General features: G+C 68.9%; 107 protein-coding genes (2 of these 107 running past the window's edge). 55 read left to right on the forward strand and 52 right to left on the reverse strand.

Annotation, left to right across the window (positions count from 1 at the left end; genetic code table 11):
* From QTH87_RS02420 to QTH87_RS02435, 4 genes are all read right to left on the reverse strand, one after another.
* Positions 1–465 carry the 5' portion of a fasciclin domain-containing protein gene (locus tag QTH87_RS02420; protein WP_286606559.1) on the reverse strand. The gene continues 93 nt to the left of window position 1, outside the view, so 465 of the gene's 558 nt are visible here — the first part of the coding sequence; its start codon is at positions 463–465; its stop codon lies off the left edge, out of view.
* A gap of 76 nt (positions 466–541) precedes the next feature.
* Complete coding sequence (locus tag QTH87_RS02425) at positions 542–1810, reverse strand: SAM-dependent methyltransferase (RefSeq protein WP_286606561.1); 1269 nt, start codon at positions 1808–1810, stop codon at positions 542–544.
* On the reverse strand, positions 1807–2616 hold the full coding sequence (locus tag QTH87_RS02430; protein WP_286606562.1) for a DUF1365 domain-containing protein: 810 nt from the start codon (positions 2614–2616) through the stop codon (positions 1807–1809). Before QTH87_RS02430 ends, QTH87_RS02425 begins: the two co-directional genes overlap by 4 nt.
* Positions 2613–3983 (reverse strand): NAD(P)/FAD-dependent oxidoreductase, encoded by a 1371-nt coding sequence (locus QTH87_RS02435; protein WP_286606563.1) that lies wholly within the window; start codon positions 3981–3983, stop codon positions 2613–2615. The genes QTH87_RS02430 and QTH87_RS02435 overlap by 4 nt, the downstream gene beginning before the upstream one ends.
* Before the next feature lie 218 nt (positions 3984–4201).
* Here QTH87_RS02435 and QTH87_RS02440 point away from each other — a divergent pair, with 218 nt between their 5' ends.
* The gene (locus QTH87_RS02440) at positions 4202–4762 is read left to right on the forward strand and encodes a sigma-70 family RNA polymerase sigma factor (protein ID WP_286606564.1); all 561 of its coding nucleotides are present in this window, start codon (positions 4202–4204) and stop codon (positions 4760–4762) included.
* The gene (locus QTH87_RS02445) at positions 4759–5427 is read left to right on the forward strand and encodes a ChrR family anti-sigma-E factor (protein ID WP_286606566.1); all 669 of its coding nucleotides are present in this window, start codon (positions 4759–4761) and stop codon (positions 5425–5427) included. Before QTH87_RS02440 ends, QTH87_RS02445 begins: the two co-directional genes overlap by 4 nt.
* Positions 5428–5439: 12 nt before the next feature.
* On the opposite strand, the gene QTH87_RS02450 is transcribed toward QTH87_RS02445, so the two are convergent.
* Genes QTH87_RS02450 through QTH87_RS02460 form a run of 3 tightly spaced genes read right to left on the reverse strand, consistent with a single transcriptional unit; the run spans position 5440 to position 7734 of the window.
* Entirely contained in the window at positions 5440–5868 is a 429-nt protein-coding gene (locus tag QTH87_RS02450; RefSeq protein ID WP_286606568.1) for a DUF2177 family protein, read from the reverse strand.
* Complete coding sequence (locus QTH87_RS02455; RefSeq protein ID WP_286606569.1) at positions 5865–6668, reverse strand: DUF1295 domain-containing protein; 804 nt, start codon at positions 6666–6668, stop codon at positions 5865–5867. Before QTH87_RS02455 ends, QTH87_RS02450 begins: the two co-directional genes overlap by 4 nt.
* Positions 6661–7734, reverse strand: coding sequence for an SAM-dependent methyltransferase (locus QTH87_RS02460; RefSeq protein ID WP_286606571.1), 1074 nt, complete (start codon positions 7732–7734; stop codon positions 6661–6663). The genes QTH87_RS02455 and QTH87_RS02460 overlap by 8 nt, the downstream gene beginning before the upstream one ends.
* Before the next feature lie 197 nt (positions 7735–7931).
* Between QTH87_RS02460 and QTH87_RS02465 the strand changes: the two genes are divergently transcribed.
* From QTH87_RS02465 to QTH87_RS02535, 15 genes are all read left to right on the forward strand, one after another.
* Positions 7932–9155: a surface lipoprotein assembly modifier gene (locus QTH87_RS02465; protein WP_286606573.1), complete on the forward strand. Its 1224-nt coding sequence runs from the start codon at positions 7932–7934 to the stop codon at positions 9153–9155.
* Between the two features lie 162 nt (positions 9156–9317).
* A complete protein-coding gene (locus tag QTH87_RS02470) occupies positions 9318–10739 on the forward strand; it encodes a basic amino acid/polyamine antiporter (protein WP_286606574.1) in 1422 nt (473 codons plus the stop codon).
* A gap of 52 nt (positions 10740–10791) precedes the next feature.
* Positions 10792–12051, forward strand: coding sequence for an arginine deiminase (gene arcA, locus QTH87_RS02475; RefSeq protein ID WP_286606576.1), 1260 nt, complete (start codon positions 10792–10794; stop codon positions 12049–12051).
* A gap of 161 nt (positions 12052–12212) precedes the next feature.
* The gene (locus QTH87_RS02480) at positions 12213–13253 is read left to right on the forward strand and encodes an efflux RND transporter periplasmic adaptor subunit (protein ID WP_286606578.1); all 1041 of its coding nucleotides are present in this window, start codon (positions 12213–12215) and stop codon (positions 13251–13253) included.
* The gene (locus tag QTH87_RS02485) at positions 13250–16315 is read left to right on the forward strand and encodes an efflux RND transporter permease subunit (RefSeq protein ID WP_286606580.1); all 3066 of its coding nucleotides are present in this window, start codon (positions 13250–13252) and stop codon (positions 16313–16315) included. The genes QTH87_RS02480 and QTH87_RS02485 overlap by 4 nt, the downstream gene beginning before the upstream one ends.
* A 30-nt stretch (positions 16316–16345) precedes the next feature.
* Entirely contained in the window at positions 16346–16951 is a 606-nt protein-coding gene (locus QTH87_RS02490) for a hypothetical protein (RefSeq protein ID WP_286606582.1), read from the forward strand.
* On the forward strand, positions 16948–17430 hold the full coding sequence (locus QTH87_RS02495) for a Na+/H+ antiporter subunit E (RefSeq protein ID WP_286606584.1): 483 nt from the start codon (positions 16948–16950) through the stop codon (positions 17428–17430). The genes QTH87_RS02490 and QTH87_RS02495 overlap by 4 nt, the downstream gene beginning before the upstream one ends.
* Positions 17423–17716, forward strand: a complete 294-nt coding sequence (locus QTH87_RS02500; protein ID WP_286606586.1) for an MrpF/PhaF family protein — start codon at positions 17423–17425, stop codon at positions 17714–17716. The genes QTH87_RS02495 and QTH87_RS02500 overlap by 8 nt, the downstream gene beginning before the upstream one ends.
* Complete coding sequence (locus tag QTH87_RS02505; RefSeq protein ID WP_286606587.1) at positions 17713–18015, forward strand: cation:proton antiporter; 303 nt, start codon at positions 17713–17715, stop codon at positions 18013–18015. The genes QTH87_RS02500 and QTH87_RS02505 overlap by 4 nt, the downstream gene beginning before the upstream one ends.
* The gene (locus tag QTH87_RS02510) at positions 18012–18956 is read left to right on the forward strand and encodes a hydrogenase subunit MbhD domain-containing protein (RefSeq protein ID WP_286606588.1); all 945 of its coding nucleotides are present in this window, start codon (positions 18012–18014) and stop codon (positions 18954–18956) included. Before QTH87_RS02505 ends, QTH87_RS02510 begins: the two co-directional genes overlap by 4 nt.
* Positions 18953–19324 carry an NADH-quinone oxidoreductase subunit K gene (locus QTH87_RS02515; protein WP_286606590.1) on the forward strand — a complete coding sequence of 124 codons (372 nt, stop codon included), beginning with the start codon at positions 18953–18955 and terminating at the stop codon, positions 19322–19324. Before QTH87_RS02510 ends, QTH87_RS02515 begins: the two co-directional genes overlap by 4 nt.
* Positions 19324–20856 (forward strand): complex I subunit 5 family protein, encoded by a 1533-nt coding sequence (locus QTH87_RS02520; RefSeq protein ID WP_286606591.1) that lies wholly within the window; start codon positions 19324–19326, stop codon positions 20854–20856. Before QTH87_RS02515 ends, QTH87_RS02520 begins: the two co-directional genes overlap by 1 nt.
* A complete protein-coding gene (locus QTH87_RS02525) occupies positions 20853–22487 on the forward strand; it encodes a proton-conducting transporter transmembrane domain-containing protein (RefSeq protein ID WP_286606593.1) in 1635 nt (544 codons plus the stop codon). The genes QTH87_RS02520 and QTH87_RS02525 overlap by 4 nt, the downstream gene beginning before the upstream one ends.
* Positions 22488–22509: 22 nt before the next feature.
* Complete coding sequence (locus QTH87_RS02530) at positions 22510–23970, forward strand: efflux transporter outer membrane subunit (RefSeq protein ID WP_286606595.1); 1461 nt, start codon at positions 22510–22512, stop codon at positions 23968–23970.
* A gap of 21 nt (positions 23971–23991) precedes the next feature.
* Entirely contained in the window at positions 23992–25038 is a 1047-nt protein-coding gene (locus tag QTH87_RS02535) for an AI-2E family transporter (RefSeq protein ID WP_286606597.1), read from the forward strand.
* A gap of 174 nt (positions 25039–25212) precedes the next feature.
* Here QTH87_RS02535 and QTH87_RS02540 read toward each other — a convergent pair whose 3' ends face one another.
* Positions 25213–25659 (reverse strand): outer membrane lipoprotein, encoded by a 447-nt coding sequence (locus QTH87_RS02540; protein ID WP_286606598.1) that lies wholly within the window; start codon positions 25657–25659, stop codon positions 25213–25215.
* A 142-nt stretch (positions 25660–25801) separates the two neighbouring features.
* On the opposite strand from QTH87_RS02540, the gene QTH87_RS02545 reads away from it, so the two are divergent.
* From QTH87_RS02545 to QTH87_RS02555, 3 genes are all read left to right on the forward strand, one after another.
* Positions 25802–27265: an NAD-dependent succinate-semialdehyde dehydrogenase gene (locus QTH87_RS02545; RefSeq protein ID WP_286606599.1), complete on the forward strand. Its 1464-nt coding sequence runs from the start codon at positions 25802–25804 to the stop codon at positions 27263–27265.
* Between the two features lie 89 nt (positions 27266–27354).
* The gene (locus QTH87_RS02550; protein WP_286606600.1) at positions 27355–28221 is read left to right on the forward strand and encodes a hypothetical protein; all 867 of its coding nucleotides are present in this window, start codon (positions 27355–27357) and stop codon (positions 28219–28221) included.
* Between the two features lie 85 nt (positions 28222–28306).
* Positions 28307–28642: a hypothetical protein gene (locus QTH87_RS02555; RefSeq protein WP_286606602.1), complete on the forward strand. Its 336-nt coding sequence runs from the start codon at positions 28307–28309 to the stop codon at positions 28640–28642.
* A gap of 34 nt (positions 28643–28676) precedes the next feature.
* Here QTH87_RS02555 and QTH87_RS02560 read toward each other — a convergent pair whose 3' ends face one another.
* Positions 28677–29051, reverse strand: a complete 375-nt coding sequence (locus QTH87_RS02560; RefSeq protein ID WP_286606604.1) for a hypothetical protein — start codon at positions 29049–29051, stop codon at positions 28677–28679.
* 222 nt (positions 29052–29273) lie between these two features.
* Here QTH87_RS02560 and QTH87_RS02565 point away from each other — a divergent pair, with 222 nt between their 5' ends.
* From QTH87_RS02565 to QTH87_RS02575, 3 genes are all read left to right on the forward strand, one after another.
* The gene (locus QTH87_RS02565) at positions 29274–30095 is read left to right on the forward strand and encodes a hypothetical protein (protein WP_286606606.1); all 822 of its coding nucleotides are present in this window, start codon (positions 29274–29276) and stop codon (positions 30093–30095) included.
* Positions 30096–30105: 10 nt separating this feature from the next.
* Positions 30106–30501 carry a hypothetical protein gene (locus tag QTH87_RS02570; RefSeq protein WP_286606608.1) on the forward strand — a complete coding sequence of 132 codons (396 nt, stop codon included), beginning with the start codon at positions 30106–30108 and terminating at the stop codon, positions 30499–30501.
* A gap of 72 nt (positions 30502–30573) precedes the next feature.
* Positions 30574–31008 (forward strand): hypothetical protein, encoded by a 435-nt coding sequence (locus tag QTH87_RS02575; protein WP_286606609.1) that lies wholly within the window; start codon positions 30574–30576, stop codon positions 31006–31008.
* Positions 31009–31044: 36 nt separating this feature from the next.
* Here the strand turns inward: QTH87_RS02575 and QTH87_RS02580 are convergent, their stop codons facing one another.
* The 9 genes from QTH87_RS02580 to QTH87_RS02620 all read right to left on the reverse strand — a co-directional run bounded on the left by QTH87_RS02580 (position 31045) and on the right by QTH87_RS02620 (position 41635).
* A complete protein-coding gene (locus tag QTH87_RS02580; RefSeq protein ID WP_286606610.1) occupies positions 31045–31989 on the reverse strand; it encodes a SphA family protein in 945 nt (314 codons plus the stop codon).
* A 7-nt stretch (positions 31990–31996) separates the two neighbouring features.
* On the reverse strand, positions 31997–32974 hold the full coding sequence (locus tag QTH87_RS02585; RefSeq protein ID WP_506555330.1) for a formylglycine-generating enzyme family protein: 978 nt from the start codon (positions 32972–32974) through the stop codon (positions 31997–31999).
* A 55-nt stretch (positions 32975–33029) separates the two neighbouring features.
* The gene (locus tag QTH87_RS02590) at positions 33030–33689 is read right to left on the reverse strand and encodes a response regulator transcription factor (protein WP_286606614.1); all 660 of its coding nucleotides are present in this window, start codon (positions 33687–33689) and stop codon (positions 33030–33032) included.
* A 194-nt stretch (positions 33690–33883) separates the two neighbouring features.
* Positions 33884–34234, reverse strand: coding sequence for an alpha/beta hydrolase (locus QTH87_RS02595; RefSeq protein ID WP_286606616.1), 351 nt, complete (start codon positions 34232–34234; stop codon positions 33884–33886).
* Between the two features lie 163 nt (positions 34235–34397).
* On the reverse strand, positions 34398–35945 hold the full coding sequence (locus tag QTH87_RS02600; protein WP_286606618.1) for a CYTH and CHAD domain-containing protein: 1548 nt from the start codon (positions 35943–35945) through the stop codon (positions 34398–34400).
* A gap of 4 nt (positions 35946–35949) precedes the next feature.
* Positions 35950–36213 (reverse strand): hypothetical protein, encoded by a 264-nt coding sequence (locus QTH87_RS02605; RefSeq protein WP_286606620.1) that lies wholly within the window; start codon positions 36211–36213, stop codon positions 35950–35952.
* A 119-nt stretch (positions 36214–36332) separates the two neighbouring features.
* Entirely contained in the window at positions 36333–36689 is a 357-nt protein-coding gene (locus QTH87_RS02610) for a hypothetical protein (protein ID WP_286606621.1), read from the reverse strand.
* 104 nt (positions 36690–36793) lie between these two features.
* The gene (gene cphA, locus QTH87_RS02615; RefSeq protein WP_286606623.1) at positions 36794–39361 is read right to left on the reverse strand and encodes a cyanophycin synthetase; all 2568 of its coding nucleotides are present in this window, start codon (positions 39359–39361) and stop codon (positions 36794–36796) included.
* Between the two features lie 33 nt (positions 39362–39394).
* Positions 39395–41635: a cyanophycin synthetase gene (locus QTH87_RS02620; RefSeq protein ID WP_286606624.1), complete on the reverse strand. Its 2241-nt coding sequence runs from the start codon at positions 41633–41635 to the stop codon at positions 39395–39397.
* A gap of 127 nt (positions 41636–41762) precedes the next feature.
* On the opposite strand from QTH87_RS02620, the gene QTH87_RS02625 reads away from it, so the two are divergent.
* Genes QTH87_RS02625 through queC form a run of 3 tightly spaced genes read left to right on the forward strand, consistent with a single transcriptional unit; the run spans position 41763 to position 45303 of the window.
* Positions 41763–44036 (forward strand): cyanophycin metabolism-associated ABC transporter, encoded by a 2274-nt coding sequence (locus QTH87_RS02625; RefSeq protein ID WP_286606626.1) that lies wholly within the window; start codon positions 41763–41765, stop codon positions 44034–44036.
* A gap of 56 nt (positions 44037–44092) precedes the next feature.
* Complete coding sequence (locus QTH87_RS02630; protein WP_286608010.1) at positions 44093–44569, forward strand: cyanophycin metabolism-associated DUF1854 family protein; 477 nt, start codon at positions 44093–44095, stop codon at positions 44567–44569.
* A gap of 32 nt (positions 44570–44601) precedes the next feature.
* A complete protein-coding gene (gene queC, locus QTH87_RS02635; protein WP_286606627.1) occupies positions 44602–45303 on the forward strand; it encodes a 7-cyano-7-deazaguanine synthase QueC in 702 nt (233 codons plus the stop codon).
* On the opposite strand, the gene QTH87_RS02640 is transcribed toward queC, so the two are convergent.
* The 13 genes from QTH87_RS02640 to gspG form a co-directional block, all read right to left on the reverse strand.
* On the reverse strand, positions 45282–47051 hold the full coding sequence (locus tag QTH87_RS02640) for an ABC transporter ATP-binding protein/permease (protein ID WP_286606629.1): 1770 nt from the start codon (positions 47049–47051) through the stop codon (positions 45282–45284). The two genes, queC and QTH87_RS02640, sit on opposite strands and share 22 nt — an antisense overlap.
* Positions 47052–47153: 102 nt before the next feature.
* Entirely contained in the window at positions 47154–48053 is a 900-nt protein-coding gene (locus QTH87_RS02645; RefSeq protein ID WP_286606631.1) for a 5'-nucleotidase, read from the reverse strand.
* Between the two features lie 2 nt (positions 48054–48055).
* A complete protein-coding gene (gene gspF, locus QTH87_RS02650) occupies positions 48056–49288 on the reverse strand; it encodes a type II secretion system inner membrane protein GspF (protein WP_286606632.1) in 1233 nt (410 codons plus the stop codon).
* 10 nt (positions 49289–49298) lie between these two features.
* A complete protein-coding gene (gene gspE, locus QTH87_RS02655; protein ID WP_286606633.1) occupies positions 49299–50714 on the reverse strand; it encodes a type II secretion system ATPase GspE in 1416 nt (471 codons plus the stop codon).
* 36 nt (positions 50715–50750) lie between these two features.
* Complete coding sequence (gene gspD, locus QTH87_RS02660; RefSeq protein WP_286606635.1) at positions 50751–53030, reverse strand: type II secretion system secretin GspD; 2280 nt, start codon at positions 53028–53030, stop codon at positions 50751–50753.
* A gap of 2 nt (positions 53031–53032) precedes the next feature.
* On the reverse strand, positions 53033–53830 hold the full coding sequence (gene gspN, locus QTH87_RS02665) for a type II secretion system protein N (RefSeq protein WP_286606637.1): 798 nt from the start codon (positions 53828–53830) through the stop codon (positions 53033–53035).
* Positions 53831–53841: 11 nt separating this feature from the next.
* The gene (locus QTH87_RS02670; protein ID WP_286606638.1) at positions 53842–54390 is read right to left on the reverse strand and encodes a type II secretion system protein M; all 549 of its coding nucleotides are present in this window, start codon (positions 54388–54390) and stop codon (positions 53842–53844) included.
* Positions 54387–55595, reverse strand: a complete 1209-nt coding sequence (gene gspL / locus QTH87_RS02675; protein WP_286606640.1) for a type II secretion system protein GspL — start codon at positions 55593–55595, stop codon at positions 54387–54389. The genes QTH87_RS02670 and gspL overlap by 4 nt, the downstream gene beginning before the upstream one ends.
* Before the next feature lie 130 nt (positions 55596–55725).
* A complete protein-coding gene (gspK, locus tag QTH87_RS02680; protein WP_286606643.1) occupies positions 55726–56865 on the reverse strand; it encodes a type II secretion system minor pseudopilin GspK in 1140 nt (379 codons plus the stop codon).
* Complete coding sequence (locus QTH87_RS02685; protein ID WP_286606644.1) at positions 56862–57512, reverse strand: PulJ/GspJ family protein; 651 nt, start codon at positions 57510–57512, stop codon at positions 56862–56864. The genes gspK and QTH87_RS02685 overlap by 4 nt, the downstream gene beginning before the upstream one ends.
* Positions 57512–57880, reverse strand: coding sequence for a type II secretion system minor pseudopilin GspI (gspI, locus tag QTH87_RS02690; RefSeq protein ID WP_286606647.1), 369 nt, complete (start codon positions 57878–57880; stop codon positions 57512–57514). The genes QTH87_RS02685 and gspI overlap by 1 nt, the downstream gene beginning before the upstream one ends.
* On the reverse strand, positions 57880–58386 hold the full coding sequence (locus QTH87_RS02695) for a prepilin-type N-terminal cleavage/methylation domain-containing protein (RefSeq protein WP_286606649.1): 507 nt from the start codon (positions 58384–58386) through the stop codon (positions 57880–57882). Before QTH87_RS02695 ends, gspI begins: the two co-directional genes overlap by 1 nt.
* Positions 58361–58801, reverse strand: coding sequence for a type II secretion system major pseudopilin GspG (gene gspG / locus QTH87_RS02700; protein WP_286606650.1), 441 nt, complete (start codon positions 58799–58801; stop codon positions 58361–58363). Before gspG ends, QTH87_RS02695 begins: the two co-directional genes overlap by 26 nt.
* Before the next feature lie 63 nt (positions 58802–58864).
* Between gspG and QTH87_RS02705 the strand changes: the two genes are divergently transcribed.
* Complete coding sequence (locus QTH87_RS02705) at positions 58865–59392, forward strand: type II secretion system protein N (RefSeq protein ID WP_286606651.1); 528 nt, start codon at positions 58865–58867, stop codon at positions 59390–59392.
* Positions 59393–59420: 28 nt separating this feature from the next.
* Here the strand turns inward: QTH87_RS02705 and ilvA are convergent, their stop codons facing one another.
* Positions 59421–60977 (reverse strand): threonine ammonia-lyase, biosynthetic, encoded by a 1557-nt coding sequence (ilvA, locus tag QTH87_RS02710; RefSeq protein WP_286606653.1) that lies wholly within the window; start codon positions 60975–60977, stop codon positions 59421–59423.
* Between the two features lie 253 nt (positions 60978–61230).
* On the opposite strand from ilvA, the gene QTH87_RS02715 reads away from it, so the two are divergent.
* Entirely contained in the window at positions 61231–61680 is a 450-nt protein-coding gene (locus QTH87_RS02715) for an OsmC family protein (protein ID WP_286606655.1), read from the forward strand.
* A 19-nt stretch (positions 61681–61699) separates the two neighbouring features.
* On the opposite strand, the gene coq7 is transcribed toward QTH87_RS02715, so the two are convergent.
* Positions 61700–62329, reverse strand: coding sequence for a 2-polyprenyl-3-methyl-6-methoxy-1,4-benzoquinone monooxygenase (gene coq7 / locus QTH87_RS02720; protein ID WP_286608012.1), 630 nt, complete (start codon positions 62327–62329; stop codon positions 61700–61702).
* Between the two features lie 282 nt (positions 62330–62611).
* On the opposite strand from coq7, the gene QTH87_RS02725 reads away from it, so the two are divergent.
* The 7 genes from QTH87_RS02725 to QTH87_RS02755 all read left to right on the forward strand — a co-directional run bounded on the left by QTH87_RS02725 (position 62612) and on the right by QTH87_RS02755 (position 70857).
* Positions 62612–63865, forward strand: a complete 1254-nt coding sequence (locus QTH87_RS02725) for a porin (RefSeq protein ID WP_286606656.1) — start codon at positions 62612–62614, stop codon at positions 63863–63865.
* Between the two features lie 164 nt (positions 63866–64029).
* Positions 64030–65007, forward strand: a complete 978-nt coding sequence (locus QTH87_RS02730) for an ABC transporter permease (RefSeq protein WP_286606658.1) — start codon at positions 64030–64032, stop codon at positions 65005–65007.
* 17 nt (positions 65008–65024) lie between these two features.
* Entirely contained in the window at positions 65025–66281 is a 1257-nt protein-coding gene (locus QTH87_RS02735; protein WP_286606661.1) for a M20 aminoacylase family protein, read from the forward strand.
* 27 nt (positions 66282–66308) lie between these two features.
* The gene (locus tag QTH87_RS02740) at positions 66309–67892 is read left to right on the forward strand and encodes an ABC transporter substrate-binding protein (RefSeq protein WP_286606663.1); all 1584 of its coding nucleotides are present in this window, start codon (positions 66309–66311) and stop codon (positions 67890–67892) included.
* A gap of 59 nt (positions 67893–67951) precedes the next feature.
* Positions 67952–68863: an ABC transporter permease gene (locus QTH87_RS02745; RefSeq protein ID WP_286606665.1), complete on the forward strand. Its 912-nt coding sequence runs from the start codon at positions 67952–67954 to the stop codon at positions 68861–68863.
* A 12-nt stretch (positions 68864–68875) separates the two neighbouring features.
* Positions 68876–69868, forward strand: coding sequence for an ABC transporter ATP-binding protein (locus QTH87_RS02750; RefSeq protein WP_286606666.1), 993 nt, complete (start codon positions 68876–68878; stop codon positions 69866–69868).
* Entirely contained in the window at positions 69865–70857 is a 993-nt protein-coding gene (locus QTH87_RS02755; RefSeq protein ID WP_286606667.1) for an ABC transporter ATP-binding protein, read from the forward strand. Before QTH87_RS02750 ends, QTH87_RS02755 begins: the two co-directional genes overlap by 4 nt.
* 15 nt (positions 70858–70872) lie before the next feature.
* Here the strand turns inward: QTH87_RS02755 and zwf are convergent, their stop codons facing one another.
* The gene (gene zwf / locus QTH87_RS02760) at positions 70873–72363 is read right to left on the reverse strand and encodes a glucose-6-phosphate dehydrogenase (protein ID WP_286606669.1); all 1491 of its coding nucleotides are present in this window, start codon (positions 72361–72363) and stop codon (positions 70873–70875) included.
* A 144-nt stretch (positions 72364–72507) separates the two neighbouring features.
* On the opposite strand from zwf, the gene QTH87_RS02765 reads away from it, so the two are divergent.
* The 4 genes from QTH87_RS02765 to QTH87_RS02780 are packed head-to-tail and all read left to right on the forward strand — an operon-like array spanning position 72508 to position 77477.
* A complete protein-coding gene (locus QTH87_RS02765; RefSeq protein ID WP_286606671.1) occupies positions 72508–73527 on the forward strand; it encodes an ABC transporter substrate-binding protein in 1020 nt (339 codons plus the stop codon).
* Between the two features lie 19 nt (positions 73528–73546).
* Entirely contained in the window at positions 73547–75772 is a 2226-nt protein-coding gene (locus tag QTH87_RS02770) for an ABC transporter permease (RefSeq protein WP_286606672.1), read from the forward strand.
* Positions 75769–76818, forward strand: a complete 1050-nt coding sequence (locus QTH87_RS02775; protein ID WP_286606673.1) for an ABC transporter ATP-binding protein — start codon at positions 75769–75771, stop codon at positions 76816–76818. Before QTH87_RS02770 ends, QTH87_RS02775 begins: the two co-directional genes overlap by 4 nt.
* Positions 76815–77477 (forward strand): HAD family hydrolase, encoded by a 663-nt coding sequence (locus tag QTH87_RS02780; RefSeq protein ID WP_286606674.1) that lies wholly within the window; start codon positions 76815–76817, stop codon positions 77475–77477. The genes QTH87_RS02775 and QTH87_RS02780 overlap by 4 nt, the downstream gene beginning before the upstream one ends.
* On the opposite strand, the gene QTH87_RS02785 is transcribed toward QTH87_RS02780, so the two are convergent.
* Positions 77423–78097 carry a lipocalin family protein gene (locus QTH87_RS02785; RefSeq protein ID WP_286606675.1) on the reverse strand — a complete coding sequence of 225 codons (675 nt, stop codon included), beginning with the start codon at positions 78095–78097 and terminating at the stop codon, positions 77423–77425. The genes QTH87_RS02780 and QTH87_RS02785 overlap by 55 nt on opposite strands.
* Before the next feature lie 132 nt (positions 78098–78229).
* On the opposite strand from QTH87_RS02785, the gene tal reads away from it, so the two are divergent.
* The 3 genes from tal to QTH87_RS02800 all read left to right on the forward strand — a co-directional run bounded on the left by tal (position 78230) and on the right by QTH87_RS02800 (position 81176).
* Positions 78230–79177, forward strand: a complete 948-nt coding sequence (gene tal / locus QTH87_RS02790; RefSeq protein WP_286606677.1) for a transaldolase — start codon at positions 78230–78232, stop codon at positions 79175–79177.
* On the forward strand, positions 79177–80736 hold the full coding sequence (gene pgi, locus QTH87_RS02795; RefSeq protein WP_286606678.1) for a glucose-6-phosphate isomerase: 1560 nt from the start codon (positions 79177–79179) through the stop codon (positions 80734–80736). Before tal ends, pgi begins: the two co-directional genes overlap by 1 nt.
* An 86-nt stretch (positions 80737–80822) precedes the next feature.
* Positions 80823–81176 carry a DUF805 domain-containing protein gene (locus tag QTH87_RS02800; protein ID WP_286606679.1) on the forward strand — a complete coding sequence of 118 codons (354 nt, stop codon included), beginning with the start codon at positions 80823–80825 and terminating at the stop codon, positions 81174–81176.
* 75 nt (positions 81177–81251) lie between these two features.
* On the opposite strand, the gene groL is transcribed toward QTH87_RS02800, so the two are convergent.
* From groL to QTH87_RS02840, 8 genes are all read right to left on the reverse strand, one after another.
* Positions 81252–82904, reverse strand: coding sequence for a chaperonin GroEL (gene groL / locus QTH87_RS02805; protein ID WP_286606680.1), 1653 nt, complete (start codon positions 82902–82904; stop codon positions 81252–81254).
* Positions 82905–82986: 82 nt separating this feature from the next.
* A complete protein-coding gene (gene groES, locus QTH87_RS02810) occupies positions 82987–83280 on the reverse strand; it encodes a co-chaperone GroES (protein WP_286606682.1) in 294 nt (97 codons plus the stop codon).
* Positions 83281–83445: 165 nt separating this feature from the next.
* Positions 83446–84273 carry an ABC transporter ATP-binding protein gene (locus tag QTH87_RS02815; RefSeq protein WP_286606684.1) on the reverse strand — a complete coding sequence of 276 codons (828 nt, stop codon included), beginning with the start codon at positions 84271–84273 and terminating at the stop codon, positions 83446–83448.
* Positions 84270–85337, reverse strand: coding sequence for a dihydrodipicolinate synthase family protein (locus QTH87_RS02820; RefSeq protein ID WP_286606685.1), 1068 nt, complete (start codon positions 85335–85337; stop codon positions 84270–84272). The genes QTH87_RS02815 and QTH87_RS02820 overlap by 4 nt, the downstream gene beginning before the upstream one ends.
* A gap of 27 nt (positions 85338–85364) precedes the next feature.
* The gene (locus tag QTH87_RS02825) at positions 85365–86204 is read right to left on the reverse strand and encodes a GNAT family N-acetyltransferase (protein ID WP_286606687.1); all 840 of its coding nucleotides are present in this window, start codon (positions 86202–86204) and stop codon (positions 85365–85367) included.
* Positions 86191–87261 carry an NAD-dependent epimerase/dehydratase family protein gene (locus QTH87_RS02830; RefSeq protein ID WP_286606689.1) on the reverse strand — a complete coding sequence of 357 codons (1071 nt, stop codon included), beginning with the start codon at positions 87259–87261 and terminating at the stop codon, positions 86191–86193. The genes QTH87_RS02825 and QTH87_RS02830 overlap by 14 nt, the downstream gene beginning before the upstream one ends.
* Positions 87258–88064, reverse strand: coding sequence for an ABC transporter permease (locus QTH87_RS02835; protein WP_286606691.1), 807 nt, complete (start codon positions 88062–88064; stop codon positions 87258–87260). Before QTH87_RS02835 ends, QTH87_RS02830 begins: the two co-directional genes overlap by 4 nt.
* Positions 88065–88151: 87 nt before the next feature.
* Positions 88152–88832: a TetR/AcrR family transcriptional regulator gene (locus tag QTH87_RS02840; RefSeq protein WP_286606693.1), complete on the reverse strand. Its 681-nt coding sequence runs from the start codon at positions 88830–88832 to the stop codon at positions 88152–88154.
* A 97-nt stretch (positions 88833–88929) separates the two neighbouring features.
* Here QTH87_RS02840 and QTH87_RS02845 point away from each other — a divergent pair, with 97 nt between their 5' ends.
* The gene (locus tag QTH87_RS02845) at positions 88930–89946 is read left to right on the forward strand and encodes an ABC transporter substrate-binding protein (protein WP_286606695.1); all 1017 of its coding nucleotides are present in this window, start codon (positions 88930–88932) and stop codon (positions 89944–89946) included.
* Between the two features lie 12 nt (positions 89947–89958).
* Here the strand turns inward: QTH87_RS02845 and QTH87_RS02850 are convergent, their stop codons facing one another.
* From QTH87_RS02850 to QTH87_RS02865, 4 genes are all read right to left on the reverse strand, one after another.
* Positions 89959–90207, reverse strand: coding sequence for a hypothetical protein (locus QTH87_RS02850; RefSeq protein WP_286606697.1), 249 nt, complete (start codon positions 90205–90207; stop codon positions 89959–89961).
* A 114-nt stretch (positions 90208–90321) separates the two neighbouring features.
* Positions 90322–91977: a phosphoglucomutase (alpha-D-glucose-1,6-bisphosphate-dependent) gene (gene pgm, locus QTH87_RS02855; RefSeq protein WP_286606699.1), complete on the reverse strand. Its 1656-nt coding sequence runs from the start codon at positions 91975–91977 to the stop codon at positions 90322–90324.
* A 28-nt stretch (positions 91978–92005) separates the two neighbouring features.
* Entirely contained in the window at positions 92006–92701 is a 696-nt protein-coding gene (locus tag QTH87_RS02860; RefSeq protein ID WP_286606700.1) for an HAD family hydrolase, read from the reverse strand.
* Positions 92702–92710: 9 nt separating this feature from the next.
* Positions 92711–94285, reverse strand: coding sequence for a phospholipase D family protein (locus tag QTH87_RS02865; protein WP_286606701.1), 1575 nt, complete (start codon positions 94283–94285; stop codon positions 92711–92713).
* Between the two features lie 137 nt (positions 94286–94422).
* On the opposite strand from QTH87_RS02865, the gene QTH87_RS02870 reads away from it, so the two are divergent.
* From QTH87_RS02870 to QTH87_RS02885, 4 genes are all read left to right on the forward strand, one after another.
* Entirely contained in the window at positions 94423–95625 is a 1203-nt protein-coding gene (locus QTH87_RS02870; protein WP_286606703.1) for a PepSY-associated TM helix domain-containing protein, read from the forward strand.
* Entirely contained in the window at positions 95622–95828 is a 207-nt protein-coding gene (locus QTH87_RS02875; RefSeq protein WP_286606705.1) for a hypothetical protein, read from the forward strand. Before QTH87_RS02870 ends, QTH87_RS02875 begins: the two co-directional genes overlap by 4 nt.
* A 75-nt stretch (positions 95829–95903) precedes the next feature.
* A complete protein-coding gene (locus QTH87_RS02880) occupies positions 95904–98045 on the forward strand; it encodes a TonB-dependent receptor family protein (protein ID WP_286606706.1) in 2142 nt (713 codons plus the stop codon).
* A 27-nt stretch (positions 98046–98072) separates the two neighbouring features.
* Positions 98073–98699 carry a phosphoribosyltransferase gene (locus QTH87_RS02885; protein WP_286606708.1) on the forward strand — a complete coding sequence of 209 codons (627 nt, stop codon included), beginning with the start codon at positions 98073–98075 and terminating at the stop codon, positions 98697–98699.
* A gap of 3 nt (positions 98700–98702) precedes the next feature.
* Here QTH87_RS02885 and metK read toward each other — a convergent pair whose 3' ends face one another.
* Positions 98703–99884, reverse strand: coding sequence for a methionine adenosyltransferase (metK, locus tag QTH87_RS02890; protein ID WP_286606710.1), 1182 nt, complete (start codon positions 99882–99884; stop codon positions 98703–98705).
* A 182-nt stretch (positions 99885–100066) separates the two neighbouring features.
* On the opposite strand from metK, the gene QTH87_RS02895 reads away from it, so the two are divergent.
* Entirely contained in the window at positions 100067–100945 is an 879-nt protein-coding gene (locus QTH87_RS02895) for a lysophospholipid acyltransferase family protein (protein ID WP_286606712.1), read from the forward strand.
* Positions 100942–101826: an LpxL/LpxP family acyltransferase gene (locus QTH87_RS02900; RefSeq protein WP_286606713.1), complete on the forward strand. Its 885-nt coding sequence runs from the start codon at positions 100942–100944 to the stop codon at positions 101824–101826. Before QTH87_RS02895 ends, QTH87_RS02900 begins: the two co-directional genes overlap by 4 nt.
* 17 nt (positions 101827–101843) lie before the next feature.
* Here the strand turns inward: QTH87_RS02900 and QTH87_RS02905 are convergent, their stop codons facing one another.
* Positions 101844–102761: an alpha/beta fold hydrolase gene (locus QTH87_RS02905; protein WP_286606714.1), complete on the reverse strand. Its 918-nt coding sequence runs from the start codon at positions 102759–102761 to the stop codon at positions 101844–101846.
* A 50-nt stretch (positions 102762–102811) separates the two neighbouring features.
* Entirely contained in the window at positions 102812–103564 is a 753-nt protein-coding gene (yihA, locus tag QTH87_RS02910; protein ID WP_286606715.1) for a ribosome biogenesis GTP-binding protein YihA/YsxC, read from the reverse strand.
* A gap of 71 nt (positions 103565–103635) precedes the next feature.
* Here yihA and QTH87_RS02915 point away from each other — a divergent pair, with 71 nt between their 5' ends.
* The 5 genes from QTH87_RS02915 to msrQ all read left to right on the forward strand — a co-directional run bounded on the left by QTH87_RS02915 (position 103636) and on the right by msrQ (position 109712).
* Positions 103636–104313 carry a c-type cytochrome gene (locus tag QTH87_RS02915; RefSeq protein ID WP_286606717.1) on the forward strand — a complete coding sequence of 226 codons (678 nt, stop codon included), beginning with the start codon at positions 103636–103638 and terminating at the stop codon, positions 104311–104313.
* A 107-nt stretch (positions 104314–104420) separates the two neighbouring features.
* On the forward strand, positions 104421–106574 hold the full coding sequence (locus QTH87_RS02920) for a cytochrome c biogenesis protein ResB (RefSeq protein ID WP_286606718.1): 2154 nt from the start codon (positions 104421–104423) through the stop codon (positions 106572–106574).
* Positions 106571–107887 (forward strand): c-type cytochrome biogenesis protein CcsB, encoded by a 1317-nt coding sequence (gene ccsB / locus QTH87_RS02925; protein ID WP_286606720.1) that lies wholly within the window; start codon positions 106571–106573, stop codon positions 107885–107887. The genes QTH87_RS02920 and ccsB overlap by 4 nt, the downstream gene beginning before the upstream one ends.
* Before the next feature lie 113 nt (positions 107888–108000).
* On the forward strand, positions 108001–108999 hold the full coding sequence (msrP, locus tag QTH87_RS02930; protein WP_286606722.1) for a protein-methionine-sulfoxide reductase catalytic subunit MsrP: 999 nt from the start codon (positions 108001–108003) through the stop codon (positions 108997–108999).
* 68 nt (positions 109000–109067) lie between these two features.
* Complete coding sequence (gene msrQ, locus QTH87_RS02935; protein ID WP_286606723.1) at positions 109068–109712, forward strand: protein-methionine-sulfoxide reductase heme-binding subunit MsrQ; 645 nt, start codon at positions 109068–109070, stop codon at positions 109710–109712.
* A 16-nt stretch (positions 109713–109728) separates the two neighbouring features.
* Here the strand turns inward: msrQ and lysA are convergent, their stop codons facing one another.
* Together lysA and lptM are read right to left on the reverse strand one after the other, a co-directional pair.
* Positions 109729–111009, reverse strand: a complete 1281-nt coding sequence (gene lysA, locus QTH87_RS02940; RefSeq protein WP_286606725.1) for a diaminopimelate decarboxylase — start codon at positions 111007–111009, stop codon at positions 109729–109731.
* Positions 111006–111287: an LPS translocon maturation chaperone LptM gene (gene lptM, locus QTH87_RS02945; RefSeq protein ID WP_286606727.1), complete on the reverse strand. Its 282-nt coding sequence runs from the start codon at positions 111285–111287 to the stop codon at positions 111006–111008. The genes lysA and lptM overlap by 4 nt, the downstream gene beginning before the upstream one ends.
* Before the next feature lie 12 nt (positions 111288–111299).
* Between lptM and cyaY the strand changes: the two genes are divergently transcribed.
* Positions 111300–111308, forward strand: the start of a protein-coding gene (cyaY, locus tag QTH87_RS02950; RefSeq protein ID WP_286606729.1) for an iron donor protein CyaY. The gene runs 321 nt beyond the window's last position; the window shows 9 of its 330 coding nt (coding positions 1–9); the start codon lies at positions 111300–111302; the stop codon falls past the right edge of the window.

Below are 111308 nucleotides of genomic sequence, written 5' to 3' on the forward strand. Positions count from 1 at the left end.
GTCGACGACCATGACCTTGCCGCCGCTGGTCTTCGCGGTCAGCGAGCCACCTGCCACGGTCTTGAGCTGCGCCATGCCGTTGCCGTCCTTGATCTGCTTCATGAGCGTGGCGGCATCGACCTTGCCGGGGACCACGTGGTAGGTCAGGACGGTGGTCAGCTTGCCCTTGTTCTCGGGCTTGAGCAGCATGTCGACCGTGCCGGGCGGCAGTGCGGCAAAGGCTTCGTTGGTCGGCGCGAAGACCGTGAAGGGGCCCGGGCCCTTGAGCGTGTCGACCAGCCCCGCTGCCTTGACCGCGGCCACCAGCGTGGTGTGGTCCTTCGAATTGACCGCGTTGTCGATGATGTCCTTGGTCGGCAGCATCGGCGCGCCCCCGACCATCACCTGTGCCATGGCCGAGACCGCACCGACCGAGAGCGAGACCGCGAGGACGATGGAGGCGGCGCGTTTGAAGGGGATCTGCATGAAGTGCTCCTGTTGGATGGGCCGCCGCGAAGATGCGCGGCGGCTGCACTTGATACGCGGCGCCTGCCGCGACGGATCAGCTTCGTGGCGCGTGCGCGAAGGTAAAGAGGCCGACGTCGACACGGCCGGCGCGAAAGCCCGCCTCGCAGTAGCAGAGGTAGTACTCCCAGAGCCGGCGGAAGCCCTCGTCGTAGCCGAGCGCGGCGATCGTGGGCCAGGCCGCGTGGAAGCGGCGACGCCACTCGGCCAGGGTCAGTGCGTAGCTCTCGCCAAAGGATTCGGCGGTGTGCATTGCCAGCCCCGCGCGTGCGGCGTGCTTCTGCATGGCGGCCACTGAAGGCAGCTTGCCGCCCGGGAAGATGAAGCGCTGCACGAAGTCCGTGCTCCGGCGGTAGCGCTCGAAGTAGTCGTCGGCGATCGTGATCACCTGCAGCACGCCCGAGCCGCCCGGCGCGAGCCTCTCCCGCAGGGTGTCGAAGTAGGTCGGCCAGAAGCGCTCGCCGACCGCCTCCAGCATCTCGATCGAGACGATGCGGTCGTACTGACCTTCGACGTCGCGGTAGTCCTGCAGACGCAGGTCGACCGCGTCGAGTTGCTGTGCGCGCACCTGCTGCTGCGCATGCGCGAGCTGCTCGGTCGACAGCGTGAGTCCGGTCAGGTGCACGCCGTGAATGCCCGCAAGGCGGGTTGCGAGTGCGCCCCAGCCACAGCCGATCTCGAGCACCTTCGCGCCGGGCCGGGGTGCGAGCAGTTCGACGATGCGATCGAGCTTGGCGGCCTGCGCGGCCTCGAGGGATTCGTCGCCGGTCGCGTAGAGCGCACTCGAGTAGATCAGCGCCGGGTCCAGCCACTGGGCATAGAAGTCGTTGCCCATGTCGTAGTGGAAGGCGATGTTGCGCCGGCTGCCTGGGCGCGTGTTGGCGCGGCTCCAGCGGAAGAGGTCGCCGAATCGGCGCGCGAGCCACGAGCCCTCGAGCACGTCGCCCCAGCTGTCCTCGTTGCGGATGCCGAATTCGAGCAGCGCCGCGAGGTCCGGCGTCGACCAGTCGCCGTCGCGGTACGACTCGGCCAGGCCCAGGTCGCCCTTGCGCAGCAGGCGCGCGAGCGGCCGCCAGCGGTGCAGCGTCATGGCGGCCTGCGGCCCGTCGACCGCGCCGCGCCCCTCGAGCCGCGTGCCGTCCGGCAGCTGCACGCTCAACGCGCCGCGGGCCACGTTGCCGAGCAGGCGTGCGAGCAGGCGGTGCAGCGTCGGCGCGCCGAGACGGCGACGTCCATCGGCGACGCGGTCGCTGCCTTCGCCGGATGCGGTGCCGAAATCGGGAGTCGAGGGGGACGTTGCGCTCATGAATCTCTGGCCTTGGTGATGGTGACCGGCTGTGCCGGCGGGATCGGGTGCGGGTGAAGGCGCAGGCCCTTGCGCCACAGGCGCAGCGCCTCCCAGTGGATCGCCGCCACGACCTTCAGCGTCAGCAGCGGATGACTCAGGAACACGCGCAGCAGCGCCCGATCGCCGAGCTGGCGGCGCTGCGCGTCGAGGCGGGCATGCAGCAGCGCGCCGTCGGCGTCGCGCGCCTCGATGTCGATGCGCAGGCCTGGGCGATCGGCGGCCGGCAGCGCGAGGCCGAAGCCGTAGTGCATGTCGAGGCCCATGAAAGGCGACACGTGAAAGCGCTTCTCGCATTGCTGCGCGATGTGCTCGCTGCGGCCTTCGGCGGCGTCGACGGGAATCAGGTAGGCGTGGCGCTCGCCGAAGGTGTTGTGCACTTCGTAGAGCACGGCCTGCAGCGCGCCGTCGGGTGCATGGCAGTAGAAGACGCTGAGCGGATTGAACACGTGGCCCAGGATGCGCGGCATGCCGAGCAGCCGGATCGCGCCGCCGCCCGGCAGGCCGGCCTCGCGCAGCTGCCGTTCGACGTGCTCGCGCAGGCTCATGCCGGGGATCGCACCGTAGTCGCTCTCGTGCACGCTGAAGAGGTTGAATCGGTTGAGCGAGAAGAGCCGAAGCCGGCGATCGAGCACCGGCAGCTCGTCCAGGTCGAGCAGCAGCGTGAACAGCCGGTAGTCAAGGCGATGCCGTGCCGGGCGCAGGCGCTGGTGCGTCACGCGGCCGACGTAGAGCGCGGATTCGCGCGGGCTGGCTGCTCCGTTCATGAAGCGGAGACCCCCGCCGCGGGCAAGCGCAGCCGGCCCGATTCGTTCGCCACCTGCCACGGCCGACGCACCTGGCCCAGAGCCTCGGCCACCGCCAGGCCGGCCTGCAGGCCGTCTTCGTGGAAGCCCGAGCCGAAATACGCGCCGCAGAACCAGGTGCGGTCGCGCCCTTGCAGCGACCACAGGCCGGCCTGGGCGCGCATTGCGTCGGCATCGAACAGCGGATGCTCGTAGGTCTCGGTGCGGATGTGGTGCGCGGGCGCGGGTTCGTGGATCGGGTTCAGCGTGAGGAACAGCGGCGTCGCGGCGTCGATGCCCTGCAGGCGGTTCATCCAGTAGCTCACGCTGAGCGCCTCGGCGCGCCCGCGCTCGGCCAGGTAGTTCCAGCTCGACCACACCGCGCGGCGTCGCGGCATCAGCGCCGGGTCGCTGTGCAGCACGGCGCGGTTGCGGCTGTAGCGGAAGGCGCCCAGCAGCTTCGTTTCGTCGGCCCTCGCATCGGGCAGCAGGCGCAGCGCCTGGTCGGCGTGGGTGGCGATCACGACCTGGTCGAAGCGCTCTGCATCGGGCCTGCCGTGGCTGCGCACCTGCACACCCTGGCCGGTCCGCCGCACCTCGATGGCGGCGCTGCCCAGCCTCAGCCGATCGCCGAGCAGTGCGCAGAGACGCTGCACGTAGCTGCGGCTGCCGCCTTCGACCGTGCGCCAGGCGTCGCGCCGACCCAGGGTCAGCAGCTGGTGGTTCTCGCAGAAGCGCACGAAGGCTTCGGTCGGATAGTCGCCGATGCGGGCCGCCGGGGTGGACCAGATGGCGGCAGCCATCGGATACAGGTGGTCGTCGCGAAAGGCCCGGCCGTAGCCGCGTCGGTCGAGGTAGTCGTCGAGCGGCAGCAGGCCGAAGCGCCCGGCCTCGCCCGGCGCCTCACGGTAGAAGCGCACCAGGTCGCGCAACATCGACCAGAAGCGCGGGCGCAGCAGATTGCCGCGTTGCGCGAACAGGCCGCTTAGGCCGCTGCCGGAATACTCGAGCGCGCCCTGGTCGAGGCTCACCGCGAAGGACATCTCGGCGTCGCGCGTCGGCACGCCGAGGTGGTCGAGCAGGGCGGTCAGGTTCGGGTAGGCGGCCTCGTTGAAGACGATGAAGCCGGTGTCGACCGCGACCGTGCCGCACGGCGTCGCGACGTCGACCGTGTGGCTGTGGCCACCGGGACGGGAGTCGGCCTCGAACAGCGTCACGCGGTGCCGTCGCGACAGCAGCCAGGCGGCCGAGAGGCCCGAGATGCCGCTGCCGATCACCGCGATGTCCTGGATCGGCGAGTCGGCGGCCGGGCCGGCGCCGGGCTGGTCGGGGGCGAAAAGGGTTCTCATTGCGGTCGGTCCTGGCGCTAGTGTGAGCGGGTGTGAGCATCTGTACGCAGCCGCCGCCCTTTTGGATCGCCTGGGCGGATGCCTGTGATCTAATTTCGCCGGCGGTGCGTACGAGCAGCATGAACACCGTGCGACAGCCATCCGCAGCGGGCGACCGGCCCGACCTGCCCAGGCCGCCTAGCCGGTCCATCCTGACGCTGCATCAGAACCGGGGAGCGATGCCGACCAGCGAAGAATTGTGCGAGCTGCTGCGATCCGTCGCGGTGGCCGGTGACCGGCAGGCCTTTGCGGTCCTGTTCCGGCATTTCGCGCCGCGCGTGAAGTCCTACCTGATGCGCGGCGGCAGCACCGAGGGCCTGGCCGAGGAACTGGCGCAGGAAACCATGGTCAGCGTGTGGCGCAAGGCGGCGATGTTCGATCCGGCCCAGGCCGGCGTGTCGACCTGGATCTTCACCATCGCGCGCAATTTGCGCATCGATCATTTCCGGCGCCAGGGTGCGGCCGCGGTGGTGTTCGAGGACGAGGCCGGCGAAGAACTCCCCGACACCGCCCCGGCGCTCGACGAGCAACTGCGCGCCAGCCGGCGCGAGCTTGGCGTCCGCGAGGCGCTCAAGCAGCTGTCGGCCGAGCAGGCCCAGGTTCTGCATCTGTCCTTCTACGAGGAGCAGCCCCACGCCCGCATCGCGCACGATCTCGGCATTCCCCTGGGCACGGTCAAGTCGCGGGTGCGGCTGGCCGTCCATCATCTGCGTCGGCTGCTCGACGAGCTCGAACCATGATCCAACACCATCCGGACGACGGACTCCTGCTGGCCCAGGCGGCCGGCCGACTCTCGAGCGGCCACGCGCTGCTGGTTGCCAGCCACCTCGACCATTGCGAGCACTGTCGCGATCGACTGGTCGTGCTCGAATCCCTGGGCGGCGCCATGCTCGAGGCGCTGCCACCCGCGGTGCTGGCTTCGCAGTCGCTGGTTCAGGCCATGGCTGCCATCGACGCGGAGCCCGACATGCCTGAAGCATCCGTGGTGCAGCGGCCGGCGCCACCGCTCGTGCGGCCGACCCTGCCCGAAGGCATGGCCTGGCCGCGGGCACTGGCGCATTGCAGCGCCACGCCCTGGCGCTGGCTCGCGCCGGGCATGCGCTGGAGCCGTGTCAGCGTGCCGTACGACGCGGCCGCGAAGGTCTTCCTCCTGCGCATCGGCGCCGGCAAGGAACTGGCCTTCCACACCCACAGCCAGAGCGAACTCACGCAGGTGCTGCACGGCGCCTTCCACGACGGCCGGTCCTTGTTCGGCCCCGGCGATTTCGACGAGACCGACGGCGACATCCATCACCAGCCCAAGGTGCTCGAGAACGGTGAATGCATCTGCCTGGCCTCGGTCGAAGGCCGCGTGATGTTCAAGGGCGCGATCGCGCGCCTGATGGGCTCGCTGATCGGGATGTGAGTCCCCGGCCCTTCAGCGGACCGATGACGTCGCCGGCGCCAGCCAGGCCGTGACGCGGCAGGCGGCGGCCGCCGACACGCCGGTCGCGAAGGTGCCCCAGCACAGGTCGGCCAGCGTCACCTGCCACGGCCAGGCCTTCAAGGTGGCCTGGTTGGTCAGGTCGTAGGTGGCATAGGCGACGAAACCCAGCAGCGCGCCCCAGCCGAGCGCCGATGCCCAGCTGGCGCGAGGCAGCGCCGGTGCGACCGCGAACAGCACCACGCCGGCGACATAGATGAGGTAGAAAGCCGCCGCCGGCACCCAGGCCACCTCGTCGGCCATCAGGCCTCCGAGGGCCGGCCGGTAGAGGCGCTCGGCCATCACCGAGAGCCAGACGGCGTCGAGCGCCAGGAAGAACACGGCGGTGGCGCCGTAGGCGATGGCGAACTGCTTGAGGGTCATGGAGGTTCCTGGCGGGGTGGCCCCGGGATGAAGGCGTTGGTGCGGGCCATGTAGGCGCGGTAGGCGGGCCGTCGTTCGGCCATGTCCTTTTCGAGCAGGCGCACGCCGGACACGCGCAGCAGCAGTACCGTCATGAGCACGGGCGAGACCGCGGTCCAGGCGCCGGCCGAGCCTGCGGCCGAGAGGGCCATGAGGAACAGGCCCCACCAGATGCAGGCCTCGCCGAAGTAGTTGGGATGGCGCGTATAGCGCCACAGCCCGCGATCCATGACCCGGCCCTGGTGCGTGGGCGACGACTTGAAATGGGCCATCTGGGCGTCGGCGACGGCCTCGAACACGATGCCGAAGAAGGCCAGCGCCGCGCCCGCGGCATCCAGCACGCCGAAGCCCGGTGCCGCCAGGATTCCGACCAGCAGCGGCGCGCCGACGAGCCACGCCAGCAGCGCCTGCAGCCCGAACACCAGGTAGAGGCTCTTCCAGCCGAAGTGGGGGCTGTTGCGCTCGCGCATCTGCTCATAGCGGCGGTCCTCGCCATGGCCGCGGTTGCGGCGCGTGATGTAGATGCCCAGGCGCAGCGCCCAGGCCACCGCGAGCCCGGCCATGACGAAGCTGCGCGCACCCGGGTTCGCCGCGTGCGCCAGGTAGACAACTGCGGCACCGCCGATGAAGGCGGGCCAGGCGCGATCCGCGAGGCTGGCGTCGCGCCGCACCAGGCTCGCCAGCCAGGTCAGGAACGAGAGTCCGGCGATCAGCGCCAGGCCGTCGAGCGCAGGGCGCAGAAGGGTCGCGGCCTCATTCATCGGCAACGGCAGCCGGCTGCAGCCGGCGCTCGAACAGGTAGTGGCTCACGCCCCATTGGCCGCCATTCGAGAAGCCGAAGAGTTCCGCCACCGACATGAAGAACACGCGCCAGCGGTTCCACCAGACGTCGGCATCTGCGCCGTAGGTCTTCTCGAACAGCGCCTGCAGCTCGGGACGCCGGCGATCCATGTTGGCGAGCCATGCCTCTGCCGTGCGCTGGTAGTGCGTGCCTTCCCAGCGCCAGCGCTCGAGCAGCCGCAACTCGTCCTGGCACAGGGAGGCAAGGTCATCGCTCGGCATCATGCCGCCCGAGAAGAAGTGGCGGCTCATCCAGTCGCTCTCGTCGCGCGGCTCGAAGGCGTAGGGCGCGTCGCGGTGCGTGAACACGTGCATGAAGAAGCGGCCCTCGGGCGCCAGCCAGCGCGCGATACCGGCGAAGGCGCGCGGCCAGTTGCGCAGATGCTCGAACATCTCCACCGAGACGATGCGGTCGAACCGCTGTTGCGTGTCGAAGTGGTTGATGTCCTGCGTGATGACCTCGAGGTTGGCGAGGCCCCGCTCGGCGGCTTTCGCTTCGATGAAGCTGCGCTGGCCGTGCGAATTGGACAGGGCCGTGATCCGGCTCGCGGGATAGCGTTCGGCCATCCACAGGCTCAGCGAGCCCCAGCCGCAGCCCAGCTCCAGCACCCGCTGGCCGTCGAAGAGGCCCGCGCGTTCGCAGGTCAGGGCGAGCGCGGCCGCTTCGGCCTCGTCGAGCGTTTGCGCATCGTCCGGCCAGTAGGCGCTGCTGTACTTGCGATGGCCGCCGAGCACCGCATCGAAGAAGGCGGCCGGCAGCTCGTAGTGCTGCGCGTTGGCCATGGCGGGCAGGGGCGCCAGTTCGGCGCCGCGCATCGCGGCCACGAATTCGTGCGTCCGCCTCGCGCGGGCGGTGCGATCGCCGCTGCCGAGTTCTTCCAGCCGGTCCTTCAGCAGGCGGCGGATGCCCATGCGAACCAGGCGGTCCGGCACCCGGCCGCGTTCGACCCAGCGGATGGCTCCAGCCACTGCAATGCCCTGCGTCATGTGCGCTTCCTTCGTGAGCGGACACGCCACGCGGTGCCGCACTGCGCTGTACGCGGCGGTTGCGGATCTGGATCAGCTGCCCGGCGCTTTCGGGGAATTGTCAAGGCGGACCGATTGGATCGTTCGGGTTGCCCATGCGGGACCCGCTGTGTCTAATGCACCGAAAAGAGGCGACGTTTCTCGACAGGAAAGCATCCATGAATCCAGTGACGAGAATGCGGATGGGACGCGGCAGCCGCCGGCCGGGGCGCTTGCACGCGCTGCTGCGAAATGGCGCGGCCACCTTCGCGATGCTCGGCGCCACAGCGGCCCTTGCCGCCGATCCCGACCCGGCGCAGGCGCAGGCCCTGGTGCAGGCTGCCAGCGTGAAGGCACCCGACACGGTCGCCGCGCACCTGGCGCTGGGCCGCGCCTACTACGTGCTGGGCCAGTACGCCGAGGCCAAGATCGAATTCGAGACCGTGCTGCGCTTCGACAACCTGCCGCAGGATCTCCTGAGTCAGGTCGAGATCTACAACCGCGCCGCGGCCGAGGCGCTCGACGAGGGCCGGCCGCTCACGGCCTTCGGCTATGCCGAAACCGGCATCGGCGGCTACCGCGTCAACTCGACCCGCGGGACCGATTTCTTCGGCGGCGGCGATCGCCACGACGCCTTCCTGAACGGCCGCGCCGGCGGTGGCCTCAACTACGCGCTGGCCAACGGCTACGCGATCGACGCCAGCCTCGACTATCGCTTTCGCTCCTTCGACAACGCCGATACCCGCAACGACTCGGACCTGCGATGGCGCCTGGCCGGCAGCCGATCGTTCGGCGAGAACAACCTGGCCGTCGGTGTGCGCGGTCGCAACAGCTACCGCGGCGACGGCGATTTCCGCAACGACGCGGGCATCTTCACCGACTACCGCTATCGCGTCGACCCCGACAACCAGATCACGCTGGGCGCCGAATACCTGCGGCGCCGCTATCCCGAAGGGCGCCTGCGCGAACGCAGCCGCACGGCTGCCGAGGCTTCGGCCGGATGGATCCATTCGCTGCTCGACGGCGCCGGCAGCCTGACGATCAACGCGCGCGGCGGCCAGTACTCGGGCGAGAACCGGCCCGACGGCAGTTCCGATTTCTTCGGTGCCAGCGTGGCCCTCGACTTCACCGTGAACAAGCGCCTGGGCTGGGGCACCTTTGCCTGGTGGGAGCGCGACTCGTACAGCAACGAGCGCGTGCACTTCCACCCCGATGCACTCGACAACGGCGTGCTGCAGCGGCGAAAGGACAACCTCTACGAGGTCGGTGCCTATTTGGTGTGGGAGTTCGCGCCCACCTGGACCCTTCGGCCCGAGCTGCTGTGGATACGCGACCAGAGCAACGCACTCGGCGTGAACTACAGCGCCACCGAATACTGGATCAACGTGCGCAAGTCGTTCTGAGATGCGCGTTCGCACCCGAAGTCGAATGCCTTGACAAACCCCGGGGGGGCACTGATCCTCGAATCGCAGTTGCTGATTCAAGCAGGCAGGCGGAGAGGAAAGCGTCGTGGCGCCGCCACCGCGGCGCGTGACGATCGATCGAACTAGAACAAAGGACTGGCCATGGCCTCGACTGAACAAAAGATGTCCCGCATGCAGCTCACCGCGATGGTGGTGGGCGGCATGGTCGGGGCCGGCATCTTCTCGTTGCCGCGCACCTTCGCCAACGCCACCGGCCCGTTGGGCGCGGTCATCGCCTGGCTCATCGCCGGCACCGGCATGTACATGCTGGCGCGGGTGTTCCAGTCGCTGGCCGAGCGCAAGCCCGACCTCGACGCCGGCGTCTTCGCCTATGCCAAGGCCGGCTTCGGCGACTACCCGGGCTTCCTGTCGGCCTTCGGCTACTGGATCGGCAGCTGCATCGGCAACGTTTCCTACTGGGTGCTGATCAAGTCGACGCTGGGCGCCTTCTTCCCGGTCTTCGGCGACGGCAACACGGTGGTCGCGATCCTGGTCGCCTCGGTCGGCATCTGGCTGTTCCACTTCATGATCCTGCGCGGCATCAAGCAGGCCGCCTTCATCAACAGCGTGGTCACGGTCGCCAAGATCATCCCGATCCTGGTGTTCCTCGTCATCCTCGCCTTCGCGTTCAAGATGGACCTGTTCAGCGCCAACCTCTATGGCGGCGGGCTCGAGGGCGGCATCTTCGAACAGGTGCGCGCCACCATGCTGGTGACGGTGTTCGTGTTCCTCGGCATCGAGGGCGCCAGCGTCTACTCGCGCTTCGCCAAGGAGCGCTCGGATGTCGGCAAGGCCACCATCCTGGGCTTCATCGGCGTCACCGGCCTGATGGTGCTGGTCACGATGCTGCCCTATGCGGTGATGCAGCGCGCCGACATCGCGGGCATGCGCCAGCCGTCGATGGCCACCGTGCTCGAGGCCGTGGTCGGCCCGTGGGGCGCGATCTTCGTGAGCGTCGGCCTCATCGTCTCGGTGCTCGGCGCCTACCTGGCCTGGTCGCTGATCTGCGCCGAGGTGCTGTTCACCGCCGCCAAGACCAAGGACATGCCTGCGGTCTTCGCCAGGGAAAATAAGAACGGCGTCCCGGCCAATGCGCTGTGGCTCAGCAACATCGTCGTCCAGCTGCTGGTCATCACCACCTACTTCTCGAACGATGCCTTCGCGCTGATGTTGAACCTGACCAGCGCCATGGCGCTGATCCCCTACCTGTTCGTGGCGGCCTACGGCTTCATGATCTCCAAGCGCGGCGAGAGCTACCAGCTGCGCCCCGAGGACCGCAAGCGCGACCTGATCATGGCCTCGGTGGCGGTGGTCTACACGATCTTCATGATCTACGCGGGCGGGCTCAAGTTCATCCTGCTGTCGGCCGTGCTCTATGCGCCGGGCTCGGCGCTCTACATCTGGGCGCGCCGCGAGCAGGGCAAGAGCGTCTTCAAGCTCAGCGACTGGATCATCTTCGCGGTCGCGGTCGTCGGTGCGGTGATCGGCATCCACGGTCTGGCGACGGGCAGCATCACGATCTAGTCACACGGGCCGGCTACACCGGCTCCCACACGGAATCTTTGGAGGTCTCATCATGGCGACTACGGAACAGAAACAGACGAACTTCGGCGTGCATTCGGAAGTGGGGCAGCTGCGCAAGGTCATGGTCTGCGCGCCGGGCCTGGCCCATTCGCGCCTGACGCCGAGCAACTGCGACCAGCTGCTGTTCGACGACGTGCTGTGGGTCGAGAACGCCAAGCGCGATCACTTCGACTTCGTCACCAAGATGCGAGATCGCGGCATCGAGGTGGTCGAGATGCACAACCTGCTGGCCGAGACGGTGGCGGTGCCCGAGGGCAAGAAGTGGATCCTCGACAACCAGGTCGTGCCCAACCAGGTCGGCCTGGGCTTCATCGACGAGTTGCGCAGCTACCTCGAGGGGCTGGACAACCGCAAGCTGGCCGAGACGCTGATCGGCGGCCTGTCGACCAACGACTTTCCCGAATCGGTCGGCGGCAAGGCGCTGGCGGTCGTGCGCGAGGCGGCCGGCGCCACCGAATACCTGCTGCCACCGCTGCCCAACACGCTCTACACGCGCGACACCACCTGCTGGATCTACGGCGGCGTGACGCTGAACCCGCTCTACTGGCCCGCGCGTCACGAAGAGACCATCCTCACCACGGCGATCTACAAGTTCCACCCGGACTTCGCGGGCAAGGTCAACGTCTGGTGGGGCGACCCGACCGAAGACCACGGCCTCGCCACGCTCGAGGGCGGCGACGTGATGCCCATCGGCAAGGGCAACGTGCTGATCGGCATGAGCGAACGCACCTCGCGCCAGGCCATCAGCCAGCTGGCCGCCACGCTGTTCAAGAAGGGCGCCGCCGAGCGCGTGATCGTGGCCGCGATGCCGAAGATCCGTGCCGCCATGCACCTGGACACCGTGTTCACCTTCGCCGACCGCGACTGCGTGCTGCTGGCGCCGGACTTCATGAACAAGACCACCACCTTCTCGTACCGTCCGAGCGACCACCCGAGCGGTGTCGAACTGCACGCCGAGAAGAAGCCCTTCGTCGATGTCGTGGCCGAGGCCCTGGGCTTCAAGAAGCTGCGCGTGGTCGAGGCCGGAGGCAGCGACTACCAGCGCGAGCGCACCCAGTGGGACAGCGGCGCGAACCTGGTCTGCGCGTCGCCGGGCGTGGTTTATGCGTACGATCGCAACACCTACACCAACACGCTGCTGCGCAAGCAGGGCATCGAGGTGGTGACCATCGTCGGGGCCGAACTGGGCCGCGGACGCGGGGGCGGGCATTGCATGACCTGCCCGATCATTCGCGATCCGGTGGACTTCTGACGCTGGTGCGGCCACGAGGCCGCGAGGCAATGGGCGGGCGGCCGCGAGGCGCCCGCGCGACGATCGATACACAGAGAGGAAGACAGCCCGTGTCAATGACATTCGCTGCCCAACGCGTTGGTAGATGGCCCCGAACGGCGACTGTGCTCGCCCTTGCCGCAATGGTGACCTTGTCGGCCTGCAGGCGCGCCGAGGAGGCACCGGCTCCCGAGATCCGCCCGGTCCGCGTCATGACCATCGAGCGCCGCACGGTCGGCGACACCGTCGCCCTCACCGGCCGCGTACAGGCCCAGAGCGAGGTCAACCAGTCCTTTCGCATCGACGGCCGGCTGACCGATCGGCTGGTCGACGTCGGCGACCGGGTCAAGCCGGGCCAGCTGCTGGCCAGGCTCGATCCGATGAACGAGGAAAGCAGCCTGCAGTCGGCGCGCGCGCAGCTGGCGGCCGCGCAGGCGCAGGGTGCCGAGGCCCGCAACATGTTCAACCGGATGCGCGACCTGCTGGCCGAGAACGCGGTCTCGCGGTCTTCGTTCGAACAGTCCGAGGCGATGCTCAAGGTCACGCAGTCGCAGATCAACTCGGCGCAGTCGCTGGTCGACATCGCGCAGAACCGCCTGAGCTACACCCGCCTGCTGTCCGACGTCGCGGGCATCGTCACGGCGCGCGGCGCCGAGCCCGGCGAGGTGGTGGGCGCCGGCCGCATGATCGTGCAGGTCGCCCGCGAAGGCGCCATCGATGCGGTGTTCGACGTCCCGGCCCAGGTCAAGGACATCGCGCCCAGCAATCCCGACATCGTGGTCACGCTCGGCGGCGACCCCAGCGTCACGGCGGTGGGCAAGGTGCGCGAGGTCTCGCCGCGCGCCGATCCGGTCACCGGCACCTTTGCCGTGCGGGTGCGCCTGATCAATCCGCCTGCGGCCATGCGCCTGGGCAGCACGGTCACGGGCCGCATGAAGCTGACGACCGAGCCCTCGCTCGACATTCCTGCCAGCGCGCTGATGCGCTCGAACGGGCAGACCGCGGTCTGGATCGTGGACACCAAGGCCGGCACGGTCGCGCCCCGCAATGTCGATGTGCGCGCCTACGACTCGGCCCGCGTGCAGGTCACCAAGGGCCTGGTGCCGGGCGACGTGATCGTCACGGCGGGCGTGCAGGCGCTGCGGCCCGGCCAGAAGGTCCGCTGGCTCGAGGCCGCCAAGTGATCGGCCCGAACCTGTCGGAGTGGGCGCTCTCGAAGCGCTCGCTGGTGGTGTTCCTGATGCTCGTCGCCGTGGTGGCGGGCACCATCTCCTTCCTGCGGCTGGGCCGCGGCGAAGACCCTACCTTCACCTTCCGCACCATGATCGTGGCCGCGGGCTGGCCCGGCGCCACGGTGGACGAAACCCTCTCGCAGGTCACCGAGCGGCTCGAGCGCACGCTGCAGGAGACCCATCACCTCGACCGCGTGCGCAGCTACACGACGGCCGGCCAGACCACGATCTTCGTCGACCTCAAGCAGTCGACCCCGCCCGGCGAGGTGGCCGACATCTGGTACCAGGTGCGCAAGAACGTCGGCGACATGCGCCAGACCCTGCCCCAGGGCGTGGTGGGGCCGTTCTTCAACGACGACTTCGGCAGCACCTTCGGCATCATCTACGGCTTCACGGCCGACGGCTATTCGTTCCGTGAGCTGCGCGACCAGGTCGAGTCGATCCGCTCGCGGCTGCTGCAGGTGCCCGACGTCTCGAAGATCGAGGTGCTGGGCGCGCAGGACGAGCAGATCTTCATCGAGTTCTCGCCCGAGCGCCTGGCCGGCCTCAGGCTCGACTACGGCGCGATCGTGCAGGCGCTGCAGGCCCAGAACGTGATCCGCCCGGCGGGCACGCTGCACACCGGACAGGAACGCCTGTTCATGCGCGTGACCGGTGCCTTCGATTCGGAACGCGACATCGAGAAGGTCAACCTCGTGCTGGGCGGGCGCAACATCCGCCTGGGCGACATCGCCACGGTGCGGCGCGGCTTCAGCGATCCGCCGCAACCGATGTTCCGCGTCGACGGCAAGCCCGCCATCGGCCTCGCGATCGCGATGCGGGACGCCGGCGACATCCTCGCGCTGGGCAAGAACGTCAAGACCTTGATGGCCGATGTCACGGCCAACCTGCCGCACGGCATCGAGCCCACGCTGGTGGCCGACCAAGCGGTGACGGTCGACGTCGCGATCAACGACTTCATGGCCTCGCTGTGGCAGGCCATCGCGATCATCCTGGTCTGCAGCTTCGTGAGCCTGGGCGTGCGCCCGGGCGCGGTGGTCGCGCTGTCGATCCCGCTCACGCTCGCGATCGTCTTCGCGGTCATGGATCTGGTAGACATCGACCTGCACCGGGTGTCTCTGGGGGCGCTGATCATCGCGCTGACGCTGCTGGTCGACGACGCCATGACCACGGTCGATGCCATGCTGAACCGGCTGGCGGCCGGCGACACCAAGGACCAGGCCGCGACCTTCGCCTACCGCACCCTGGCGGCGCCGATGCTCATCGGCACGCTGGTGTCGATATCGAGCTTCGTGCCGATCGGCTTCGCGCGAAGCTCGGCCGGCGAATACACCTTCTCGATCTTTGCGGTCGTGGCCATCGCGCTGATCGTCTCCTGGCTCGGCGCCGTGATCTTCGCGCCGCTGGTCGGCAAGGCGCTGCTCAAGGCGCCCAAGCCCGGCGCCGTGGTCAAGCCGAGCAGGTTCCTGAATGCGTTCAGCAGCTTCCTCTCCGCCGCGATCCGCGCCAGGTGGCTCACGATCGGGCTCACGCTGGCGGCCTTCGTGGTCTCGATGTTCCTGGTGCGCTACGTGCCGCAGCAGTTCTTCCCGGCCTCGGACCGGCCCGAGCTCACGGTCGACCTGACCCTGCGGCAGAACGCCTCCATCCACGCCACCGAGGAAGAGACCAAGCGCTTCGAGAAGCTGCTCGAGGGCGATCCGGACGTCGATCACTTCAGCACCTATGTCGGCCGCGGTGCGGTGCGCTTCATCCTCACGCTCAACGCGCAGCTGGCCAACCCCTTCTTCGCGCAGGTGATCGTGGTCGCCAAGGATCTCGAGGCGCGCGACCGGCTCCAGGTCAAGCTCGAGAAGGCGCTGGCCGAGCAGTTCCCCGACATCGTGGCGCGCATCTCGCCGCTCGAGCTCGGCCCGCCCGTCGGCTGGCCGCTGCAGTACCGCGTGATGGGTCCGAACAACGACGAGGTGCGCCGCATCTCGCTCCAGGTGGCCGACATCCTGGGCTCGGATCCGAAGGCAAGGCACATCAACTTCGACTGGATGGAGCCGGCGCGGCAGATCAAGATCCGCATCAACCAGGACGAGGCGCGTCAGCTCGGCATCAGCACCGCGGCGCTGGCCGGCATCATGAACGCCACCATCACCGGCATGCCGGTGACGCAGGTGCGCGACGACATCTACCTGGTCAACGTGGTGGCGCGCGCGAGCTCCGGCGAGCCGCTGTCGCTGCAGACGCTCAGTACGCTCCAGGTGCCGACCGCCAGCGGACGCATGGTGCCGCTGAACCAGTTCGCGACCTTCGCGGAAGAGCAGGAGTCGCCGCTGATCTGGCGCCGCAACCGCGTGCCCACGCTCACGGTGCGCGCGGACGTGGTCGCCGGCGCGCTGCCCGACACCGTGGTCGAGGCGCTGGCGCCGAAGTTCGCAGAGCTCAATGCCAAGCTGCCCAAGGGCTACAAGGTCGAGACCGGCGGGCTGTTCGAGGAAAGTGCCGAATCGAGCGCCTCGGTGTTCGCGGTGGTGCCGCTCATGATCGTGCTGATGCTGCTGAGCATGATGATCCTGCTCGGCAGCTTCCGCCGGCTCGCGATGGTGGTGTGCGTGATGCCGCTGGGCCTGATCGGCGTGGTGCTCTCGCTGCTGATCTTCGACCGGCCGCTGGGCTTCGTCGCCATCCTCGGGATCCTGGCGCTGATCGGCATGATCGCCAAGAACGGCGTGATCCTGATCGTGCAGATCGAGACCAACCGTGCCGAGGGCATGAACGTGTTCGATGCCGTCGTCTCGTCGGCCACCTCGCGCATGCGGCCGATGATGCTGACCTCGATCTCGACGGTGCTGGGGCTGATCCCTATCGCGCCCACGGTGTTCTGGGGGTCGATGGCCTTCGCGATCATGGGGGGCCTGCTGGTCGCGACCGCGCTCACGCTGATCTTCCTGCCGGCGCTCTACGTGCTGGTGTTCGGCCGCGAGAAGCCGACGCCGCCCGCCGACGCCATCGCGGCGGCCTGAGCGGCCGCAAGTCTCCGGTCGTCGACGCGCATGCAGGCCTCTCCTTCGAGCACCCCGACGGGCACCGCGGCGCCTGCGGGCCGCGACGGGCCGGCGGTGCTCGAGCTGCATGTCGGCGAACTGCGCCAGCTCTTCAATTCGATGGACCCGGCGCCATTCCGCGAGCGCGACCTCGATGCCAAGGCCCAGGCCTACATCGTCGACTGGGCGCAGGAGCTGCCACCCCATCGGCCGCTGCAGCTGGTGGTGCACCTCGACGCGCAGGACCCGACGGCGGCAGATGCCGCGATGCTCGAGGAAGCGGTCGACGAATACTTCCGCCAGCGTGCGCTCGCGACCCGACGCAGCCTGCGCAAGCTGTTTCGGACCGGACGCTTCAGCCTGCTGATCGGCGTGCTGTTCGTGGGCGCTGCCGCCATCGTCGGCGAATCGATCGCGAGCTTCGTGAGCAAGGGCCGCTATGCGACGCTGATCCACGAGAGCGTCGTGATCGGCGCCTGGGTGGCCCTGTGGCGGCCGATGGAAATCTTCCTCTACGACTGGTGGCCGGTGCGCGCCGAGGCCCGGCTCTATGAACGCCTGAGCCGCCTGCAGGTGCGCCTGCGCGGCGTGGCGCAGGCCGGAGGTGCGGCATGAAGTCGGCCGCCGTCGCGCGCGCGCTGATGTTCCTCGCGCTCTGGCTGGTCCTGATGCCGAGCCTGAAGCTGGCCGACCTGGCATTCGGCCTGGTTGCGGCCGCGATCGCCACCGGCACCAGCCTGCGCCTTCTGCCACCCGCCAGCGGTCAGGTCCGGCTGCGCGCCCTGCTGGTTTTCGTGCCGCACTTCGTCTGGCAGTCGGTGCGCGCCGGCATCGACGTCGCGCGCCGCGCCTTCGATCCGGCGCTGCCGATGAAGCCGGGCTTCGTGTTCTGCCGGGTCGGCTTCGCGCCCGGGCTCGCGCGCAACGAGTTCGCCTCGATCATGAGCCTGCTGCCGGGCTCGGTGCCGGCCGGCGAGACGGAGGAAGGCATCCTCTACCACTGCCTGGACACCGACGTGCCGGTGGCTGCCCAGATGGCCGAGGAAGAAGCCCTGGTGCGCCGGCTGCTGGTCGAGGGCAAGAGCCATGTCTAGCTTCCTGCTCGCCGCGACGGCGATCGTGCTCGCGCTGGTCGCGGTCGGCCTGGTCTGCGTGCTGCGCGGCCCTTCGAATGCCGATCGAATGATGGCCACGCAGCTGTTCGGCACCGGCGGCATCGCGGCCTTCCTGCTGCTGGGCGCCTCCCACGGCGACATCGGCGCCGTGATCGACGTGGCGCTGATCCTCGCGCTGCTGGCTGCCTTTGCCGCCATCGCCTTCGTCAAGGCCGGCACCGCCGCAAGCGCGGAAGCAGACGAGATCGAGGGGCGCGGCAAATGAGGCTCGCGCTCGACCTCTTCAGCATCGTCGCGGTCTGCGCCGGCGTGATCTTCTTTCTGGCCGGCACGGTCGGCCTGCTGCGCTTTCCCGATACCTTCACGCGGCTGCATGCGCTGACCAAGGCCGACAACCTCGGGCTTGGCCTGGTGGTGCTGGGTCTGCTGCCGCAGGTCGGAAGTGCCGGCGCGGCGCTCAAGCTGATCCTGATCTGGCTCCTGGTGCTGCTCGCCTCGGCCGTGGTCTCGCAGCTCATCGCGCGCGCCATTCCGCGTGCACCACGCGACGGATCGAAGCCATGACGCTGGCGCTCAACATCGCGCTGGCGGCCCTGTTCCTCTCGCTCGCGGTCTGGACCATCGCGGCGCGCGACACCTTCGCGGCCGTGGCCGGCTTCATTCCCTACGGCCTGCTCATGACGCTGGTCTGGCTGCAGCTGTCGGCCATCGACGTCGCGATGACCGAGGCCGCGATCGGCGCCGGCCTGACCGGCGCGCTGCTGATCGGCGCCGCCGCGCGGCTGCGCCGCACCGAGGCCGCGGCGCAGGCCGAACGGCCCGGCCCGGGCGTGCGGGTGCTGGCGGCGCTGCTGGCGGCGGCAGTGGCGGCCCTCATCGCGGCCTGCGTGCTGCTGCTGCCCGATCCCGGCCCCTCGTTGGCGCCCGAGGTCGCACGCAACATCGCATCCACCGGGGTCGGCAACCCGATCACCGCGGTGCTGCTGGCCTTCCGCGCCATGGACACGCTGCTCGAAGCGGTGGTGCTGCTGTTCGCGCTGATCGGCATCTGGTCGCTGGCGCCCGACCGCTTCTGGGGTGGCCGGCCCGGTCCGGCGCCGCTGGCCGATCCGAACGGCATCCTGGCGTATCTGGCACGTGTACTGCCACCGATCGGCATCGTGGTCGGCATCTACATCCTGTGGGTCGGCGCCGACCATCCGGGTGGCAAGTTCCAGGGCGCCACCGTGCTGGCCGCGATGTGGCTGCTGGTGATGATGGCCGGCCTGCGCGATGCGCCAGCCGTGAGCCGGCGCTGGCTGCGCGTGGCACTGGTCGCGGGGCCCGTGGTGTTCATCGCGATCGGCGCGCTGGGCATCTGGATGGCTGGCGCGTTCCTGGCCTATCCGGACGGCCTGGCCAAGCCGCTGATCGTCGTGATCGAGGTCGCGCTGATGCCCTCGCTCGCGATCACGCTGGCGCTGCTGCTGGCCGGTGCGCCGACGCGCGAGGAAGGCCCCCGATGACCCCGACCACCCTGTTCGGCCTCTGCGCCGCGGTGCTCGTGGGCCTCGGCATCTACGGCCTGATCGTCAATCCGCAGCCGCTGCGCAAGATCCTCGCCTTCAACCTGATCGGCAACGGCATCTTCCTGGTCTGCGCGGTCATCGCGCGCCGTGGCGCCGCGGCCGGCATGGAGGGCGACCCGGTGCCGCAGGCCCTGCTGATCACGGCCATCGTGGTGGCCTTCGCGGCTTCGGCGCTGGCGGTGGCGCTCGTGCTGCGGCTGGTCGAGGAGACCGGATCGGGCTCGCTCTCGGCCGAAGGCGGCAAGGGCGCAACGGGCGGCGAGGCCGGCGCGGCCCGCGCGCAGCCCGTGGACGGAGCCGCCTGATGCCGCTCGTCTCCGTGCCCGTGGATGCGACCACGCCCGGCGGCCTGCTGCTGGCGCTCGCGGTGCTGCTGCCCTTCGTCGGCGTGATGGTCGGGCTGGTGCTCGGCGGGCGGCGCGCGCAGTGGACCGCCTGGGCCACGATCGTGCTCGGCGCGGCGGTGGTGGCCGCGATCGCTCAGGCGCTGCTGTCCTCGGGCGACCAGCTGGTCTACCTGCTGGGCGGCTGGGCACCGCCGCTGGGCGTGGCCTTGCGCGCCGACGGCCTGTCGGTCTGCATGATGGTGGTGGTGGCCGTGGTGGTGGCCGCGATCGCGGTCTATGCGGGCGGCGATTTCGGCACCCCGGCCGGCGAACCCGAGCGCCGCGCGCCGCTCATCTTCTGGCTGCTGCTGCTCGCCGTGTGGGGCTCGCTCAACCTCGTCTTCGTGAGCGGCGACATCTTCACGCTCTACGTGGCGCTCGAACTGCTCACCTTCGCGGGCGTGCCGCTCGTGAGCCTCGATGCCCGCGGCGAGACGCTGCAGGCGGCGCTGCGCTACCTGCTGTTCGCGCTGCTGGGCTCGATGTTCTATCTGCTGGGCGCCTTCCTGCTCTACGGCGCCTACGGCACGCTCGACATCGCGCTGCTGGCCGAGCGCGTCGCGGCCGAGCCCGTGGCCTGGATCGCGCTCGCGCTCATGACGGTCGGCCTGCTGGCCAAGACCGCGCTGTTCCCGCTGCACCTGTGGCTGCCGCCCGCGCACGCCGGCGCGCCCGCGGCCGCCAGTGCGCTGCTGTCGGCGCTGGTCATCAAGGGCGCCTGGTTCCTGGTCCTGCGGCTGTGGGTCGATGTCTTCCCCGGGGTGATCACCTGGCCCTCGGCGCAGTTGCTGGCTGCGCTCGGGGCGGCCGCCATCCTGGTCGGCAACGTGGTGGCACTGCGGCAGGCGCGGCTCAAGCTGCTGATCGCCTACTCGACCGTGGCGCAGATCGGCTACCTGTTCCTGATGTTCCCGATGGTCGCCGGCCTCGACGAGGCCGCGCTCGACGCCGCGCCCGCGGTCACGGGCGGGCTGCTGCAGGCGATCTCGCACGCCACGGCCAAGGGTGCGATGTTCATGGCCGCGGGCCTGATCTATTCGACGCTCGGCCATGACCGCGTGGCCGACCTGCGCGGCGCCGGCCGCGCCCTGCCGATGACGATCACGGCCTTTGCGCTGGCCGGCGCCTCGCTGATCGGGCTGCCGCCTTCGGGCGGCTTCCTGGCCAAGTGGCTGCTGCTGTCGGCCGCGATCGCCACCGCGCAATGGTGGTGGGTCGTCGTGATGCTGGTCGGCGGCCTGCTCACGAGCGCCTACGTCTTCATGGTGGTGGTGCGCGCCATGGCGCCGGCCGAGCCCGGCTGGTCGCCCAGGCGCGTAGTGCCGGGCTATCAGCAGGGCGCCGTGCTGGCGCTCGCGCTGTGCTCCTTCCTGCTCGGCCTGGCCGCGCTGCTGCCGGTCGACGTGGCGCAGATCGGGCGCTACGTGCTGATTCCGGTGGACTTCCGATGAGCGCCACCGCCTGCCTGATGCTTGCCGCCATCGGCCTGCCGCTGGTGCTGCTGCTGGCCTGCGCGTCGCAGCGGCTGCGCCCGCGGCTGCCGGCGCTGTTCGCGGTCGCGCCGCTGCCGGCTCTGGCCGTCGCGCTGTTCGCGCAGCGCGGCGAGATGCTGTCGATCGGCAACGAAGGCTTCGCGCTGCACTTCGCGCTCGATGCGCCGGGCGCGATGCTGCTCGGCGTGGCGGCGCTGCTGTGGATCGGCGCCGGCCTCTACGCCACGGGCTGGCTGCGCACGCGCACGCGGCGTGGCGGCTTCATCGTCTGCTGGTTCATGACCCTGACCGGTTGCGTCGGCGTCTTCCTCGCGGCCGACCTCATCGGCTTCTACTTCCTGCTCGCGGTGCTGAGCGTGGGCGCCAGCGGCCTGGTGCTGCAGGGCGATGGGCCCGAGGCGCACCGGGCCGGCGCGCTCTATCTCGGGCTCGCGCTGGCGGCCGAAGCCTTCCTGCTGGCCGGGCTGATCCTGCTCGCGCAAGCGATGCCGGATGGCAGCCTGCTGATCGCCGACGCCGCGGAAGCCCTGGCCGATTCGCCCTGGCGTGCGCCCACGCTCACGCTGCTGCTGATCGGGCTCGGCATGAAGGCCGGCATGGTGCCGCTGCATTTCTGGATGCCGCTGGCCTACGGCGCGGCACCGATCCCCGCCGCCGCCGTGATGAGCGGCGCGGTGGTCAAGGCCAGCATCCTCGCGCTGATCCGCTTCGTGCCGCTCGACGTCGCGCTGCCCGACTTCGGCCTGCCGCTCGCCGCGCTGGGCCTGTTCGGCGCGCTCTACGGCGTCGCGATCGGCATCACGCAGGCCAATCCGAAGCATGTGCTGGCCTATTCGAGCGTGAGCCAGATGGGCTTCCTGGTCGGGGTGATCGGCATGGGCATGGCCGCCGGCGATGCCGCCACCGCCACCGGCGCGGCCTTCTATGCCGCGCACCACCTGCTCGTGAAAGGCGCGCTGTTCCTGGCCGTGGGCACGGCCATGCTCACGGGCAGGCGCCACCTGTGGCCGCTGCTGATCGCGGCCGGCTTCATCGCGCTGGGGCTGGGCGGGCTGCCGCTGACCGGCGGGGCGCTCGCCAAGTACGCTGCCAAGGACCTGCTCGGCGACGGCCTTGCGGCCAGCGTGGCGGTGGTCTCGTCGATCGCCTCGACGCTGCTCATGATCCACTTCCTGCGCCGCCTGCAGGCGGGGGCCTCGAGCGATCCGCACGCTCGGGCACCCAGGCGCCAGGCGCTGGCCTGGTTCGCGATGGCGCTGGCCTCGGTGGCCGTGCCCTGGGCGCTCTATCTCGAAATCCCGATCGACACGCTGCCCAAGGCGTTGGCGCCTTCCGCGCTCTGGGACGGGCTCTGGCCGGTGCTGGTAGGCGTGGCGCTGGCCTTCGCGCTCGATCGTGCCGGTGCGCGCCTGCCGCGCATCCCGGCCGGCGACATCGGCATCGCGCTCGGGCGCGGCGCAGGCGCGCTGCTCGCGCTGGGCGGCGCCTTCGAGCGCATCGACACTTACGCCCGCCGCTGGACCGCGGCGAGCATTGCATTGCTGATACTGTCACTGCTGTTCGGCTGGGCGCTGACGGCATGGACATGAGCCATACACAAGGGGCCAGGAAATGAAATCGAGGACATCCACGCTGGCAGCGGTCGCCGCCGCTGTCCTGTTCGGCATCACGGGTTGCACGGTCGGACCCGACTTCGTGCGGCCCACGGTGCAGTCGCCAGCGAACTGGCGCATCGACTATCCGAAGGCGGCCGAGGTCGCCAACACGCGGTGGTGGGAACAGTTCGGCGACCCGGTGCTGAACCAGCTGATCGAGACCGCGCTGCGCGACAACCTCGACGTGCGCGTCGCGGCTGCGCGCATCGACCAGTTCCTCGGCGCGCTGCGCACCACCGACTCGCAGGCCTATCCGCAGCTGGGCTACGGTGCCGGCGCCACGCGCACGCGCGCGAGCCGCGAGGGCGTGACGCCCATTCCCGACCCGTTCAACAACTACTTCACGGTCTACCAGGGCAGCCTCAACGCGAACTGGCAGATCGACCTGTTCGGCCGCGTGCGGCGCATGAGCGAAGCCGCTCAGGCCCAGGTCTACGCGAGCGAGCAGGCGCAGCGCGGCGTCGTGCTCACGCTGGTGACCGGCGTCGCGACCGGCTACATCACGCTGCGCGCACTCGACCGCCAGCTCGAGATCGCGAAGTCGACCGCCGCCAACTTCGGCGAGACCGCGCGCATCTTCGACCTGCGCTTCAGGAAGGGCCTGGTGTCGCAGACCGAGGTCTCGCAGATCCGCTCGCAGTACCAGCAGGCGCTGACCGCGATCCCGACCTTCGAGCAGCAGATCGCGGCGCTCGAGAACCAGCTGTCGATCCTGCTCGGCCGCGATCCGGCGCCGATCCCGCGCGGACGCAGCATTGACCAGCTGGTCGTGCCGCTGATCCCGGCCGGACTGCCGTCCGACCTGCTCCAGCGGCGGCCCGACATCCTCGCAGCCGAGCAGAACCTGGTGGCTGCCAACGCCAGCATCGGCGTCGCGCGCTCGCTCTACTACCCGAACATCTCGCTGACCGGGGCGCTGGGTTCCACCAGCACCTCATTCGGCGACTTCCTCACCGGTCCGGCCAGCACCTGGTCGGTGGTCGCCGGCCTGACCGGCCCGATCTTCACCTTCGGCGCCATCGAGGGCCAGGTGCGCTCCGCCGAGGCGCAGAAGGCGCAGGCCGAGCTGGTCTACCAGCAGACCGTGCTGGGCGCCTTCCGCGACGCCAACAACGCGCTGGTCGGAACGCAGAAGAGCGCAGAGGGCGTGGACTTCCAGCGCGAGCGCGTGCGCCAGCTGCGGGAGTTCGCCCGGCTGTCGCGGCTCAAGTTCGAGAACGGCCTGGTCGGCTACCTCGAGGTGCTGATCTCCGACAACGAACTGTTCGCCGCCGAGCTCAACTTCGTGAACCTGCAGGCCGCCCGCTACACGCAGGCGGTCAACGTCTACCAGGCGATGGGTGGCGGCTGGGTCGATGTCGCGGACGGGCTCACGCCGCGGCCGGTCGGCATGGCGCCGCGGCGCGCCACGCCCTGACGGCAGCGCGACGACCCGACGATGAATCCGCGTTTCCAGACTTTCGTCTACGGCACCGCCATCGCGCTGATGCTCGGCTGGCTGTTCTACATCGGGCGCGACGTTTTCGTGCCGATCATGTTCAGCGTGTTCGTGGTCTACGTGATCCTGGGCCTGATGCGCATGATCGGCAGGCTGCCGCTGCTCGGGCCGGTGCTGCCGCAGCTGGTGGTCTCGCTGCTGTCGGTGCTGGTCATCGCCCTGGGCCTCGGCATGGTGGTCTACACGATCGTGTCGAACCGCGACAGCGTCATCGCGATGGCGCCGCGCTATCAGGAGTCGCTGCTCGCCGCGGTGCAGAAGCTGGCCGTGATGCTGCGCCTCGAGGCCGAGCCGACCTGGACCACCCTGCGGCGCGACCTGTTCGCCCAGGTGAGCCTGCAGCGGCTGGCCGCGTCGGCGCTGGCCTCGGTGTCCTCGCTGGCCGCGAGCGTGATGGTGGTCGCGCTCTATGCCTGCTTCCTGCTGCTGGAGCGCAGCCGGCTCGACGTCAAGATCGCCGCCATCGCGAGCAGCCCCCAGCATGCGCAGCGCATCAAGCAGGTGATCACCGACATCAACGCGCGGGTCGGGGCCTACCTTGCGCTCAAGACCTTCCTCGGCGTGCTGCTCGGCGTGCTGAGCTGGGTCATCATGAAGTTCGCAGGACTCGAGTTCGCGGTCTTCTGGGCCGTGATCATCGCGCTGCTCAACTACGTGCCCTACATCGGTTCGTTCCTGAGCATCGTCCTGCCGGGCCTGATGGCCGTGGCCCAGTTCGGCGGCGGCGGCGAGGCGATCCAGATCATGCTGTCGCTGACCGTGGTGCAGTTCCTGATCGGCAACTTCCTCGATCCCTACATCATGGGCAACTCGCTCAACCTGAGCCCCTTCGCGATCCTCGTGAGCCTCGCGGTCTGGGTTGCCCTCTGGGGCGTGCCCGGTGCGTTCCTGGCGGTGCCGATCACCGCGATGATGACCATCATCTTCTCGGAGTTCAGCGGCACCCGGCCCATCGCGGTGCTGCTGTCGCAGAACGGCAAGCCGTAGCTCCACCGCGCGTGGACGCGGGCGCTGGAGAGCGGAGCAACGTGCGCATCGCGCGGCCGCCGCAGGCAGGCCTGTTCGTGAAATCCCACGGAACCGGCTCCGCCGGGCCGTAGGGATTGCCCCCCGGCAGGGGGGTGGGCGGCTACACGCAGTGAGCCAACCTGGGGGGCGAGCCTATTGCGGCGTCACGCGAGCGTCGACGCCGTTGCCCTGGATGAACACGCGCTGGCCGACGCGCAGGCCCGGCGTCACCGGCTGGGTCACCTCGATCAGCACGCCGCTGTCGGTCCGGACGAAGATTTCCTGGCCGGCGATGGGCGTGTCGTAGCGGCGGGCGACCTCGCTGCCGGCCATGGTGCCGCCGATCGCGCCGACCACCATCGCCACATCGCGCCCGGTGCCGCCACCGATCAGGCTGCCGATGCCGACCCCGGCGAGGCCGCCGAGCACCGCGCCGATGCCGGTGTGATGCGAGCTTGCGATGGTGGTGGGCGTGATCTGCTCGATCTTGCCCTGCCTGATCTGCATGGCGCCGGGCTGGTTGCCGGGGGCGGCGCAGGCCGCGAGCACGAGGGCCATGGCGAGGGCTGCGATGCGGGAGAAGAGTCTTGTTGCTGTCATTGGTCGTTCCTCTGTATCGGTTTCGCGTGTCGGATGACACGTCGATCAGAATACCCCGCTGGCGCGCACCCGTCTTCGTCTTGAGTAGCATTGACAACCGACCTGCCCGCCGGGCCACTCCCATTCATTCCAGGACCTTCGCATGACTTCGACGACGACGACCGCCTCCTCCGCCTATCCCGACACCCGCCTGCTGATCGACGGCGAATGGTGCGATGCCGTCGGCGGCAAGACCCAGGACGTGTTCAATCCCGCCACCGGCAAGCCGATCGGCAAGGTGGCTTTCGCCGCCACGGCCGACCTCGACCGCGCGCTCGATGCCGCCCAGCGCGGCTTCGAGGCCTGGCGCCGGATTCCGGCCAACGAACGCGCCATCACCATGCGCCGCGCCGCGGGCCTGCTGCGCGAGCGCGCGGCCGACATCGCCCGCATCCTCACGCAGGAGCAGGGCAAGCCCTTCGCCGAGGCGCGCGGCGAGGTGCTCGCGGGTGCCGACATCATCGAGTGGTTCGCCGACGAGGGCCGCCGCGTCTACGGCCGCATCGTGCCTTCGCGCAACCTCGCGGCGCAGCAGCTGGTCCTGAAGGAGCCGCTGGGCCCGGTGGCCGCCTTCACGCCCTGGAACTTCCCGATCAACCAGATCGTGCGCAAGCTCGGTGCGGCGCTGGCCAGCGGCTGCTCCTTCCTGTGCAAGGCGCCCGAGGAAACGCCGGCCTCGCCGGCCGCGCTGCTGCAGGCCTTCGTCGACGCCGGCGTGCCCAAGGGCACCGTGGGCCTCGTGTTCGGCGACCCGGCCCAGATCTCCAGCTACCTGATTCCGCATCCGATCATCCGCAAGGTGACCTTCACGGGCTCGACCCCGGTCGGCAAGCAGCTCGCGGCGCTCGCCGGCCAGCACATGAAGCGCGCCACCATGGAGCTGGGCGGCCATGCCCCCGTGATCGTGGCCGAGGACGCCGACGTCGAGCTGGCGGTCAAGGCATCGGGCGGCGCCAAGTTCCGCAATGCGGGCCAGGTCTGCATCTCGCCGACCCGTTTCCTGGTGCACAACAGCCTGCGCCCGGCCTTCGTGCAGGCAATGGTCAAGCATGCCGAAGCCCTCAAGCTCGGCGATGGCCTGGCCGAAGGCACGACCATCGGCCCGCTGGCCAATGCGCGCCGCCTCACTGCGATGGCCAAGGTGCTCGACGATGCGCGCGCCACCGGCGCCAAGGTCGCGACCGGCGGCGAGCGCGTGGGCAGCAGCGGCAACTTCTTCGCCCCGACCGTGCTCGACGACGTCTCGCTGCAGGCCGACGTCTTCAACAACGAGCCCTTCGGTCCGATCGCGGCGATCCGCGGCTTCGACACGCTCGACGAGGCGATCGCCGAAGCGAACCGCCTGCCGTTCGGCCTGGCCGGCTACGCCTTCACCAAGTCGATCAAGAACGCGCACCTGCTCTCGCAACGCATGGAGGTGGGCATGCTCTGGATCAACCAGCCGGCCGCGCCGACGCCCGAGATGCCCTTCGGCGGCGTCAAGGATTCGGGCTACGGCTCGGAAGGCGGTCCGGAGGCGATGGAGGCCTACCTGATCACCAAGGCCGTCTCGATCATGGCCGTCTGAAGGCGCGGCAGGGGCTTGCAGGCGGGCGTTCCGCGGTAGGCCTTTTTTCTTCGCCAACCAGGCGGAACCGGGACACAATGGCGACCATCATGCAAAACAGCGCGATGCTCCGTCGGGTGTTCCTGGTCCTGGGCATGCTGGTGCTGATGCCGATGGCGGCCGGCGCCCAGACCCAGCTCGGAACCGCGGCCGCCCTGCAGGCCAAGTTCACGGCGGTGCAGCCGCAGCTCGAGAAGAACGCCTTCGCCCGTCCGCTGGTGCTGGAATCGAGCGAGGCCTCGGGCCAGCTCAGCGGCCACATCTTCGGCGTGGTCGATCATCCCTTCGAGCAGGTCGGTGCGGCCCTGTCCAGGCCGGCCGTCTGGTGCGACGTGCTGATGCTGCACCTGAACACCAAGGGTTGTGCCGTGCGCACCGCCGGCGCGGCCACCACCCTCGAGGTCTCGGTCGGGCGCAAGTTCGACCAGCCGCTGTCGGATGCGCAGCGCATCGATTTCGTCTGGACGCCCGCGAAGACCTCGGCCGACTACATGAGTGCGAGGCTCAGCGCCGACAAGGGGCCGCTGTCGACGCGCGACTACCGCATCGAATTCGAGGCCACGCCGCTGCCCAACGGCAAGACCTTCATCCACATGGCCTACGCCTATGCCTACGGCACCGCCGCCCGCATCGCGATGCAGGGCTACCTGTCGACGCTCGGCAGCGACAAGGTCGGCTTCTCGACCAAGGACGGCGCGCTGGTCGGCGGCGTGCTCGGCGTGGTCGAGCGCAACACGATGCGCTACTACCTCGCCATCGACGCCTACCTCGATGCCCCGGCCGAAGCGCAGCAGGCCAAGCGTTCGGCGCAATGGTTCGACAGCACCGAGCGCTATGCGCGGCAACTGCACGAGGTGGATCGCAACGACTACCTCGAGATGAAGAAGAATGAATACCAACGGATGAAGACGCAATAGTGCGTGCATCGTTGGCTGGGGAAAGCGCGCTTGCGCAGGGTTTAGATACACATGTATCCTGGTGTATCAGAACCGGACGACCCCCATGGACCTCGAATTTCACGTGCACAAGGTGCAGGCGCTGAGCCCGAAGGCGGCCAAGATCGCCTTGCGCATGCTGGACCGCGATCCGCGTGTTCCGACCGAATGGGTGATGGCGCTTCGACCCGCACTGGTCGAGCGCAGCAGCGAATCCGAATCCTTCGGCAGTACCGACTGGATGACCATCGCTGCGATCGAGCGGCCCGGCATCCGGCGTTTCACCGAACGCTTCGAGAGCCGCGAGCAGAAGCATGCGCGGCTGTGGGTGCTGAGCCTGCGCACCGCGTCCAAGCGGCATGACCGCGCCGAACCGGACGCGAGCAGCTTCGGCGCACTCTAGCGGCCGGTGGTGTCTGCCGGACGCCGTTGCGCATTCACTGCGCGCGCCCTCCGCCGCGGCGAACCATCGCGGCGCGGCTCTTCTGCAAGTCGGCCAGCCGCTGCAGTTCCGCCGTGCAGTCGGCCTGTGTTGCCACCAGAACGAAGGAACTGCGACGCATTGCCGTGATGTTCTTCTCGACCTGGACCGGATCCCGGTTCTTGACGACCAGGCCCGCGGCCACCGCGGCTCGCGATTGGCGATAGAAGGATTTCTCGAAGGCCGGCGTGCCGCAGCGAGCGGCAATCACGCGGTCGTCGGCTTCGCGCTGTTCGGCCGCGTGGGGCGCGTCCTGCGCCTGGGTAGCGAGCGGTATGCCGATGGCGGCAGCGGCCAGCCATGCGGCCAGATCGAATGATGTTCTTGTCATGAGTCCCCCTGTCGTTTCGTCGATGCGGACATGCGTCCGTCGCGCATGCCATGGTACGGCGGCCGCCTCGCAACTGCCATCGCCATGCGTGGGTTGTGGCGTGCGAATCACGTCGGCCGATGGGGGTCACGGGCCTTGCATGAAAGGGTTGTCGGCCGGCTTGTGAACGTTTGTAATGCGGGGGACGGCGCCCATTCCGGCAGTTCAACCGAGAAATCTCCCATGACGATCGCGAAGCACGCCATCCGAATCGCCGCTGCAGCAGTTGCATCCCTCGTCGCGGGCGGCGCCTCGGCGCAGTCGCAGGCCGACGCCGAGCTTCAGAAGCAGCTCGCGAACCCGATCGCCGACATCGTCACGCTGCCGTTCCAGCTCAACACCAACTTCAACACCGGTCCGTTCCAGAAACCGCAATACACGCTCAACATCCAGCCGGTCTACCCGATCAAGATGGAGGGCGGCTGGTCGCTGATCAATCGCGCCATCGTGCCGCTGCTGTCCAATCCCGCGGTGCTGCCGGGCCAGGACCGCAAGTACGGCCTCGGCGACATCACCTACGAAGGCTTCTTCGCGCCGCCCACGGGCGACAGCGGCGTGATCTGGGGCTTCGGCCCGGCGCTGGTCATGCGCACCGCCACCGACGACCGGCTCGGCGCCGGCAAGTGGTCGCTCGGACCCGCGGTGGTGGTGCTCAAGCAGACCGACGCCTGGACCGTGGGTGCGCTCGCGACCCAGGTGTGGTCCTTCGCGGGCGACGAGAGCATGCCCAGCGTGAACGCTTTCTCGGTGCAGCCGATCGTGAGCTATCGGCTGGACGCCAGGCAGTCGATCGGCTACATCGGCACCGTCACGGCCGACTGGCAGCAGAACCGCGCCAGCCAGCGCTGGACCGTGCCGCTCGGCGTCTCGTATTCGCTGCTGGTGCGGCCCGAGGGCTTCGTGCCGATGAATTTCGTCGTCGGTGCCGGCTACAACGTGATCCGGCCCGACAATGCATCGGACTGGTTCGTCCGCTTCCAGGTCAATTTCGTTCTGCCCAAATAAGGATTCCCGCATGCGCTTGCGCGACAGTTTCAGCAGCCTGGCCCTGGGCCTGGCATTGACCGCTTCCCTGCCGGCGTCGGCCACGCCGCTGAGCATCTACAACTCGATGCGCGAGACGCCGATCACCAAGTTCAGCAAGGCCGACATGGCGCTGATGATGAAGACGATCGACGGCGCGCTCGACAGCGGCGCCGATGGCGCCAAGGTCGACTGGGCCAACGCCGCGGGCAGCAGCAGCGGCAGCGTCACGCCGGCCAAGGATCCCAAGGGCCGCGCCCAGTGCCGGCTCGCGCATGTCGAGAACCGCTACAAGACGCTGCGCGGCGCGGGCAGCTACGTGTTCTGCCGCAACGCGAAGGCCAAGTCACCGGCCTGGGAACTGGTGGAGCCCTGGTCCGGGTCCTGAGCCCGGCTGATCCACAGCCTTCGTACCAACCTCCAACCCGAAACCTTTCTTTTCACCCGAAAGCGAACACCCATGAAAACAGTCCTGTCCCGCATCGCTGCCTTCGCGCTGGTCCTCATGCTCGCGGCCTGTGCAGCGCCCCAGTCCGGATCGATGGTCGTCCGCCAAGGCGTGATCGAGCAGATCACGCCGGCGCAGATCCAGAGCAACCAGCACGCCGGCGTCGGCGCCGTGCTCGGCGGCTTGACGGGGCTCGGCATCGGCAGCCTGATCGGTGGGGGTACGGGGCGCGACGTGGCCATGGTCGCGGGCACCATCGGCGGCAGCATCGCGGGTGCCGAGATCGCGAACCGCTACACGCAGCCGATCGCTGGCGAGCAGGTCGTGGTTCGCACCACCAGTGGCGTTCTGGTCGTCGTGACCCAGCCGGTCACGGGCGGCCTGCGCGTCGGCCAGCGCGTCTACATCGAAGGCTCCGGCGAGGGCGCCCGGGTTCTGCCGCAGTAGTAGCAGCGCCGGGCGGCCGCGCGGCCGCTCAGGCTTTCACAGGAAGGGCAGCGTCAGGCTCACGGACACGCCGTCGCCCTTGGGCCGGTTCTTGGCCTCGACGTCGTGCACCCAGCGGGCCGAGAAGGCCGCGGGTTGCGAGCCGATCTTCCCGCTCCAGGTGAGGATCGGGCCGAGGCCGACCGCACGGCCCTTGAAGCCGTTGAGCTTGTCGGCGGTCGGGCCCTTGTCGTTCTGCAACTGCTCGATCCAGCCGCCGACCACGCCGAGCTGCCATTGCGGCGCAACCGCGGTGGTCCACATCGCGTCGATCCGGAACACGGCGCCGTTCTTGTAGTCGGTGTCGTCGTTGCGCGTGTAGAAATCGACTGCGCCCAGGGTCGTGAACTGGCCGCCACCCGCAAACAGCTTCGTGTAGGCGATGGTCGGCGAGAAGGTCCAGGTGTTCTGTCCGGCGTTGGCCAGCCGGTCCGGGTCGTAGGAGCCGGTGGGCGCATAGAAGGGCAGCGAGAACGCGATGTGCTCGGTCTCGCTGAAGTGGTAGCCGGCCACGATCGGATTCACCAGCACGTCGGCGAAATGCGTGTTGCTGTCGCTGCGCGACACGCCGCGGTAGAGGCCGCCGACGTCGATCTCGGCCTTGGTGTATTGCACCGGCAGGCCGATCGCCGAGGCGAAATTCCAGCGCCCCGGCCCGGTGTTCCAGATGTAGGTCAGGTTGGCGATGTTGTACGACGCCGAGACGTCCAGGCCGGCGCTCAGCGTGCGGCCGACGGACACCAGCCGCGATCCGCTCAGATCGCCCGAGAAGTAGATGCTCGACACGGCCAGCACGAGGCCGGGCGTGGGCGGGACCACGCCGGCATCGGAATACACCTGCTGGGCCGTGATGGGCCGGCCCATGCCGCCTTCGGTGGCAGCGGCTGCGAGCGGCAGCAGCGCGATCGCGACGGCCAGGGTCTGCCTCGGGATGGGTCTCATTGAAATCCTATGGGTTCGGGGTCGGTGCGGGGGCGACGCGCACGACGCAGCGAAAGCCCATGTGGGAAGTGGAAGTGTCGATCGGCTGCCCCATGCGCGCGGCCGGCCGATAGCGGTGGCAGTAGTTGGGCGCGCACAGGTGCGAGCCACCCTTCATGACGCGGCGAGGGATGCGCACGTGCGGCGTGCGCGGGTCCATGCTGTCCTCGAGTGAACCGCCGCGCGGGTTGTCGAGCGTGCAGCAGGCATGCGTGATGCGGCCGTGCTCCTGGTACCAGTCGCTGGTGAGTTCCCAGACGTTGCCGGCCATGTCGTGCAGGCCGTAGCCGTTGGGCGCGAAGGCGCCGACCGGCGAGGTCCATTCGTAGCCGTCCTCGAGCAGGTTCTGCCATGGGAACTGGCCCTGCCAGGTGTTGGCCATCGAGCGGCCTCGGACCTTGAATTCGTCGCCCCAGCAGTACTCGGCGCCTTCCAGTCCGCCACGCGCCGCGAACTCCCATTCGGCCTCGGTCGGCAGGGCCTTGCCAGCCCAGGCGGCGTAGGCCTCGGCGTCCTCGCAGGCCACATGGACCACGGGATGCTTCCACAGGCCCTGCAGCGAGCTGCCGGGTCCGCGCGGATGGCGCCAGTCGGCGCCTTTCGTGTAGAGCCACCAGTTGTGGACGTTGCCCATGTCGACCGGTCCCGCGGTCTTCTGGAACACGACCGAGGAGGGCGCGAGCATCTCGGGATCGGCGCCCGGATAGTCCTCGGCCCTGGCGGGACGCTCGGCGAGCGTGACATGGCCGGTGGCGTCCACGAAGCGCTTGAACTCGGCGTTCGTCACCGGGTGGGAATCGATCCAGAAGGGCTGGACCGTGACCTTGTGCGCCGGAGCCTCTTCGGCATAGTGGTTGTCGGATCCCATGACGAAGGTGCCTCCGGGAATCCAGGCCATGGCCGGATGGGGTGCGGTCCGGGGCGCGTCAGGAGCAAGTTCGGGCATGTGCGGCGGGCGATTCGTTCAGAAGAAGGGAGCAGTCGCGCATCGTACCGCCGCCTCAGGCGCCCACCTCCCCGAGGTCGGCCGACGCGACGCCCAGATGCCCGACCGCGCGCACGAGGTCGGCCAGCGAACTCACCTCCATCTTCGCCATCACGTGCGCCCGATGGGCCTTGACCGTGCGTTCGGCGGCGCCCAGCTGCGCGCTGATCTGCTTGTTGAGGGCGCCATTGACCACCAGTTCCATCACCTGGCGCTCGCGCGGGCTGAGCGTCGAGTAGCGGCTGCGAAGCGCGCACAGCCGGCGATGGGCGCGGCGCCGCACGGCATCGTCGGCGACTGCCTTGCCGACCACGGAAAGGATGGTCTCGCTGTCGACCGGCTTGAACAGGAAATCGGCCGCGCCGGCCTTCATCGCGCGCAGCGTCTCCTGCACCGTGGCCTCGGCCGTGACGAAGATCACCGGCAGGGGCTCGGGCTGGTGGGCGATCATTTCCTGCAGGTCGAGCCCGCTCGGGCCCGGCATGTGGATGTCGAGCACCAGGCAGCCGGGCTCGTTGCCGATGCCGTGAAGGAGCATCTCGCCGACGGACCCGTACTCCGCCGTGCGATGGCCGGCAGCGCGCAGCAGCTTCTGCATCGTGCGCCGGTAGCTCGCGTCATCGTCGACGAGCCTCACCACGGGCTGGTAGTTCGAATCCTCGCTCGACAGGCTCATGCATCTCTCCAGGTCCGAAGGTCGATGGACGCGCTCGCCCCGGGAACACGGACCGAAGGTGCTGCGCGGCTTGCCCTTGGGTGCAAGCGCCTGAATGTTCTTACATCAGCCTTCCGCTTTGCGTAGGACATTGCCTACGGGCGAAAAAAAGCCGGCCCCGCGTAGACGGGGCCGGCTTCATGGAACGCCGCAGATCAGAGCGCGGCCTGGCGCGTCTGCGAAATGCGGGCACCGCCGAATTGCGAGGGGATCACGCTGCCGGCGAAGGATTCGCGGCGCACGTTCTGGTTCGGGGCATGCGCCGCAGCGACGGCTTCGGCACGAACTGCCGAGCGGTCGCGCACGCTGGCGACCGTGGTCACGCCCTGGCCGTAGCCATCGGCGTAGGGGTTGGCGCCGCGGGCGGCGACCGAGGCCTGGGCGCTGACTTCGGCACGGCTGGCGGCCGAGGTCAGGGCGTGCACGCCGTCATAGACTTCGGCATGGGCACCGGCGGCGGCAACGAGCGACAGGGCGGCGGCGGCGATGATCTTCGAGGTGTTCATTTCAATTCCTTCTGGCTTGATGAATGGGCCGGAGACGCATCGCGTTCCGGGGTGGCTCAAGTCTATCCAGGGAACTAGGTAGAAACCCGTACTGAAACGAACTGCAGTGTTGCGGAACCGGAAACAATGCCGGCGGCCCAGGCTCGCCGCGCAGGGCCAGCGGTCAGCGCTTGTTCCAGAAGGGGCGCGCCTCGGCCATTCGCTCGAGTGCCTTGCGGCACCTGGCAGCGCTGGCCGGATGGCTGGCCGAGAGCCAGCCCACGGCGAACCAGGCAGCGCCATCGGTGGACGCGATGTCGCGGTAGAGGCTCATCGCCATCGCGGCATCGTTGTGTTCCCCCAGCGCGTCCTGCACCGGCTCCAGGGCCTCGATGAAACGCTGCGCCGCCCGGCGCCCGAACAGCGGCGCCACGAATTCGCCGAGGTAGCGCAAGCGCTTCAAGCGCTTGCGCACCCGGTGCTGCGCCTCGCTGTCGAGGTCCTCGAAGCGCCGGCCGTCGCGCAGCACCTGGTGGTGCAGCCTGGCGAGGCGGGCGCGGATGAGCTTGCGCGCCGGCCCCGCAGCCTCGGTCGCGAGGGGCGTGCCCAGGGCGGTGCCATCGGCGACAGAGGCCACGATCAGTTGCAGCAGCACGTCCTGCAAGGCCGCGCCGCGCACCACCGCGCGGGCGTCGGATGCACCGGCCGCGTCGGGGACGCCGAAGTCGACCGGCGGTGCACCGAGCGCCTCCAGCCGCGGCTGCATCGCCTGCTGCAGGTTCATGCGGTCGCGCGGCTGGCCGAGCGCATGGAAGGCATCGGCCAGCACCGGCTCCCAGCCGGGATCGATCGCGGGCGCGAGTTCGGCCAGTTCGCGCAGGGCCGTGCGCAGGCGCCGGATGCCGACGCGCAGCTGGTGCACATGCTCGGGGTCGGGGCTGCCGGCGGCGATCTCGCTGGCGTTCGGCAGCATCTGCGCAAGGCAGCTGTCGAGCACGGCGCGAAAGATCTGCGTGCCGCCGGCGCCCTCCGCGAGCCGTGGGGCGCTCGCCTTGACCGGCGGTCCGAAGGCCTCGCCGCGTGCGAGTCGCTCGCCGCGTGCCGATTTCGAAACGGTGTCGAGCCAGAGTCCGTAGCGGCCGCGCCAGCGCCGGGCCAGTTCGAGCATGGCCGAGGCGCTGCCGTGCTTGAGCTCGATTTCGAGCTCGCACAGCGGCTGGGCGCGTTCGCCGCTGTGCACCTCGCCCAGATCGAAGGCCAGTTCGACCAGCGCATCGCCGCTGCGCATCTCGCGCATGGTTCGCCAGACGTCGGTGCCATAGAGCGGGACCAGCACAGGCTCGGCGCCCGCGTCGGTGTGGCCGGCCTCGCGCAGGGCCTCGGCGATGCGCTCGCCGACGGGCGTGCCGTGGTGCCGATCGATGCGCGGTGCGGGCTGCTGCCCCGCGCGCACGGGCGCCAGCTCGACGTTGTGCTCCAGGCGTTCGACCGGAAGCTCGCCGGGCGCCTTGGCGGTCTGGATCCAGGCACCGTCTTCCTTTCGCACACGCAGCACGACATGGCGCGCAGCAAGGGCGCCGTCCTCGGTGTCGTAGTAGCGGGCGCGCAGGCGGGCGCGGTGCGACCGGCCGCGCCCGACAGCGGCTTCCACCGCAGCCCGGCTCGTCGCATCGACCTGGAACTTGAGCTCGAATTCTTTCAAATCATCGGCCTCGCAATCGGAGGCGTGCACGGCCTCAGGCCTTGGACTCGTCCTTCAGTTCACTGACCTGCAGAGACAGGTCGAAAAGCTTCGACTTGCTCGCATAGTAGCGGTCGAGCCGCCATTCCCTGAGGATGTCCATTGCCAGCTGGAAGCTCTTGTAATCGAGCTCGTAGAGCGTCACGAGCTCGAAGCTCATTTCCGATTCGAGCGCGAGGACGAGCCTTGCAAGGATCTTGGCGGAAGGTTCGGTCGGATCCGTCTCGATGAATCGGCGGGCGACCTTGATGGCGTTCATGGGTGCGACTTTCTCGTTGCAATGTTCCCATGACTATAGCCAGCACCCCTCCGGCGTTTATGACAGTCGTGTGACGGAGTCAGGGTATTCCCGGCCGCCCGTGCCGCGCCCCGGGCCGATCAGCGGATCGGGGTTTCGGTGGTGCGGACCACGCCGCCGCCGAGCACGCTGCCTCTGACTTCGGTGGCGCCGGCGCCGGTCACGCGGGCTTCGCAGGCCTCGCGATCGCTCGCGGGCTGGCGCGCGCAGCGGGCGAGGGCGTTCTGTTGGAGGGTTGCCGCGTCGGGTGCCACCGATCCCGCCTGACGATTCATCTGGGCGGCAGCGCCCCTCTCGCGCAGGCAGGCGGCCTTGTCCTGCAGCACGCCGTCACAGGGCAGACTGCCCGGCGGGTCGGCGGCGAAGGCCGGGGCCGTGGCCGCGAGGCTGGCCGTGGTGAGCAGGGCGGCTAGACAGGTTCGCAGTGCGATTTTCATGGTCACTCCTTTTCGACAGGGCGACGCAGAAAGAACAAAGAATGGCGCCGCCTGCAAACCAGTATGGGACGCGCAGGGGCGCCTCGCTGTCGGACAGCGACGCATCAGCCCTCGGCGATGCGCCTCGACAGATGTGCGAGCGCTTCCTCGACCTGGTCGACCAGGATCAGCGACAGGTCGCCGGGCGCCAGGCGCGCGAGCGCGGTGTCGATGGCGATGAACTCGCCGCGGATTTCGTCGATGGCGCGCGTGCGCGAGGCGCCTTCCAGGCCCTGGCGCAGCAGCGCCATCACCTCGCCGTCGGCACGGCCGCGCTGGGCCGCGTCCTGATAGAGGATGACGTCGTCGAAGGCCTGGCCGAGGATCGCGGTCTGGTCGCGGATGTCGCAGTCGCGGCGGTCGCCGGCGCCGCTGATCACCACCGAGCGCTTCTTGGCCGGCATGGTGTCGACCGCGGCCACCAGTGCGCGCATGGCGTCGGTGTTGTGGCCGTAGTCGGCGATCACGGTGGCGCCGCGGTAGTCCATCACGTTGAAGCGCCCGGGCACGCCCGCCGCATCGTTCTTGAAGCTCGCCAGGCCGCTGCGGATGGTTTCCCAGTCCAGGCCCACGGCCCAGGCCGCCGCGACCGAGGCCATCACGTTGTCGACCTGGAAGCCGATGCTGCCGTTGCGCGTGATCTGCACGTCGCGCAGCGGGATGCGCTCGCGCCACGAGCCCTCTGCCGCCACGATCGCATCGCCGTCCACGTACACCGTGCGCTTGCCCTGCGCGCGGTGCGTGGCCATCACGGGATGGGCGCGGTCGGCGCTGAAGAAGATCACGCTGCCGGGGCAGGTGGTGGCCATCGCCGCCACGTTGGGATCTGCGGCGTTGAGCACCGCGTAGCCGCCGGGCGCGACGTTGCGCACGATCACGCGCTTGAGCACCGCCAGGTCCTCGACCGTCGTGATGTAGTTGAGGCCCAGGTGGTCGCCGCTGCCGATGTTGGTGACCACCGCCACCTGGCAGCGGTCGAAGCCCAGGCCCTCGCGCAGCACGCCGCCGCGCGCCACCTCGAAAACGGCTGCATCGACGTCGGGATGCAGCAGCACGTTGCGCGCGCTCTTGGGACCGCTGCAGTCGCCGCTGTCGGTCTGGCGGCCGTCGACGTAGACGCCGTCGGTATTGGTCATGCCGGTGCGCAGGCCGCTGCCCGTGAGCAGGTGGTTGATGAGCCGTGCGGTGGTGGTCTTGCCGTTGGTGCCGGTCACGGCGACCACCGGGATGCGGCCGTCGTCGCCATGCGCGAACAGCGTGTCCATCACAGCCTCGCCGACCGCGCGACCGCGGCCGAACGAGGGCGAGATGTGCATGCGCAGCCCGGGCGCGGCATTGACCTCGACCACGCCGCCGTGCTGTTCCTCGAGCGGGCGCAGCACGTTCTCGCACACCATGTCGACGCCGCAGATGTGCAGGCCGACCATCTGCGCCGCATCGACCGCGCGCGCCGCGACCTCGGGGTGCACGGTGTCGGTGACGTCGGTGGCGGTGCCGCCGGTCGAGAGGTTGGCGTTGTTGCGCAGCACCACGCGCTGGCCCAGCGCCGGCACGCTGTCGGGCGTGAGGTCCTGCGATTCGAGCCGGCCGACCGCGATGTCGTCGAGCCGGATCTTGGTCAGCGAGGTGGCATGGCCCTCGCCGCGGCGCGGGTCCTGGTTGACCGCCTCGACCAGCTCTCGCACCGACTTCAGGCCGTCGCCGATCACCTGGGGCGGATCGCGCCGCGCCGCCGCGACCAGCTTGTCGCCGACCACCAGCAGGCGGAAGTCGAAGCCGGGCAGGAACTTCTCGACCATCACCTCGCCGTAGACGGCGGCCGATTCGTAGGCCGCGAGCAGCTGCTCGCGGGTCGTGATGTTGACCGTCACGCCCTTGCCCTGGTTGCCGTCCTGCGGCTTGACGACCACCGGCAGGCCGATCTCCTCGGCCGCCGCCCAGCCGTCCTCGGCGTCGGACACGGGGCGGCCCAGCGGCACCGGAACGCCGGCCGCGTTGAGCAGCTGCTTGGTGAGTTCCTTGTCCTGCGCGATCGACTCGGCGACGCCGCTGGTGCTGTCGACCTCGGCGGCCTGGATGCGGCGCTGCTTGGAGCCCCAGCCGAACTGCACCAGGCTGCCGCTGGTCAGGCGCCGGTACGGAATGCCGCGCGCCACGGCGGCATCGACGATCGAGCCGGTGCTGGGCCCCAGGCGCTCGGACTCGTCGAGATCGCGCAGCTCGGTGATGGCCGCGATGGCGTCGAAGGCGGTGTCGGCCTGCGCCGCAGCGATCAGCTCGCCGGCCAGTTCGAGCGCGCGCCGGCCGACCGCCTCCTCGCTGTACTGGACGGCGACCTGGTAGGTGCCTTCTTCCAGCGTGCGCGAGGTGTGGCCGAAGTTGACGGGGCAGCCGGCCTGCGACTGCAGGGCGACGGCGGCGTTCTCGAACACGTGGGCGAGCGCCAGCGGCTGGCCCAGCACCAGCGGGTGCAGCTCGCCGATGGTCGGGAACAGGGCGCGCAGGCGCGACTCGAAGCCGGCCAGGTGCTCGATCGTGTTCTCGTCGCCGGTGCAGGCGACGATCGCCTCCATGCAGGTGTGGCGGCTCCACAGGTTGGGGCCGCGCAGGGCGCGGATGCGGGTGACTTCCATGTCAGGACTCCACGGCGGAACGATTCCGGCCGCTCAAGCTAGTTGGGATTGCGGCGAAACCAGGGTCTGCGACAGCTGCAGCGATGCCAGCGCCGCCTGCAGGTCGGCCTCGAAGGCCTCGACGCCGGCGCCGATCAGGTTCAGGGGAATGCCCAGGGCCCAGCCCGCGGCAACCGCCGCAAGCAGGCTCTCCAGGCTCACGCCCGCATGGGTGGCGCGCCAGATCGTGAGGCGGCCCAGGCCCGGCAGGAAGGATTCGCTGCTGCCCTTGGCCAGCACCACGCGGTCCTGGCGCACCAGCACGGCCTTGCCGCCGCTGGTCTGGTGGCGCAGCAGTGCCTCGGCCTGCGGCTCGGCGCTGTAGAGGATCACGTCGCCGTCGCACAGCGGCGCCAGGCCGGCCACGCGCTGGTCGGCCGCATTGAGCACGGCCGTGCCTTCGGGCAGCACGACGTCGACCTGGGTGCGCAGCACGCGCACCATCTGGTCGCTCTCGGTGATGTCGAATTCGCCCAGCGCCTCGGCGCCGTCGAGGTCGGTCACGATGCCGACTTCGCAGCGGTCGTAGGCTAGGCCGTCGCGCAGGATGGTCTCGGCGCCGTTCTCGATCACCACCGCCTGCACGGCGCGGTTCACGAGCAGGCGATGGCCGGCTTCCCAGTGGGCGCTGTCGCGCGCATCGACGCGGCGCCGTTCGAGGAACAGGCCGTCGCGGCAGGCCAGGCCCGTGTGGCGGCCGCCGAGGCCGATCAGCCAGGCCACCAGGCGCGACAGCACGGCGGTGTCGCGCGAGCCGGCGACGCCGACCACCGGGATGCGGCCGGGCGCGTCCTCGGGGAACAGGTGGTCGCAGATGGCGCGTCCGACCGGGCGCGGCGAGCCGACCAGCGGCTTCAGGTGCATCAGCAGGCCGGGGCCGGCATTGACCTCGACGATGGCGCCGCCCTGTGCGGCCAGCGGCCGCGCGATGTCCAGCGCCACCAGGTCGATGCCCGCGATGTCCAGGCCGACCACGCGGGCCGCGAGCACCGCCGCATGCGCGACCTCGGGGTGCACCTGGTCGGTGCAGTCGATCGCCATGTTGCCGTTGCGCTGGATGGTGACCACGCGACCGGCGGCCGGCACCGCGTCGGCATCGAGTTCCTGGCGCTTGAGTTCGAGCTGCAGCTTGGCGTCGGTCGCGATCACGATCACGTCGAGCGGATATTCCTCCTCGGCGCCGCGCCGCGGATCGCTGTTGAGCTGGCTGTCGATCAGCTGCGCCACGGTGGCAGTGCCGTCGCCCGTGACGGTGATGATCTCGCCGCGCGCTGCCGCCACCACCTGTCCGCCGACCACCAGCAGTCGATGCTCGTGGCCGCGGATGAAGCGCTCGACCATCACGTCGCTGCCCTCGGGCTCGGCGACGGCGAAGGCGGCCATGACCTCCTCGCGGGTGTGAAGCTCGAGCGAGACGCCGCGTCCGTGGTTGGCGTCCGAGGGCTTGACCACGACCGGCAGGCCGATGTCCTCGGCCGCTTCCCAGGCTTCGTCGGCATCGGCGACGACCTGGCCCTCGGGCACCGGCACGCCGCAGCTTGCGAGCAGCGACTTGGTGAGTTCCTTGTCGCTCGCGATCGATTCGCCGATGGCGCTGGTGTAGTCGGTCTCGGCGGTCCAGATGCGCTGCTGGTTGGCGCCGTAGCCGAGCTGCACGAGGTTGCCGGCATTGAGCCGCAGGTGCGGGATGCCGCGGTCGGCGGCGGCGCCCACGATGCAGGCGGTGCTCGGGCCGAGGTAGCAATCCTCGACCTTGGCCTTGACCGCATCCACCGCGCGCTGCACCTCGGCGGCGCCGAAGGGCTGGTCGTTGATCGCTGCCATCAGCAGCCGGTGGCCCTCGGCCAGCGCGACCCGTGCGACCTGCTCGTCGCGGGCGCGGAACACCATGCGATAGACGCCGTGCTGCGAGGTGCTGCGGGTTTGCCCGAAGCCGGTCGGCATGCCGGCGAGGTTCAGCAGCTCGATCACCACGTGCTCGAGCACGTGGCCGGCCCAGGTGCCTTCGTTGAGGCGCTGGATGAAGCCGCCGCGCTCGCCGACGCCGCAATGGTGCTCGATCAGCGCCGGCAGCAGGGTGGTGAGCCGCTCGGTGAAGCCGGGGATCAGGTTCGACGGATGGTCCTCGAGCGCGCCCAGGTCGAGCCAGACCTCGAGCACGGGCCGGTAGGTCCAGAGGTTGGGGCCGCGCAAATAGTTGATGCGCAGCAGGCGGATGTCGTCGAAACGGGTCATGAAAACGTTCGATGTGCTTTGGCCGAGCACGGACGCGCCCTCAAGCGCGCCCATGGCCATCGGTCAGAATCGGCGCGCGAGGAGCGCCATGAAGGGTCCGTCGGCGGGCCAGAGATACAGAAACACAATGCAACATCACGATCCAGTCGAAGCCGCGGGGGGCGAAACCGGAGAGGCTTCAGACGCTCTGAAAAGCCGACTCTCCGTCGCGGAAAACGTTCTGGCGACCTTCGCGGTTGACCTCGACGACCAACTTCGCTTCCAGCCGGGCCTGCTGGCGCTGACCGAGAACCGGCTGCTGGCCCGCGACGCCGCGGGCGCCTGGACCGAGTGGGCCATTCCCGGCGACGGCGGCCTGGCGCTCTACTGGAGCGATCACGCGGGGGTCGGCACGCTGGAATTGCACGACGGACAGGCGCTCCGGGCACGCTGGCGCTGCACGCTGGCCCAGCAGGCGGGCGCGCTGCGGCTCCAGAAGCTCTTCGATGCCCGGATGGCGGGAGTCGCCCAGGCGACAGCCCGGACCGAGGCGGAGGACCCGATCGGGGAGACCGAGCTGCAGGCGCCGCCCTCGACCTGGGTGCTGCTGCGCCTGGGCCGCTTCGCCCGGCCCTACCGCAAGCAGCTGATCGCGGGCTTCCTGCTCACGCTGGCCTCGACCGCCGCCACCCTGGTGCCGCCGTACCTCACGATCCCGCTGATGGACGACATCCTGATCCCGTTCCAGAACGGCCAGCAGATCGCGGTCACGAAGGTCGTGATGTTCCTGTCCGCGCTGCTGGCTGCCGCGCTGGCCGGCTGGGCGCTGGGCTGGGCCCGGACCTACCTGCTCGCGCTGGTGTCCGAGCGCATCGGCGCCGATCTGCGCACCACGACCTACGAACATCTGCTGACGCTGCCGCTCGACTACTTCGGCGGCAAGCGCACGGGCGACCTGATGGCGCGCATCGGCTCGGAAACCGACCGCATCAACGTCTTCCTGTCGCTGCACGCGCTCGACTTCCTGACCGACGTGCTGATGATCACGATGACCGCCGTGATCCTGTTCTCGATCAATCCGCTGCTGGCCGTGGTCACGCTGGTGCCGCTGCCCTTCATCGCCTGGATGATCCACGTGGTGCGCGACCGGCTGCGCACCGGCTTCGAGAAGATCGACCGGGTCTGGAGCGAGGTCACGAACGTGCTCGCCGACACCATCCCGGGCATCCGCGTGGTCAAGGCCTTCGCGCAGGAGAAGCGCGAGGCCGACCGCTTCCGCGAAGCGAACAAATACAACCTGCAGGTCAACGACAAGCTCAACAAGACCTGGTCGCTCTTCACGCCCAGCGTCTCGCTGCTCACCGAGATCGGACTGCTGGTGGTGTGGGGCTTCGGCATCTGGCAGGTGGCGCGCGGCCGCATCACGGTCGGGGTGCTGACCGCCTTCATCGCCTACATCGGCCGTTTCTACACGCGGCTCGACTCGATGAGCCGGATCGTCTCGGTGACGCAGAAGGCGGCTGCGGGCGCCAAGCGCATCTTCGACATCCTCGACCACGTGAGCAACGTGCCGGAGCCCGCCAACCCGGTGAAGGTCGAGCGCGTGCAGGGCCGCATCGAGATGGCCGGCGTGGGCTTTCGCTACGGCAGCCGGGCCGTGATCCGCGACCTCGACCTGGTGATCGAGCCTGGCGAGATGATCGGCCTCGTGGGCCACAGCGGTTCCGGCAAGAGCACGCTGGTGAACCTGATCTGCCGCTTCTACGACGTCACCGATGGCGCCATCAAGGTCGACGGCACCGACATCCGCCGCTTCGCGGTGGCCGACTACCGGCGCCACGTCGGCCTGGTGCTGCAGGAGCCCTTCCTGTTCTTCGGCACCATCGCGCAGAACATCGCCTACGGCAAGCCCGACGCGACGCGCGAGGAGATCGTCGCCGCCGCGCGCGCCGCCCATGCACACGACTTCATCCTGCGCCTCGCGCACGGCTACGACTCGCTGGTGGGCGAGCGCGGCCAGGGCCTCTCGGGCGGCGAGCGCCAGCGCATCAGCATCGCGCGTGCGCTCCTGATCGACCCGCGCATCCTGATCCTCGACGAGGCGACCTCGGCGGTCGACACCGAGACCGAGAAGGAGATCCAGAAGGCGCTCGACAACCTCGTGAAGGGCCGCACCACGATCGCGATCGCGCACCGGCTGTCGACGCTGCGCAAGGCCGACCGTCTGGTGGTGATGGACCGCGGCGAGGTGGTCGAGGTCGGACCGCACGATGCGCTGATGGAAAAGCAGAACGCCTACTGGCGGCTCTACCAGGCGCAGCTGCGGCAGGCCGACGACGAGAGCGCGGGCGCGGCGGCCGAACGGGCCTCGGTCACGCTGGCGCTCGGCGGCCATGCCGCGCATCCGGCGGGGGACGCATGAGCGCCGCCCGACCGCCCGAAGGCGCTCGCAGCGCCGCCGACAGTGAAGGCCATCCCATGGGCGCCACGCCGATGAAGCTCCAGATCGAACGCGACGGCTTCGGCCGCCTCGTGCTGACCGACGACGACGGCGTGCCTCATGTCGGCGTGCTGCCGGTGCGGGCCTTTCCGCTCACGGCGCCCGACGACGGCATCTCGCTGGTCGGGCCCGACGGCCGCGAGCGCGTCTGGATCGACCACCTCGACGCCTTGCCGCCGGCGGCGCGCGAACTGATCGCGCAGGATCTCGCTGCACGCGACTTCGCGCCCACGCTGCTGCGGCTGCACAAGGTCTCGAGCTTCGGCGTGCCGAGCACCTGGACCGTGAGCACCGATCGCGGCGACACGCGCTTCGTGCTCAAGGCCGAGGAGGACATCCGCCGGCTCGAGGACGGCGCCCTGCTGATCGCGAGCGCGAGCGGCGTGCAGTTCCGCATCCCGGATGCCAAGGCGCTCGACCGTGCGTCGAGGAAGCTGCTCGAGCGCTTCCTGTAGCACGCGGGGGATCACTTAAAGTCCGTCGGACCATGCACAGCACCGCCCTCGTTCTCTTTTCAGGTGGCCAGGACTCCACCACCTGCCTGGCCGATGCGCTGGCCCGCTACGAGCGCGTCGAGACCATCGGCTTCGACTACGGACAGCGGCATCGGATCGAGCTCGACGCGCGCCTGACCGTGCTGGCCCGGCTGCGCGAGCGCTTCCCCGAGTGGGCGCCGCGGCTCGGTGAAGACCACCTGCTGTCGGTCGACGTGCTCGGCCAGGTCAGCGCCTCGTCGCTGACGCAGGACATCGCCTTCGAGATGCAGTCCAACGGCCTTCCGAACACCTTCGTGCCGGGCCGCAACCTGCTGTTCCTCACGCTGGCGGCGGCATTGGCCTACCGGCGCGGGCTCGAGGTGATCGTGACGGGCGTCTGCGAGACCGACTTCTCGGGCTACCCCGACTGCCGCGACGACACCATGAAGGCGATGCAGGTCGCGCTCACGCTCGGCATGGACCGCCGCTTCGTGATCGACACGCCGCTGATGTGGATCGACAAGGCCGCCACTTGGGCCATGGCGCACCGCCTCGGCGGCACCGCGCTGGTGGATTTGATCGTCGAGGACACGCACACCTGCTACCTCGGCGACCGCAGCCACCGCCAGGCCTGGGGCTGGGGCTGCGGCAGCTGCCCGGCCTGCGAGCTGCGCGCCCGCGGCTGGGAACGCTACGTCGCCTCGACCTTGTAGCGCGCCGGGCTGCCCTCGGGCTGCGGCACCAGCGTCCAGCGACGCTGGTGGTGTTCGCCGACCGAAGGCCGGTGCGCGATCGACACCATCGCTCCGCCCGAAGCTTGCACCATCGATGCCAGCCGCTTGTAGATCGTGGCTTCGCTGGCGGCATCGAGCGCGCTCGTCGCCTCGTCGGCGAACAGCCACGCAGGCTTGCGCAGGAGCACGCGCGCGATCGCCAGCCGTTGCTGCTCGCCGCCCGAAAGCTTCTGGCTCCACGCATCGCTGTCGTCGAGCCGCTTCGCGAGATCGGGCAGCAGCGCGTCGTCGAGGGCCTGCACGAGCTGGGCATCCGTGAAGGCCGCGGCCGTCTGCGGATAGGCCAGCGCATCGCGCAGCGGACCGTCCGGCACGTAGGGCCGCTGGGGAACGAACATCGCGTCGGCCGGCATCGCCACCCGGCCGCGAGCGAAGGGCCAGATGCCCGCGAAGGACCGGAAGAGCGTCGACTTGCCGCTGCCCGAGGGGCCTTGCAGCATCACGGTATCGCCGGCGCGCACCGCAAGCGCGGCATCGCGGATCAGCGTCGCGCCGTTGGGCAGCGCCACGCCGAAGCCCTCGGCGCGCAGGCCACCGGCGTTGTCGGAGGGCACGCGTTCGAGCTCGTCGGCCGCTGCCGAATGGGCCTGCATGGCCGCCTCGAAGCTGCTCAGCCGGTCGGCCGTGGCACGCCAGACGGCCACGCGGTCGTAGTTGTCGACGAACCAGCTCAGCGAATCCTGCACGCGCCCGAAGGCCGAGTTGACCTGCATCAGCTGGCCGAGCTGGATCGCGCCGCTGAAGAAGCGCGGCGCCTGCACGATGAAGGCGAAGATCACCGAGGCCTGGCCGAACGACGCCGTGAATGCCACGAGGTTCTTCTGCTTGCGGATCAGCTGCAGGTAGTTTCCGAGGACGGCGCCGAAGCGCAGCTTCAGCTGGCCGTGGACGGTCTTCTCGCCGTTGTCGAGCGCGATCGCCTCGCTGTATTCGCGCACCCGGATCAGCTGGTGGCGGAAATCGGCCTCGAAGCGCTGCTGCTGGAAGTTGAGGCCGATCAGCGGGCGGCCGATGAAGTGCGTGATGACGGTGCCCGCCGCACAGTAGAGCAGCGCGATCCAGACCATCGACCCCGGCACCGAGTAGGCGTGGCCGAACAGCGTGAAGTCGGCCACGCCGCTCAGCCCCCACAGGATGCCGATGAAGCTCACCAGCGTGACCGCCGCATTGAGCAGGCCCATCGACAGCGTCATCGTGTAGTCGGTGAAGATCTGCATGTCCTCCTGGATCCGCTGGTCCGGGTTGTCGGGCGTGCCGCCCTGGTGCTGGCCGTAGCGCGCGAGCTCCAGGTGGTAGAAGGTCCGGTCGGCCATCCAGCGCTCGAGGTAGTTCTCGGTCATCCAGGCGCGCCAGCGCAGCTGCAGCAACTGCGTGAGATAGAACTTGAGGATCGCGATCACGATGAAGCCGGCGGCGATCCAGCAGAAGTAGACGATCTCGCGCCAGAACACGGCCTGGTCCTTGTTCTGAAGCGCATCGTAGAAGCGCGCATACCACTGGTTGTTCAGCACCAGCATGTAGACCACGCCCAGGTTGAGCGCGACGATTGCCGCGAGCAGGCCGCGCGCCATCCACTTCTGCTCGGAGCGGAAGTAGGGCGCTGCCAGCGCGCCAATGCGGCGCAGGGTCTGGAGCATGCTCTTGGAGCCTGTGGAGTCGACATTCATGGCGTGGGTCCGGGGTTCGCGCCGGCGGCGGGCGCGTTGCTTTCATCGTATCGCTCGCGCGGCGGGCTTTCTTAAGCCGCGCTGAAGGCAGCGCCCGCCAGCTCAGCGCAGATTGCTGATCCCGCTCGCCACATGCCCCGAAGGCACGTGCCGCGCCGCGGCATCGACATGGCCGGTCTGGTCGTCGAAGAAGAAGTCGGGCTCGAACTCGCGCAGGAACTCGCCCTTGGCCAGGCCGCCGAGGAACATCGCCTCGTCGACCTTGATGTTCCAGTTCATGAGCGTGCGGATCGCGCGCTCGTGCGCCGGCGCGCTGCGCGCGGTGACCAGCGCGGTGCGGATGCGCATCGCAGGGCCGCTGGCCTGCTGGAGCCGGTGCAATGCGGTCAGCAGCGGCTTGAACGGGCCTTCGGGCAGCGGCAGCGCGGCCTTCGACGATTCGTGAAGCTGGAAGGCGTCGAGACCTTCGGCCTGGAACACGCGTTCGGCCTCGTCGCTGAACAGCACTGCGTCGCCGTCGAAGGCGATGCGTACCTCGTTCGGGTAGGCGTCGCTCGCATGCACCGATTCGACCAGCACTCGGGCGGCAGGGAAGCCGGCGATCAGGGCCTCGCGCACGTCCTCGGCATTGACCGAGAGGAACAGGTGCGCGCGCAGCGGCCGCAGGTAGCCGAACGGCGGCCGCCCTTGCGTGAACACGCCGCGCTGCAGCGCGATGCCGTTGGCCACGGCCGAGCGGAACACGCGCATGCCGGAGACCGGATCGTTGCGCGACAGGATCACGACCTCGACGCGCTGCTGGCCGGCCTCGTTGAAGCGCAGGAGCTTGCGCACCAGCGAATAGGCGATGCCGGGGCGTGCCGGCACGTCGAGCCGGTCGAGCTGCAGCTTCATGTAGCCGGCATCGTCGCCCGATTCGAAGATCGCGTTCTCTTCCTCGAGATTGAACAGCGCCCGCGAAGAGATCGCCACCACCAGCTTGTCGTCGAGGGAGGGCGCCATGGCTACTTTACGAATTGATTGAGCTGGATGATCGGCATCAGCACCGCCAGCACGATCAGCATCACGATCCCGCCCATCGCCACGATCAGCAGCGGCTCGAGGATGGTCGCCAGGTGCATCGCACGGCGCTGCACCTCGGCGCCGAGCTGGTTGGCGGCGCGCTGCAGCATCAGCGGCAGCGTGCCGGTCTGCTCGCCGAGGCGCGCGAACATCGAGACGATGCCCGGGAAGCGCTTCTTCTGTGCCAGCGCCGATGCCAGCGGCGCACCCTCGCGCACCAGTACCAGTGCGTCGAGCGCGTCGGCGCGCATCGCGGTGTTGCTGAGCGTCTCCGAAGCCGCCTGCAGTGCGCGCAGGATCGGCACGCCCGCGGTGGCCAGCATCGCGAGCGTGCTCGCGAAGCGCGCCGCGTTGTAGCCACGAGCCAGCTTGCCGACCAGCGGCAGGTTGAGCCATGCGGCATCGAAGCGCTCGCGCAGCGCGCGCCGCGAGAGCGCCATGCGCGCGGCGATGGTGGCCACCACCACGCCGACCAGCATCAGCCAGCCGTAGTTGCGCACGAAGGCGCTCAGCGCCAGCATCGCCACCGTGAGGATGGGCAGCGCGCGCTTGGTGCCCGCGAAGACGTTGGCCACCTGAGGCACCACGTAGCTCACGAGGAAGACCACGATGACGATTGCCACCAGCGTCACGATGGCCGGATAGAGCGCCGCGCCGACCAGCTTCTGCTGCAGCGCCTGGCGCTGTTCGAGGTCGTCGGCCAGCCGTTCGAGCACCAGCCCCAGATTGCCGCTCTGCTCGCCGGCGCCGATCACCGCGACGTAGATCGGGGAGAACTCGCGCGGATGCTGCGACAGCGCGCGGCCGAAGGGCGAGCCGGCGTTGACTTCGGCGCGCAGCGAGGCGACCAGATCGCGTTGCGCTTCGGTCTCGGCCTCGTCGGTGAGCGCGGTCAGCGCGCGCTCGAGCGAAAGGCCCGAGGACACCAGGCCCGCGATCTGCCGCGTCCAGACCGCCAGCGTGGTCGAGTTGAAGATGCGCCTGCCGCCGAGCATGCGGCGCCAGCCGCGGGCTGCGGGCACGCCGCTCTCGACGCTGCCGACCGGCGTCACGGCCAGCGGGATCAGCGCCTGGGCGCGCAACATGCCGCGCGCGGCGCGCGCGGTGTCGGCCTCGAGAACGCCCTTGCGGGCCGAGCCCTGGGCGTCGATGGCCTCGAAGGAATAGGCGGGCATCGGCGGGCGCCTATTCGCGAGTCACGCGCAGCAGCTCGGCGCGCGAGCTGATGCCGGCCTGTACCAGGCGCTCGCCGTCCTCGCGCATCGAGCGCAGGCCGCCGCGCTCGGCGGCCACGAAAAGCTGGCTCTCGGGCGCTCGGTTGTGGATCAGCGCCTGCACGGAGTCGTCGGCCACCAGCAGCTCGAAGATGCCGGTGCGGCCCTGGTAGCCGGTGTGGCCGCAGGCTTCGCAGCCCACGGGCTGCGCCTCGTGGCCGGCGGCCGGGGCGCACACCGGGCACAGCTTGCGCACCAGCCGCTGGGCCAGCACGCCGAGCAGCGAGGAGCTCAGCAGGAAGGGCTCGACGCCCATGTCGGTCAGCCGCGTGACCGCGCTGACCGAGTCGTTGGTGTGCAGCGTGGCCAGCACCAGGTGGCCGGTGAGCGAGGCTTGAATGGCGATCTGCGCGGTCTCGAAATCGCGGATCTCGCCGATCATGATCACGTCCGGGTCCTGGCGCAGGATGGCGCGCAGGGCCTTGGCGAAGGTGAGATCGATCTTCGCGTTGACCTGGGTCTGGCCGACGCCCGCCAGCTCGTACTCGATCGGGTCCTCGACCGTCATGATGTTGCTGCTGCTGGCGTCGAGCCGGCTCAGCGCGGCGTAGAGCGTGGTGGTCTTGCCCGAGCCGGTCGGGCCCGTGACCAGGATGATCCCGTGCGGCTGGCCGATGAGCCGCTCGAAACGCGCCAGCGTGTCGCCCTGCATGCCCACCGATTCGAGCGTGAGCTTGCTCTCGGACTTGTCGAGCAGGCGCAGCACCGCGCGTTCGCCGTGGGCCGAGGGCAGCGTCGACACGCGCACGTCGACCGCGCGCGTGCCGATGCGCAGCGAGATGCGGCCGTCCTGCGGCAGCCGCTTCTCGGCGATGTCGAGGTCGGCCATGATCTTGAGCCGCGAGATCAGTGCCGCATGCAGCGCGCGGTTGGGCTGGACCACCTCGCGCAGCGTGCCGTCGATGCGAAAGCGCACCGACGACGTGCGCTCGTAGGGCTCGATGTGGATGTCGCTGGCGCCGTCGCGCGCGGCCTGCGTGAGCAGCGCGTTCAGCATGCGGATGATCGGCGCGTCGCCCGCCGATTCGAGCAGGTCCTCGACCGCCGGCAGCTCCTGCATCATGCGCGAGAGGTCGGCGTCGCCCTGCACCTCGCTCACCACGGCGGCGGCGTTCGATTCGCCCTTGGCGTAGGCGGCGCTGATGCGTTGCGCGAGCTGGTCGGGCGGCAGCGGCTCGAAGCTGCGCACGGGGTACTTGCGCAGCACCTCGCCGAGCGCGCTCTTCGGCGGCAGCCTCGGCATCCATAGCGTGAGGCTGCCGTCGTCGGCCTCCTCGAGCAGCAGCTGCTGCCCGCGGGCGAAGGCATAGGGAAGGGGATAGCGCACGGGCCGGACCTTATCGCAATGGGAGCCGTCGAGACACTAGGGGAGTTCGCGCTTGGACGACGGATCGGCCGTCGGCGGCAGGGCGCCCCTCAGCGGCGACGGCGCAAGTCGTTGATTCGGTTGCGTAGGGGGCGGGATCAGCGTGGTGCCTTGCATCGACAGGCCGTCCTCGACCTTCCCCAGCGGGCGCCCCGGCGCCGGCAGCGGCTCGATGACAGCTGCCGAATTCACGTTGCGCAGCAACACGTTCTCGGCCGGCTGAATTTGCTGCTGAAGCGAACGCATCGTGTCGTAGCGCTCGTTGGCGACGCCGGCGGTCGTGGCCGCGTCGCGCATCACGACCGGCCGCAGGAACATCATCAGGTTCACTTTTTCCCGCTTTCGGCTTTCGCTCTTGAACAGCGCGCCCACGATCGGAATGTCGCCGGCCAGCGGGACCTTGTCGACGTTGTTGCTGTAGTTGTCCGACAGCAGGCCGCCGAGCATCACCAGGCCCCCATCCTCGACCAGCACGCTGGATTCGATCGCGCGCTTGTTGGTGGTCGGGCCGTTGGGGGCATTTTCGGTTCCACCCTGCACCGTCGACGTTTCCTGGAACACGATCAACTTGACGGTGCCGCTTTCATTGATCTGCGGGCGCACGCGCAGCGTCAGGCCGACGTCCTTGCGCTCGATGGTCTGGAACGGATTGACCGAGCCGTTGGCCGCGCCGGTGTTGGTGAACTGGCCGGTGATGAACGGGACGTTCTGGCCGATGACGATCTTTGCTTCTTCGTTGTCGAGGGTCAGCAGATTGGGCGTCGACAGAAGGTTGGCGTCCGCGTCGCTGGCGAAGAAGTTGGCGATTGCGCCCAGCACGGGGACGCCGTTGATCGTGGACGTGGCGCCGGCGTTGATGCCGCGCGAGAGTGTGGTCAGTGCAGCCGGCGTGTTCGCTATCAGCGCGGCGCTCAGCGCGAGGATGCTCGGGCCGGCCAGACTGGAGTTGGTGCCGATGGCGCCAGAGTTGCCAAGTGCCGTCTGCCACTGGATGCCGAATTGAGCAGCCTTCGTGGTCGTGGCTTCGACGATCAGCGCCTCGATCATGACCTGCGCGCGCCGACCGTCGAGCTTGTCGATGACGGCGCGGAGCTGGCGGTACTGTGGCTCCGAGGCCGTGATGATCAGCGAGTTGGTCGACGGATCGGCCTGGATCTGGCCGCCGGTGGACGGCGTGTTGGCATTGTTGAGCGGCGTCGTGGCCGCGGCGCTGCCCTGGCCCTGCTGCAGGCTGTTCTGCAGCGCGCCGGTCTGCAGGTTGGTCTGCTGCGTGCCGCCCTGGACGCCCGTGATGCCGCCGCTGCCGCTGACGCCGCGCGCCTCGGCCGACATCGCCGCGCGCAGCGTGGTCGCGAGCCTCACGGCGTCGGCGTTCTTGAGGTAGACCACATAGACGTTGCCGGCCGCGCCGTTGCCGCTGTCGAGAGGCACCCGGTCGAGCTTCTCGATCAGCGTTCGCACCAGCTGCGCACGCGCCGGGTTGGCGGCGCGCAGGATGATCGCATTGCCGCGCGGCTCGGCCAGCAGCGTGGTGCGGAAGGACGCGTCGACCTGGCCCGGGGCGCCGCCTGCACCCGTGCTGGCGGTTCCTTCGAGCAGCCGCGACACCAGCGGCACCAGGTCGGTGGCGACCGAATACTTGAGGGGGATCACCTCGATGTCGGAGGCGTTCGGCACGTCGAGCGCGGCCACGATGCGCGCCAGCCGGCGCATGTTCTCGGCATAGTCGGTGATCACCAGCGAGTTGTTGCCGGGATTCACGTTGATCGTGTTGTTGGGCGCGATCAGGGGCCGCAGCACCGGCAGCAGGTTGTTCGCCGACTCGTAGTTGAGCTTGAAGATCTGGGTGACGATCTGATTGCCGCTCAGGCTCGAGGTGGTCGGCGTCGACGTCGTCACGGTGCTGCTCTGCAGCTTGGCGTCGGCCTCTGGCACGACCTTGTAGAGCCCGTCGGACTGCACGATGGCGAAGCCCTGCAGCCGCAGCGCGGCCGCGAACTGGTTGAAGGCCGCCGCCGGCTCGATCGCGCGGTCGGTCTGCAGCGTGATGGTGCCCTTCACGCGCGGGTCGACCACGACGTCGCGGCCGGTCACGACCGCCATGGTGCGCGCCACCGATTCGATCTCGGCATTGCTGAAGTTCAAGGTGATCGGCTCGCCGCGCCGCGGCACGTCCTGCGCGAAGGCCGAATAGGGAATGCAGGCCGCGATCAGCATCTGCGCCGCGAGCGCGAGGGTGCCGAGGCGGATGCCGGAGGAAGACTTTGGCTTCTTCATGGTCAACCCAGTGTGATGAGCGAGCGCGCGCCTTCGCGTCGCCCGATGATGTTCAACAAGTTCGAGAGCGCGTCTTCGCGTCCTGGCGCGGCGCTGGCTTCGCCGTCGAAGCGCATGGCGCTGCCGTTGAAGCGGCCGCTGCCGCTCAGTTGCAGGCTGCCTTCGCGGGTCGTCAGCAGCAGCGAGGGGACCGGTCCGCCCTCGATGGCGATGCGATAGCTGCCCATCGGCCTGAGCGTCGACAGGCTGGAGGAGATGTCGGTGGCGTCCAGCGTGGCGCGGCCCGCGATGGTAAGGGCCGGGCCGTCCCAGCGCAGCACCAGGGCCTGCATGGAAAGGTCGAGCACGCCTTCGAGCTTGAGCGTGTTCCAGGGCGCGCCGAAGCCCGCCAGCATCGCGGCGGGCCAGCGCGACTGGCCGTCGCGCCAGGCCAGCTCGAGGCCGTTCGCACGCGGCCGGCCGGTCAGTTCGAGCGGCGTCGCGATGCAGCATGGCAGTTCGAGGGAGGCAGAGACGCCGTCCCAGCGCGGACGCAGGGTCCAGCTCAGCGTGCCGGGCAGCGAGATCGAAGCCGCGCCCGCGGCACCGCTCGAAAACACCACGCCCGCGTTGCCGCGCCAGACCGTGCCGCGCGCGTTGATCAGCTGAAGGTGGCCGCCGCTCCATTGCGCAAGGCCGGCGGCCAGCCAGCGGGCCGGCGCATAGACCGCCAGCGCGATCAGGCCGCCCACCAGCGCACCGAGCACGGCCCAGCGCCAGCCTGGGCGGATGGCGGCGTCGGAGGTGCGCGAGAGTGCCATCGGGATGTCGTTCAACGGGCCGGCAGGCCCATGACCAGCGTGCCGTCCCAGCGCACGCCGGTGGCGTCGGCGCCGGATGCGGGGGCGGGGGCGGGCGAGGGCGCGACTGCGCTGCGCGTGAGATGCACCTCGCGCGGCACGGCGCGGGCGTTGCTGCGGGCCTGCGTCAGCAGCTGCGCGAGCGCCTCGGCCGGCGCGTTGCGCAGCGCGACCGTGACGTTCTCGCTGGCGCCCGCGATCTGCAGCTGGGCATTGGGGCCGAGGTTTTCGCGCACCGAGGTCTCGAGGCCACGCATGGCGTCGTCGCGGCTGGCGCGCGGCTGGGACTGCAGCGCCCGGGCCTGAACCTGGAGTGCGGTCATGCGCTGCAGCTGGGCATCGAGCCGGGCATGCTCGGCCGGCGCGCTCGACAACGTGGCGAGGGCGGGCGCAAGCGCCAGCCACCAGATCAGCGCCAGCGTCACGAGGCCGGCGGCGATCGCGATCATGCGTTGCTCGCGCGGCTCCAGTTCGGGCCACCAGGCTTGCCAGCGCGCTTCGAGGATCGCCAGCCATTTCATCGCCCGGCCTCCGCCTGCACCAGCAGCAGATCGCCTTCGCTGCGCACCTCGTAGCCGCGCGAGGACAGCGCGCTCTTGAGCGTGGCGAGGTCGCCGGCCTGCAGGCCGAGACCGCGCAGCCGCAGCTGGCCGGCGCTGAAGTCGATCGCGGTCGGCACGCGGCTGTTCGGCAGGCTGGCGGCCAGCGCCGCCAGCATGGGTTCGAGATCGGACGCGGCGACGCCGCCCGTGGCCTGCTGCAGCGCGGCGACCTCGCGCGTCATCTGCAGGGGGGCGTCGACCACCAGCTGCACCGAGGGAAAAGTCTGGGTCAGCACCGTGCGCACGGCAGAGCGCTTGGCGTCGATGGCGCTGCGTTCCTTCCAGGCCCAGGCGTTGAGTCCGATGAGTTGTGCCAGCACCAGCAGCAGCGCGCCCCAGCGGGCGGCCCGCCAGCGCGGACCGAACCACAGGTCGCGCGCCAGCGCAGCCGCCTTCTTGCTCGCGCGGGCGCGGCCGGTGGATGCGAGGTCGAACTGGGCCAGATCCCATTCGGAACGGCTGGCCTGCAGCCAGCGGGCCGCGGGCTTGACGATCGGCACGCGGCGGCCGAGCACGCTCTCGGCCAGCTCGGCCACTGCGGGTTCGGCCAGCGCCGTGGTGTCGGCCGCGAGCGGGCCGGCCAGTGCCAGGCCGCCGGCGTCGAGCGGCAACGTGGCCACGCCTTCGCTGCCGCAGACCACGCACAGGGCCGCCTGCGGCTCGCCGATCGCGAACACCATCGGCGGCGAGCCTGCGGGTTGAGGCGTGAATTCCGGGAAGATGCGCGTGACCTTCCGACCCGCCGCCTCGAGCGCCTGCACGGCGGCGCGCAGCCAGATGCGGTTGCAGGCCGCCACCCAGACCGGCGCCGCGACGCGCGCTCCGGGCTCGAGCGCGAAGTGCAGGGTCTCGGGGTCGTCGAGCAGGCGATCCTCGAGCAGGCCGTTGAGCACCGAACGCAGGCGCACGGCGCCGCTCATGCTGCCCTGGGGCAGCGTCACCTGATGCCACGACAGTGCCGCCGCGGGAACGCCGACCACCACCTCGTCGCTGCCGGGCAGCAGCGAGGGCACGGCGCTGCCCTGCGAACGGAGCTTGCGCCCGTCGCTCGACCAGACCGACCAGCCGTATTCGGCGGCGGACGAGCCCTGAACGAGAGGAATTGTTACAAGCAGCAAAGCCATCGAGGTGAGTGAAGGGTCGCTATTGTAGAAGGGGCCAGGGATCGATGCTACTATTTTGATAGCATCTCAGGTAGATGGAATGGGCGCTGCGCTTATTTTTGACCCAATCTACGAGGGAGGGCCCTCGGGATCAGGATCTGGGCGCCTCGAACGTGGCGCCGGCGCCACGCTCACGCCAGACGATTCGCAGCTCGATGCCGTCGCGCCGCAGCAGCGTTTGCTCCTCGACCCAGGTGCGGTCGATGCGCAGCCGGGCCTGGACTTCGAAGTAGCCGGTCGAGATGCTGTGCTGGTCGGGCGTGAACTGGGCGTTCTGGGTCACCAGCTTTCCGGCGTCGGCAAGCTCCTTGAAATACCCCTGGGCGCGGGCCGCGACGATGCGCTTGGCGCTCGCCAGGTCGAGCGAGGGCGTGCTCGCGAAGATCGCCTCGGCGCTCGCGGTGTTGAGGTTGAGCGGCGTGCGGGTGGGCAGCACCGTCACGTAGGGCTGCAATGCCGCCACCGTGGACGGCGACAGGCCCAGCCACGTCAGTTGCGCGGTGCGCTGCGGGGTCAGCGGCCCGGTGCTGCTGCCGGTGGTGGCCGCCTCGCCGACCGTCCCGCCGTCGGCAGCGGCGGCGGCAGGCGTGCCGCTGGCCGCACCGGTGTTCGCGGCGGCGGCCGCAGCGGCCGTTGCCGCGGCAGTGGCAGCCGCGGTCGCGGGATCGATGCCCGCGGAAGCGGCCGTCGCGGGCGCGGCCCGCTGCAGGTTCGCGGTCAGCAGCGCCAGCTCCTCGGCGGGCAGCCGCAACAGCTCGAACAACTTCTTGAAGGCGGCCTGAGAGGCCGCGACCGGCTTGCCGCCCGACACCAGGTTCATGACGTTGAGCTTGGACTGGGCGTCGACGATGCGGCCCGACATGAAGGCCTCGGGCAGGCCCTCGAGCGCGTCGCTCGCGATGTTCTTGTCGGCAGCGAGGAAGGTCGTCAGCTTGGCTTCCTCGAGCGGCACCGCCCAGGGCTCGGCCAGGTGATCGGCACCCTTGCCGCCCGCAGCGGCGTTGGCGCGCGCGTCCTCGCGCAGGATCAGCCGCGTCCAGTCGAGCGCGCCGATCAGCACCCAGCCGGCCTGCGAGCGCGCGCGCTCGGCGGCCTCGACCTCGGCCGCTCGCCACTGCTGCCAGAGCGCAGCGACCGCGAAGGTCGCGACCAGGGTCACCGTCAGCATCGCGGTCAGCAGCGCCGCACCGCGCTGGCGTACCGAACGAAGGGGGAGCGGGCGTCGGATCATGTCTTCGGCACCGTCACGGTCGGGCGCACCCAGTCGCGCGTCACGAGGCCCGAGAGCGCGGGGCCGGGCGGCAGGCTGAGGACGAGTCGCACGCCTTCGGGCATCGGCGCGATCGTGCCCATGGCCTCCGTGTTCAGGGCCGGGCCCCAGGCGCCGTTGCGGAAATAGCCCAGCTGCCAGCCGTCGAGCGCGATCAGGTCGACATCGGCCGCCGCATCGGCGCCTCCATCGCTGCCCCAGCTGGCGGCCTGGTTCCAGGCCTGTTGCCACTCGCCGCGGGTCGTGAAGCCGGGCGACTGCCAGCGCCGCCAGTGCGTGCCGCCGGAAGGGTCGGGGCGCAGCGTCCAGGCGACCACGAAGGCCAGCGGCGATGCGCTGTCGGTGCTGCGCCGCGTGAGCCGCAGCACCCGGCCGTCCCAGTCGATCGGCGTGATCTGCGGCAGCACCAGCACCGCGTCGAGGTCGGCGCCCCACTGCGCGAGCGTGGTCTGCAGCGTCAGCACCGCATCGCCGCGCTCGCGGTTCATGGACTGGGCCCGGGCCATGGCGTCGAGCCCGCGCCAGCTCATCAGGGCCAGCAGCGCCATCGCGGCGATCGCCACCATCAGCTCGATCAGCGTGAATCCGCGCGGGCGTCTGAAGGTCATCAGTAGCGCCCCACCACGGTCGACAGGCGAAGCACGGGCGCGTCGTCGGCGTTGCGCACCTGCACGTCGACGCGGCGGAAGTTGGGGTTCAGAGTCGGCGTGGTCGTGACCGTGACGCCGAAGGCCTGGTTGGCCTGCAGGCAGACGCCGCCGGCATCGCCTACCGCGGGCATCTGCCGCGCGATACGGGCCTTGATCAGCTCGTTCTCGGCACAGATCTGCGCCAGCATCAGGTCCGACTGGCGCTGGGCGTTGCGCGTCAGCGCCATGGTCGCCTGGGTGCCGGCCATGAGCGCGATGGCGACGATGCCGAGCGCGACCAGCACCTCGATCAGCGTGAAGCCGGCTGCGCGGCGGCGTCGGGTCATCACGGCGAGACGACCGCGAAGGGGCGCAGGCCATCGGTGCCGATGCGAAGGCTGCGTGCCGGCGGGCCGTCCATGCTCAGCACCACCTGCTGCGCCGCGATGATCGGATCGGGTCCCAGTTGCAGCGCGCCTGCGGCCCGGCCGTCGACGCCCACCGGCTGCGCCGTGATGCCCTCGGCCAGCCACGCGATCGGCAGCGACCCGGGCGGCAGGCCGTCGAAGGCGAAGTTGCCCGGCCCGTCGGGCGTGAGGCGCCAGCGCACCGCGACGCCGCTGGCGCGCGATTGGGCGCGCGCCGACTCGAGCAGGGCGGAAAGGCGCTCCGCTTCGCGGTCGAGCGCGGCCTGGCCAGAATCGCGCAGCGACAGCCCCACACCGGCGGTGGCCAGCGCGATGATCGCGATCACCACCAGCAGTTCGAGCAGCGTGAAGCCGCGCCTGCCGGCAGGCCGGCGCGCGGCGCGGCGAAGGTGCGGGCCGCTACTGCCAGCTGCCGATGTCGGCATTCTTGCCCTCGCCGCCGGGCTCGCCATCGGCGCCGAGCGAAAGCACGTCGATCTCGCCCTTGATGCCCGGGTTCATGTACTGGTAGGGACGGCCCCAGGGGTCGTTCGGCAGCTTGTCGACATAGGGCTTCCAGTTGGGGGCGGCCGGGCCGCTGGTCGGGCGCGTGACCAGGGCCTGCAGGCCCTGCTCGGCGGTCGGGTAGCGCTGGTTGTCGAGCCGGTAGAGCTTGAGCGCCTGCATCAGGTTGTTGACGTCGGTCTTGGCCGCCGTGACCCGGGCGTCGTCCGCGCGCTCGATCACGTTGGGCACGATCAGCGCGGCCAGCACGCCGATGATCACCAGCACGACCATGAGTTCGATCAGCGTGAAGCCGCGCTGCAGGGCGCGGGCGATGGAACGGGTAGAAGTTGGCATGAAGGCGGAGTGGGGGAGGAGAAGCGGCACCGGCCGCGTGGCGCTGAATGATAATCCGCCCCCATGGCAGTTCCCTACGCTCCGCCCCGCTGGCCATCGGCCACCGCCACCACGCTCCTGTGGGCGCTGGCGGCGGCGAGCATCGTGTTCTGGGGCCTGCGCCTCGCGGCGCCGGCCGACGCCCCCGCGCCGCCCGTGGTGTCGGGCAGCGCGCAGGCCGCGCCCGATCCTGCAGCGCTGGCGCGCATGCTGGGCGCAGTGCCGGCCCAGTCGGTGGCCGTGGCGGCACCCGATGCCGCGAGCCGGTTCGTGCTGCTCGGCGTGGTGGCCGACCTCGACCGCCAGGGTGCCGCGCTGATCGCGGTCGACGGCAAGCCGCCGCGGCCCTTCCGCGTTGGTGCCGCGGTGGCCGACGGCTACGTGCTGCAGGCGCTCGACGCGCGCGCCGCGACCTTCGGCACCAGCGCCGGTTCGGCGCCGGCCTTCACGCTGCAGTTGCCGACCCGGCCGCTGGCCAGCAACCCGCCGCGCGCCGAGATGCCGGGCAGCCTGCCGGCAGTCATGGCACCGCCGCCGATCGGCCCGCGCTGAGCGCCGCGCCGCCGTCCGCGGGCCGTCGTCAGGCCTGCTGCAGGAACAGGCGGTAGACCGGGTTGCCGGTCTCTTCGACGAAGGGGTAGCCGAGCGTCTGAAGGAAGGCGTCGAAGGCCTCGCTGTCGGCGGCCGGCACCTGCAGGCCCACCAGGATGCGGCCGTAGTCGGCGCCCTGGTTGCGGTAGTGGAACAGGCTGATGTTCCAGTTCGGCCGCATCAGGCGAAGGAACTTGAGCAGCGCACCCGGCCGCTCGGGGAAGACGAAGCGCAGCAGCCGCTCGTCGTGCGCGAGGCCGGTGCGGCCGCCGACCATGTGGCGGATGTGTTCCTTGGCCAGCTCGTCGTGCGTGAGGTCGATGGCGCCGAAGCCCTGCGCCTCGAAGGTGTCGGCGATGGTCTTCGATTCGCCGCGCGCGGTGGTGGTCAGGCCGACGAAGACGTGGGCTTCCCTCGAATCGCTGATGCGGTAGTTGAATTCGGTCACGTTGCGCGAAGCGCCAGGCAGGTCGCCGACCACCTCGCAGAAGCGCCGGAAGCTCCCGCGTTCCTCGGGGATGGTGACTGCGAACAGCGCCTCGCGTTCCTCGCCGACCTCGGCGCGCTCGGCCACGAAGCGCAGCCGGTCGAAGTTCATGTTGGCGCCGCAGAGGATGGCGGCATAGGTTTCGCCACGGGCACCGCGGGCCTCGACGTACTGCTTGATCGCTGCCACCGCGAGTGCACCGGCAGGCTCGACGATGCTGCGCGTGTCGATGAAGACGTCCTTGATGCCGGCGCAGACGGCGTCGGTGTCGACCGTGATGAATTCGTCGACCAGTTCGCGCGAGATGCGGAAGGTTTCCTCGCCGACCAGCTTGACCGCGGTGCCGTCGGAGAACAGCCCGACGTCGGGCAGCGTCACGCGCTCGTCGGCCGCGACCGACTGCATCATCGCGTCGGAGTCGTTCATCTGCACGCCGATCACCCGGATCTCGGGGCGCAGCGCCTTGATGTAGTTGGCCACGCCAGAGATCAGCCCGCCGCCGCCGATGGCGACGAACACGGCGTCGAGCCGGCCCTGGTGCTGGCGCAGGATCTCCATCGCGATCGTGCCCTGGCCTGCGATCACGTCGGGATCGTCGAAGGGATGCACGAAGGTCAGGCCGTGCACCTTCTGCTGCTCGAGCGCGAAGCCGTAGGCGTCGGAATAGCTGTCGCCGTGCAGCAGCACCTCGCCGCCGAGGGCGCGTACCGCATCGATCTTGAGCTGCGGCGTGGTCACCGGCATCACGACCACCGCGCGCGTTCCCAGCGTGCGGGCGCTCAGCGCCACGCCCTGCGCATGGTTGCCGGCCGAGGCGCAGATCACGCCATTGGCGAGCTGCTCGGGGCTCAGGTGGGCCATCTTGTTGTAGGCGCCGCGCAGCTTGAAGCTGAACACCGGTTGCTGGTCCTCGCGCTTGAGCAGCACCGTGTTGCCCAGCCGGGCACTCAGCGCGCGGGCGGGTTCGAGTGCCGATTCGACCGCCACGTCGTAGACGCGCGCGGTGAGGATCTTCTTCAGGTAGTCGGCAGGGGTGAGAGGCGGGGTCGGGGAAGGCATAGAGGCCGCGATCATAGGCTCGGCGCCGCAGCGCCCAGGGCCCCAAGAAAAAAGCCCCGGGTCTTGCGACCCGGGGCTAAATCCACCAATTGGGAGGGTGGAGGAGACAACCGGTGCACACCTCTCGATGTGCGATGAAATAAAGTATATCGACTGATTGCTGCAATGCAACACGCGCGTTGCGCTTTTTGAACACTACATCACATGCCGAAGGGGTTTCCTCGCCCCGAGGCGAAACCCGGAGAGTCGCGAGATGGAATGCACAGTGAGTTGGACCGGCCAAACCGGCACGCGGTCGGGCATGGGGTTCGTTGCCGAGACCGGCAGCGGGCACGTGCTGGCGATGGATGGCGCCCCCGATGCGGCCCGGCCCGAGAACGGCGGCCAGAACCTCGCGCCGCGGCCGATGGAGACCGTGCTGGCCGGCACCGGCGGCTGCACGGCCTACGACGTCGTCATGATCCTCAAGCGCGGTCGGCATCAGGTGGAGCGCTGCAGCGTCAAGCTCACCAGCGAGCGGGCCGAGAAGGACCCGAAGGTGTTCACCAGGATCCACATGCATTTCACGGTGGCCGGCAAGGGCATTCCGGTCGCCGCGGTGGAGCGCGCGATCGCGCTGAGCCACGACACCTATTGCTCGGCGACCATCATGCTCGGCAAGACGGCCGAGATCACGACCAGCTTCGACCTGATCGAGGCCTGAATCCGGCCCCGCGCGCCGCTCAGATGCGGTGTGCCACGGTGGTCATCACGCGCGAAGCCACGCGCATCAGCGCCTTGGCCGGCGCCGGCAGGTCCTGAGCGCCCGCACTCCACGCCTGTGCCGCGTGGCGGGCTTCGTCGAGCTTCATCTGCTGGATGACGGCGCGAGAGGCGCTGTCGCCAGCCGGCAGCCGGTCGAGGTGGCCGTCCAGATGCGCTTCGACCTGGCGTTCGGTCTCGGCCACGAAGCCCAGGCTCAGCGGGTCGCCGAGACGGCCGGCGAGCAGGCCGAGCCCGAATGCGCCGGCGTACCAGACCGGATTCAGCACCGATGCCCGCGCACCCAGTTCGTCCAGGCGCTGCTGCGTCCAGGCCAGGTGATCGGTTTCCTCGCGCGCGGCTTCGTCGAAGTGGTGGCGCAGCTTCGGATCGCGCGTGACGGCAGCCTGGGCGGTATAGAGGGCCTGGGCGCAGACCTCTCCGACGTGGTTGACGCGCATCAGGGCCCCGGCTTCGCGGCGCTCGCTCTCGGTCAGGGTACCGGGCGGCAGATCGGGCGGCGGCGTCGACCGCGTCGCGTGCGGCCTGGCAAAAAGGGTGCGCAAGGCCGCGTCGGCCGCGGCGAGCAGGGGGTCGAGCGAACGGGTCATCGGACGATTGGAACTCATGTACAAAATGTCACAAGTGAGGGGCGCGAGGCCTCGGCCTACAGGGTCCTGCGGGGCCTTCCAAGCTTTGTTGCACGGCTGCAACGAAACGCCGGAGTGTGGCGAGATTTGGTCCGAATTGTTTTGCCCTTGTGAACTGGCTCTGGTGCAATAGCGACAACTTCCCAAAAGGAGGTTGGCCCGGGGTCCGGTGGGAGCACAAAGTGCCAGTCACGGTGAGCCCTTCGCACCGGAGCCCTATGTTTAACCTTGGAGAAACTTGCAATGAAAAAATCTCTAGTTGCCCTGGCTGCTCTGGCTGTTGCCGGCGTCGCCTCGGCCCAGTCGTCGGTCACCCTGTTCGGTGTGGTGGACGCTGCTGTCAGCGGCTACTCGAACAAGACTGAAACCGCGCTGGGTCAGAGCATCACGACCAGCCGTACGGCTCTGACGAGCTCGGGCTACAACTCCAGCCGTCTGGGCTTCCGTGGTACGGAAGACCTCGGTGGTGGTCTGGCAGCTAGCTTCTGGCTCGAAGCTGGCCTGAACAACGACGACGGCAACACGGGTGGCAACATCGCGCAATCCGGATCCCCGTCGCTGACCGGTCTGTTCAATCGCCGTTCGACCGTCAGCCTGTCTGGCGCGTTCGGTGAAATCCGCCTCGGTCGCGACTACACCCCGACCTTCTGGAACGACACCGTGTTCGATCCGTTCGGCACCAACGGCGTTGGTACCAACCTGATCTCGACCGCCAACGGCTACAACACCCCTGGCAGCATCAACAACGGCTTCGCTTCGAACGCCAACAGCTATGTTCGCTCCAGCAACTCGATCGGCTACTTCCTGCCGCCGAACCTGGGTGGTTTCTACGGCCAGGTGATGTACGCCTTCAACGAGAAGGACAAGTACGATCCGGGCACCCTGACCCCGAACGTTGCGAACAACTCGCGCGCCGGCCGTTACGTCGGTGGTCGCGTTGGTTACGCCAACGGTCCTCTGGATGTCGCATTCGCCTACGCCCAGACCACGATCGCTGACCAGTACCAACTGGGCACCACGACCAACCTCGACACGCTCAACGTTGGCGCTTCGTACGACTTCGGCGTCGTGAAGCTCTTCGGTGAGTACTCGCAAGGCGACATCAAGGTCGACGATTCGAACCCGTTCCCGACGGTCGCCAATGCCTTCGGCATTCGTGAACCCGGCGCTGACGGCTGGCTGCTCGGCGCTACCGTGCCGGTCGGTCCTGGCCTGATCCGCTTCTCGTACTCGGCAGTCAAGTACAAGAACCTGACGCCCGCGGCTCAAGTGTTCGGCACCGTCGAACCGAAGGCTGACAAGTTCGCGCTGGGCTATGTCCACAACCTGTCGAAGCGCACGGCCCTGTACGCAACGGTGGCTCGCGTCAACAACAAGGACGGCGCCGACCTGACCCTGGGCGGCCCGAACTTCTACCAACCGGCAGCCGTGTACAACATCACGCTGACCCCGAAGAGCTCGACCGGCTACGACGTCGGCATCCGTCACGCTTTCTGATCTGACGCTGGCGTAAGCCAGCATCGACGGCAAGTCATTGAAAGCCACTCGACGAAAGTCGGGTGGCTTTTTTCATTCGTGCCTCATGTCGGTGCACCCCCGGGGAACTCCGACTTGGGCACATAGCTTGCTCTGCTAGCATCGTCGATTACTTTCTGAGCTGAATGATTGCCTTCGTACTGCGCCGCCTGATCCAGGCCGTGATCGTGATGATCGCGGTTGCCTTCTTTGCCTTCCTCCTCTTCCAATACGTGGGCGATCCGGTGGTCTTCCTGCTGGGCCAGGACGCCAAACCGGAGCAGATCCGTGAACTGCGCGCCGCATTGGGGCTCGACAAGCCCTTCTTCGTGCAGTTCGGCCACTTCCTGGTCAATGCCTCACAGGGCGAGTTCGGCCTCAGCCTGCGCCAGGGTGCAAAGGTCTCGCGCCTGATCGGCGAACGCTTTCCCGCGACCTTCGAACTGGCCATGGTGGCCGCCGTGCTGGCGCTGGTCATCGGCATCCCGATGGGCGTCTATACCGCGCTCAAGCGGGGCACCTTCTCGAGCCAGGTGCTGATGACGCTGTCGCTGCTGGGCGTGTCGCTGCCGACCTTCCTGATCGGCATCCTGCTGATCCTGGTCTTCGCGGTGCACCTGGGCTGGTTCCCGAGCTTCGGACGCGGCGAGACCGTGAAGCTGGGCTGGTGGAGCACCGGCCTGCTGACCGGCAACGGCTGGCTGCACATCGTGCTGCCGGCGATCACGCTCGCGATCTTCCAGCTCACGCTGATCATGCGTCTGGTGCGCGCCGAGATGCTGGAAGTGCTGCGCGCCGACTACATCAAGTTCGCTCGCGCGCGCGGCCTTTCCGACCGTGCGATCCATTTCGGCCATGCACTCAAGAACACCCTGGTGCCCGTGATGACCATCACCGGCCTGCAGCTGGGCGGCCTGATCGCGTTTTCGATCATCACCGAATCGGTCTTCCAGTGGCCGGGCATGGGGCTGCTGTTCATCCAGGCCGTGACCTTCGCCGACATCCCGGTGATGGCCGCCTACCTGTGCCTGATCGCGCTGATCTTCGTCGTCATCAATCTCGTGGTCGATCTGCTGTATTTCGTGGTCGACCCGCGCCTGCGGCTCGGCAACGCCGGGCACTGAGGCATCGGAGCACCGACATGACCGAACCCCGACTGCAAGCCGCCGGCAGGCCCTTCGCGCACATCGCTCGCTTCTATCCGGAGCTGACTGCGTTCCGGCGCGACCTTCACGCGAATCCCGAGCTCGGCTTCGAGGAGGTCTACACCGCGGCGCGCGTGCGCGAGGCGCTCGAGGCCTGCGGCGTCGACGAGATCCACACCGGCATCGGCCGCACCGGCGTCGTGGGCGTGGTGCGCGGCCGCTCGACCGCCAGCGGCCGCATGATCGGCCTGCGGGCCGACATGGACGCGCTGCCGATGTGCGAGGACAACGACTTCGAATGGCGCTCGGCCAGGCAGGGCCTGATGCACGGATGCGGCCACGACGGCCACACGGCGATGCTGGTCGGCGCCGCGCGCTACCTGGCCGAGACGCGCAATTTCGACGGCACGGCCGTGCTGATCTTCCAGCCCGGCGAGGAAGGCTTCGCAGGCGCCCGCGTGATGATCGAGGATGGCCTGTTCGACCGCTTTCCGGTCGATTCGGTCTATGCAATGCACAACTGGCCCGGCATGCCTGCCGGCACCGTGGGCATCAACCGCGGCGCCATGATGGCGGCCGCCGACCGCATCACGATCGAGGTCACGGGCAAGGGCGGCCATGGTGCGCATGCCTACCTGACGGTGGATCCCGTGGTGGTGTCGGCCCACATCATCACGGCGGTGCAGAGCATCGTCTCGCGCAACGTGCGGCCGATCGACGCCGCGGTGGTCAGCATCTGCGCGGTGCAGGCCGGCGACCTCGGCGCGATGAGCGTGGTGCCCGGCAAGGCGACGCTGGTGGGCACCGTGCGCACCTTCAGCTCGCGCGTGCAGACGCAGGTCGAGCAGCGGCTCGTCGAGCTGTGCAGCGCGGTCGCGGCCGGCTTCGGCGCCACGGCGCAGGTCAAGTTCGAGCGCATCTATCCGGCCACCATCAACACCGCCCCGGAGGCGGTGTTCGCGGGCGACGTGGCCGAGTCGCTGGTCGGTGGCCACAACGTCGAGCGCAACATGGAACCCAGCATGGGCGCGGAAGACTTCTCCTTCATGCTGCAGCAGAAGGCCGGCGCCTACATGCGCATCGGCCAGGACGCCCGCGGCGGCGCCTTCCTGCACAACAGCAAATACGATTTCAACGACGAGATCCTGCCTCTGGGCGCCGCCTTGCACGCGGGCCTGGTCGAACAGGGCATGCCACTGGCCTCATCCGCCGGTCAACCCGAGAACAGGGCCGTCGCGTCGACGGCATCCTGACCCTTTCCAACCCGAGGAGTGCTTCCCATGAGTCTGAAGAAAAATATGGTCGCGGGCGCGATCCTGAGCCTGTTGGCTGCCACGAGTCTGATGGCCGGCGCCCAAACGATCCGGATCGCGAACCAGGGCGATGCCCTGTCGCTCGATCCGCACTCGCTCAACGAATCGCTGCAACTGAGCATCGCGGCCAACGTCTACGAGACGCTGGTCGGCCGCAACAAGGACCTCTCTCTGGCGCCGCTGCTGGCCACCAGCTGGAAGCAGACTTCGCCCAACGTCTGGCGCTTCGAGCTGCGCAAGGGCGTCACCTTCCACGACGGCACGCCGTTCACGGCCGACGACGTGGTCTTCAGTTTCGCGCGCGCCAAGGGCGACGGCTCGGACATGAAGGCCACGCTGAGCGACATCAAGGAAGTGCGCAAGGTCGGCGACCACGCGGTCGAGATCGAGACCAGCGGCCCCTTCCCGATCCTGCCCGACGTGATCTCGCTGACGATGATCATGAGCAAGAAGTGGAGCGAGGACAACGGCGCCGCCAAGCCGGTCGACAAGCGCAAGGGCATCGAGAACACCGCCTCGTTCAAGGCCAACGGCACCGGTCCGTACCGCGTGCGCGAGCGCCAGCCCGACGTGCGCACCGTGTTCAGCCGCAACGCCAGCTACTGGGGCAAGATCGAAGGCAACGCGCAGGAAGTCATCTTCACGCCGATCGCCAACCCCGCCACCCGCGTCGCCGCGCTGGTGTCCGGCCAGGTCGACGTCATGGAGCCGGTGCCGGTGCAGGACGTCGCCCGCATCAACGCCAGCCCGACGGCACGCGTGATCACCGGCCCCGAGCTGCGCACGATCTTCCTCGGCATGGACCAGAAGCGCGACGAGCTGCTCTATTCGAGCGTCAAGGGCAAGAACCCGTTCAAGGACAAGCGCGTGCGTCAGGCCTTCTCGCAGGCGATCGACATCGTCGGCATCCAGAAGACCGTGATGCGCGGCGCCTCGCGGCCCACCGCACTGCTGGTGGGCCCGGGCGTCAACGGCTGGACCGAGGCGCAGGACAAGCGCGCCCCGTTCGATGTCGAGGCGGCCAAGAAGCTGCTGGCCGACGCCGGCTATCCGAACGGCTTCGAGGTGACCATGAACTGCCCGAACGACCGCTACGTGAACGACGGCCAGATCTGCCAGAGCGTGGCTTCCAACCTGGCCAAGATCAACGTCAAGGTCAACCTCGCGACCGAGACCAAGGGCACCTACTTCCCGAAGATCCTGCGCCGCGACACCAGCTTCTACCTGCTCGGCTGGACCCCGACCACCTACGACGCGCACAACGCGCTGTCGTCGCTCACGGCCTGCCCGGACGACAAGGGCACGGGCCAGTTCAACCTGGGCGCGTACTGCAATCCGAAGCTCGACGAACTGACCAAGAAGATCCAGTCCGAGAGCGACAAGGGCAAGCGCGACGCGATGATCAAGGAAGCCTTCGCGATCCACATCGACGACGTGGGCCATCTGCCGCTGCATCAGCAGGCGCTGGCCTGGGGCGTGAGCAAGAAGGTCGAGCTGACCCAGCTGGCGGACAACTTCATGTACTTCAAATGGATGAGCATCAAGCCCTGAGCCTGGTGACTGTCTGAACAAGGTGGCCCGCTCCGGCGGGCCGCCTCTTCCGCCTCCCGATGAAAAAAACTCTTGCCCGTTGGCTCGACAGCGATGTCGGCCACAGCTTTCGCAACTCGCCGGTTGCGATGCTGGCAGCTGCGATCGCCTTCCTGTGCCTGTTCTGCGCGCTGTTCGCGCCGTGGGTCACGCCTCACGATCCCTTCAATCTCGCGACGCTCGAACTCGGCGATGCGCGCCTGCCGCCCGCCTGGAGCGCCGAGGGCTCGACCAAGTACCTGCTCGGCACCGACGACCAGGGCCGCGACATCCTTTCTGCCGTCATCTACGGCGCCCGCATCTCGCTCGTCGTCGGCCTCGTGTCGGTGCTGCTGTCGGTGGTGGTCGGCGTGCTGTTCGGCCTGCTTGCCGGCTTCTGGGGCGGCTGGCTCGACGCCTTCCTGATGCGCGTGTGCGACGTCATGCTGTCGTTCCCCCCGATCCTGATCGCACTGCTGATGGCCGGCGTCGGGCGCGCACTCTTTCCGGATGCCCCGACCTCGGTTGCCTTTGGCGTGCTGATCGTCGCCATCTCGCTGACCGGCTGGGTGCAGTACGCGCGCACCGTGCGCGGCTCGACGCTGGTCGAGCGCAGCAAGGAATACGTGCAGGCCGCGCGCGTGACCGGCGTCTCGCGCGGGCGCATCATGCTGCGCCACGTGCTGCCCAACGTGATGGGCCCGGTGATGGTGCTGGCCACGATCCAGGTCGGCACCGCGATCATCACCGAGGCCACGCTGTCCTTCCTGGGCGTCGGCGTGCCGCCGACCTCGCCATCGCTGGGCACGCTGATCCGCGTCGGCAACGACTACCTGTTCTCGGGCGAGTGGTGGATCACGCTGTTCCCGGGCCTGATGCTGGTGCTGATCGCGCTCAGCGTGAACCTGCTCGGCGACTGGTTGCGCGATGCGCTCAACCCACGGCTGCGCTGAATCGGGTTCGCCATGAGTCTTCTGCAAGTCAACAACCTGGTCGTCGAGTTTCCGCACCGCCGCGGCACCCTGCGCGCGCTCGACGACATCTCCTTCGAGATCGCACCCGGCGAGATCCTCGGCGTGGTGGGCGAATCGGGCGCGGGCAAGTCGCTCACCGGCGCCGCCATCATCGGCCTGCTCGAGCCGCCCGGTCGCGTGGCGAGCGGCGAGATCCGGCTCGAGGGTCAGCGCATCGACAACCTCGGCCACGAGGCGATGCGCCACATCCGCGGCCGCAAGATCGGCGCCATCTTCCAGGATCCGCTGACCTCGCTGAATCCGCTCTACACGATCGGCCGCCAGCTGACCGAGACCATCCGCGCCCACCTGCCGGTGAGCGAGGACGAGGCGCGCCGGCGCGCCATCGGCCTGCTGCAGGACACCGGCATCCCGGCCGCGGCCGAGCGCATCGACCACTTCCCGCACCAGTTCTCGGGTGGCATGCGGCAGCGCGTGGTGATCGCGCTCGCGCTGGCGGCCGAGCCGAAGCTGATCGTCGCCGACGAGCCGACCACCGCGCTCGACGTCTCGATCCAGGCGCAGATCATCCAGCTGCTCAAGGGCATCTGCAAGGAACGCGGCGCCGCCGTGATGCTGATCACGCACGACATGGGCGTGATCGCCGAGACCTGCGATCGCGTCGCCGTGATGTATGCCGGCCGCGTGGCCGAGATCGGGCCGGTGCACGAGGTGATCCACCAGGCCGCCCATCCCTACACCGCGGGCCTGATGGCCGCGATCCCCGACATGACGATGGACCGAGAACGGCTCAACCAGATCGACGGCGCCATGCCGCGGCTCAATGCGATTCCGCGCGGCTGTGCCTACAACCCGCGCTGCCCGCGCGTGTTCGACCGCTGCCTGGTCGAGCGGCCGGACCTGATCGATGCCGGCGCCACGCGTGCCGCCTGCTGGCTGCACGACGCCCACAGCGCTTCGCCGGCCTACGGAGCCCGCGCATGACCGCCCTGGTGCAGGCCCACGACCTGGCAAAGAGCTTCGATGTCTCGCCGCCCTGGCTCAATCGCGTGCTGGAGCGCAAGCCGCGCGTGCTGCTGAAGGCGGTCGACGGCGTGAGCTTCTCGATCGAGCGCGGCAAGACCCTGGCGCTGGTCGGCGAATCCGGCTGCGGCAAGAGCACGGTGGCGCGGCTGCTGGTGGGGCTCTACGAGCCGAGCCGCGGCGGCATGCAGTTCGACGGGCAGGACGCGCACGCCGCCTTCAAGACCTCGGAGGGCCGCGCGCTGCGCCGCCGCGTGCAGATGATCTTCCAGGATCCCTACGCGAGCCTGAACCCGCGCTGGATCGTCGAGGACATCGTCGGCGAGCCGCTGCGCGAGCACGGCATCCTCAAGGAAGGTCCGGCGCTGAAGGCGCGCGTGGGCGAGCTGCTGCAGTCGGTCGGCCTGAGTCCGCTCGACATGGTGAAGTACCCGCACCAGTTCTCGGGCGGCCAGCGCCAGCGCATCTCGATCGCGCGCGCGCTCGCCACGCAGCCCGAGTTCCTGGTCTGCGACGAGCCGACTTCGGCGCTCGACGTCAGCGTGCAGGCGCAGGTGCTCAACATCATGAAGGACCTGCAGCGCGAGCGCGGCCTGACCTACCTCTTCATCTCGCACAACCTCGCGGTGGTGCGCCACGTCGCCGACCAGGTCGGCGTGATGTATCTGGGCCGGCTGGTCGAGGTGGCGGACAAGCAGCAGCTGTTCTCGTCGCCGCAGCATCCCTACACGCGCATGCTGCTCGACGCGATCCCGCAGATGAAGCACACGGGCAAGCGGCGCACGCCGGTGCAGGGCGAAGTTCCGAACCCGCTCAATCCACCCACCGGCTGCACCTTCCATCCGCGCTGCTCGCTGGCCAACGAACGCTGCAAGACCGAGCGACCGCCGCTGCAGATGCTGCGCGGCGTGCAGGTGGCGTGCCACGCGGTGGAAGAGAACCGCGACTGATCGCGGCTCGCCCGGTTACTGTTCCTCTCCCCAGGCGTAGCCGTCGCGCGCGATCATCGCGCTCGATGCGCTCGGCCCCCAGGTGCCGGCCGCATAGGGGCGCGGCTCGCCATCGGCCGACCAGCTGTCGATCAGCGGCTCGACCCAGCGCCAGGCTTCTTCCTGCTCGTCCGCGCGCACGAACAGATTGAGGCGGCCGTCGATGACGTCGAGCAGCAGCCGCTCGTAGGCGCCGACCCGCTCGGTGCCGAAGCGCTTGTCGAAATCGAGGTCGAGCTGAACCGGTGCGAGCTGCGCGCCCGCATGGCGGTTGGCATGGGCAGCGCCGCCATTGCCGTTGCGCGGCCGGTTGTCCTGGGCCTGCGCGAGCAGGTGCAGCTCGAGCCCGTCGCGCGGCTGCAGGTTGATCACGAGCCTGTTGACGGAGTTCGCCGGCGCCCGGTAGATCGCGTGCGGGGTCGGGCGGAAGTTGACCTCGATGCGCGCGTCGCGCGAGGCCAGGCGCTTGCCGGTGCGGATGTAGAGCGGCACGCCGGCCCAGCGCCAGTTGGCGATCTCGGTGCGCAGCGCGATGAAGGTCTCGGTGCGGCTTTCGGGATCGACGCCGGGCTCGTCGCGGTAGCCGGGCACGCGTTCGCCGTAGGCGGTGCCGGCCACGTACTGGCCGCGGATCGCATGCAGGCCGATCGATTCGGCAGTCCAGGGCTTGAGCGCGCGCAGCACCTTGAGCTTCTCGTCGCGGATGGCGTCGGCATGGGCATTGATCGGTGGCTCCATGGTGATCGCGCAGAGCAACTGCAGCGCGTGGTTCTGCACCATGTCGCGCAGCGCGCCGGTCTGGTCGTAGAAGGCGCCGCGCTTCTCGACGCCCAGGTCCTCGGCGATCGTGATCTGGATGTTGGCGATGTATTCGCGGCGCCAGATGGGCTCGAACAGCGCATTGCCGAAACGCATCGCGAACAGGTTCTGCACCGAGGGCTTGCCGAGGTAGTGATCGATGCGGAACACCTGCTGCTCGGTCAGCACCTTGCGCACCGCGGCATTGATCGCGCGGTTGGATTCGAGGTCGTGGCCGAGCGGCTTCTCGAGCACCAGCCGCACATGCGGGCCGTTGAGGCCGGCCACCGCGAGCTGCTCGACCGCCTGGGTGAAGAGGTTCGGCGCGGTCGCGAGGTACATCACGACGGTGTCGGCGTTGCGCGCCTTGAGCATTTCCGCGAGCTTGTGGAAGTCCTCGGGCTTCGACAGGTCCATGCGCAGGAAGTGCAGCATCTCGGCGAACTTCCTGAACTCGTCGGGGTTGGGCCGCTTGGCGCCTTCGACTGCGTCGAAGCGCGACTGGATCAGCTCGCGGTAGGCGTCGTCGCTCAGGTCGTCGCGCGCGACGCCGATGATGCGGCCGTCGGGAGGCAGGCTGCCGTGGCGGAATGCCTGGAACAGGGCCGGCATCAGCTTGCGCCAGGCCAGGTCGCCGGTGCCGCCGAAAAGAACGAGGTCGAAACTCATGGATACATCCGTTGGTCTTGATGGCCGCAGCTCGGGCCTGCAGTCTGCCAGCGAATGGTACTTGTACCGATCGTTGCCGCGATGACACCGCGCTAAGCTGAAAAACTGCTGCGGGGCATCACAACAACTTGAAGGCAGGTCCTGATGAAGAAAACTTTCGCGACGACGGCGCTGGCCGTCCTGCTGGGCACGTCGGGCGCCGCTTCGGCCCAGACGGTCAACGTCATCTGCTCGGTGCAGGCCGACTGGTGCAACATGATCGCCACGGTCTATGCGCGAACCACCGGCGTCAAGCTCAACATGTCGCTCAAGGGCTCGGGCGAGGCGCTCGCACAGCTGATCGCCGAGCGCGACAACCCCAAGACCGACGTCTGGTTCGGCGGCACCGGCGATCCGCACCTGCAGGCCGCCGAATCGGGCCTGACGCTCGAATACAAGTCGCCGACCCTGCCGCAGCTCTATCCGTGGGCCCAGCAGCAGGCCCAGCAGTCGGGCTGGAAGACGGTCGGCATCTACTCGGGGCCGCTCGGCTTCGGCTACAACACCGAGCTGCTGGCCAAGAAGAAGCTCGCCGTGCCGCGCAGCTGGGCCGACCTGCTCAAGCCCGAATACAAGGGGGACATCCAGGTCGCGAACCCGGCCTCGAGCGGCACCGCCTACACGATGATCGCCACGCTGGTGCAGCTCATGGGCGAGGACAAGGCCTTCGAATACCTCAAGGGCCTGCACCGCAACGTCGGCCAGTACACGCGCTCGGGCACGGGCCCGATCAAGGCCGTGGCGCGCGGCGAGACCGCGGTGTCGATCAGCTTCGTGCACGACGCGCCGCAGGAAAAGATGCAGGGCTTCCCGGTCGAGACCGTCACGCCCTCCGAAGGCACGGGCGCCGAGATCGGCTCGATGAGCATCGTGAAGGGTGCGCGCAACCTCGCCGAGGCCAAGAAGTTCTACGAATGGGCGCTGACGCCGCAGGCCCAGACCTTCGGTGCCGCGGCCAAGCAATACCAGCTGCCCTCGAACAAGGCGACGGCGGTCGACGCCAACGTGCCCGACTTCAAGAAGATCAAGATGATCGACTACGACTACGCCAAGTACGGCGCCAGCGCCGAGCGCAAGCGCCTGATCTCGCGCTGGGAAAAGGACGTCAACTCGCTGCCGCGCTAGGCGCGTGTCCGCCGCATCGATGAACGGACGCCGCAGTCCCAACGCCGCCGTCCGGACCTGCATCGCCGCGGGCCTGGTGGGCTACCTCGCGCTGCCCTGGTATGCGATCCAGGACACCGGCTGGTGGGCGGTGCTGCCGCAGGTCTTCGGTGACGCCGAGGGCGCCAACGGCGTCATGCAGGCGCTGCTTCAAGGCCGCGAGTGGCTCTGGATCGGTCTCATCGGCCTCGCCATCTGCGCGCTCGGCGGCCTGCTGCAGCCCGGCCGCGCGCAGGGCCGGCTGCTGCTGGTCGGCGGCGCGGTCGGCGCCATCGGCCTGGCCCTCGCAGGCTTCCTGATCGGCGCGCGCGGCTGGAGTGTGCCGCTCTTCAACGGCTGGTTCGGCGAGCTGCCCGTGAACCAGTTCGGCATCGGCGCAGGCGGCTTCGTCGCACTGTCGGCGCTGATCCTGCTCGCGGCCTTCGGCCTTGCGCGGCTGGGCTTCTTCAAGGGCGACCTGTTCGTCTCGGGCGCCGTCATCGGCTGCGGCGTTCTGATGGCGCTGTTCATCGCATACCCCGTGAGCAAGGCGCTGGCCGGCGCCTTCCTCGACGAGAACGGCCGCGCCTCGATGGCGGCCTTCGTCGAGCGCCTGGGCACCGAGCGGATCTGGGGGCTGGGCTGCCTGGCCGGTGGCGTGCGCTGTGGCGTGGCCTGGAACACGCTGGCGCTGGCCTTGCTCACGGCGGCCGGCACCACCTTCCTCGGCACGCTGCTGGCGCTGATGGCCGAGCGCGGCGGCCGGCGCTGGCAGGGGCCGCTGCGCGTGCTGGCGCTGCTGCCCATCATCACGCCGCCGTTCGTGGTCGGCCTCGGCCTGATCCTGCTGTTCGGCCGCGCGGGCGTCGTCAACCAGTTGCTCGAAAGCGTCTTCGGCATCGAGCCGACACGCTGGTTCTACGGCATGCCGGGGGTGCTCGTTGCGCAGCTGTTCGCCTTCACGCCGATCGCCTTCATGATCATGCGCGGCGTGGTGCAGGGCGTCTCGCCGAGCCTCGAGGAAGCCGCCCAGATGCTGCGCGCCGACCGCCGCCGCGCCTTCTTCACGGTCACGCTGCCACTCATCAAGCCCGGGCTCGCGAACGCCTTCCTGGTCGGCTTCATCGAGAGCATCGCGGACTTCGGCAACCCGGTGGTGGTGGGCGGGCAGTTCTCGGTGCTGTCGACCGACATCTTCTTCGCCATCGTCGGCGCCCAGTACGACCAGGGCCGCGCGGCCTCGCTGGCCTGGGTGCTGACGCTGTTCGCGCTCGGCGTGTTCGCCATCCAGCGCGCGGTGCTCGGCAAGCGCAGCTACACCACGGTCAGCGGCAAGGGCGACGCCGGCATCGCGATGGCACTGCCCGACGGCGTGCGCCGCACCATCCATTGCATCGCGCTGCCGTGGATCGCGTTCACCGCGGTGGTCTACCTGTTCGCCTTTGCGGGTGGCTTCGTGCAGACCTGGGGCCGCGACTACAGCTTCACGCTCCACCACTTCAAGAACGCGTTCGCCCTCGAGTGGGGCCAGTTCGGGCTGGTGTGGGCCGGCACGGCGTGGAACTCGCTGGTCACCACGCTCAAGCTCGCGGGCATCTCGGCGCCGATCACTGCGGCGCTGGGCCTGCTGATCGCCTGGCTGCTGGCGCGCAACGAATTCAAGGGGCAGGGCATCTTCGAGTTCGGCGCGCTGCTGGCCTTCGCCATTCCCGGCACGGTGCTCGGCGTGAGCTACATCCTGGCCTTCAACGTGCCGCCGCTCGAACTCACGGGCACCGGGCTCATCATCGTGCTGTGCTTCATGTTCCGAAACCTGCCGGTGGGCGTGCGCGCCGGCACCGCGGCCTTCAAGCAGCTCGATCGCTCGCTCGACGAGGCTTCCGTGATGCTGCGGGCGTCGACCTCGCAGACGCTGTTCAAGGTGGTGCTGCCGCTGCTCAAGCCGGCGCTGGTGGCGGCGCTGGTCTACAGCTTCGTGCGCGCCATGACGACGGTGAGCGCCGTCATCTTCCTCGTCACCGCCGAGAACGAGCTCGCCACGACCTACATCATCGGACGCGTCGGCAACGGCGACTACGGCGTTGCGCTGGCCTACTGCACGGTGCTGATGATCCTGATGGCGCTGGCGATCGCGCTGGTGCAATGGGTGATCGGGGAGCGCAGGCTGGGCCGCCGCGGGGCCACGCCGACGCACCAAGGGCATCACAAGATGGAGAGCCTGGCATGAACGGCATCGAGCTTCGCAACGTCACCAAGCGCTACGGCAGCGACGCACGCGCGCCGCTGGCCGTCAAGGGCATCAGCTTCGAGGTGCCGCAGGGCACGCTGACCACCATCCTCGGTCCGTCCGGCTGCGGCAAGACCACCACGCTGCGCATGATCGCGGGGCTCGAGTCGCCGAGCTCGGGCGCGATCCTCATGGGCGGGCGCGACGTCACGACGCTGGGGCCGGCCGAGCGCAACGTCAGCATGATGTTCCAGAGCTATGCGCTGTTCCCGCACATGAACGTGATCGAGAACGTGAGCTACGGCCTGCGCATGAGCGGACTGCGAAAGCCCGAAGCCGCGGCGCGCGCGCGCGAGGCGCTGCGCGGCGTCGGCCTGGTCGGCTTCGACGATCGGCTGCCGAGCGAGCTGTCGGGCGGCCAGCAGCAGCGCGTGGCACTCGCGCGTGCGCTGGTTTTGGAGCCGGCGGTGCTGCTGTTCGACGAGCCCCTGTCGAACCTCGACGCCCGCCTGCGGCGCGAGATGCGCGAGGAAATCCGCAGCCTGCAGCAGCGCCTGGGGCTCACGGTCGCCTACGTCACGCACGACCAGAGCGAGGCGCTGGCGGTCAGCGACCAGATCATCGTGATGGACCACGGCGTGATCGCCCAGCAGGGCACGCCCGAGCAGCTGTACGGCCACCCGGTGAGCGAATTCGTGGCCGGCTTCATGGGCGAGGCGATGGTGTTCCCGGCGCTCGCGCAGCCCGAAGGCCGCGTCGAACTGGGCCCGCTGACGCTGGCGCCGCGCTACGACGTGCCGCCCGGCTTCGTCAAGGTGGCGGTGCGGCCGGAGGCCTGGCTGATCGGCGCCGCCATCGGCCTGCCGGCAATCCTGCGCAAGGCGGCCTATCTCGGCAGCTTTTACGAATATGCTTTCGACACCGCGCTCGGCCCGGTGTTCGTGGTCTCGACCGATCTCGCGCATCCGCTGGCCGCCGGCGCCCAGACCACCCTGTCGCTTGCCAGCCATGGCGTTTCCGTCGTCCCCGTAGCCACTCCAACATGAATGTCGTCTTCGATCTCGGCGCCGTGCTTTTCACATGGGAGCCGGTTGCCCTGGTCCAGCAGCGCCTGTCGGCCCACGCGCCCACTGCCGACGCCGCGCGCGAGCTGGCCCGCCAGATGTTCCATCACGAGGACTGGATCGGCTTCGACCGCGGCACCCACAGTCTCGACGATGCCATCGGCCGCATGGCGCTGCGGCTGTCGCTGCCCGCGGGTCCGCTCGTGGAACTGCTCGAGCCCATGGGCGAGCGCCTCGAACCGATCGCGACCAGCGTGGAACTGCTCGAGCAGCTGCGCGATCGCCGCGATGCCGGCGAGGACCTGCGGCTCTATTACCTCTCGAACATGCCGGAGCCCTACGCGCGAGCGCTGGAGGCGCGGCATCCCTTCTTCGAGTGGTTCGACGGCGGCGTCTTTTCCGGCGACGTCAAGATGATCAAGCCGCAGCGCGGCATCTACGAACTGCTGGCCCGGCGCCACGCGCTCGACGCTGCGCAGACCGTCTTCATCGACGACATGCTGCCCAACGTGCTCGCGGCGCGCGACCTGGGATGGCATGCCATCCACTGCGAGCGCACGAGCGCCTTGCCGGCGCAGCTCGCGGTCTACCTGCCGGTGCGTTCGACCTTGTCGACGTCGAATCCCAGCGTGCGCGCATAGGCCAGTTCGGCTTCGAGCAGGTCGTCCTCCAGCCGCGGCACGCGCGACAGCACCCACAGGTACTTGCGGTTCGGCGTGCCGACCAGTGCCACCTGGTAGTCGCGGTCGAGCTTGAGGATCCAGTAGTCGCCCCAGACGACGGGCAGCCAGCCGAGCCATTCGGGCGCGAAGCGAACCTCGAGCCGGCCGGCGCCGGGCTGGCCGGCCACCGGCACCACGCGCGCCGAACCCACCGATTCGTCGAAGCTGCCGTCGGCCACGATGCAGCGATTGCGCACCTCGACCGTGCCGTCCGCCAGCGGCGTGTATTCGGCCGTCACCGGTCCGGTGCATTGCTTCTGGAAACGGTTCGGCAGCCGGGCCTGCTCGTGCCAGAGACCTGCATAGCGCTTGAGATCCACCGGCGCCACCACCTGCAGCGGTGCGCGCATCAGCGGCGCACCGTCGGCAGGGCCGACCACGGGGGCCGTGGCAGCGCGTGCAGTGCGTGCGCCGGCCAGCGCGAGCAGCGTCAGCGCGCCGCCGAGGCAGAAGGCAGCGGCCAGTGTGCCGATCGATGCGCTGAGGGCGCGGTCGTCGAGGCTGGCGCTCGGGGCTGCACGGGGTGTGCGGTAGGGCATGGGAATCCTCCGGGGAAGCGATCCGAGGGGATCGGAAAAATGACTGGAGCCTCGAGCGTAGGTGCATGCCAGCGCAGGCAACGTCAGCCACGGACCACACGCCATGTAGTGCGGCGGCGGGATAATGGCCGCATGAACCAACTCGATGCCCTCCGTCAATGGACCACCGTGGTCGCCGACACCGGTGATTTCCGCCAGCTCGCCCAGTTCAAGCCGCAGGACGCGACGACCAATCCGTCGCTGATCCTCAAGGCGGTGCAGAAGGCCGACTACCGGCCGCTGCTCGACGAGGTCGTCAAGAAACACAAGGGCGCGCCGCTCGACGAGGTGATCGACCGCCTGCTGGTGCGCTTCGGCACCGAGATCCTGTCGCTGATCCCGGGCCGCGTGTCGACCGAGGTCGACGCCCGGCTGAGCTTCGATACCGCCGCCACGGTGGCGCGTGCCGAGCGCATCGTGGCGCTCTACCGCGAACAGGAGGTCGATGTCGGCCAGCGCGTGCTGATCAAGATCGCGTCCACCTGGGAAGGCATCGAGGCTGCGCGCCAGCTCGAGCAGAAGGGCATCCACTGCAACCTCACGCTGCTGTTCTCGTTCGCGCAGGCCGTTGCCTGCGGCGCCGCCAAGGTGAAGCTGATCTCGCCTTTCGTCGGCCGCATCTACGACTGGCACAAGAAGTCCGAGGGCGCCAAGTGGGACGAGGCCGCCAATGCCGGCGCCGACGACCCGGGCGTGAAGTCGGTGCGCCAGATCTTCGACTACTACAAGAAGAACGGCATCGCCACCGAGGTCATGGGTGCGAGCTTTCGCAACGTCGGCCAGATCGCTGCGCTGGCCGGCTGCGACCTGCTGACCATCAGCCCCGAGCTGCTGGGCGAACTGGCCGCGAGCGAAGCGCCGCTCGCGCATGCGCTCGATGCCGAGGCCGCGAAGGGCCGCGACATCCCCCTGGTCACGCTCGACGAACCGGCCTTCCGCTTCGCGCTCAACGAGGACGCGATGGCGACCGAGAAGCTTGCCGAAGGCATCCGCGCCTTTGCCGCCGATGCGGTCAAGCTCGAGAAGCTGATGGTGGCCTGATGCAGTTCACGCGCTGCGACCGTACCGCTGCCTGGGGCGAACTGCAGGCCCACTTCGACGCCTCCGGCCGGGCGCTCGACCTGCGCCAGGCCTTCGCCGCCGATCCGGCGCGCTTCGAGACGCTGAGCCAGTCGGCGCCGCACGTCTTCGCCGACCTGTCCAAGAACCTGGCCGATGCACGCACCGAAGCGCTGCTTCAGGACCTGGCGCGCGAGTGCGGTCTCGAGGCGCATCGCGACGCGATGTTCGCGGGCGAGCACATCAACACCACGGAGGACCGGGCCGTGCTGCACACGCTGCTGCGCCGGCCGGCTTCTGCGCCGCCGCCGCCGGGTCCGCTGGCGCAGCCTTTTGCCGACGTGCAGGCCACGCTCGACGCGATGCTGGCCTTTGCCGAGCGCATCCGCGCCGACCATACGATCACCGACGTGGTCAACATCGGCATCGGCGGCTCCGACCTCGGGCCGCAGATGGTGGTGCTCGCGCTGGCCGAGTTCGCGGCGCCGGGCAAGCGGTTCCATTTCGTCTCGAACGTGGACGGCCACGAGCTGGCCGGTGTGCTGCGCGGCCTGGCGCCCGAGCACACGCTGTTCCTGATCGCGTCCAAGACCTTCACCACGGCCGAGACCATGGCCAATGCCCAGTCGGCCAAGCGCTGGTTCGAGCAGTCGGGCAGCGTCGACGTGGCACGCCATTTCGCGGCGCTGACGACCAACGTCGCCGCCGCGAAGGCGTTCGGCATCGACACCACCTTCGGCTTCTGGGACTGGGTGGGCGGGCGCTATTCGCTGTGGTCGGCGATCGGCCTGCCGATCGCGCTGGCGATCGGCGCCGAGGGCTTCCGCCGCCTGCTGGCGGGCGCGCATGCGATGGACGAGCATTTCCGCACCGCACCGCTGGCCCGGAACCTGCCCGTGCGGCTCGGCCTGCTCGACGTCTGGTATCGCAACTTCCACCGCTTCACGACGCGCAGCATCGCGCCTTATCACAGCGCCCTCAAGCGGCTGCCGGCCTACCTGCAGCAGCTCGAGATGGAAAGCAACGGCAAGCGGGTCGACCTCGACGGCCAGCCGCTCGCTGCGGGCACGTCGCCGGTGCTGTGGGGCGAGCCCGGCACCAATGGCCAGCATGCGTACTTCCAGATGCTGCACCAGGGCACGGACGTCACGCCGCTCGAATTCATCGCGGTGCGTGACGCGGCCCACGACCTGCCGGGCCACCATCCCAAGCTGCTGGCCAACGCGCTGGCCCAGGCCCAGGCCCTGATGGTGGGTAAGACCGACGCCGGCGGGCACAAGGACTTTCCGGGCAACCGGCCGAGCACCTTCTTCGTCTTCGAGGCGCTGACGCCCGAGTCGCTGGGTGCCTTCCTCGCGCTCTACGAGCATCGCGTGTTCACGAGCGGTGCGCTGTGGGGCATCAACAGCTTCGACCAGTGGGGCGTGGAACTCGGCAAGGTGCTCGCGCGCGACATCGAGCCGCGTCTGGCTTCGGGCGATGTCGCCGGGCTCGATGCGTCCACGGCCGGACTGCTGGCGCTGCTGCGCCCGCCGAAGTAGCACCGGCAACCGGGCGGCCTTCGCGGAGGGCTCGATATGATGAACGCGCGGCGCCCTGCCGCGCGGTCATCACGAGGAGCTTCTTCATGAACTTTCAACAGGCCGTCCAGACCTGCTTTCGCAAGTACGTCGACTTCACGGGGCGCGCCGCGCGGCCCGAGTACTGGTGGTTCTTCCTGGCCTACCTGCTCGCCGGCATCGTGAGCGGCTTCATCCACGAATTCCTCAACTACCTCGTGGTGCTGGCCTTCCTGCTGCCGCTGCTGGCCGCAGGCGCGCGCCGGCTGCATGACGTGGGTCGCAGCGGCTGGTTCCTGCTGCTGGGCCTGATCCCGCTCATCGGCAGCCTCGTGCTGCTGTACTTCATGGTGCAGCCGTCGCAGCCCGAATCGAACGAATACGGACCGCCCGCCGGACCCGCGTTGCCCGCCGCCTTCTGAACGCAAAAAAGCCCCGCGGCTTGCGCTGCGGGGCTTCTGGCTTGAGGCCTGGCGTGTGTGCCGGCCGGCCGGGAATTACATCCCCATGCCGCCCATGCCACCCATGCCGCCCATGTCGGGCATGCCGCCGCCAGCGCCGGCTTCTTCCTTCGGTGCGTCAGCGACCATGGCTTCGGTCGTGAGCAGCAGCGAGGACACCGAAGCGGCGTTCTGCAGTGCGGTGCGGGTCACCTTGGTCGGGTCCAGGATGCCCAGCTCGAGCATGTCGCCGTAGGTGTCGTTGGCGGCGTTGAAGCCGTAGTTGCCCTTGCCGGCCAGCACTGCGTTCACCACCACCGAGGCTTCGCCGCCGGCGTTGTTGACGATCTCGCGCAGCGGCGCTTCGATGGCCTTGAGCACCAGCTTGATGCCGGCTTCCTGGTCGGCGTTGTCGCCCTTGACGTTGTCGCCCACGGCCTGCTTGGCACGCAGCAGAGCCACGCCGCCGCCAGCCACGACGCCTTCTTCCACTGCAGCGCGGGTGGCGTGCAGGGCGTCTTCGACGCGGGCCTTCTTTTCCTTCATTTCGACTTCGGTGGCAGCGCCGACCTTGATCACGGCAACACCGCCGGCCAGCTTGGCCACGCGCTCTTGCAGCTTTTCACGGTCGTAGTCGCTGGTGGCTTCCTCGATCTGCACGCGCACTTGCTTGACGCGGGCTTCGATGTCGCCAGCAGCGCCGGAGCCGTCGATGATGATGGTGTTTTCCTTGCCCACTTCGATGCGCTTGGCCTGGCCGAGGTCGGCCAGCGTCACCTTCTCGAGGGTCAGGCCCACTTCTTCGGCGATGACCTTGCCGCCCGTGAGGATGGCGATGTCTTCGAGCATGGCCTTGCGGCGGTCGCCGAAGCCCGGCGCCTTGACGGCGACGACCTTCAGGATGCCGCGGATCGTGTTCACGACCAGCGTCGCCAGGGCTTCGCCCTCGACTTCTTCGGCAATGATCAGCAGCGGACGGCCGGCCTTGGCGACCTGTTCGAGCGTCGGCAGCAGGTCACGGATGTTGCTGATCTTCTTGTCGAACAGCAGCACGAACGGGTTGTCCAGGATCGCGCTCTGCTTCTCGGGGTTGTTGATGAAGTAGGGCGACAGGTAGCCGCGGTCGAACTGCATGCCTTCGACGACGTCGAGTTCGCTGTCGAGCGACTTGCCGTCTTCGACGGTGATGACGCCTTCCTTGCCGACCTTGTCCATCGCGTCAGCGATGAGCTTGCCGATGGTTTCGTCGCTGTTGGCCGAGATCGAGCCGACTTGCGCGATTTCCTTCGAGGTCGTGGTGGCCTTCGAAGCCTTCTTGAGCTCGGCGACCAGGGCGGTGACCGCCTTGTCGATGCCGCGCTTCAGGTCCATCGGGTTCATGCCGGCGGCGACCAGCTTGAAGCCTTCGCGAACGATGGCCTGGGCCAGCACGGTCGCGGTGGTGGTGCCGTCGCCGGCGTTGTCCGAAGTCTTGGAAGCCACTTCCTTCACGAGCTGGGCGCCCATGTTCTGGAGCTTGTCCTTGAGTTCGATTTCCTTGGCGACCGACACGCCGTCCTTGGTCACGGTGGGAGCGCCGAAGGAGCGCTCGAGCACCACGTTGCGGCCCTTGGGACCGAGGGTGACCTTGACTGCGTTGGCGAGGATGTTGACACCCTCGACCATGCGCGCGCGGGCTTCGCCGCCGAAGACTACGTCTTTTGCTGCCATGTTTATTTACTCCAGAAATTGAATCTAATCGGTTGAGGACAGAGCAATCCGCGCTTCGCGCCGGCTTGGTCTGTCCCGCAAATCACTTGGCTTCGACGACCGCAAACAGGTCGTCTTCCTTCATGACCAGCAGTTCGTCGCCGTCGACCTTGACGGTCTGGCCGCTGTACTTGCCGAACAGGACGCGGTCGCCGACCTTGACGGTCAGTGCGGTCAGTTCGCCCTTGTCGGTGCGCTTGCCCGGGCCCACGGCCAGGACTTCGCCCTGATCGGGCTTTTCTGCGGCTGCGTCGGGAATGACGATGCCGGAGGCGGTCTTGGTTTCGCTGTCAACACGCTTGACGATCACGCGATCGGCCAAAGGACGAAGTTTCATTGCTTGCATCTCCTGATGGGAACTGGGTTTGGGCTGGGCGCCGGCGTGGTGCCGATGCCACATCGTGCTGGAGCGCGTGCTGTTAGCACTCAGCTCCGACGAGTGCTAATGATAAGGGGGTTTTGTGTCATTTCAAGGGCGACGCGGGTTTTTCGCCCCTCGCCGCTACTCGACGCCGAGCAGGTCGTAGATGCGCCGGACGTAGCCGCCGAACTCGGCGTCGGTCTTGATGTGCAGGCGGCGCGGGGCCGGCAGCTCGATCGGAAAGAAGTCCGCCATGCGCGCCGGGCCGGCGCTCAGCACCGCGCAGTGGGTGCCGAGGAAGACGGCCTCCTGGATGCTGTGAGTGACCACCACGAAGGTCTTGCCGGTCTCTTCCCAGATCCGCAGCATCTCGAGGTTCATCTTCTCGCGCGTGAGGGCGTCGAGGGCGCCGAAGGGCTCGTCCATCAGGACCAGCCGGGGATCGTGGACCAGCGCCCTGGCGATCGCGGCGCGCTGCTGCATGCCGCCCGACAGCTCGTAGGGCAGCTTGTCGGCGAAACCGGTGAGCCCGACCATGTCGAGCAGCGCATGGGCGCGCTCGACCGCGGGCTTGCGCGGCAGCCCCAGGATGTCGGCCGGCAGCAGCACGTTGTCGAGGATGGTGCGCCACTTGAGCAGCAGCGGCTGCTGGAACACCATGCCGACGTCGCGGCCCGGGTTGAAGGCCGCGCCGTCCGCGCCGCCGATCTGCAGCACCCCGCCGTCGTGGCCGTGCAGGCCGGCGAGGATCTTCAGCAGGGTCGACTTGCCGCAGCCCGAAGGGCCCACCAGCGACACCATGTCGCCCGCATGGATGTCCATCGAGACGTCGGAGACCGCGAGGAATTCCTCGTTCTTCTTGCGGTAGACCTTGCGCAGCTGGCGCATGCGGATCAGGGGCTCGGTCACCGGGGTGCCTCCGCGCAGCAGCGCTTCGGTCCCTGCCTTCGGGGCGGCCGGGCGGCTCATGCGAGCCACCGCGCCAGGTTGTCGCGCACGAAGGCGTCGTCGCCGAGGTCGCCATGGAGCCGGTAGACGCGGTCGATCTCGGCGCTCTGCCCGCGGCCCAGGCCTTCCTCGGGGTCGAGGCACCAGATGCCCTCGAGCAGACCCTGCCGGCGCAGCACCTCGTGGCAGCCCGCGATGCAGCCGTGGAAATTGTTCGCGACGTCGAAGAAGGCCGCATTGCAGTCGGTCACGCGCGAGTCGAGCGCGAGCAGCGCGGGGCCGAGCGTGCCGCCCTGGGCCGCCAGCTCGGCCTTGATCTGAGCGAGCTGCGCCACCGCGCTCGAGGTCCAGACCGACCAGTGGCCCAGCAGGCCGCCGCGGAAGCGGACGCTGACCGGCGTGCCGTCTCGCATGGCGGTGAAGGGCAGGGCGAGGTCGAGCACGATGTGGTCGTCGTTGCCGGTGTAGAGGAAGACGCGTTCCTCGGCCCGCGCATCGACCAGGCCGCGCACCACGTCGATCGTGCGGTAGCGGTTGAAGGGCGCGACCTTGATCGCCAGCACGTTCGGGATCAGCGCGAAGCGGCGCCAGAAGTCGCTCGACAGCACCGGGCCGCCGACCACGGTCTGAAGGTAGAAGCCGATCAGCGGAATCTCCTGGCTGACCGCCTCGCAGTGGGCGATCAGCGCGTCCTCGGAGGCGCTGGCCACCGCGGCCAGGCTCAGCAAACCTGCGTGGTAGCCCAGGCCGACCGCAGTGCGGGCCTCGGCCAGGGCCTGGGCGGTGTCGCCGCAGAGGCCGGCGATCATCGCCATCGGCCTGTCGGTCCAGGCGCGCTGGTCCTCGATCGCGGCCCGCAGCACCGTCTCGTAGAGGCCGCGTTCGCGGATGGCGAATTGCGTCGTGTGGACGCCGACCGCCAGACCGCCGGCGCCCGCGTCGACGTAGTAGCGGGTCAGTGCGCGTTGCCGGCGGCGATCGAGCTGCCTCTTCGCATCGAGCGCCAGCGGGTGCGCGGGGATCACGGTGCCTTGGGCCAGCAGGTCGAGCACCTGCGCGGGGAGATCGGATCGTTGCAAGGGCATGAAGGCTCCTGAAGAAAAGGTGGGGGATCAGCCGAACTCGGGCCCGGCGATGGCGTGGATGAAGGCGTTCTGTCCGTGCGCGGGAGGCTCGCCCAGCGCCATGCGGCAGAAGCCGCGCTGCAGCGCGAAACCGGCCTCGGCCAGCTGCCGGCGCAGCAGCGGGCGCTCGTCCGGCACGTCGATGAAGATCGGCTCGGGGATGCCGTCGATCAGGTCGTTCAGAAGCACCGCCGCGCTGGCCTCGTCGGTGGCGATCAGCGGGCCGACGTGGCGCGCGATGCGGCCGCTGCGCAGCACGGCGAAGGCCTGTGCATGGCGCAGCACGCGCGATCCGGGCCGCCGCATCAGCTCGGCCAGGACGGCGCCGCGCTCGAGGCCGAGCGCTTCGGCATCGAGCGCGAGCAGTGCGTCGACCTTGGAATGGTCGCCGCTGGCCGCAGCGCTGGCCGGCGCGTCGGCCAGGGCGCCGCGGTGCCAGCGCGACAGGCGCCACAACGGCGAGAAGCCGTACTGCAGATACAGCTGCTCGCCGGCCGGCGTGGCGTCCAGCATGGCGACCCGACCGGCGGCCCGGACCGTTGCCAGGCATCGCTCGAAGACGCTGCGCCCGAGCCCCGCCCCGCGTGCCTGCGGCGCGACCAGGATCATGCTGATCCAGGCGGCAGCCGCGCCCATCGGCAGCACCGCGCCGCTTGCGACGATCGCGCCATCGGCATCGCGCACGACGTGGACGCTGCCGTGCCGCAGGAACACGGCCCAGTCGTCCGCGGTCTGGTTCCAGCCGCTGGCCACCACCAGCGCCTCGAGCATCGAGAGGCTAATAGCGTCCGGCGCGGACAGCGTCTCGACCGCCTCAGTACTTGCCATCGCGCGACTCGAACTTGGTCGGCTTGCCGAAGAGGCGCTGCTCGCGCGCGATCCAGTCGGCAACCCATCCCACCAGCTGCGACAGCGGCACCTTGGGGTAGCCGAACAGCCGCTCGGCCTCGCCGGTGTTCATGAGCCAGGCGGTCGGCGCCTCGCTGCCGGTGATCTGCACGGGCTTGCCGAAGCGGCGGCCGAATTCCTCGGCCAGCCAGCGGATCGAGGTGGTTTCCGGGCCGCTGACGTTGAGCGGCGAGGTCGGCACCGTGGCGGCGGCCAGGCAGCGCAGCGCCTGTGCATTGGCGTCGCCCTGCCAGATCACGTTGACGTGACCCATCGTGACGTCCACCGGTTCGTCGCGCCAGACCTTGATGGCCACGTCGGCCAGCACGCCGTAGCGCAGGTCGATCGCGTAGCTGAGGCGGAACAGCCGGCCCGGCGTGCCGTGCAGCTTCGAGAAGTATTCGAACATGCGCTCGCGGCCGACGCAGGAGTTGGCGTACTCGCCCGGCGGGCTCGGCGGCAGGTCCTCTGCGGCGCCCTGGCCGGTGACGGGCACGAAGGGGTACACGCAGGCGGTCGAGAAGGCGACGATGCGCGACTGGCTGAAGGCCTGCGCCACCAGCGCCGGCACGTGCACGTTCATGGCCCAGGTCAGCGGGTTGTCGGCATCGGCGCCGAACTTGCGGCCGGCCATGAACACCACGTTCGGGCACCTGGGCAGCGCCGCGAGCGCGGCGGCGTCGAGCAGGTCGCAGGCGATGGTCTCGATGCCATGGCCTTCGAGCATCTCGCGCATGCCGGGCTCGCTGAAGCGCGCGACCGCGATCACGCGGCGGTCCGCCGGCAGCGCATTGCGCGCCAGGCGCGCCAGCGTCGGGCCCATCTTGCCGCCGACACCGAGGATCATGAGGTCGCCTTCGAGGCGGGCGAGGTCTTCGACCAGCTCGCGCGAGGGCGTGGCGAGGAACTGGTCGAGCGCCTCCTCGGTCTCGAAGTGCGCGGGGAAGCTGCGCTCGTCGAGCAGTGGGGGGGCGGGAGCGTGGGCGAGGGTGTTCATTGGATTCTTGCGTCCTGGGTGATGAAGTACCGTTCCATCAGCAAGACCAGCAGATAGAGCAGCACGCCGAGGCCGGTGATCAGCAGCACGGCCATGAAAACAGCGGGGGTGTCGAGCGAGGCCTGCACCTGGATCATCAGATAGCCCAGGCCCTTGTCGGAGGCGATGAACTCGCCGACCACGGCGCCCGCGACCGCGAGGATGGTGGCGACCTTCATGCCCGAGAACAGGTAGGGGAGCGATCCCGGCAGCTGGATGTAGCGGAACAGCTGCCAGCGCGAGCCGCGCAGCGCATGCACCAGGTTCAGCAGATCGGGCTCGGTCTCGTTGAGGCCACGGATGGTGGTCAGCAGGATCGGGAAGAAGCACAGGCTGAAGGTGATCAGGATGTTGGGCCCGATGCCGTAGCTGAACCACACGATGATCAGCGGCCCGAGCGCCACCTTCGGGATCATGTTGAGCGTGACCAGGAGCGGAAAGGCCAGCAGCATCAGGCGGCGGCTGGTGATGAACAGCAGCGCGCCGAGGATGCCGAGCACGAGGCCGAGTGCATAGCCGCCGAACACCTCGATCGCGGTGACGCCGGTGTTGCTCAGCCAGTGGTAGTTGGGGTTGGCCAGCGTGGCCAGCACCTGCGAGGGCGCCGGCAGGATGAAGGTCTGGATCTTGAACAGGCGCACCGCCAGTTCCCACAGCGCGATGCACGCCAGGTGGACGCCGATCACCGCGGCCCAGCGCTGCCATGCAGGGTGTTCGGCGGGTGCGGCGGGCTGGCCGCCGGCCGCGGGGACGATTGCCGTCATATCGATTTCTTTCTCACGAGGAGCGGTCGTGAAGAAATGATAGGCCGGCGATCTCCCGTTGTCAACCAACTGGTTGATTAAATGACTTCAGGGGCGCAAGGCGTTCAGCGCGAACTCGATCACGTGGCGGCGGCGCTGCACCAGCGCGCCGCGCGAACCGAGCTGCTTGCCGAAGATGGCCGACAGCGTGTGGTTGTTCGAGAAGAAGAAGTACGAGATCCCGGCGATCGAGATGTAGAGGTTGATGGCGTCGTAGTCGGGCCGGAACACGCCTTGCGCGACGCCGCGCTCGAGCGTCGCCTCGAGCATCTCGATGAAGGGCGAGTGCATCTTCTGCAGCCGCTCCGAGTCGAGGATGTGGCTGCCCTGGTTGCGGTTCTCGTCGGTCAGCAGCGCGATGAACTCGGGGTGTTCCGCGAGGTAGTCGAAGGAGAACGCGATCAGCTGCGTCATGGCCTCGACCGGCTCCAGTTCGCCGAGCGACAGGCGCTGCTCCTTCTCGCGGATCTCGGCATAGACCGATTCGAGCGCCACCAGGTACAGCCCCTGCTTGCTCTCGAAGTAGTGGTAGACGAGCTGCTTGTTGACGCCCGCTGCCCGCGCGATCTCGTCGACCCGGGCGCCCGCGAAGCCGTTGCTCGAGAACTCGCCCACCGCCGCCTCGATCAGCGCGGCGCGCGTGGCGGCGGCATCCCGGCGGGCGACGGCAGGAGGTATGGACGCGGGCGCGGGCGCGGGGGAGGGTGCGGTGCGGGATGTGGAGGCCATGTCGGGATTCTTCGTTCGACCAGGTTGCGTGTCAACCAAACAGTTGGTAATATAAATTCTACGCCTCTACCAACCCATCCATTCTGGAGCGAGCCCCATGCGAATCCGACCGACCGCCGTTCTTTCCGCCCTGGCTGCCGCGCTGCTCGCGACCGTCGGCATGTCCGCCACGACCGCGTTCGCGGCCGAGCCGATGAACCTGATGCTCAACTGGACGCCCACCGCCGACCACGCGCCGATCTACTACGCGAAGGCCAAGGGCTGGTACAACGATGCGGGCATCGACCTCACGATCGAGGCCGGCAAGGGCTCGGCGCTGTCGGCCCAGCGCGTGGGCTCGGGCGGCGCCAACCTCGGCATCGCCGACCTGCCGACCGCGATCCAGGCGGTGGGCAAGGGTGCCGACCTGAAGGCCGTCATGGTGATCTATGCCAACAGTCCGCAGGGCTTCTACTGGCTCAAGTCCTCGGGCATCAACGGCCCGAAGGAATTTGCGGGCCGCAAGATCGGCAACCCGCCCGGCGATGCGGCGCGCCTCATGTGGCCGGCCTTCGCGAAGAAGACCGGCATCGACCCGGCAGGCGTGAGCTTCGTCAACCTGAGTCCGCAGGCCAAGGTCGGCGCGCTCAAGAGCAAGTCGGTCGACATCATCAGCGACTTCTACAACGAGCACGACCTGAAGGTGCGGGAGTTCGGCCCCGACCTCGGCTTCGTGGCCTGGCGCGACATCGGCGTCAACGTCTACGGCAATTCGCTGGTGGTCAACGGCGCCTACCTGGCGGCCAATCCGGAGCGCGTGAAGAACTTCGCCGCGGTCACGCAGCGCGCCTACAGCGCCTGCGTGAAGGACTTCGCTCCGTGCCTCGATGCACTGACCGCCAGCGTCAGCGGCCTCAGCCCCGAGAACCAGCGCGACCAGTGGGGCCGCATCAAGCTGCTGATGCGCGACGACACGACGACCAAGGTCGCGCTGGGCGCATTCGACGGCGCACGCGTCAAGTCGGACTACGAACTGGTGCAGTCGCTGATCGGGCTCGACAAGCCCTTCGACCCCGCGAAGCTCTACACCAACGACTACCTGGACAAGAACATCCGCATGCCTGCCGCCGAATAGGCGAAGAGCGCTTCAGCGCCGCCGCGCACCCGGCTGCAGCAGCGCGGCCAGCCGCGCGATGCCGCCGGTGCCGCTCGCGGCCCGGCCGATGAAGGCGCCGGCGGCCGCGCCGATCAGAGCCTTGCCGATCAGCGAACGGCTGCGTCCCGTGGCCATCATCAGCAGCAGGCCGACGCCGAGCACGATCAGGTGCTCGCCCGGCATGTCGGGCCGGTTGGCATCCGCTTCCTTGACGGACTTGATCAGCGAATCGAGATTCATGAAGCCTCCGCAGTTCAAAACCCGTTCATAACCCGCGCTGCCCGATCGCGGTGTAGGCAACGGCCCGTTCGTGCGCTGGGGCCAAGCTGCCCATGGGCCGCTATGGTGGCGTCGTCAGGGCGCCGGCGAGATCGCCGCGTCGACGATGGTCTGCGCTTCGGCCAGGATGCGCTGCAGGTGCTCGGCGCCCAGGAAGCTCTCGCCGTAGACCTTGTAGATGTTCTCCGTGCCCGAGGGCCTTGCCGCGAACCAGCCGTTGCGCGCCGTCACCTTGATGCCGCCGATCGGCGCGTCGTTGCCGGGTGCGTGGCTCAGCACGCCGTCGATCGGCTCGCCGGCCAGCAGGGTGGCGCGGACCTGGGCCGGCGCCAGCGCGGCGAGCTGCTTCTTCTGCTGCGGGCTGGCGGGTGCGTCGATGCGCGTGGCCACCGGATTGCCGAATTCGTTCGCAAGCTCGGCGTAGAGCGCGCCGGGGTCACGGCCCGTGCGCGCCGTCATCTCGGCCGAGAGCAGGGCGGCCGTGATGCCGTCCTTGTCGGTGGTCCAGGCCGAGCCGTCGCGGCGCAGGAAGGTGGCGCCCGCACTCTCCTCGCCCACGAAACCCAGCGAGGCGTCGAGCAGGCCGTCGGCAAACCACTTGAAGCCGACCGGCACCTCGTGCAGCCGCCGCCCGAGCCGCGCCGCAAGGGCATCGATCAGGCGGGTCGAGACCACGGTCTTGCCCACCGCCGCCTGCGCGCCCCACTGCGGCCGATGGCGGAACAGGTAGTCGATCGCGGCCGACATGTAGTGGTTCGACGGCAGCAGGCCGGCGCTGCGGGTCACGATGCCGTGGCGGTCGTGGTCGGTGTCGCAGGCGAAGCCGACGTCGAAGCGGTCCTTGATGTCGAGCAGGCGCTGCATCGCATAGCCCGAGGACGGGTCCATGCGGATCTGGCCGTCCCAGTCGAGCGTCATGAAGGCGAAGCGCGGGTCGACGGTCTCGCTGACCACGCTGAGGTCGACCCGGTAGCGTTCGGCGATCGCGCCCCAGTAGTGCACCCCTGCGCCGCCGAGCGGGTCGACCCCCATGCGCACGCCCGCCTCGCGGATCAGCGCCATGTCGACCACGTTCTCGAGATCGGCGACATAGGCCGAGAGGAAGTCGTGGCGATGCGTGGTCGATGCGCGCAGCGCCTGCGCATGAGGCATGCGCCGCACGCCCGCGAGACCCTCCGCGATGTAGCGGTTGGCGGCCTCCTGGACCGGCCCCGTCACCTCCTGGCCGGCCGCGCCGCCGTTCGGCGGGTTGTACTTGAAGCCGCCGTCGCGCGGCGGATTGTGCGAGGGCGTGACCACGATGCCGTCGGCCAGGCCGCGTTCTCGGCCGCGGTTGTGGCAGAGGATCGCGTGCGACAGCGCCGGCGTCGGCGTGTATTCGTCGTTCGTCGCGAGCAGGGTCTCGACGCCGTTGGCGGCCAGCACCTCGAGCGCGCTGGCCGCGGCCGGCACCGACAGCGCGTGCGTGTCGATGCCCAGGAACAGCGGGCCGTCGATGCCCTGCGCGCGGCGGTGGTCGCAGATCGCCTGCGTGATCGCCAGCACGTGCCATTCGTTGAAGCTGCGGTCGAAGGCGCAGCCGCGGTGGCCCGAGGTGCCGAAGGCGACGCGCTCGGCCGCCACCGATGCGTCGGGGCGGTCCCGCTCGTAGGCCGCGAGCAGCGCATCGACGTCGATCAGCGTGTCGGCGGGCGCCGGTTGGCCGGCGAGGGGGTGGATGCGTGGTTCCATGGAAGGCTCCTGATGGTTCGGTTTCGGTTCAGGTGGCGCGGCCTGCAGCGGCGCCCTGCAGCAAGGCGGCAGGCAGGTCGATCAGCTCGGCGATGTGTCCGATCGTGATGTCGGCAGCCGGGTGGGCGGCGATCTCGTGCGGATCGAGCGCGTAGTGGCCCTGCCGCGGGAAGACGGTGGTCAGGCGATCGCCCCATTCGGCCTTCATCGCCGACAGGATGCGCAGCTTGTCGTCGACCATCACGTAGTGGCGCGCCGGATGGCGCTTCTGCACGGCCTCGAGCATCAGTTCCTTGTGGATGTAGATCAGCACCCGGCCCTCGACCGCCTGCCAGAGGCCCGAACGCTGGACCTTGCGCGGCTGGAAGACGACGTCGCCGTCGCTCAGGATCACCGGGGTGCCGAGGGTCCGCAGGCGGGCGACGACGTCGAGTGCGCGCTCGTAGAGGCGATCGGCGAAGGGGTAGTCGACCAGGAAGGTCGACATCTGCAGCAGCCTCGGATCGTTCATGTCGTCGCTGAGCTCGCGCAGCCGGTAGCGCTGCAGCGCGCCGAGGTAGTCGGTGTAGCCGAGCTCGGCGCGCAGCGCCTCGAAGCACTCCCAGTAGCGGTCGGCCTTGGTGCTGCCGAAGTTGTCGACCAGGTGCCGGCGCAGGTCGTCGACCACGCCGTCGTTGTCGAGCAGCGTGTTGTCCACGTCGAGCAGAAAGACGGTGTCCTCCATCAGAGACTCCTAGAGCAGGTCGCTTGGAACGAACCACGAGAACAGCATCAGCTTGAGCTGCACCAGCGCGTTGGCATCGGGCTCGGCGTCGTGCACCACGGCGTCGCCGTCGGTGCTGACCCATTGGACCTGGTCGGTGCCGGGCTTCAGCTGCAGGGCATACGCGCTTTCGACATTGTCGACCTGGTAGGCGTCGAGCAGCCGGTGCGCGAGTTCGTAGCTCTGCAGGCGCACGCCGAGCTCGGTGTTGATGTGGGCCGAGCGCGGATCGAAGTTGAGCGAGCCGACCAGCGCCCATTCGCGATCGATCAGTGCCATCTTGGCGTGCAGGCGGCCGCGTGACTGCCGGAACACCTTGCGCAGGTTCAGGCTGCGCTTGATCTGCTCCGAACTGACCTCGTACAGCCGCACGCCGAGTTTCAGCATCTCGACGCGGTAGCGGTTGAAGTTGATGTTGACCAGCGGTTCGTCGGTGTCGGCCAGCGAGTTGGTCGCCACGCTGATGGCGACGTCGCGCGCACGCAGCTTTGCGATGCGGTCCATGCCGTCCTCGCCGGGGAGGAAGTAGGGCGTGACGATGTCGACGCTGGAGCGGGCCGACTCCAGCTGCACGCCCATGCGTTCGGCGACGGTCGGCGGTCGGTGCGCGCGGGCCGCGTCGTCGTCTTCGGAGCGCATCGCCTTGGTGGGCGAATCGGCGACCGCGTTGGCGCGCACCGGGATCAGCTCGAGCCGGCCCTGGGCGATCGCGGTGCCGAGCGGCGGATCGCCGAACATGTCGGCTTCCGGCGGCGCGGCGGGCGCAGGCGCCAGGCTCGGCGAGGTCAGCGCGTCGAAGCGCGCGCGCAGCGCCGCCGCGGGCTCGGACGGCGGCACGATCGCCTGCAGCGGGTAGACCACCTCGCTGTTCCAGTAGTTGTCGAAGATGGTCTCGAGCTCGGTCACCACCGGGCCGGTCAGCAGCACGTCGAGGTCGATGAAGTTGGCGCCCTCGCTGCGCAGGAAATACTCGTCCGCGAGGTTGCGTCCGCCCACGATCGCAAAGGCGCCGTCGGCCACCATGAGCTTGTTGTGCATCCGATGGTTGAGCCGCCGGAAGTCGGTCGCGAAACTCATCCAGCGGGTGGCCGGGTGGTCGCGGCCCGAGACGAAGGGGTTGAACAGCCGGACCTCGACGTTCGGATGCGCGCTCAGCCCGAGCAGCACCGGATCGAGCCGGGCGGTATAGAAGTCGTCCAGCAGCAGGCGCACCCGGACGCCGCGCGCGGCGGCGTCGCGCAGTTCGCGCAGGATCAGCATGCCGGTCTTGTCGTTGCCGAGCAGGTAGTACTGGAGGTCGAGCGAGACGCGCGCGCGGCGGATCAGCGCCAGCCGGGCATCGAGCGCGAAGGCGGCCTGCGCCAGCACGCGAGCGCCCGAGCGGTTGTCGTCTTGGCGGGCCTCGAAGTCGGCGGCCAGCCGGCCCAGCTCGGTCGCCGACGATGCCGGGATCGCCGAGACGTAGGGTGTCGACGTCAGGGTCGGCAGTCCCGCGCAGGCCGACAGCAGGCAGGCGAAGGCAAGGACCAGGCAACGGAAAGGCATGCGCGACGGTACCGCAGTCGGCGGGGTGCCGCTGCTGCAGCCGCGGCTGCGAATAGAATGCGAATGATTGTCAACGGCAACAGCCGCACTTCTCCCGCCGGGGCCCTGCGGCCGTCCGGCATCCTTCTTCCGACTCGATGAACAGCCGACAAATCAAGGTCTGGGCCTGGATCCACAAGTGGACCAGCCTGGTCAGCACCGTCTTCATGCTGCTGCTGTGCCTGACAGGCCTGCCGCTGATCTTCCATCACGAGATCGGCCACCTGCTCGGCACCGAGATCGAGGCGCCCAAGATGCCCGCCGACACGCCGCGCGCCAGCCTCGACAAGGTCATCGCCTCGGCCAGCGCGCTCTATCCGGACCGCATCGTGCAGTTCGTGTCGACCGACCCGGACGACGACGCGATGTGGTTCGTCACGCTCACGCCCACGCCCGAGCCCACCGACGACTTCAAGTCGATCGCGGTCGATGCCCGCACCGCCAAGGTCGTGGGCCAGCCGCCGACCGACGAAGGCTTCATGTACGTGATGTTCAAGCTGCACGTCGACCTGTTCGCGGGCCTGCCGGGCAAGCTGTTCCTGGGCTTCATGGGCCTCTTGCTGCTGATCGCGATCGTCTCGGGCGTGGTGCTCTACGCGCCCTTCATGCGCAAGCTCGAGTTCGGCACCGTGCGGCGCGAGCGCCGGCCACGCGTCAAGTGGCTCGACCTGCACAACCTGCTGGGCATCGTGACCCTGGTCTGGGCCTTCACGGTCGGCGCCACCGGCATGATCAACACCTGGGCCGACCTGATCATCAAGTACTGGCAGTACGACCAGCTCAGCGTGCTGCTCAAGCCCTACCAGGGGCAGCCCACGGTTCCGGTGGCCGAGCGCGCGCCGGTGCAGAAGGCGCTCGACGTCGCGCTGGCGAGCGCGCCCGGCAACAAGGTGTCCTTCATCGCGTTCCCGGGCACTTCGTTCTCGAGCCCGCACCACCACACGGTGTTCCTGCGCGGCAACGAGCCCTTCACCTCTCGCCTGCTGCAGCCCGTGCTGGTCGATGCCCAGACCAGCGAGATCACCGCGAGCCCGCGCCTGCCCTGGTATTTGACCGGGCTGCTGGTCTCGCAGCCGCTGCATTTCGGCGACTACGGCGGCATGCCGATGCAGATCCTCTGGGCCCTGCTGGACATCGCGACCATCATCGTGCTGGGCAGCGGGCTCTATCTCTGGCTCAAGCGCGGCAAGGCGGTCGCGGCGGCGCCCGCGCCTTCCGCACCGGCACATCAGCCGCCGTCCGGCGCCGTCGGCGTGCCGTCGCTGGCGCAACCCGTCACCACCACCAAGGTCAGCTCATGAGCGGTCATCACGCAAGGCACGACAACCATTTCTGGCGACTCTGGGGCTGGCCGATCGTCCTAGGCGTTCTGACCACGATCGGCCTGGTCTCGGCGCTGTTCAGCGACGGCGGATTCGGCGATGCCCTGGCCTGGGTGGCGCTCGGCATTCCGGTGGCGGTCGGCGCCTGGTACGGCTGGCGCCGGCAACCGTCATCCTCGTAGCGCGCGCGGCGCCCTGCGCGCCATAGGGTCTTGCCCACCCGGCGCTCCCCGCGCGGCCGACGCAGAATCGCCGCAATGCATTCATCGCCTGTCGTCGTCGCTGCGGTTGCCGCCTGCCTGCTGATCACCGCGCCGCGCTTCGCCGGCGCCCAGGACCAGTCGCCCCCCGCGCCGAACGAGGTCAACCTCGGCGAGGTCACGGTGACCACCCCGCGCGGTCCCGAGCCCTTGTTCGAACTCGCGGGCTCGGTCGACCGGATCGAAGGCTCCGACATGCGCAACGCCCGCCTGCAGGCGCAGTTGTCCGAAAGCCTGGGCCCGGTGCCGGGACTGCAGATCCAGAACCGCCAGAACCTCGCGCAGGACCTGCAGCTGTCGATCCGCGGCTTCGGCGCGCGCTCCACCTTCGGCGTGCGCGGCGTGCGCATCTACGTCGACAACATTCCGGCCACGCTGCCCGACGGCCAGGGCCAGACTTCCAACGTCGACATCAATTCGGCCGACCGCGTCGAGGTGCTGCGCGGACCTTTCTCGGCGCTCTACGGCAATTCGTCGGGCGGGGTGGTGCAGGTCTTCACCGAGGACGGGGAGGGCGCGCCCAGGCTCGGCTTCTCGATGGCCAGCGCGAGCTTCGGCACCACGCGCATCAGCTCGAAGATCGGCGGCTCGTCCGGCGCGGTCGACTACCTGCTGAGCGGCAGCCACTTCGAGACCGACGGCTACCGGGACCACAGCGAGGCCAGGCGCGACATCGGCAACGCCAAGCTCGGCATCACGCTCGACGACGGCAGCCGGCTCACGCTGGTGGCCAACAGCGTGAAGCTGTCGGCGCAGGACCCGCTCGGCCTCACGGCGGACCAGTACCGGCTGAACCCGCGCAGCGCCGCGGTCGCGACCCTGTACGACACCCGCAAGACGGTCGACCAGACGCAGGCCGGCCTGCTCTACGAGCGCCGTGTCGATGCCGACAACACGCTGCGCCTGATGACCTACCTGGGCCAGCGCAAGACCACGCAGTTCCAGGCCATCCCGCCTGCGGCGCAGCAGAGCCCGCAGAGTGCCGGGGGCGTGATCGACCTGGCGCGCGACTACGGCGGCGTCGACCTGCGTTGGATCTCGCAGATGCAGCTGGCGGGCCGGCCCTTCGAGCTGGTGGCAGGCCTCGCCTACGACAACCTGCGCGAGCACCGCTCGGGCTACGAGAACTACCTCGGCCCCGCGTCCAACCCGGTGCTCGGCGTGCAGGGGCGGCTGCGCCGCAACGAGCTCAACACGGTCTACAACCTCGACCCCTACCTGCAGGGCACCTGGCGGCTGGCCGACCAGTGGACACTGGAGGCCGGCATCCGCCGCAGCAGCGTGGACTTCGATTCGCAGGACCGCTACATCGTGGGCGCCAACCGCGACGACAGCGGCAGCGTGCGCCATGCCGAGACCCTGCCCGTGGCCTCGCTGCGCTACCAGGCCACACCCGACCTGGCGCTCTATGTATCGGCCGCGCGTGGCTTCGAGACGCCCACCCTCAACGAACTCTCCTACCGGCCCGATGGCGTGGCCGGACTCAACTTCGCGCTGCAGCCGGCCGTCAACGACAACGTCGAGATCGGTGCCAAGGCGCGGGTCGCGGGCGGCTTCCTGACCGCCGCGCTGTTCGAGATCCGCACGCGCGACGAGATCGTGACCGCCACCAACATCGGCGGCCGTGCCACTTTCCAGAACGCCGGCAAGACCCGGCGCGAGGGCTTCGAGCTCGGCTGGCAGCACGAGACCGCCAGCCACTGGCGCACGCAGCTGGCCTATACCTGGCTCGATGCGCGCTTCAGCGATGCCTTCTGCGCCGGCGTGCCCTGCACCGCGGCCAGCGTGGTGGCGGCCGACAACCGCATCCCCGGCATCGCGCCGCAGTCGCTGTTCGCCTCCTACGGCTGGGTGCCGCCGCAGGGCTGGCGTGCCGGTGCCGAATTCCGCGCGCTGGCGGGCATCGAGGCCAACGACCGCAACACGGTCAGCGTGCCGGGCTACGGCGTGCTGGCGCTCTATGCGGGCTACGTGCTGACCTGGCAGCGCTGGGACTTCAATGCCTTCGCGCGGGTCGACAACGTCTTCGACCGCCGCTACGTGGGCTCGGTGATCGTCAACGAGGGCAACGCCCGCTACTTCGAACCGGCGCCCGGCCGCAACTGGACGGTGGGCATGGGCGCGGCGTATCGTTTCTGAGTTCTTTTCCTGCGGGGGAAGCGCGACATGGAATTCGACGATCGACGCGATGCGGGCCGGCGCCTTGTTGCGGCGCTCCATGGCTGGCGCGGCCGTCCGGGGCTGCTGGTGCTGGGCCTGCCGCGCGGTGGCGTTCCGGTGGCGCGCGTCGTGGCCGATGCGCTCGGCGCACCGCTCGACGTGCTCGTGGTGCGCAAGCTCGGCCTGCCGGGCCACGAGGAGTTCGCGATGGGCGCCATCGGCCCCGGCGGCATCTGCGTGCGGAGCGAGGCCTGCGCCCGATGGCCGGTGTCGCAAGCGGTGCTCGACCGCGTGATAGCCCGCGAGCGCGCGGAGCTGGACCGGCGCGAGCGGCGCTACCGGGGCGAGCGTGCGCCGCTGGTGCTGGCCGGCCGCGAGCTGCTGCTGGTCGACGACGGGCTGGCCACCGGTGCCACCATGAAGGCGGCGGTGATGGCTGCGCGGGCCGCCGGTCCGCAGCGCATCGGCGTCGCGGTGCCGGTGGCTTCGCGCGAGGCCGTGCAGTCGCTCGAGGCCTTGGCCGACGAAGTGCTGAGCGTCTTCACGCCCGAGCACTTTCTTGCGGTCGGGGCCTGGTACCGCGATTTCGCGCAGACCTCGGACGACGAGGTCTGCGCCCTGCTGAAGGACTGAGCCCTACAGCCCGGCCGCAGCGCGCAGCGCGGCCGCATTGGCCGTGCTTTCCCAGGTGAACTCGGGCTCTTCGCGGCCGAAGTGGCCATAGGCCGCCGTCTTGCCGTAGATGGGGCGCAGCAGGTCGAGCATCTGGATGATGCCCTTGGGACGCAGGTCGAAGTGCTCCTGGATCAGCGCGGCGATCTTCTCGTCGGGAATCACGCCCGTGCCTTCGGTGTAGACCGTCACGTTCATGGGCTTGGCGACGCCGATCGCGTAGGCGACCTGGATCTGGCACTGGCGCGCGAGGCCAGCGGCGACGATGTTCTTGGCCACGTAGCGCGCGGCATAGGCGGCCGAGCGGTCAACCTTGCTCGGGTCCTTGCCCGAGAAGGCGCCGCCGCCGTGCGGGCAGGCGCCGCCGTAGGTGTCGACGATGATCTTGCGGCCCGTGAGGCCGCAGTCGCCCTGCGGGCCGCCGATGACGAAGCGGCCGGTCGGGTTGATCAGATAGCGCGTGTCCTTCAGCCATTCCTTGGGCAGCACGGGCTTGATGATCTCCTCGATCACCGCCTCGACGAACGAGGCCTTCATCTTGGTCGGCGATTCGCTCTGGTCGGGGTGGTGCTGGGTCGACAGCACGACGGTGTCGATGCTGTGCGGCTTGCCGTCGACGTAGCGCATCGTCACCTGGCTCTTGGCGTCGGGACGCAGGAAGGGCAGGCGGCCGTCCTTGCGCAACTGGGCCTGGCGCTCGACCAGGCGGTGCGCATAGTAGATCGGTGCCGGCATCAGCTCGGGCGTCTCGTCGCAGGCGTAGCCGAACATCAGGCCCTGATCGCCAGCGCCGGTGTTGAGGTGGTCGTCGCTCGCGTGGTCCACGCCCTGGGCGATGTCGTTGGACTGCTTGTCGTAGCAGACCATCACGGCGCAGCCCTTGTAGTCGATGCCGTAGTCGGTGTTGTCGTAGCCGATGCGCTTGATGGTGTCGCGCGCGACCTGGATGTAGTCGACGTGCGCGTTGGTCGTGATCTCGCCCGCGAGCACCACGAGGCCGGTGTTGGTCAGCGTCTCGGCGGCGACGCGCGAGCGCGGGTCCTGCTCGAAGATCGCGTCGAGGATCGCGTCGGAGATCTGGTCGGCGACCTTGTCGGGGTGGCCTTCGGAGACGGATTCGGAAGTGAAGAGAAAGTCGTTCGCCATGTGAATGAAGCTCCTGGTCGGTCGGTTGGCGCGTTGCCGACTGCGGTGAGCCCTGGCGAACGCTTTAGCAGTGATGTTTAAAGTCGCCCTGCAAGTAGTTCCATAACTCAGCGACAATTTGGATTCTATTCGAGCCGTGCCTCTGCCTGGTGCGCGCGTCCTGTTCCGTCCCCTTTGGCTTCATGATTTTTCTGTTCCGATTGCTCGCCCGCGTTCCGCTGCCCTGGATGCACGCGCTGGGCGGCGGGCTGGGCTGGCTGGTCTGGTGGCTGGCGCCCGACTACCGGCGGCGCTTCAGGGAGAACGCCGAGGCCGCAGGCTTCAGCCCCGAGCAGTACCGTCCCGCGATCACGGCCGCCGGCGCCATGGTCGGCGAACTGCCGTGGGTGTGGGCGCGGCCGCGCGGCGAGAGCCTGCTGCCGCACATCCTGCGCTGGGACGGCGTGGAGGCCTTCGAGGCCGCGCTGGCCGAGCGCAAGGGCGTGATCCTGGTCTCGCCGCACCTGGGCAGCTGGGAGACCTTCGGCCAGGCTGTCGGCGAGCGCTTCTTCGAGGCCTACGGCCCGATCACCGCGCTGTTCAGGCCGGCGCGCAAGAAGTTCATGGCCGAGCTGATCGCGGGTTCGCGCGACCGGCCCGGCCTGCAGACCCTGCCCACCACCGTGGCCGGTGTTCGCGGCCTGATCCGCACGCTGCGCAGCGGCGGCTACACCGGCCTCCTGCCCGACCAGGTGCCTCCGCTCGGCCAGGGCGTGTGGGCGCCGTTCTTCGGTCGGCCCGCCTACACGATGACGCTGCTGCCGCGCCTTGCGCAGCAGACCGGCGCGCGCGTCTTCCTCGGCGTCTGCGAGCGGCTGCCGCGCGGTGCCGGCTACGCCATCCGCTTCGAGCCCTTCGACGGCACCGCGATGAGCGACTCCAAGGCCACGCCCGAAGCAGCCGCGGCCGCCATGAACGAGGGCATCGAGAGGCTGATCCGCAGCCTGCCCGGCCAGTACGTCTGGGACTATGCGCGCTACAAGCAGCCGCGCGGCGAAGCGGCGCCGGAGGTCGCGAAATGAGCCTGACCTCGAGACTCGGCATCGGCTTCATGCGTTCGCTGGCGCACGTGCCTTTCGGCTTCGTGCGCGGCTTCGGCGCGGTCCTCGGGCGCGTGCTGTACGTGCTGGCGGTGCCGCGGCGGCGCGTGGTGGACACCAATCTCGCGCTGTGCTTTCCCGACCGGACCCCGGCCGAGCGCGAACGCATGGCGCGCGAGAGCTTCGTCTTCGTGGCGCAGTCCTGGCTCGACCGCAGCTGGTTGTGGCATGCGCCCGAGGCGGTCGTCGCGCGCCGCCTCAAGGTGGTCGGCGCCGCGGCCGAGATCGACGAGATCGCGAACGGCCACGAGCCCATGATCCTGTTCGCGCCGCACTTCTACGGGCTCGATGCGGCAGCGACGGCGCTGACCATGCACACCGACCGGCCCTCGACCACCATCTACACCACGCAGCGCGATCCGATGGTCGACCAGTGGGTCAGCGAAGGCCGCAAGCGCTTCGGCAACGTGATCACGCTGAACCGCGTCGACGGCATCAAGCCGATCGTCGCGGGCCTGCGCAAGGGCGGCCTGCTGTACCTGCTGCCCGACATGGACTTCGGCCGCGACCAGACCGTCTTCGTGCCTTTCTACGGCGTGCAGGCGGCCACGGTGCCCTCGCTGTCGCGCTTCGCGCGGCTGGGTCGGGCCAAGGTGGTCCCGGTGGTGTCGAAGCTCACGCCCGAGGGCTACGAGATCCAGGTGCTGCCGGCCTGGCAGGACTTCCCGAGCGACGACGCCGTTGCCGACACGGCGCTCATGAACCGGCGCCTGCAGGGCTACATCGACACCATGCCGTCGCAGTACTACTGGGTGCATCGCCGCTTCAAGACGCGGCCCGAGGGCGAGCCCGGCGTGTACTGAAGCGAGGCGCGCGCGGGTCAGTCGATGCGCCTGCTCTGGAAGGCCTCGATCTGCTCGGCGACGAACCGGGGCTGCTCGTGCACGATCCAGTGCGTGGCGCCCGGCACCTTGACGACTTCGAGTTTCGGCACGTAGGCGTCCAGGCCTTCGAGCAGGCCCGGCAGCAGCGCCATGTCGTCGAGCGCCCACAGCACCAGCGTCGGCACCTCGACGCGAACCTTCTCGGGCGGCGGCATCGGGATCTCGTGCGCCGGCTGGCCGGGCAGCGCGGGCTTCAGCGGCGTCACGCGATAGAGGTTGCAGGCGCCCGTGAGGCCCGCGTCCCAGACCTCGCGGTATTGGTCCTTGACCGCTTCGGTGAGCCAGCCGAAGCCTTCGGCGCCCGCCTTCATGTTGAGGAAGAAGGGCCACATGCGGCGGTAGTCGTCTTCCGAGAGCAGGGCCTCCGCATCGGGCCGCGCGAGGAAGTTCATGTAGGCGCTCGCGGCCTGCTGCGAGGGCTCGCGGCTGAGTTCGCGCGCGAAGGTGCCCGGATGCGGCGAATTGACGATCACGAGCCGCCCGAGCCGGTCGGCGTGCCTGTTGCCGAAGCCCCAGCCGAAGGCGCCGCCCCAGTCGTGCGCGACCAGCGTGTCGATGCGGCCCGCCGGGTCCTCGGTCTCGGCCAGCTGCGCCAGGTCCTGCACCAGCAGGTGGGCGCGGTAGGCCTCGACCTCGGTCGGCGAGCTCGACTTCTCGAAGCCTCGCAGGTTGGGCGCGATGCAGCGATAGCCGCCGTGCGCGGGATCGGCGAAGTATTCGAGCAGCGGGTCCCAGATGAAGGCGGCCTCGGGGAAGCCGTGCAGGAACACCATCAACGGCCGGCCCGGTGCACCGGTGGCGCGGCAGCTCAGGGTGGTGCCGTTGGGCAGTGCCCGGGAAAAGGTCTCGATCACGCGTGTCTCCTTGGTTGTCGTCGGGGCGACGGGAGCCTGCGCGCTGTCGGTCAGGGCTGCTCGTCGACGGGTTCGGTCTCGGGCTCGGCGCCCGCGGGCGGCTGGACGCCCTCGGGATGGGCCCAGCGCCACAGCAGCTCGGCCGCCTCGTCGACGCCGTGCAGCTTCAGGGCCGAGAACAGTTTGACCTCGCCGCCGCCGGCCTGCAGTCGCGCAATCGACAGTGCCTTGGCGCCTTCGGCGCGCGTGAGCTTGTCGGACTTGGTCAGCAGCACGAGGAACTTGAGGCCCTGCTCGACCCGCGGACGGATGACGTCGAGCAGGATCTCGTCGAGCTCGGTCAGGCCATGGCGCGGATCGCACATCAGCACCACGCCGCGCAGGTTCTCGCGCGTCATGAGGTAGTTGCCCATCACGCGCTGCCAGCGCAGCTTGGCTTCCTTGGGCACGGCGGCATAGCCGTAGCCCGGCAGGTCGGCCAGCACCGCATCGTCGACCTTCTGCTTGCCGACGCCGAACAGGTTGATGTGCTGCGTGCGGCCCGGCGTCTTCGAGGCGAAGGCCAGCCGATGCTGCTGCGTGAGGGTGTTGATGGCGGTGGACTTGCCGGCATTCGAGCGGCCCACGAAGGCGATCTCGGGCAGCTCGAAGGGCGGCAGGTGCTCGAGCTGGGGAGCGCTCGTGAGGAAGTGTGCGGTGTGCAGCCAGCCCCTAGCGACGCGGGCGCGTTCGGCGGCTTCCGGGTCTGCCACGCTGGTCTTGCGGGAGTAGCTGGGGGCGGGCTTCCGCGGCGCGGTGGTCATCGATCAAGCTTTCGGTATGGGGCGCCATTGTAGAATCGCCGGGTTTTGCGCCATAAATCCAAGCCCCCGATATGAAGTTGTTTGCCAAAATCATGCTTGCAGCCCTGTTGGGCGCCGCCGCCAGTGTCAGCTTCTCGGCTGACGCGCCTGCCGCCAAGCCGGCCGCAGCCGAGGCGCCTCCCAAGGCGGCCAAGCCTGATCCAGCCAAGGGCGACACCATCTTCAATGCGACTCCGGCCAACAGCCAGAGCTGTGCCTCGTGCCACAACGCCGACGGCAACTCGGCGATCGCGGCCAACCCCAAGCTGGCGCAGCAGCACCCCGAATACATCTACCGGCAGCTGCAGGACTTCAAGTCCGGCAAGCGCAAGAGCGCGATCATGAAGCCGCTGGCCTCGGCCCTGTCGGACGAGGACATGCGCAACATCGCCTGGTTCGTCGCCTCGAAGAAGATCAAGCCCGGCTTCTCGAAGGAGAAGGACCTGGTCGGCCTCGGCGAGCGCATCTTCCGCGGCGGCGTCGCCGACCGCCAGATCCCGGCCTGCGCCGGCTGCCACAGCCCCAATGGCGCCGGCATTCCCGCGCAGTACCCGCGCCTGGGTGGCCAGCACGCCGACTACACGGCGCAGCAGCTCAACCTGTTCCGCGAGGGCGGACGCCTCAATTCGCCGGTCATGACCGGTGTCGCGGCCAAGCTCAGCAACAAGGAAATCACGGCGGTGTCCGACTACATCGCCGGCCTGCGCTGAAAGCTCTCCTCCCGACACTGAACCTACCGCCGATAACAAACTCCTAACAAGGCGGGTCCATCCGGCAAGGATGGCCCGCCTTGTTCATTTTCCGAACCGCGCCTTCCATGTCAGTTTCCACCCACGGCCTTCGAGTGCGGCGCGGACCCCAGGCGGTCCGGGCGGCGGTGGAACTGTTCTCGTCGATGCGCTTCGCGATCGCGCTGCTGACCATCATCTGCATCGCCTCGATCATCGGCACCGTGCTCAAGCAGCACGAGCCCTTCGGCAACTACGTCAACCAGTTCGGGCCGTTCTGGGCCGAGCTGTTCCGCGCCGCCCGCCTCGACGCGATCTACAGCGCCTGGTGGTTCCTGCTGATCCTGCTGTTCCTCGTCATCAGCACCTCGCTGTGCATCGCGCGCAATACGCCGCGCATCCTGGGCGACCTCCGGAACTACAAGGAAGACATCCGGGTGCGCAGCCTCAAGGCCTTCGGCCAGCGGGCGCAGGCCCGGCTGGACGAGACGCCCGAGGCGGCAGCCCGGCGCATCGGGCAACTGCTCGCGGGCGGCGGCTGGAAGGTCAAGCTGCAGCAGCGCGAGGGCGTGGGCGACGGCAATGGCTGGATGGTCGCGGCGCGCGCGGGCGGCGCCCACAAGCTGGGCTACATCGCGGCGCACAGCGCGATCGTGCTGATCTGCATCGGCGGCCTGTTCGACGGCGACCTCGTGGTGCGCGCCCAGACCTGGTTCAACGGCAAGAGCGTCTACCAGGGCGGCGGCCTGATCGCCGACGTCGCGCCCGAGCATCGCCTGTCGCCGCGCAACCCGACCTTCCGCGGCAACATCCTGGTGCCCGAGGGTGCGCGCTCGAGTGTCGCCATCCTGAACCAGGCCGACGGCGTGCTGCTGCAGGACCTGCCGTTCTCGATCGAGCTCAAGAAGTTCGTGGTCGACTACTACTCGACCGGCATGCCCAAGCTGTTCGCGAGCGAAGTGGTGCTGCACGACCGCGTGACTGGCGAGCAGTTTCCCAAGCGCATCGAGGTCAACCATCCTGCCAGCTACAAGGGCGTCGAGATCTACCAGTCGAGCTTCGACGACGGCGGCTCGAGCGTGAAGCTCAAGGCGGTGCCGATGGCCGCGTCCGCCAGGCCCTTCGAGGTCGACGGCACCATCGGCGGCAGCAGCGAGATCACCAACGGCACCGACCGCCTGACACTCGAGTTGGTGTCGCTGCGCGTCATCAACGTCGAGAACTTCGCCGATGGCAACGCCGGTGCGCTGACCAGCGGCGCCGACGTGCGCAAGGTCGACCTGCGCAACGGGATCGAGTCGCGCCTGGGCGCTGCCAACAAGGTCAACAAGCCCAAGGTGCTGCGCAACATCGGCCCCAGCATCGGCTACAAGCTGCGCGATGCCGCGGGCCAGGCGCGCGAGTTCCAGAACTACATGGTGCCGGTCGACACCGGCGACGGCCAGCCGGTGTTCCTGCTCGGCGTGCGCGAGCGGCCCGAGGATCCGTTCCGCTACCTGCGGGTGCCGGCCGACGAGCAGGGCTCGATGGACGGCTTCGTGCGCATGCGCGCGGCGCTGGCCGATGCCGACCTGCGCGCGCGAGCGATCGATCGCTACATCGCGCGCACCACCGATCCGAAGCGCCCCGAACTGGCGGCGCAGCTGCGCGGCTCGGCGGCGCGTGCGCTGGCACTGTTCGCAGGCGCCGAGCGCGCCAAGGCCGATGCCGTGAGCGCCGGCGGCTGGCAGGCGGTGGCCGAATTCATGGAAGCGAACGTCCCGGAGGCCGAGCGCGAGCGCGCCGCCTCGGTGCTGGTGCGAATCCTCAACGACGTGCTGTTCGAGGTGCTGAACCTGAGCCGCGAGAAAGCCGGGCTGGCCGCCATGCCGGCCGACGAGAAGTCGCAGCTCTATCTCACGCAGGCGGTGCTCGCGATCAGCGACGCGCATTTCTACCCGGCCCCGGTGGCGATGACGATGACCGACTTCAAGCAGGTGCAGGCCAGCGTCTTCCAGGTTGCACGGGCGCCCGGCAAGAACGTGGTCTACCTCGGCTGCCTGTTGCTGATCGTGGGCATTTTTGCGATGCTGTACGTGCGCGAGCGCCGGCTCTGGGTCTGGCTCTCGAACGACGGCGAAGGCGCCCCCGGCAGCGCCGCCACTCTGGCCTTCTCGGTCAACCGCAAGACCATCGACAGCGACCGCGAATTCGAGCACCTGAAGCTCAGGCTGCTCGCCCTCACGAAAGACAACGCGTCATGACCACCACCACGCTCACGCTCAACGACAGCTGGCTTTCACGCCGCAACGCCCTCGACTGGGTGTTCGCGCTGCTGGTGCTGGTCGGCGCCCTGTTCGCCTTCTCGCGCTACCACGCGGCAATGGACGTCTACGAAAAGGCCATCCTCGTGGCGACCGTGCCGGCCGCCATCTGGCTCGGCTGGTTCTGGCGCCCGCTGCAGGTGCTCGCGATGGTGGTCGCGGCCGCGGCGCTGCTGGCCATCGTGTCCTACCAGGGCGACCTGGCGCGTGCGGACACGGTGTTCCAGCTCAAGTACTTCCTCTCGAGCCAGTCGGCCATCCTCTGGATGAGCGTGCTGTTCTTCATGAGCACGCTGTTCTACTGGATCGGCTTCTTCAGCGGCAGGCAGGGCGATGCCATGGACCTGATCGCCTCGCGCCTGGCCTGGGCCGCGGTCACGATGGCGCTCATCGGCACCATGGTGCGCTGGTACGAGAGCCACCAACTGGGCCCCGACATCGGCCACATCCCCGTGAGCAACCTGTACGAGGTCTTCGTGCTGTTCTGCTGGCTCACGGCGGCCTTCTATCTCTACTTCGAAGCGCGCTACGGCACGCGCGCGCTGGGCGCCTTCGTGATGCTGGTGGTCAGCGCCGCGGTCGGCTTCCTGCTCTGGTACACGCTGGTGCGCGACGCCCACGAGATCCAGCCGCTGGTGCCGGCGCTGCAGAGCTGGTGGATGAAGCTGCACGTGCCGGCCAACTTCATCGGCTACGGCACCTTCGCGCTCGCCGCCATGGTTGCCTTCGCCTACCTGATCAAGGAGCAGGCGCACGAGACGCGCTGGTACAAGCTCACGCCGATCTGGCTGCTCGGCGTGGCGCTGTGCTTCGTGCCGGTGGCCTTCCGCCAGCGCGTGCAGGAGGCCGGCGGCAGCTACTGGGTCGGCTATGCCGCCATCTCGGCGCTGATCGCGGCCGGCATCCTGATGGGGCGCAAGCGCATCGCGGCACGGTTGCCGGCCAACGAGGTGCTCGACGACGTCATGTACAAGTCGATCACGGTCGGCTTCGCCTTCTTCACCATCGCCACGGTGCTCGGCGCGCTGTGGGCGGCCGACGCCTGGGGCGGGTACTGGAGCTGGGATCCGAAGGAGACCTGGGCGCTGATCGTCTGGCTCAACTACGCGGCCTGGCTGCACATGCGGCTCGTGAAGGGCCTGCGCGGCACCGTGGCCGCCTGGTGGGCGCTCGGCGGGCTGGCGGTCACGACCTTCGCCTTCCTCGGCGTCAACATGTTCCTGAGCGGGCTGCACAGCTACGGCACGCTGTAGCGGGCACGCAGGCCCGGGGCATGGAATGATCCGGCGGTGCGCTTCGTGCGTAACCGGATCGGGGTTGGCAACGAACTCACCCTGACTGAGCGTTTTCAGGCGAAAGGCATTCCATGTTGATTCATTCCCGCGACGACGGCTTCCACCATCCGCGCTCGAGCGAGATCACGCCGCGCGGCGTCTACGAGGGCCGGCGCGACATGCTGCGCTGGATGGCCGGCGGTGTCGCCGGTGCCGCCATGGCCTCGTGGGCCGCGCGCGACGCGTTGGCGCAGGCCGCGGCGCCCGGCAAGCTGGCGCCCCTCGTCGGCGCGAAATCCGCGGTGCCGGGCGCGCAGACCATGGAGAAGCTGACCGACTACAAGGACGCGACCAGCTACAACAACTTCTACGAGTTCGGCACCGACAAGGGCGACCCCGTGAAGAATGCCGGCACGCTCAAGACGCGGCCCTGGACGGTCGAGGTCGAGGGCCTGGTCAAGAAGCCGGGCAAGTACGGCATCGAGGACCTGCTCAAGCTCAGCGCGCAGGAAGAGCGCATCTACCGCCTGCGCTGCGTCGAGGGCTGGTCGATGGTCATTCCGTGGGTCGGCTATTCGCTCGCCGAGCTGATCAGGAAGGTCGAGCCGCAGGGCAATGCCAAGTACGTCGAGTTCCTCACGCTGGCCGACCCCAAGACCATGCCCTTCGTCGGCTCGCGCGTGCTCGACTGGCCCTATGCCGAGGGCTTGCGCATGGACGAGGCGATGCACCCGCTCACGCTGCTGACCTTCGGCATGTACGGCGAAGTGCTGCCGAACCAGAACGGCGCGCCGGTGCGCATCGTGGTGCCGTGGAAATACGGCTTCAAGAGCGCCAAGTCGATCGTCAAGATCCGCTTCGTCGAGAAGGAGCCCGGCACCGCCTGGAACAAGGCCGCGGCGCAGGAGTACGGCTTCTATTCCAACGTCAACCCGAACGTCGACCATCCACGCTGGAGCCAGGCCACCGAGCGGCGCATCGGCGATGGCGGCGGCCTGTTCGCCAAGCGCAACAAGACGCTGATGTTCAACGGCTACGAAGCCCAGGTCGGCCAGATGTACGCCGGCATGGACTTGAAGAAGAATTACTGAGACTTGCGGGACAGACCAAGTAACCGCGCACCGGCTCGTGCTCCGCCAACAACAGACCCAAGGGACCCGTGAAAAAGCTGTTGCTGCACCCGGCCGCGAAGCCGATCGTGTTCGTGCTGTGCCTGCTGCCCTTCGCATGGCTGGTCTACGGCGCGTTCACCGATGGCCTCGGGGCCAACCCGGCCGAGCACCTGATCCGCGCTACCGGCGACTGGACCTTGCGCTTCCTGTGCATCGTGCTGGCCGTGACGCCGCTGCGGGTCATGACCGGGGTCAACGCGCTGGCGCGCTTTCGCCGCATGCTGGGCCTGTTCGTCTACTTCTACGTCGTGATTCACCTGCTGAGCTACGGCTGGTTCGACATGGGCTTCGACGTGCCCGACATCGCCCGGGACATCGCCAAGCGGCCGTTCATCCTGGTCGGCTTCTCGGCCTTCGTGCTGCTGACGCCGCTGGCCGCGACCTCGTTCAACCGGGCGATCAAGGCCATGGGCGCGAAGCGCTGGCAGGCGCTGCACCGGCTGGTGTACCTCGTAGCCGGACTCGGGCTGCTGCACTTCTTCTGGATGCGCGCCGGCAAGAACAACTTCGCCGAGGTCTTCGTCTATGCCGGCATCATCGCGCTGCTGCTGGGCTGGCGCGTCTGGAACTTCCTCGGCAAGCGAAAGGGTGCAGCAACGCGCGCTGCGCCGCGCATCCAGCCCGGCAAGTGAGCGCGCCGGGCCTGCGCTAGAAACGTTCGGCCAGCAGCTGGTCGTCGAGGGTCTCGCGGCGCCGGATCAGGGTGGCGTGGCTGCCGCTCACGAGCACCTCGGCCGCGCGGCCGCGGGTGTTGTAGTTGCTTGCCATCGCCATGCAGTAGGCACCCGCCGAGAGCACGGCGAGCCGGTCGCCGGTGGCGACCTGCAGCGTGCGGTCGCGTCCGATCCAGTCGCCGCTCTCGCAGATCGGGCCGACCACGTCGTAGCTCACGGCGGCCGCAGCAGCGCGCTCGACCACCGGAACGATCTGGTGGAAGGCCTGGTACATCGCGGGACGCGGCAGGTCGTTCATCGCCGCATCGACGATGCAGAAGTTTTTTTCCTCGCCGGGCTTCAGGTACAGCACTTCGGTCACGCAGACACCGGCATTGCCCACCAGCGAGCGGCCCGGCTCGACGATCAGCCTGCGGCCACCGAAGCCGCGCGCATCGAGGCGCGCGAGCAGCTGCTTCCACAGCGCGTCCGCGGCCGGCGGGGTGTCGCCGTTGTAGTCGATGCCCAGGCCGCCGCCGAAGTCCAGGTGATGCAGCGGCACGCCCGCAGCCTCGATGGCCTCCACCAGGTCGAGGACGCGCTCGAGCGCCTCGAGGTAGGGTGCCGACTCGGTGATCTGCGAGCCGATGTGGCAATCGATGCCGAGCACCTGCAGGCCCGCGAGCGAAGCGGCATGGCGGTAGATCGCGACCGCACGGTCGTGCGCGACGCCGAACTTGTTGCCCTTGAGGCCGGTCGAGATGTAGGGATGCGTCTTCGGATCGACATTCGGATTGATGCGGATGCTGACGCCGGCGCGCCGCCCGGGCTGCTCGCGTGCGACTTCGTCGAGCACGTCGAGCTCGGCCTCGCTCTCGACGTTGAAGCAGGCGATGCCGGCCTCGAGCGCCTGGCGCATCTCGGCCCGGGTCTTGCCGACGCCGGAAAAGATCACGCGGGAGGGGTCTGCACCGGCCGCGAGCACGCGCGAGAGCTCGCCGCCCGAGACGATGTCGAAGCCGCAGCCGGCCTCGGCGAAGACCCGCAGCACGCCGAGCGAGGAATTGGCCTTGATCGCATAGCAGATCATGGCGTCGCGGCCCTCGAAGCCGCGCTGATAGGCAGCGAGGGCGTCGAGCATCCATTGCCTCGAATAGACGAAGAGGGGCGTCCCGAATTCCTGCGCGAGCGCAGACAGCGGCCGGCCTTCGACATGGAGCTCGCCGTCGCGGCGAGCGATGTGGGGGTGGCCGGGAAGATGGTGCGGCTTGCTCATCGGGCGGCTCCGGCGGGGGTGCTGCCGACGGGGGATGCGGCGGGGGGCGCAACGGGTTGGGCTGCGGGCGCCGATGTGCTGCCGGCCGCGGGTGCCTTTTGCGCCGGGTCGGGCTCAACGGCGGGCGTGGGCAGGAGCAGGCCGGGCAGGGTGGTGCGGTCCTTGGCGATCGGATCGGTCGGCAGGTACAGCGCCCCGCGCTGGCCGCAGGCCGTCAATGCGACCCCTAGGACCGCGAGGCCAAGGGCGCTCACTAGAATTTGACGAACATTCAACATGGTGAAATTGTAATGACCGAC

It is taken from the genome of Variovorax jilinensis, from assembly GCF_030316885.1.
GTDB lineage: Bacteria > Pseudomonadota > Gammaproteobacteria > Burkholderiales > Burkholderiaceae_C > Variovorax > Variovorax jilinensis.

What these genes read in the sequence shown, in the direction of transcription:
- QTH87_RS02425 (WP_286606561.1), bottom strand. Translation starts at nt 1,810, where the DNA reads ATGAGCGCAACGTCCCCCTCGACTCCCGATTTCGGCACCGCATCCGGC.
- QTH87_RS02430 (WP_286606562.1), bottom strand. Translation starts at nt 2,616, where the DNA reads ATGAACGGAGCAGCCAGCCCGCGCGAATCCGCGCTCTACGTCGGCCGC.
- QTH87_RS02435 (WP_286606563.1), bottom strand. Translation starts at nt 3,983, where the DNA reads ATGAGAACCCTTTTCGCCCCCGACCAGCCCGGCGCCGGCCCGGCCGCC.
- QTH87_RS02440 (WP_286606564.1), top strand. Translation starts at nt 4,202, where the DNA reads ATGCCGACCAGCGAAGAATTGTGCGAGCTGCTGCGATCCGTCGCGGTG.
- QTH87_RS02445 (WP_286606566.1), top strand. Translation starts at nt 4,759, where the DNA reads ATGATCCAACACCATCCGGACGACGGACTCCTGCTGGCCCAGGCGGCC.
- QTH87_RS02450 (WP_286606568.1), bottom strand. Translation starts at nt 5,868, where the DNA reads ATGACCCTCAAGCAGTTCGCCATCGCCTACGGCGCCACCGCCGTGTTC.
- QTH87_RS02455 (WP_286606569.1), bottom strand. Translation starts at nt 6,668, where the DNA reads ATGAATGAGGCCGCGACCCTTCTGCGCCCTGCGCTCGACGGCCTGGCG.
- QTH87_RS02460 (WP_286606571.1), bottom strand. Translation starts at nt 7,734, where the DNA reads ATGACGCAGGGCATTGCAGTGGCTGGAGCCATCCGCTGGGTCGAACGC.
- QTH87_RS02465 (WP_286606573.1), top strand. Translation starts at nt 7,932, where the DNA reads ATGAATCCAGTGACGAGAATGCGGATGGGACGCGGCAGCCGCCGGCCG.
- QTH87_RS02470 (WP_286606574.1), top strand. Translation starts at nt 9,318, where the DNA reads ATGGCCTCGACTGAACAAAAGATGTCCCGCATGCAGCTCACCGCGATG.
- arcA (WP_286606576.1), top strand. Translation starts at nt 10,792, where the DNA reads ATGGCGACTACGGAACAGAAACAGACGAACTTCGGCGTGCATTCGGAA.
- QTH87_RS02480 (WP_286606578.1), top strand. Translation starts at nt 12,213, where the DNA reads ATGGTGACCTTGTCGGCCTGCAGGCGCGCCGAGGAGGCACCGGCTCCC.
- QTH87_RS02490 (WP_286606582.1), top strand. Translation starts at nt 16,346, where the DNA reads ATGCAGGCCTCTCCTTCGAGCACCCCGACGGGCACCGCGGCGCCTGCG.
- QTH87_RS02495 (WP_286606584.1), top strand. Translation starts at nt 16,948, where the DNA reads ATGAAGTCGGCCGCCGTCGCGCGCGCGCTGATGTTCCTCGCGCTCTGG.
- QTH87_RS02500 (WP_286606586.1), top strand. Translation starts at nt 17,423, where the DNA reads ATGTCTAGCTTCCTGCTCGCCGCGACGGCGATCGTGCTCGCGCTGGTC.
- QTH87_RS02505 (WP_286606587.1), top strand. Translation starts at nt 17,713, where the DNA reads ATGAGGCTCGCGCTCGACCTCTTCAGCATCGTCGCGGTCTGCGCCGGC.
- QTH87_RS02510 (WP_286606588.1), top strand. Translation starts at nt 18,012, where the DNA reads ATGACGCTGGCGCTCAACATCGCGCTGGCGGCCCTGTTCCTCTCGCTC.
- QTH87_RS02515 (WP_286606590.1), top strand. Translation starts at nt 18,953, where the DNA reads ATGACCCCGACCACCCTGTTCGGCCTCTGCGCCGCGGTGCTCGTGGGC.
- QTH87_RS02520 (WP_286606591.1), top strand. Translation starts at nt 19,324, where the DNA reads ATGCCGCTCGTCTCCGTGCCCGTGGATGCGACCACGCCCGGCGGCCTG.
- QTH87_RS02525 (WP_286606593.1), top strand. Translation starts at nt 20,853, where the DNA reads ATGAGCGCCACCGCCTGCCTGATGCTTGCCGCCATCGGCCTGCCGCTG.
- QTH87_RS02530 (WP_286606595.1), top strand. Translation starts at nt 22,510, where the DNA reads ATGAAATCGAGGACATCCACGCTGGCAGCGGTCGCCGCCGCTGTCCTG.
- QTH87_RS02535 (WP_286606597.1), top strand. Translation starts at nt 23,992, where the DNA reads ATGAATCCGCGTTTCCAGACTTTCGTCTACGGCACCGCCATCGCGCTG.
- QTH87_RS02540 (WP_286606598.1), bottom strand. Translation starts at nt 25,659, where the DNA reads ATGACAGCAACAAGACTCTTCTCCCGCATCGCAGCCCTCGCCATGGCC.
- QTH87_RS02545 (WP_286606599.1), top strand. Translation starts at nt 25,802, where the DNA reads ATGACTTCGACGACGACGACCGCCTCCTCCGCCTATCCCGACACCCGC.
- QTH87_RS02550 (WP_286606600.1), top strand. Translation starts at nt 27,355, where the DNA reads ATGCAAAACAGCGCGATGCTCCGTCGGGTGTTCCTGGTCCTGGGCATG.
- QTH87_RS02555 (WP_286606602.1), top strand. Translation starts at nt 28,307, where the DNA reads ATGGACCTCGAATTTCACGTGCACAAGGTGCAGGCGCTGAGCCCGAAG.
- QTH87_RS02560 (WP_286606604.1), bottom strand. Translation starts at nt 29,051, where the DNA reads ATGACAAGAACATCATTCGATCTGGCCGCATGGCTGGCCGCTGCCGCC.
- QTH87_RS02565 (WP_286606606.1), top strand. Translation starts at nt 29,274, where the DNA reads ATGACGATCGCGAAGCACGCCATCCGAATCGCCGCTGCAGCAGTTGCA.
- QTH87_RS02570 (WP_286606608.1), top strand. Translation starts at nt 30,106, where the DNA reads ATGCGCTTGCGCGACAGTTTCAGCAGCCTGGCCCTGGGCCTGGCATTG.
- QTH87_RS02575 (WP_286606609.1), top strand. Translation starts at nt 30,574, where the DNA reads ATGAAAACAGTCCTGTCCCGCATCGCTGCCTTCGCGCTGGTCCTCATG.
- QTH87_RS02580 (WP_286606610.1), bottom strand. Translation starts at nt 31,989, where the DNA reads ATGAGACCCATCCCGAGGCAGACCCTGGCCGTCGCGATCGCGCTGCTG.
- QTH87_RS02585 (WP_506555330.1), bottom strand. Translation starts at nt 32,974, where the DNA reads ATGCCCGAACTTGCTCCTGACGCGCCCCGGACCGCACCCCATCCGGCC.
- QTH87_RS02590 (WP_286606614.1), bottom strand. Translation starts at nt 33,689, where the DNA reads ATGAGCCTGTCGAGCGAGGATTCGAACTACCAGCCCGTGGTGAGGCTC.
- QTH87_RS02595 (WP_286606616.1), bottom strand. Translation starts at nt 34,234, where the DNA reads ATGAACACCTCGAAGATCATCGCCGCCGCCGCCCTGTCGCTCGTTGCC.
- QTH87_RS02605 (WP_286606620.1), bottom strand. Translation starts at nt 36,213, where the DNA reads ATGAACGCCATCAAGGTCGCCCGCCGATTCATCGAGACGGATCCGACC.
- QTH87_RS02610 (WP_286606621.1), bottom strand. Translation starts at nt 36,689, where the DNA reads ATGAAAATCGCACTGCGAACCTGTCTAGCCGCCCTGCTCACCACGGCC.
- cphA (WP_286606623.1), bottom strand. Translation starts at nt 39,361, where the DNA reads ATGGAAGTCACCCGCATCCGCGCCCTGCGCGGCCCCAACCTGTGGAGC.
- QTH87_RS02620 (WP_286606624.1), bottom strand. Translation starts at nt 41,635, where the DNA reads ATGACCCGTTTCGACGACATCCGCCTGCTGCGCATCAACTATTTGCGC.
- QTH87_RS02625 (WP_286606626.1), top strand. Translation starts at nt 41,763, where the DNA reads ATGCAACATCACGATCCAGTCGAAGCCGCGGGGGGCGAAACCGGAGAG.
- QTH87_RS02630 (WP_286608010.1), top strand. Translation starts at nt 44,093, where the DNA reads ATGGGCGCCACGCCGATGAAGCTCCAGATCGAACGCGACGGCTTCGGC.
- queC (WP_286606627.1), top strand. Translation starts at nt 44,602, where the DNA reads ATGCACAGCACCGCCCTCGTTCTCTTTTCAGGTGGCCAGGACTCCACC.
- QTH87_RS02640 (WP_286606629.1), bottom strand. Translation starts at nt 47,051, where the DNA reads ATGAATGTCGACTCCACAGGCTCCAAGAGCATGCTCCAGACCCTGCGC.
- QTH87_RS02645 (WP_286606631.1), bottom strand. Translation starts at nt 48,053, where the DNA reads ATGGCGCCCTCCCTCGACGACAAGCTGGTGGTGGCGATCTCTTCGCGG.
- gspF (WP_286606632.1), bottom strand. Translation starts at nt 49,288, where the DNA reads ATGCCCGCCTATTCCTTCGAGGCCATCGACGCCCAGGGCTCGGCCCGC.
- gspD (WP_286606635.1), bottom strand. Translation starts at nt 53,030, where the DNA reads ATGAAGAAGCCAAAGTCTTCCTCCGGCATCCGCCTCGGCACCCTCGCG.
- gspN (WP_286606637.1), bottom strand. Translation starts at nt 53,830, where the DNA reads ATGGCACTCTCGCGCACCTCCGACGCCGCCATCCGCCCAGGCTGGCGC.
- QTH87_RS02670 (WP_286606638.1), bottom strand. Translation starts at nt 54,390, where the DNA reads ATGAAATGGCTGGCGATCCTCGAAGCGCGCTGGCAAGCCTGGTGGCCC.
- gspL (WP_286606640.1), bottom strand. Translation starts at nt 55,595, where the DNA reads ATGGCTTTGCTGCTTGTAACAATTCCTCTCGTTCAGGGCTCGTCCGCC.
- gspK (WP_286606643.1), bottom strand. Translation starts at nt 56,865, where the DNA reads ATGATCCGACGCCCGCTCCCCCTTCGTTCGGTACGCCAGCGCGGTGCG.
- QTH87_RS02685 (WP_286606644.1), bottom strand. Translation starts at nt 57,512, where the DNA reads ATGACCTTCAGACGCCCGCGCGGATTCACGCTGATCGAGCTGATGGTG.
- gspI (WP_286606647.1), bottom strand. Translation starts at nt 57,880, where the DNA reads ATGACCCGACGCCGCCGCGCAGCCGGCTTCACGCTGATCGAGGTGCTG.
- QTH87_RS02695 (WP_286606649.1), bottom strand. Translation starts at nt 58,386, where the DNA reads ATGCCGACATCGGCAGCTGGCAGTAGCGGCCCGCACCTTCGCCGCGCC.
- gspG (WP_286606650.1), bottom strand. Translation starts at nt 58,801, where the DNA reads ATGCCAACTTCTACCCGTTCCATCGCCCGCGCCCTGCAGCGCGGCTTC.
- QTH87_RS02705 (WP_286606651.1), top strand. Translation starts at nt 58,865, where the DNA reads ATGGCAGTTCCCTACGCTCCGCCCCGCTGGCCATCGGCCACCGCCACC.
- ilvA (WP_286606653.1), bottom strand. Translation starts at nt 60,977, where the DNA reads ATGCCTTCCCCGACCCCGCCTCTCACCCCTGCCGACTACCTGAAGAAG.
- QTH87_RS02715 (WP_286606655.1), top strand. Translation starts at nt 61,231, where the DNA reads ATGGAATGCACAGTGAGTTGGACCGGCCAAACCGGCACGCGGTCGGGC.
- coq7 (WP_286608012.1), bottom strand. Translation starts at nt 62,329, where the DNA reads ATGACCCGTTCGCTCGACCCCCTGCTCGCCGCGGCCGACGCGGCCTTG.
- QTH87_RS02725 (WP_286606656.1), top strand. Translation starts at nt 62,612, where the DNA reads ATGAAAAAATCTCTAGTTGCCCTGGCTGCTCTGGCTGTTGCCGGCGTC.
- QTH87_RS02730 (WP_286606658.1), top strand. Translation starts at nt 64,030, where the DNA reads ATGATTGCCTTCGTACTGCGCCGCCTGATCCAGGCCGTGATCGTGATG.
- QTH87_RS02735 (WP_286606661.1), top strand. Translation starts at nt 65,025, where the DNA reads ATGACCGAACCCCGACTGCAAGCCGCCGGCAGGCCCTTCGCGCACATC.
- QTH87_RS02740 (WP_286606663.1), top strand. Translation starts at nt 66,309, where the DNA reads ATGAGTCTGAAGAAAAATATGGTCGCGGGCGCGATCCTGAGCCTGTTG.
- QTH87_RS02745 (WP_286606665.1), top strand. Translation starts at nt 67,952, where the DNA reads ATGAAAAAAACTCTTGCCCGTTGGCTCGACAGCGATGTCGGCCACAGC.
- QTH87_RS02750 (WP_286606666.1), top strand. Translation starts at nt 68,876, where the DNA reads ATGAGTCTTCTGCAAGTCAACAACCTGGTCGTCGAGTTTCCGCACCGC.
- QTH87_RS02755 (WP_286606667.1), top strand. Translation starts at nt 69,865, where the DNA reads ATGACCGCCCTGGTGCAGGCCCACGACCTGGCAAAGAGCTTCGATGTC.
- zwf (WP_286606669.1), bottom strand. Translation starts at nt 72,363, where the DNA reads ATGAGTTTCGACCTCGTTCTTTTCGGCGGCACCGGCGACCTGGCCTGG.
- QTH87_RS02765 (WP_286606671.1), top strand. Translation starts at nt 72,508, where the DNA reads ATGAAGAAAACTTTCGCGACGACGGCGCTGGCCGTCCTGCTGGGCACG.
- QTH87_RS02770 (WP_286606672.1), top strand. Translation starts at nt 73,547, where the DNA reads ATGAACGGACGCCGCAGTCCCAACGCCGCCGTCCGGACCTGCATCGCC.
- QTH87_RS02775 (WP_286606673.1), top strand. Translation starts at nt 75,769, where the DNA reads ATGAACGGCATCGAGCTTCGCAACGTCACCAAGCGCTACGGCAGCGAC.
- QTH87_RS02780 (WP_286606674.1), top strand. Translation starts at nt 76,815, where the DNA reads ATGAATGTCGTCTTCGATCTCGGCGCCGTGCTTTTCACATGGGAGCCG.
- QTH87_RS02785 (WP_286606675.1), bottom strand. Translation starts at nt 78,097, where the DNA reads ATGCCCTACCGCACACCCCGTGCAGCCCCGAGCGCCAGCCTCGACGAC.
- tal (WP_286606677.1), top strand. Translation starts at nt 78,230, where the DNA reads ATGAACCAACTCGATGCCCTCCGTCAATGGACCACCGTGGTCGCCGAC.
- pgi (WP_286606678.1), top strand. Translation starts at nt 79,177, where the DNA reads ATGCAGTTCACGCGCTGCGACCGTACCGCTGCCTGGGGCGAACTGCAG.
- QTH87_RS02800 (WP_286606679.1), top strand. Translation starts at nt 80,823, where the DNA reads ATGAACTTTCAACAGGCCGTCCAGACCTGCTTTCGCAAGTACGTCGAC.
- groL (WP_286606680.1), bottom strand. Translation starts at nt 82,904, where the DNA reads ATGGCAGCAAAAGACGTAGTCTTCGGCGGCGAAGCCCGCGCGCGCATG.
- groES (WP_286606682.1), bottom strand. Translation starts at nt 83,280, where the DNA reads ATGAAACTTCGTCCTTTGGCCGATCGCGTGATCGTCAAGCGTGTTGAC.
- QTH87_RS02815 (WP_286606684.1), bottom strand. Translation starts at nt 84,273, where the DNA reads ATGAGCCGCCCGGCCGCCCCGAAGGCAGGGACCGAAGCGCTGCTGCGC.
- QTH87_RS02820 (WP_286606685.1), bottom strand. Translation starts at nt 85,337, where the DNA reads ATGCCCTTGCAACGATCCGATCTCCCCGCGCAGGTGCTCGACCTGCTG.
- QTH87_RS02825 (WP_286606687.1), bottom strand. Translation starts at nt 86,204, where the DNA reads ATGGCAAGTACTGAGGCGGTCGAGACGCTGTCCGCGCCGGACGCTATT.
- QTH87_RS02830 (WP_286606689.1), bottom strand. Translation starts at nt 87,261, where the DNA reads ATGAACACCCTCGCCCACGCTCCCGCCCCCCCACTGCTCGACGAGCGC.
- QTH87_RS02835 (WP_286606691.1), bottom strand. Translation starts at nt 88,064, where the DNA reads ATGACGGCAATCGTCCCCGCGGCCGGCGGCCAGCCCGCCGCACCCGCC.
- QTH87_RS02840 (WP_286606693.1), bottom strand. Translation starts at nt 88,832, where the DNA reads ATGGCCTCCACATCCCGCACCGCACCCTCCCCCGCGCCCGCGCCCGCG.
- QTH87_RS02845 (WP_286606695.1), top strand. Translation starts at nt 88,930, where the DNA reads ATGCGAATCCGACCGACCGCCGTTCTTTCCGCCCTGGCTGCCGCGCTG.
- QTH87_RS02850 (WP_286606697.1), bottom strand. Translation starts at nt 90,207, where the DNA reads ATGAATCTCGATTCGCTGATCAAGTCCGTCAAGGAAGCGGATGCCAAC.
- pgm (WP_286606699.1), bottom strand. Translation starts at nt 91,977, where the DNA reads ATGGAACCACGCATCCACCCCCTCGCCGGCCAACCGGCGCCCGCCGAC.
- QTH87_RS02860 (WP_286606700.1), bottom strand. Translation starts at nt 92,701, where the DNA reads ATGGAGGACACCGTCTTTCTGCTCGACGTGGACAACACGCTGCTCGAC.
- QTH87_RS02865 (WP_286606701.1), bottom strand. Translation starts at nt 94,285, where the DNA reads ATGCCTTTCCGTTGCCTGGTCCTTGCCTTCGCCTGCCTGCTGTCGGCC.
- QTH87_RS02870 (WP_286606703.1), top strand. Translation starts at nt 94,423, where the DNA reads ATGAACAGCCGACAAATCAAGGTCTGGGCCTGGATCCACAAGTGGACC.
- QTH87_RS02875 (WP_286606705.1), top strand. Translation starts at nt 95,622, where the DNA reads ATGAGCGGTCATCACGCAAGGCACGACAACCATTTCTGGCGACTCTGG.
- QTH87_RS02880 (WP_286606706.1), top strand. Translation starts at nt 95,904, where the DNA reads ATGCATTCATCGCCTGTCGTCGTCGCTGCGGTTGCCGCCTGCCTGCTG.
- QTH87_RS02885 (WP_286606708.1), top strand. Translation starts at nt 98,073, where the DNA reads ATGGAATTCGACGATCGACGCGATGCGGGCCGGCGCCTTGTTGCGGCG.
- metK (WP_286606710.1), bottom strand. Translation starts at nt 99,884, where the DNA reads ATGGCGAACGACTTTCTCTTCACTTCCGAATCCGTCTCCGAAGGCCAC.
- QTH87_RS02895 (WP_286606712.1), top strand. Translation starts at nt 100,067, where the DNA reads ATGATTTTTCTGTTCCGATTGCTCGCCCGCGTTCCGCTGCCCTGGATG.
- QTH87_RS02900 (WP_286606713.1), top strand. Translation starts at nt 100,942, where the DNA reads ATGAGCCTGACCTCGAGACTCGGCATCGGCTTCATGCGTTCGCTGGCG.
- yihA (WP_286606715.1), bottom strand. Translation starts at nt 103,564, where the DNA reads ATGACCACCGCGCCGCGGAAGCCCGCCCCCAGCTACTCCCGCAAGACC.
- QTH87_RS02915 (WP_286606717.1), top strand. Translation starts at nt 103,636, where the DNA reads ATGAAGTTGTTTGCCAAAATCATGCTTGCAGCCCTGTTGGGCGCCGCC.
- QTH87_RS02920 (WP_286606718.1), top strand. Translation starts at nt 104,421, where the DNA reads ATGTCAGTTTCCACCCACGGCCTTCGAGTGCGGCGCGGACCCCAGGCG.
- ccsB (WP_286606720.1), top strand. Translation starts at nt 106,571, where the DNA reads ATGACCACCACCACGCTCACGCTCAACGACAGCTGGCTTTCACGCCGC.
- msrP (WP_286606722.1), top strand. Translation starts at nt 108,001, where the DNA reads ATGTTGATTCATTCCCGCGACGACGGCTTCCACCATCCGCGCTCGAGC.
- lysA (WP_286606725.1), bottom strand. Translation starts at nt 111,009, where the DNA reads ATGAGCAAGCCGCACCATCTTCCCGGCCACCCCCACATCGCTCGCCGC.
- lptM (WP_286606727.1), bottom strand. Translation starts at nt 111,287, where the DNA reads ATGTTGAATGTTCGTCAAATTCTAGTGAGCGCCCTTGGCCTCGCGGTC.